The 114984-nt window shown below is 44.6% G+C and carries 121 protein-coding genes and 3 pseudogenes (1 of these 124 cut by a window edge); 75 read left to right on the top strand and 49 right to left on the bottom strand.

What is annotated here, in order from left to right:
• Both mltA and JGUZn3_RS06525 read right to left on the bottom strand, forming a co-directional pair.
• Window positions 1–512, bottom strand: the 5' portion of a protein-coding gene (gene mltA / locus JGUZn3_RS06530; protein WP_203412775.1) for a murein transglycosylase A. Its footprint begins 742 nt before the window's first position; 512 of the gene's 1254 nt are visible here — the first part of the coding sequence; the start codon lies at window positions 510–512; its stop codon lies off the left edge, out of view.
• 729 nt (window positions 513–1241) lie between these two features.
• A complete protein-coding gene (locus JGUZn3_RS06525) occupies window positions 1242–1970 on the bottom strand; it encodes a Tim44/TimA family putative adaptor protein (RefSeq protein ID WP_203412774.1) in 729 nt (242 codons plus the stop codon).
• A 477-nt stretch (window positions 1971–2447) separates the two neighbouring features.
• Between JGUZn3_RS06525 and secB the strand changes: the two genes are divergently transcribed.
• The 3 genes and pseudogenes from secB to JGUZn3_RS06510 all read left to right on the top strand — a co-directional run bounded on the left by secB (window position 2448) and on the right by JGUZn3_RS06510 (window position 4051).
• Window positions 2448–3059 carry a protein-export chaperone SecB gene (gene secB / locus JGUZn3_RS06520; RefSeq protein WP_203412773.1) on the top strand — a complete coding sequence of 204 codons (612 nt, stop codon included), beginning with the start codon at window positions 2448–2450 and terminating at the stop codon, window positions 3057–3059.
• 408 nt (window positions 3060–3467) lie between these two features.
• A pseudogene (locus tag JGUZn3_RS06515) lies at window positions 3468–3827 on the top strand (amidohydrolase family protein); the annotation flags it as partial.
• Window positions 3828–3859: 32 nt separating this feature from the next.
• Window positions 3860–4051, top strand: a complete 192-nt coding sequence (locus JGUZn3_RS06510) for a hypothetical protein (RefSeq protein ID WP_203412771.1) — start codon at window positions 3860–3862, stop codon at window positions 4049–4051.
• A gap of 123 nt (window positions 4052–4174) precedes the next feature.
• On the opposite strand, the gene JGUZn3_RS06505 is transcribed toward JGUZn3_RS06510, so the two are convergent.
• Entirely contained in the window at window positions 4175–5173 is a 999-nt protein-coding gene (locus JGUZn3_RS06505) for a uroporphyrinogen-III synthase (RefSeq protein WP_203412770.1), read from the bottom strand.
• A 359-nt stretch (window positions 5174–5532) separates the two neighbouring features.
• Here JGUZn3_RS06505 and JGUZn3_RS12925 point away from each other — a divergent pair, with 359 nt between their 5' ends.
• On the top strand, window positions 5533–5739 hold the full coding sequence (locus JGUZn3_RS12925) for a PfkB family carbohydrate kinase (RefSeq protein WP_203414848.1): 207 nt from the start codon (window positions 5533–5535) through the stop codon (window positions 5737–5739).
• Between the two features lie 701 nt (window positions 5740–6440).
• The gene (locus JGUZn3_RS12920) at window positions 6441–6749 is read left to right on the top strand and encodes a hypothetical protein (protein WP_203412769.1); all 309 of its coding nucleotides are present in this window, start codon (window positions 6441–6443) and stop codon (window positions 6747–6749) included.
• A gap of 902 nt (window positions 6750–7651) precedes the next feature.
• Here the strand turns inward: JGUZn3_RS12920 and hemC are convergent.
• A complete protein-coding gene (hemC, locus tag JGUZn3_RS06490) occupies window positions 7652–8758 on the bottom strand; it encodes a hydroxymethylbilane synthase (protein WP_408871734.1) in 1107 nt (368 codons plus the stop codon).
• Between the two features lie 223 nt (window positions 8759–8981).
• Here hemC and tsaD point away from each other — a divergent pair, with 223 nt between their 5' ends.
• Together tsaD and JGUZn3_RS06480 are read left to right on the top strand one after the other, a co-directional pair.
• Window positions 8982–10070, top strand: a complete 1089-nt coding sequence (tsaD, locus tag JGUZn3_RS06485) for a tRNA (adenosine(37)-N6)-threonylcarbamoyltransferase complex transferase subunit TsaD (RefSeq protein ID WP_203414846.1) — start codon at window positions 8982–8984, stop codon at window positions 10068–10070.
• 512 nt (window positions 10071–10582) lie between these two features.
• Window positions 10583–11593 carry an NAD(P)H-dependent glycerol-3-phosphate dehydrogenase gene (locus tag JGUZn3_RS06480; protein WP_203412768.1) on the top strand — a complete coding sequence of 337 codons (1011 nt, stop codon included), beginning with the start codon at window positions 10583–10585 and terminating at the stop codon, window positions 11591–11593.
• A 192-nt stretch (window positions 11594–11785) separates the two neighbouring features.
• On the opposite strand, the gene JGUZn3_RS12445 is transcribed toward JGUZn3_RS06480, so the two are convergent.
• Window positions 11786–11974: a hypothetical protein gene (locus JGUZn3_RS12445; protein WP_238996774.1), complete on the bottom strand. Its 189-nt coding sequence runs from the start codon at window positions 11972–11974 to the stop codon at window positions 11786–11788.
• A 64-nt stretch (window positions 11975–12038) separates the two neighbouring features.
• Complete coding sequence (locus JGUZn3_RS12645; protein ID WP_275402832.1) at window positions 12039–12161, bottom strand: hypothetical protein; 123 nt, start codon at window positions 12159–12161, stop codon at window positions 12039–12041.
• On the opposite strand from JGUZn3_RS12645, the gene JGUZn3_RS06470 reads away from it, so the two are divergent.
• The 4 genes from JGUZn3_RS06470 to JGUZn3_RS06455 all read left to right on the top strand — a co-directional run bounded on the left by JGUZn3_RS06470 (window position 12156) and on the right by JGUZn3_RS06455 (window position 20334).
• Window positions 12156–12647, top strand: coding sequence for a glutathione peroxidase (locus tag JGUZn3_RS06470; protein WP_203412766.1), 492 nt, complete (start codon window positions 12156–12158; stop codon window positions 12645–12647). The genes JGUZn3_RS12645 and JGUZn3_RS06470 overlap by 6 nt on opposite strands.
• 130 nt (window positions 12648–12777) lie before the next feature.
• Window positions 12778–14331, top strand: a complete 1554-nt coding sequence (gene murJ / locus JGUZn3_RS06465; protein WP_203414845.1) for a murein biosynthesis integral membrane protein MurJ — start codon at window positions 12778–12780, stop codon at window positions 14329–14331.
• 167 nt (window positions 14332–14498) lie between these two features.
• Window positions 14499–17156, top strand: coding sequence for a DNA mismatch repair protein MutS (mutS, locus tag JGUZn3_RS06460; protein ID WP_238996949.1), 2658 nt, complete (start codon window positions 14499–14501; stop codon window positions 17154–17156).
• Between the two features lie 163 nt (window positions 17157–17319).
• Entirely contained in the window at window positions 17320–20334 is a 3015-nt protein-coding gene (locus JGUZn3_RS06455) for a [protein-PII] uridylyltransferase (RefSeq protein WP_203412765.1), read from the top strand.
• A 270-nt stretch (window positions 20335–20604) separates the two neighbouring features.
• Here the strand turns inward: JGUZn3_RS06455 and JGUZn3_RS06450 are convergent, their stop codons facing one another.
• Window positions 20605–22563 carry a tetratricopeptide repeat protein gene (locus JGUZn3_RS06450; RefSeq protein WP_203412764.1) on the bottom strand — a complete coding sequence of 653 codons (1959 nt, stop codon included), beginning with the start codon at window positions 22561–22563 and terminating at the stop codon, window positions 20605–20607.
• Window positions 22564–23036: 473 nt separating this feature from the next.
• Between JGUZn3_RS06450 and JGUZn3_RS06445 the strand changes: the two genes are divergently transcribed.
• The 6 genes from JGUZn3_RS06445 (at window position 23037) to JGUZn3_RS06420 (ending at window position 30956) form a co-directional block, all read left to right on the top strand.
• Entirely contained in the window at window positions 23037–24566 is a 1530-nt protein-coding gene (locus JGUZn3_RS06445; RefSeq protein WP_203412763.1) for an L-dopachrome tautomerase-related protein, read from the top strand.
• Between the two features lie 101 nt (window positions 24567–24667).
• Window positions 24668–26068: a threonine synthase gene (thrC, locus tag JGUZn3_RS06440; RefSeq protein WP_203412762.1), complete on the top strand. Its 1401-nt coding sequence runs from the start codon at window positions 24668–24670 to the stop codon at window positions 26066–26068.
• Between the two features lie 184 nt (window positions 26069–26252).
• Window positions 26253–27521 carry a M16 family metallopeptidase gene (locus JGUZn3_RS06435; protein WP_203412761.1) on the top strand — a complete coding sequence of 423 codons (1269 nt, stop codon included), beginning with the start codon at window positions 26253–26255 and terminating at the stop codon, window positions 27519–27521.
• Window positions 27518–28852 carry a TldD/PmbA family protein gene (locus JGUZn3_RS06430; protein WP_203412760.1) on the top strand — a complete coding sequence of 445 codons (1335 nt, stop codon included), beginning with the start codon at window positions 27518–27520 and terminating at the stop codon, window positions 28850–28852. Before JGUZn3_RS06435 ends, JGUZn3_RS06430 begins: the two co-directional genes overlap by 4 nt.
• Window positions 28853–28854: 2 nt before the next feature.
• Complete coding sequence (locus tag JGUZn3_RS06425; RefSeq protein ID WP_203412759.1) at window positions 28855–29847, top strand: Tim44 domain-containing protein; 993 nt, start codon at window positions 28855–28857, stop codon at window positions 29845–29847.
• 923 nt (window positions 29848–30770) lie between these two features.
• Window positions 30771–30956 (top strand): hypothetical protein, encoded by a 186-nt coding sequence (locus tag JGUZn3_RS06420; protein ID WP_203412758.1) that lies wholly within the window; start codon window positions 30771–30773, stop codon window positions 30954–30956.
• Window positions 30957–31019: 63 nt separating this feature from the next.
• Here JGUZn3_RS06420 and JGUZn3_RS06415 read toward each other — a convergent pair whose 3' ends face one another.
• The 4 genes from JGUZn3_RS06415 to JGUZn3_RS06400 form a co-directional block, all read right to left on the bottom strand.
• Window positions 31020–31160 carry a hypothetical protein gene (locus JGUZn3_RS06415; RefSeq protein WP_203412757.1) on the bottom strand — a complete coding sequence of 47 codons (141 nt, stop codon included), beginning with the start codon at window positions 31158–31160 and terminating at the stop codon, window positions 31020–31022.
• Window positions 31161–31175: 15 nt separating this feature from the next.
• Window positions 31176–32165: a heme o synthase gene (locus tag JGUZn3_RS06410; RefSeq protein WP_203412756.1), complete on the bottom strand. Its 990-nt coding sequence runs from the start codon at window positions 32163–32165 to the stop codon at window positions 31176–31178.
• Window positions 32166–33605: a cbb3-type cytochrome c oxidase subunit I gene (locus JGUZn3_RS06405; protein WP_203412755.1), complete on the bottom strand. Its 1440-nt coding sequence runs from the start codon at window positions 33603–33605 to the stop codon at window positions 32166–32168. It lies immediately after the preceding gene.
• A gap of 160 nt (window positions 33606–33765) precedes the next feature.
• Window positions 33766–34431, bottom strand: coding sequence for a class I SAM-dependent methyltransferase (locus JGUZn3_RS06400; RefSeq protein ID WP_238996773.1), 666 nt, complete (start codon window positions 34429–34431; stop codon window positions 33766–33768).
• A 311-nt stretch (window positions 34432–34742) separates the two neighbouring features.
• Here JGUZn3_RS06400 and JGUZn3_RS06395 point away from each other — a divergent pair, with 311 nt between their 5' ends.
• The 3 genes and pseudogenes from JGUZn3_RS06395 (at window position 34743) to JGUZn3_RS06385 (ending at window position 35919) form a co-directional block, all read left to right on the top strand.
• Window positions 34743–35168 (top strand): hypothetical protein, encoded by a 426-nt coding sequence (locus tag JGUZn3_RS06395; protein WP_203412753.1) that lies wholly within the window; start codon window positions 34743–34745, stop codon window positions 35166–35168.
• A gap of 225 nt (window positions 35169–35393) precedes the next feature.
• Window positions 35394–35582 (top strand): annotated as a pseudogene (locus JGUZn3_RS12915) (helicase-related protein); the annotation flags it as partial.
• Between the two features lie 130 nt (window positions 35583–35712).
• Complete coding sequence (locus JGUZn3_RS06385; protein WP_238996772.1) at window positions 35713–35919, top strand: efflux RND transporter permease subunit; 207 nt, start codon at window positions 35713–35715, stop codon at window positions 35917–35919.
• A 26-nt stretch (window positions 35920–35945) separates the two neighbouring features.
• On the opposite strand, the gene gshB is transcribed toward JGUZn3_RS06385, so the two are convergent.
• The 3 genes from gshB to JGUZn3_RS06370 form a co-directional block, all read right to left on the bottom strand.
• Window positions 35946–36938 (bottom strand): glutathione synthase, encoded by a 993-nt coding sequence (gene gshB, locus JGUZn3_RS06380; RefSeq protein ID WP_203414842.1) that lies wholly within the window; start codon window positions 36936–36938, stop codon window positions 35946–35948.
• A 244-nt stretch (window positions 36939–37182) separates the two neighbouring features.
• Entirely contained in the window at window positions 37183–37686 is a 504-nt protein-coding gene (greB, locus tag JGUZn3_RS06375; protein ID WP_203412752.1) for a transcription elongation factor GreB, read from the bottom strand.
• Window positions 37687–37789: 103 nt separating this feature from the next.
• On the bottom strand, window positions 37790–38674 hold the full coding sequence (locus JGUZn3_RS06370; RefSeq protein ID WP_203412751.1) for an aldose 1-epimerase: 885 nt from the start codon (window positions 38672–38674) through the stop codon (window positions 37790–37792).
• 300 nt (window positions 38675–38974) lie between these two features.
• Here JGUZn3_RS06370 and JGUZn3_RS06365 point away from each other — a divergent pair.
• Window positions 38975–39386, top strand: a pseudogene (locus JGUZn3_RS06365) (hypothetical protein); the annotation flags it as partial.
• A 75-nt stretch (window positions 39387–39461) separates the two neighbouring features.
• Here the strand turns inward: JGUZn3_RS06365 and uvrB are convergent.
• From uvrB to JGUZn3_RS06355, 3 genes are read right to left on the bottom strand one after another with little or no spacing between them, the layout of a single operon-like run.
• Window positions 39462–41780, bottom strand: a complete 2319-nt coding sequence (gene uvrB, locus JGUZn3_RS06360; RefSeq protein WP_238996771.1) for an excinuclease ABC subunit UvrB — start codon at window positions 41778–41780, stop codon at window positions 39462–39464.
• Complete coding sequence (locus JGUZn3_RS12635) at window positions 41774–41908, bottom strand: hypothetical protein (protein WP_275402830.1); 135 nt, start codon at window positions 41906–41908, stop codon at window positions 41774–41776. Before JGUZn3_RS12635 ends, uvrB begins: the two co-directional genes overlap by 7 nt.
• Window positions 41909–41926: 18 nt before the next feature.
• Window positions 41927–42085: a hypothetical protein gene (locus JGUZn3_RS06355; protein ID WP_203412750.1), complete on the bottom strand. Its 159-nt coding sequence runs from the start codon at window positions 42083–42085 to the stop codon at window positions 41927–41929.
• A gap of 1252 nt (window positions 42086–43337) precedes the next feature.
• Here JGUZn3_RS06355 and JGUZn3_RS06350 point away from each other — a divergent pair.
• From JGUZn3_RS06350 to JGUZn3_RS06325, 6 genes are all read left to right on the top strand, one after another.
• The gene (locus tag JGUZn3_RS06350; protein WP_238996770.1) at window positions 43338–45116 is read left to right on the top strand and encodes a M3 family oligoendopeptidase; all 1779 of its coding nucleotides are present in this window, start codon (window positions 43338–43340) and stop codon (window positions 45114–45116) included.
• Window positions 45116–46477 carry an ABC1 kinase family protein gene (locus JGUZn3_RS06345; protein ID WP_203412748.1) on the top strand — a complete coding sequence of 454 codons (1362 nt, stop codon included), beginning with the start codon at window positions 45116–45118 and terminating at the stop codon, window positions 46475–46477. The genes JGUZn3_RS06350 and JGUZn3_RS06345 overlap by 1 nt, the downstream gene beginning before the upstream one ends.
• A 241-nt stretch (window positions 46478–46718) precedes the next feature.
• Window positions 46719–47450 (top strand): YoaK family protein, encoded by a 732-nt coding sequence (locus JGUZn3_RS06340; protein ID WP_203412747.1) that lies wholly within the window; start codon window positions 46719–46721, stop codon window positions 47448–47450.
• Between the two features lie 134 nt (window positions 47451–47584).
• A complete protein-coding gene (locus tag JGUZn3_RS06335; RefSeq protein ID WP_203412746.1) occupies window positions 47585–47782 on the top strand; it encodes a hypothetical protein in 198 nt (65 codons plus the stop codon).
• A 391-nt stretch (window positions 47783–48173) separates the two neighbouring features.
• On the top strand, window positions 48174–49253 hold the full coding sequence (locus tag JGUZn3_RS06330; protein ID WP_203412745.1) for a Gfo/Idh/MocA family protein: 1080 nt from the start codon (window positions 48174–48176) through the stop codon (window positions 49251–49253).
• A gap of 52 nt (window positions 49254–49305) precedes the next feature.
• The gene (locus tag JGUZn3_RS06325) at window positions 49306–50688 is read left to right on the top strand and encodes an MFS transporter (protein ID WP_238996769.1); all 1383 of its coding nucleotides are present in this window, start codon (window positions 49306–49308) and stop codon (window positions 50686–50688) included.
• A gap of 706 nt (window positions 50689–51394) precedes the next feature.
• Here JGUZn3_RS06325 and JGUZn3_RS06320 read toward each other — a convergent pair.
• Entirely contained in the window at window positions 51395–51556 is a 162-nt protein-coding gene (locus tag JGUZn3_RS06320) for a hypothetical protein (RefSeq protein ID WP_203412744.1), read from the bottom strand.
• A 41-nt stretch (window positions 51557–51597) separates the two neighbouring features.
• Window positions 51598–52806, bottom strand: coding sequence for a Gfo/Idh/MocA family protein (locus JGUZn3_RS06315; protein ID WP_203412743.1), 1209 nt, complete (start codon window positions 52804–52806; stop codon window positions 51598–51600).
• Between the two features lie 1276 nt (window positions 52807–54082).
• Here JGUZn3_RS06315 and relB point away from each other — a divergent pair.
• Together relB and JGUZn3_RS06305 are read left to right on the top strand one after the other, a co-directional pair.
• Window positions 54083–54304 (top strand): type II toxin-antitoxin system RelB family antitoxin, encoded by a 222-nt coding sequence (gene relB, locus JGUZn3_RS06310; protein WP_203412742.1) that lies wholly within the window; start codon window positions 54083–54085, stop codon window positions 54302–54304.
• A gap of 8 nt (window positions 54305–54312) precedes the next feature.
• Window positions 54313–54564 carry a type II toxin-antitoxin system RelE family toxin gene (locus JGUZn3_RS06305; protein ID WP_238996768.1) on the top strand — a complete coding sequence of 84 codons (252 nt, stop codon included), beginning with the start codon at window positions 54313–54315 and terminating at the stop codon, window positions 54562–54564.
• A gap of 73 nt (window positions 54565–54637) precedes the next feature.
• Here the strand turns inward: JGUZn3_RS06305 and JGUZn3_RS06300 are convergent, their stop codons facing one another.
• Window positions 54638–55708, bottom strand: coding sequence for a hypothetical protein (locus tag JGUZn3_RS06300; protein ID WP_203412741.1), 1071 nt, complete (start codon window positions 55706–55708; stop codon window positions 54638–54640).
• A gap of 150 nt (window positions 55709–55858) precedes the next feature.
• Window positions 55859–56185 carry a hypothetical protein gene (locus tag JGUZn3_RS06295; RefSeq protein ID WP_203412740.1) on the bottom strand — a complete coding sequence of 109 codons (327 nt, stop codon included), beginning with the start codon at window positions 56183–56185 and terminating at the stop codon, window positions 55859–55861.
• A 113-nt stretch (window positions 56186–56298) separates the two neighbouring features.
• Between JGUZn3_RS06295 and JGUZn3_RS06290 the strand changes: the two genes are divergently transcribed.
• From JGUZn3_RS06290 to JGUZn3_RS06250, 9 genes are read left to right on the top strand one after another with little or no spacing between them, the layout of a single operon-like run.
• Window positions 56299–57132, top strand: a complete 834-nt coding sequence (locus JGUZn3_RS06290) for a lytic transglycosylase domain-containing protein (RefSeq protein WP_203412739.1) — start codon at window positions 56299–56301, stop codon at window positions 57130–57132.
• Window positions 57125–57454, top strand: coding sequence for a hypothetical protein (locus JGUZn3_RS06285; protein WP_203412738.1), 330 nt, complete (start codon window positions 57125–57127; stop codon window positions 57452–57454). Before JGUZn3_RS06290 ends, JGUZn3_RS06285 begins: the two co-directional genes overlap by 8 nt.
• Complete coding sequence (locus JGUZn3_RS06280) at window positions 57438–57770, top strand: TrbC/VirB2 family protein (protein WP_203412737.1); 333 nt, start codon at window positions 57438–57440, stop codon at window positions 57768–57770. Before JGUZn3_RS06285 ends, JGUZn3_RS06280 begins: the two co-directional genes overlap by 17 nt.
• A gap of 11 nt (window positions 57771–57781) precedes the next feature.
• Window positions 57782–58129: a type IV secretion system protein VirB3 gene (locus JGUZn3_RS06275; RefSeq protein WP_203412736.1), complete on the top strand. Its 348-nt coding sequence runs from the start codon at window positions 57782–57784 to the stop codon at window positions 58127–58129.
• Window positions 58126–60741: a VirB4 family type IV secretion/conjugal transfer ATPase gene (locus JGUZn3_RS06270; RefSeq protein WP_203412735.1), complete on the top strand. Its 2616-nt coding sequence runs from the start codon at window positions 58126–58128 to the stop codon at window positions 60739–60741. The genes JGUZn3_RS06275 and JGUZn3_RS06270 overlap by 4 nt, the downstream gene beginning before the upstream one ends.
• The gene (locus JGUZn3_RS06265; RefSeq protein WP_203412734.1) at window positions 60738–60899 is read left to right on the top strand and encodes a hypothetical protein; all 162 of its coding nucleotides are present in this window, start codon (window positions 60738–60740) and stop codon (window positions 60897–60899) included. Before JGUZn3_RS06270 ends, JGUZn3_RS06265 begins: the two co-directional genes overlap by 4 nt.
• Window positions 60896–61663 carry a type IV secretion system protein gene (locus tag JGUZn3_RS06260; protein ID WP_203412733.1) on the top strand — a complete coding sequence of 256 codons (768 nt, stop codon included), beginning with the start codon at window positions 60896–60898 and terminating at the stop codon, window positions 61661–61663. Before JGUZn3_RS06265 ends, JGUZn3_RS06260 begins: the two co-directional genes overlap by 4 nt.
• A 2-nt stretch (window positions 61664–61665) precedes the next feature.
• Window positions 61666–61998, top strand: a complete 333-nt coding sequence (locus JGUZn3_RS06255) for an EexN family lipoprotein (RefSeq protein ID WP_203412732.1) — start codon at window positions 61666–61668, stop codon at window positions 61996–61998.
• On the top strand, window positions 61995–63023 hold the full coding sequence (locus JGUZn3_RS06250; RefSeq protein ID WP_203412731.1) for a type IV secretion system protein: 1029 nt from the start codon (window positions 61995–61997) through the stop codon (window positions 63021–63023). Before JGUZn3_RS06255 ends, JGUZn3_RS06250 begins: the two co-directional genes overlap by 4 nt.
• Before the next feature lie 69 nt (window positions 63024–63092).
• Here JGUZn3_RS06250 and JGUZn3_RS06245 read toward each other — a convergent pair whose 3' ends face one another.
• The 4 genes from JGUZn3_RS06245 to JGUZn3_RS06230 form a co-directional block, all read right to left on the bottom strand.
• Window positions 63093–63395, bottom strand: coding sequence for a CcdB family protein (locus JGUZn3_RS06245; protein WP_203412730.1), 303 nt, complete (start codon window positions 63393–63395; stop codon window positions 63093–63095).
• Window positions 63395–63634, bottom strand: a complete 240-nt coding sequence (locus tag JGUZn3_RS06240) for a type II toxin-antitoxin system CcdA family antitoxin (protein ID WP_203412729.1) — start codon at window positions 63632–63634, stop codon at window positions 63395–63397. Before JGUZn3_RS06240 ends, JGUZn3_RS06245 begins: the two co-directional genes overlap by 1 nt.
• Before the next feature lie 537 nt (window positions 63635–64171).
• Entirely contained in the window at window positions 64172–64651 is a 480-nt protein-coding gene (locus JGUZn3_RS06235) for a GNAT family N-acetyltransferase (protein WP_238996767.1), read from the bottom strand.
• Window positions 64648–64914 carry a type II toxin-antitoxin system TacA family antitoxin gene (locus JGUZn3_RS06230; protein WP_238996766.1) on the bottom strand — a complete coding sequence of 89 codons (267 nt, stop codon included), beginning with the start codon at window positions 64912–64914 and terminating at the stop codon, window positions 64648–64650. The genes JGUZn3_RS06235 and JGUZn3_RS06230 overlap by 4 nt, the downstream gene beginning before the upstream one ends.
• 176 nt (window positions 64915–65090) lie before the next feature.
• On the opposite strand from JGUZn3_RS06230, the gene JGUZn3_RS06225 reads away from it, so the two are divergent.
• From JGUZn3_RS06225 to JGUZn3_RS06185, 9 genes are all read left to right on the top strand, one after another.
• The gene (locus JGUZn3_RS06225; RefSeq protein ID WP_203412727.1) at window positions 65091–65636 is read left to right on the top strand and encodes a hypothetical protein; all 546 of its coding nucleotides are present in this window, start codon (window positions 65091–65093) and stop codon (window positions 65634–65636) included.
• A complete protein-coding gene (locus JGUZn3_RS06220; protein WP_203412726.1) occupies window positions 65620–66315 on the top strand; it encodes a virB8 family protein in 696 nt (231 codons plus the stop codon). The genes JGUZn3_RS06225 and JGUZn3_RS06220 overlap by 17 nt, the downstream gene beginning before the upstream one ends.
• A 2-nt stretch (window positions 66316–66317) precedes the next feature.
• Window positions 66318–67289, top strand: coding sequence for a TrbG/VirB9 family P-type conjugative transfer protein (locus JGUZn3_RS06215; RefSeq protein ID WP_203412725.1), 972 nt, complete (start codon window positions 66318–66320; stop codon window positions 67287–67289).
• The gene (gene virB10, locus JGUZn3_RS06210; protein WP_203412724.1) at window positions 67290–68486 is read left to right on the top strand and encodes a type IV secretion system protein VirB10; all 1197 of its coding nucleotides are present in this window, start codon (window positions 67290–67292) and stop codon (window positions 68484–68486) included.
• Entirely contained in the window at window positions 68483–69562 is a 1080-nt protein-coding gene (locus JGUZn3_RS06205) for an ATPase, T2SS/T4P/T4SS family (protein ID WP_203412723.1), read from the top strand. Before virB10 ends, JGUZn3_RS06205 begins: the two co-directional genes overlap by 4 nt.
• Entirely contained in the window at window positions 69559–70227 is a 669-nt protein-coding gene (locus tag JGUZn3_RS06200) for a phospholipase D-like domain-containing protein (protein WP_203412722.1), read from the top strand. Before JGUZn3_RS06205 ends, JGUZn3_RS06200 begins: the two co-directional genes overlap by 4 nt.
• 103 nt (window positions 70228–70330) lie before the next feature.
• Window positions 70331–71371, top strand: coding sequence for a hypothetical protein (locus JGUZn3_RS06195; RefSeq protein ID WP_203412721.1), 1041 nt, complete (start codon window positions 70331–70333; stop codon window positions 71369–71371).
• 35 nt (window positions 71372–71406) lie between these two features.
• Window positions 71407–72135, top strand: coding sequence for a hypothetical protein (locus JGUZn3_RS06190; protein WP_203412720.1), 729 nt, complete (start codon window positions 71407–71409; stop codon window positions 72133–72135).
• A gap of 24 nt (window positions 72136–72159) precedes the next feature.
• Window positions 72160–73086 carry a glycosyltransferase family 61 protein gene (locus tag JGUZn3_RS06185; RefSeq protein WP_203412719.1) on the top strand — a complete coding sequence of 309 codons (927 nt, stop codon included), beginning with the start codon at window positions 72160–72162 and terminating at the stop codon, window positions 73084–73086.
• Between the two features lie 301 nt (window positions 73087–73387).
• Here the strand turns inward: JGUZn3_RS06185 and JGUZn3_RS06180 are convergent, their stop codons facing one another.
• From JGUZn3_RS06180 to JGUZn3_RS12630, 7 genes are all read right to left on the bottom strand, one after another.
• A complete protein-coding gene (locus JGUZn3_RS06180; RefSeq protein WP_338030714.1) occupies window positions 73388–73618 on the bottom strand; it encodes a Txe/YoeB family addiction module toxin in 231 nt (76 codons plus the stop codon).
• Complete coding sequence (locus JGUZn3_RS06175) at window positions 73608–73877, bottom strand: type II toxin-antitoxin system RelB/DinJ family antitoxin (protein WP_203412718.1); 270 nt, start codon at window positions 73875–73877, stop codon at window positions 73608–73610. The genes JGUZn3_RS06180 and JGUZn3_RS06175 overlap by 11 nt, the downstream gene beginning before the upstream one ends.
• 669 nt (window positions 73878–74546) lie before the next feature.
• Window positions 74547–75242 (bottom strand): peptidase, encoded by a 696-nt coding sequence (locus JGUZn3_RS06170; RefSeq protein WP_238996765.1) that lies wholly within the window; start codon window positions 75240–75242, stop codon window positions 74547–74549.
• Between the two features lie 77 nt (window positions 75243–75319).
• Window positions 75320–76126: a transglutaminase family protein gene (locus JGUZn3_RS06165; RefSeq protein WP_203412716.1), complete on the bottom strand. Its 807-nt coding sequence runs from the start codon at window positions 76124–76126 to the stop codon at window positions 75320–75322.
• An 8-nt stretch (window positions 76127–76134) separates the two neighbouring features.
• On the bottom strand, window positions 76135–77079 hold the full coding sequence (locus JGUZn3_RS06160) for an alpha-E domain-containing protein (protein ID WP_203412715.1): 945 nt from the start codon (window positions 77077–77079) through the stop codon (window positions 76135–76137).
• 18 nt (window positions 77080–77097) lie between these two features.
• The gene (locus JGUZn3_RS06155) at window positions 77098–78510 is read right to left on the bottom strand and encodes a circularly permuted type 2 ATP-grasp protein (RefSeq protein WP_338030713.1); all 1413 of its coding nucleotides are present in this window, start codon (window positions 78508–78510) and stop codon (window positions 77098–77100) included.
• 144 nt (window positions 78511–78654) lie between these two features.
• Complete coding sequence (locus tag JGUZn3_RS12630) at window positions 78655–78780, bottom strand: hypothetical protein (RefSeq protein ID WP_275402829.1); 126 nt, start codon at window positions 78778–78780, stop codon at window positions 78655–78657.
• Between the two features lie 807 nt (window positions 78781–79587).
• On the opposite strand from JGUZn3_RS12630, the gene JGUZn3_RS06150 reads away from it, so the two are divergent.
• Entirely contained in the window at window positions 79588–80088 is a 501-nt protein-coding gene (locus JGUZn3_RS06150) for a glycosyltransferase family 2 protein (RefSeq protein ID WP_203412713.1), read from the top strand.
• Window positions 80089–80147: 59 nt separating this feature from the next.
• Window positions 80148–80672, top strand: coding sequence for a hypothetical protein (locus JGUZn3_RS06145; RefSeq protein ID WP_203412712.1), 525 nt, complete (start codon window positions 80148–80150; stop codon window positions 80670–80672).
• Between the two features lie 30 nt (window positions 80673–80702).
• Here JGUZn3_RS06145 and mobF read toward each other — a convergent pair whose 3' ends face one another.
• The 3 genes from mobF to JGUZn3_RS06130 are packed head-to-tail and all read right to left on the bottom strand — an operon-like array spanning window position 80703 to window position 85431.
• The gene (mobF, locus tag JGUZn3_RS06140; RefSeq protein ID WP_203412711.1) at window positions 80703–83528 is read right to left on the bottom strand and encodes a MobF family relaxase; all 2826 of its coding nucleotides are present in this window, start codon (window positions 83526–83528) and stop codon (window positions 80703–80705) included.
• Entirely contained in the window at window positions 83528–85072 is a 1545-nt protein-coding gene (locus tag JGUZn3_RS06135; protein WP_203412710.1) for a type IV secretion system DNA-binding domain-containing protein, read from the bottom strand. The genes mobF and JGUZn3_RS06135 overlap by 1 nt, the downstream gene beginning before the upstream one ends.
• Window positions 85072–85431 (bottom strand): hypothetical protein, encoded by a 360-nt coding sequence (locus tag JGUZn3_RS06130; protein WP_203412709.1) that lies wholly within the window; start codon window positions 85429–85431, stop codon window positions 85072–85074. Before JGUZn3_RS06130 ends, JGUZn3_RS06135 begins: the two co-directional genes overlap by 1 nt.
• Window positions 85432–85804: 373 nt before the next feature.
• On the opposite strand from JGUZn3_RS06130, the gene JGUZn3_RS06125 reads away from it, so the two are divergent.
• The 4 genes from JGUZn3_RS06125 (at window position 85805) to JGUZn3_RS06110 (ending at window position 89480) form a co-directional block, all read left to right on the top strand.
• On the top strand, window positions 85805–86206 hold the full coding sequence (locus JGUZn3_RS06125) for a hypothetical protein (RefSeq protein ID WP_203412708.1): 402 nt from the start codon (window positions 85805–85807) through the stop codon (window positions 86204–86206).
• Window positions 86207–86224: 18 nt separating this feature from the next.
• Window positions 86225–86935, top strand: a complete 711-nt coding sequence (gene stbB, locus JGUZn3_RS06120; RefSeq protein ID WP_203412707.1) for a StbB family protein — start codon at window positions 86225–86227, stop codon at window positions 86933–86935.
• On the top strand, window positions 86932–87285 hold the full coding sequence (locus JGUZn3_RS06115; protein WP_203412706.1) for a hypothetical protein: 354 nt from the start codon (window positions 86932–86934) through the stop codon (window positions 87283–87285). Before stbB ends, JGUZn3_RS06115 begins: the two co-directional genes overlap by 4 nt.
• 278 nt (window positions 87286–87563) lie before the next feature.
• Entirely contained in the window at window positions 87564–89480 is a 1917-nt protein-coding gene (locus JGUZn3_RS06110) for a YadA-like family protein (RefSeq protein ID WP_203412705.1), read from the top strand.
• Window positions 89481–89743: 263 nt separating this feature from the next.
• Here JGUZn3_RS06110 and JGUZn3_RS06105 read toward each other — a convergent pair whose 3' ends face one another.
• Together JGUZn3_RS06105 and JGUZn3_RS06100 are read right to left on the bottom strand one after the other, a co-directional pair.
• Window positions 89744–90184 carry a DUF6876 family protein gene (locus JGUZn3_RS06105; RefSeq protein WP_203412704.1) on the bottom strand — a complete coding sequence of 147 codons (441 nt, stop codon included), beginning with the start codon at window positions 90182–90184 and terminating at the stop codon, window positions 89744–89746.
• A 55-nt stretch (window positions 90185–90239) separates the two neighbouring features.
• Entirely contained in the window at window positions 90240–90620 is a 381-nt protein-coding gene (locus JGUZn3_RS06100) for a single-stranded DNA-binding protein (protein WP_203412703.1), read from the bottom strand.
• A 137-nt stretch (window positions 90621–90757) separates the two neighbouring features.
• Here JGUZn3_RS06100 and JGUZn3_RS06095 point away from each other — a divergent pair, with 137 nt between their 5' ends.
• The 16 genes from JGUZn3_RS06095 to JGUZn3_RS06020 all read left to right on the top strand — a co-directional run bounded on the left by JGUZn3_RS06095 (window position 90758) and on the right by JGUZn3_RS06020 (window position 102198).
• Entirely contained in the window at window positions 90758–90934 is a 177-nt protein-coding gene (locus JGUZn3_RS06095; RefSeq protein ID WP_203412702.1) for a hypothetical protein, read from the top strand.
• 81 nt (window positions 90935–91015) lie between these two features.
• Window positions 91016–95269 (top strand): hypothetical protein, encoded by a 4254-nt coding sequence (locus tag JGUZn3_RS06090; RefSeq protein ID WP_203412701.1) that lies wholly within the window; start codon window positions 91016–91018, stop codon window positions 95267–95269.
• Between the two features lie 5 nt (window positions 95270–95274).
• Entirely contained in the window at window positions 95275–95691 is a 417-nt protein-coding gene (locus JGUZn3_RS06085) for a hypothetical protein (protein WP_203412700.1), read from the top strand.
• A gap of 566 nt (window positions 95692–96257) precedes the next feature.
• Complete coding sequence (locus JGUZn3_RS06080) at window positions 96258–96665, top strand: hypothetical protein (RefSeq protein WP_203412699.1); 408 nt, start codon at window positions 96258–96260, stop codon at window positions 96663–96665.
• A 147-nt stretch (window positions 96666–96812) separates the two neighbouring features.
• Window positions 96813–97130 (top strand): hypothetical protein, encoded by a 318-nt coding sequence (locus tag JGUZn3_RS06075; RefSeq protein WP_203412697.1) that lies wholly within the window; start codon window positions 96813–96815, stop codon window positions 97128–97130.
• A complete protein-coding gene (locus tag JGUZn3_RS06070; protein WP_203412696.1) occupies window positions 97130–97540 on the top strand; it encodes a hypothetical protein in 411 nt (136 codons plus the stop codon). Before JGUZn3_RS06075 ends, JGUZn3_RS06070 begins: the two co-directional genes overlap by 1 nt.
• Complete coding sequence (locus JGUZn3_RS06065) at window positions 97541–97954, top strand: hypothetical protein (protein ID WP_203412695.1); 414 nt, start codon at window positions 97541–97543, stop codon at window positions 97952–97954.
• A gap of 7 nt (window positions 97955–97961) precedes the next feature.
• The gene (locus JGUZn3_RS06060; protein WP_203412698.1) at window positions 97962–98369 is read left to right on the top strand and encodes a hypothetical protein; all 408 of its coding nucleotides are present in this window, start codon (window positions 97962–97964) and stop codon (window positions 98367–98369) included.
• 147 nt (window positions 98370–98516) lie between these two features.
• Complete coding sequence (locus JGUZn3_RS06055) at window positions 98517–98834, top strand: hypothetical protein (protein WP_203412697.1); 318 nt, start codon at window positions 98517–98519, stop codon at window positions 98832–98834.
• Window positions 98834–99244, top strand: coding sequence for a hypothetical protein (locus JGUZn3_RS06050; protein WP_203412696.1), 411 nt, complete (start codon window positions 98834–98836; stop codon window positions 99242–99244). The genes JGUZn3_RS06055 and JGUZn3_RS06050 overlap by 1 nt, the downstream gene beginning before the upstream one ends.
• Entirely contained in the window at window positions 99245–99658 is a 414-nt protein-coding gene (locus JGUZn3_RS06045; protein WP_203412695.1) for a hypothetical protein, read from the top strand.
• 7 nt (window positions 99659–99665) lie between these two features.
• A complete protein-coding gene (locus tag JGUZn3_RS06040; RefSeq protein ID WP_203412691.1) occupies window positions 99666–100073 on the top strand; it encodes a hypothetical protein in 408 nt (135 codons plus the stop codon).
• 464 nt (window positions 100074–100537) lie between these two features.
• The gene (locus tag JGUZn3_RS06035; protein WP_203412694.1) at window positions 100538–100948 is read left to right on the top strand and encodes a hypothetical protein; all 411 of its coding nucleotides are present in this window, start codon (window positions 100538–100540) and stop codon (window positions 100946–100948) included.
• Complete coding sequence (locus tag JGUZn3_RS06030) at window positions 100949–101362, top strand: hypothetical protein (protein WP_203412693.1); 414 nt, start codon at window positions 100949–100951, stop codon at window positions 101360–101362.
• 7 nt (window positions 101363–101369) lie between these two features.
• On the top strand, window positions 101370–101783 hold the full coding sequence (locus tag JGUZn3_RS06025; RefSeq protein ID WP_203412692.1) for a hypothetical protein: 414 nt from the start codon (window positions 101370–101372) through the stop codon (window positions 101781–101783).
• A gap of 7 nt (window positions 101784–101790) precedes the next feature.
• Entirely contained in the window at window positions 101791–102198 is a 408-nt protein-coding gene (locus tag JGUZn3_RS06020) for a hypothetical protein (RefSeq protein WP_203412691.1), read from the top strand.
• A 51-nt stretch (window positions 102199–102249) separates the two neighbouring features.
• On the opposite strand, the gene JGUZn3_RS06015 is transcribed toward JGUZn3_RS06020, so the two are convergent.
• Window positions 102250–102603 carry a hypothetical protein gene (locus JGUZn3_RS06015; RefSeq protein WP_203412690.1) on the bottom strand — a complete coding sequence of 118 codons (354 nt, stop codon included), beginning with the start codon at window positions 102601–102603 and terminating at the stop codon, window positions 102250–102252.
• 59 nt (window positions 102604–102662) lie between these two features.
• On the opposite strand from JGUZn3_RS06015, the gene JGUZn3_RS06010 reads away from it, so the two are divergent.
• Window positions 102663–103082 (top strand): hypothetical protein, encoded by a 420-nt coding sequence (locus JGUZn3_RS06010; RefSeq protein WP_203412689.1) that lies wholly within the window; start codon window positions 102663–102665, stop codon window positions 103080–103082.
• 146 nt (window positions 103083–103228) lie between these two features.
• On the opposite strand, the gene JGUZn3_RS06005 is transcribed toward JGUZn3_RS06010, so the two are convergent.
• The 4 genes from JGUZn3_RS06005 to JGUZn3_RS12910 all read right to left on the bottom strand — a co-directional run bounded on the left by JGUZn3_RS06005 (window position 103229) and on the right by JGUZn3_RS12910 (window position 105772).
• Window positions 103229–104425, bottom strand: a complete 1197-nt coding sequence (locus JGUZn3_RS06005) for a Y-family DNA polymerase (protein ID WP_203412688.1) — start codon at window positions 104423–104425, stop codon at window positions 103229–103231.
• A 132-nt stretch (window positions 104426–104557) separates the two neighbouring features.
• Window positions 104558–104956, bottom strand: coding sequence for a LexA family protein (locus JGUZn3_RS06000; protein ID WP_203412687.1), 399 nt, complete (start codon window positions 104954–104956; stop codon window positions 104558–104560).
• A gap of 227 nt (window positions 104957–105183) precedes the next feature.
• Window positions 105184–105585: a hypothetical protein gene (locus tag JGUZn3_RS05995; protein ID WP_203412686.1), complete on the bottom strand. Its 402-nt coding sequence runs from the start codon at window positions 105583–105585 to the stop codon at window positions 105184–105186.
• Window positions 105586–105673: 88 nt separating this feature from the next.
• Window positions 105674–105772, bottom strand: a complete 99-nt coding sequence (locus JGUZn3_RS12910; protein WP_408871770.1) for a helix-turn-helix domain-containing protein — start codon at window positions 105770–105772, stop codon at window positions 105674–105676.
• 226 nt (window positions 105773–105998) lie between these two features.
• Here JGUZn3_RS12910 and JGUZn3_RS05985 point away from each other — a divergent pair, with 226 nt between their 5' ends.
• The 4 genes from JGUZn3_RS05985 to JGUZn3_RS05970 are packed head-to-tail and all read left to right on the top strand — an operon-like array spanning window position 105999 to window position 108211.
• Entirely contained in the window at window positions 105999–106748 is a 750-nt protein-coding gene (locus JGUZn3_RS05985) for a 2OG-Fe dioxygenase family protein (protein ID WP_203412685.1), read from the top strand.
• Window positions 106732–107208, top strand: a complete 477-nt coding sequence (locus JGUZn3_RS05980; protein ID WP_203412684.1) for a GNAT family N-acetyltransferase — start codon at window positions 106732–106734, stop codon at window positions 107206–107208. The genes JGUZn3_RS05985 and JGUZn3_RS05980 overlap by 17 nt, the downstream gene beginning before the upstream one ends.
• A complete protein-coding gene (locus JGUZn3_RS05975) occupies window positions 107190–107912 on the top strand; it encodes an AzlC family ABC transporter permease (protein WP_338030712.1) in 723 nt (240 codons plus the stop codon). The genes JGUZn3_RS05980 and JGUZn3_RS05975 overlap by 19 nt, the downstream gene beginning before the upstream one ends.
• Window positions 107888–108211 carry an AzlD domain-containing protein gene (locus JGUZn3_RS05970; RefSeq protein WP_203412682.1) on the top strand — a complete coding sequence of 108 codons (324 nt, stop codon included), beginning with the start codon at window positions 107888–107890 and terminating at the stop codon, window positions 108209–108211. Before JGUZn3_RS05975 ends, JGUZn3_RS05970 begins: the two co-directional genes overlap by 25 nt.
• Before the next feature lie 11 nt (window positions 108212–108222).
• On the opposite strand, the gene JGUZn3_RS05965 is transcribed toward JGUZn3_RS05970, so the two are convergent.
• The 3 genes from JGUZn3_RS05965 to JGUZn3_RS05960 form a co-directional block, all read right to left on the bottom strand.
• Complete coding sequence (locus JGUZn3_RS05965) at window positions 108223–108615, bottom strand: recombinase family protein (RefSeq protein ID WP_408871733.1); 393 nt, start codon at window positions 108613–108615, stop codon at window positions 108223–108225.
• Window positions 108548–108787: a recombinase family protein gene (locus tag JGUZn3_RS12905; protein WP_408871732.1), complete on the bottom strand. Its 240-nt coding sequence runs from the start codon at window positions 108785–108787 to the stop codon at window positions 108548–108550. Before JGUZn3_RS12905 ends, JGUZn3_RS05965 begins: the two co-directional genes overlap by 68 nt.
• A 447-nt stretch (window positions 108788–109234) precedes the next feature.
• Window positions 109235–109678: a hypothetical protein gene (locus JGUZn3_RS05960; RefSeq protein WP_203412681.1), complete on the bottom strand. Its 444-nt coding sequence runs from the start codon at window positions 109676–109678 to the stop codon at window positions 109235–109237.
• Between the two features lie 945 nt (window positions 109679–110623).
• On the opposite strand from JGUZn3_RS05960, the gene JGUZn3_RS05955 reads away from it, so the two are divergent.
• A complete protein-coding gene (locus JGUZn3_RS05955) occupies window positions 110624–111283 on the top strand; it encodes a winged helix-turn-helix domain-containing protein (RefSeq protein ID WP_203412680.1) in 660 nt (219 codons plus the stop codon).
• A gap of 168 nt (window positions 111284–111451) precedes the next feature.
• Here the strand turns inward: JGUZn3_RS05955 and JGUZn3_RS05950 are convergent, their stop codons facing one another.
• From JGUZn3_RS05950 to JGUZn3_RS05935, 4 genes are read right to left on the bottom strand one after another with little or no spacing between them, the layout of a single operon-like run.
• Entirely contained in the window at window positions 111452–112783 is a 1332-nt protein-coding gene (locus JGUZn3_RS05950) for a DNA topoisomerase (RefSeq protein WP_203412679.1), read from the bottom strand.
• The gene (locus JGUZn3_RS12625; RefSeq protein ID WP_203412678.1) at window positions 112761–112991 is read right to left on the bottom strand and encodes a DNA topoisomerase; all 231 of its coding nucleotides are present in this window, start codon (window positions 112989–112991) and stop codon (window positions 112761–112763) included. Before JGUZn3_RS12625 ends, JGUZn3_RS05950 begins: the two co-directional genes overlap by 23 nt.
• Window positions 112978–113544, bottom strand: coding sequence for a toprim domain-containing protein (locus JGUZn3_RS05940; protein ID WP_203412677.1), 567 nt, complete (start codon window positions 113542–113544; stop codon window positions 112978–112980). The genes JGUZn3_RS12625 and JGUZn3_RS05940 overlap by 14 nt, the downstream gene beginning before the upstream one ends.
• Window positions 113545–113589: 45 nt before the next feature.
• Complete coding sequence (locus tag JGUZn3_RS05935; protein WP_203412676.1) at window positions 113590–114702, bottom strand: hypothetical protein; 1113 nt, start codon at window positions 114700–114702, stop codon at window positions 113590–113592.
• Window positions 114703–114984: the final 282 nt, after the last annotated feature.

The following is a 114984-nucleotide window of genomic DNA, read 5'->3' as shown; positions in this document are numbered from 1 at the left end:
GGTATTTGATAAAGCCCCTGACGATAAAGAGAACCCCGAATTTCTGGCTCAAAATATCCTGTTACCAGCGCTTGCCCCTCGCCAGAAACACGGTATGGCTTAAACCACCGCTCTACGAATTCTCGGGCCGCCTTTTCATCACCAGCGTGCACAAACTTTAAAGCAGCACAGGCACCGTTCCAGTAAGCCGTAGACCCACTGCGCGCGGCCAGAAAAGGGGCCCCACCAAGCGGATTACCCAAAGGGGAATTCGAAGGCTTGGCAAGAAAATATTGGCACTGTGTTGAAAGGGCAACCAAAAACCGGCCTACCTTTTCCTTTTCCCAACCTGGTAAATCCTGATAACTCGCAGGGGTAAAGGTCACACTATCTTCTTCAATAGCAGGACCAGAAGCCACTCCGGAGGTGGACGGGATTTGACCAAACCCAGAAAGGGGCCATACGCCCACAACTCCCACCATCAAAAACCCACAAACCTGCCTAAAAACCCAGCTTTTTCTCTGCCTCTTCATGAAATGCCTACTCTATACCCATCAAAATGCCCAAGACCCAACCTGCCAAGAACTACCCCAAAAACTCACTAAGACCTAAAGACCTAAAGACCTAAAGACCTAAAGACCTAAAGACCTAAAGACCTAAAGACCTAAAGACCTAAAGACCTAAAGACCTAAAGACCTAAAGACCTAAAGACCTAAAGACCTAAAGACCTAAAGACCTAAAGACCTAAAGACCTAAAGACCTAAAGACCTAAAGACCTAAAGAAATCATAGAAGGGTAAAACAAACAACCCCCTTGCGGTGATAACCAGAATAAAAGGCTAAAACCTTTCCTGTTTTTTCTCTTATGATTTAACCAGACCTTACGCTATTTTAAAAAATTAACATGTGGAAAATCACCAAGGAGACTAACAGCCTTCAAAACTTTACCAAAAAATGGAGTCCTATCAAAACGGTTCAAAACGGTGTCACAGATCAAAATGGCGGCACAGATCAAAACAGGATCACAGACACAATTTGATGCGGAATTCCTTGGAATGACGAGAGCCTTTTCTAAGACCCTGTATCTTAGGGAGCCTTTGTCTTAAGCGTTTGTTTATCTGAGGTTTGTTTTATCTGGGGCAGAAACTGAACCCCTTGCGTAACTCAAACTCTTGAGAAAGGCTGACAACCCTCTCCCTCAACACCACACCAAACACCCCCTTACAAAGGGCCTATCCGAGGGTTAGAACCCCACCGATGGGTTTAACCGTTGCTGGTTTCCTCCAACAGCCAAGAGGCAGAACCAGGGGCTGTCTGACTCCCCAGCACACGCACGAAAGTCCATAAATCCATAATTTCCGTTACCGCATCTATCCCAGCTATAACCTTTTGCTCCTTATCATGCTGCATATTAATTTGGTCACTCACAATGGCAACGGTAATAAGGGCCTTCTTGCCTACACCCCCCCTATCTGGCCCCCTATCTGGCCCCATTTCTGGAGCAGGTTCTAAACGGGCATCAGTAATGGTAAGGCTTTGAATGGCCTTTAATTCTGTTTTTTGGGTTTCCTGGGCCTCATTACGGGCAATAACAGCATACGAGAAAACCTCGTAAGCTGCGGGGACAAGGCTATTTTTCAACACAGGCAAATCACCAGCGGCGAACGCATTGACAATCCGACGAAAAGAAATTTCAACCCCATCCAGAAAGGATGCGGGCGTAAAGCCCTTTTCGAGCTGTGCAATTTCAAGCAAAATCTGGCCTGGCGGGCTTTCCATGGCAGGAATATGCTTTTCAACCTTAACAGGTAATGCCGCTGGGGCTGGCCTTAACAAGGCAGAAGGGGCCGCTTTACCCGGTGAAGGGGCTGAAGACAGCGAACCAAACCCAATATTACGCCCAATGACCGAGCGTAACCTCCAGATCAGAAAGACTGCAATAGCGGCCAATATTACAATATCTATAGGAAAATGATCCCAGGAAAAATTCATTACATATCCAGTCTTCAAATCTGCTCTCTACTGAGGGAAAACCCTTGTGGGAGAACCCATGTCTTGCTCTTCATTCAGGACTCCTAAACAGAGCTGCCAGCTAGAGTAAATATATAAAAACTCTATAAAAGTTTCAACATTTGTGTTATTTGTATCAAATTAAAGTCTTTAAGGCTAGGGCACCCCCGACTGTGAGGATGACAAACAGCCATTTTAGGTCTACCATAGTAGGGTTAATGGAGAAATAAGGGTGTATTCTCTTCTTGCCCTAACTCCCAGTCAAACCCAGACCCATGAAAAACGTTAACATGAGACTTGTTTTGCTTGTTCACATCAGTGGTTAGGTAACACTTCCATAAAGATGTGCTTTTTCTGGTAACTTTTTCTGGCAATTTGGTCAGCTATTATGGATAAAGACCCCTTGTTTTACTGAATAGAGCTTTGTTCAGATATTTATAGTTTAAGAAAGAATCTTTTATGCCAAACTCTGAAAAAAATAATACAAAACCCGATCATACCAAAGCTGAGAGCGTTGAAGATAAAAAAACAAAAACCAATGCCCAAAAAGGCACCAAAGACACCCCCCAGGCAGAAGACCAGCCACAAGGCGCCCCGGCTCTTCCTCTTTCTATCAATCTTCAATATGTAAAAGACCTTTCTTTTGAAGTCCCTGCTGGGGCGGAGATTTTTGCCTCCCTTAAAACCAACCCCACCATTGCCATTAACATTGATGTGCAGGTTAGTCGCTTGCAGGAAACCCCCATGGTGTTTGAAGTTTCCCTGCTTTTAAAAACCGAAGCCAACGAGGCCCCTGAAAAAGAAGGCGGCCAACCAGGGCGCACAGTCTTCCTTTTAGAACTGACCTATTGCGCGATAGTAACCCTCAATAATGTGGCCAATGACATGATAGAACCCATCTTGCTGGTAGAAGTCCCAAGGCTTATTTTCCCCTATGCTCGGAATATTCTCAGTGACCTTACCCGTGATGGCGGCTTCCCCCCTGTTGTTCTGCAGCCGGTAGATTTTGTAAGCCTGTGGCAAAACAAGCGTAACCAGCTTCAGCAGCAGCCTGCAGCAGGCCAAGCCTAATCCCCCTCTTCCTATGAGACTTAGTTAGCCACTTTGGTTCCTGTCATTTTCCTAAGGGGCTAAAAGGGGTAACAAATATAAAACCCCAAAAACACTCAAGCTCTAAAAGGGTTAAAAAGGGTGCCCTGTTTAAAGGCACCCTTTCCATACAACAGAACCAACTCAAAAGCGCCTTAAAGCTAAAGCCCCAACAAAGTTCAGCGCCGTACCCCCAAAATCAGGGCCCAAGCTCAGAATCCAAGATCAGAGCCATGGAAATTATAGATGAGGTAGAGCGCACGAAACGTGTAACCAGAATACTGGGCATCACTGAAGACTAGACATCAATAGAATCACTGGGGACTTGTGCGCAGTTCCTCATCATCGTATGGGCAAAGCCATTCGTTTTACGCTTTGCGCCTTGTCTAGGCAGCAGCAGGTGGTACAGGTCTAGCAACCCTTTTAGCTGTAAGCCTTGGGCAAGTTCACTCTGGGTATATCTCAATGATTGATATGCTTTATAAGCTTACAGTAGGGCCAGCCCGCATATTAGGAATAGAAGCCGGCACACTCCGCCCTGGCCAAAATGCAGATTTATGCCTGTTTCACCCTAATCGAATTTGGCAGGTTACTGCTGGTATCTTGCCAGGAAAAGCACAAAATACCCCTTTTGATGGCCGCGGCATGGAGGGACGTGTTCTTGGTACATGGAAAAAGGGACAAAGAGTTTACGACCTAGCCAGCCATTCAACCACAAAGCCTGTTCCTGTTATCAATGGCAGGACATAGAAAGGAAGGATATAGAAATCCCGTGCCAAGCTATGACAGAAATCATTTCTGAGCTTCAGGATGAAGAGGGGGAGCAGATGGAAACTGCAAAGCCTGTTCTCGCCTTTGCTCTGGGTAGGAGCTATCAGTCTGATCTATGGTCAACTGTAAAAACGGTCAGCTGTCAAAACCTATCTTGTTATCAGCCGCATCAATCCTTGAGCCACTCCAAAACACGGCCCTGAAACGCGGCCCTGGGCTGCCAATATAAAAATTATTGTCGCCCATACCTCAAAAAATAGCTCTAGCTGACAAAACAAGAAGAGAAAACAGCATAATAAACACCAAGGCCTAGCTCTGGCCTATTTTCAGTTTTGGTGTAAGGGTGAATGTTCTCCTAATGCCTTAAGCATTTCTTGCGCTGTGGAAGGGCTTGCCACGGTGATATGGTGCCATGGATATTGCTGCACAATTTTTCTTATTCTTTCACTCATGACTATGGCTTTAATTTGGTGGATCTCCTCTTCCCCTCTCACGGAAAAATCCGTTTGTATGCCTTGAACCTTCTTTCTTCCCACGGTATCAGGGGACCAGGAAGGGGGAATTCTTTTCCTTTCCTCCTCTATCCCCTTCCTTAGAAACATATTAAAAATCTGGGCGGCTTTTCCGGAAAAAAACAAGATGGCTGCAATTTCTCCATGCCAAAAACTGGGAAAAAAGTCTTCTGGCAGGTTTTCTACTTCCCTACTCTCATATAACGGGCAATGAATACACAAAAACCCGTTTTTATGTAAGTTACAGGCTAAATCAACAGCTTCCCCCTTCCCGGAGGCCAAGAAGAGTGGCCCCTGATCAGTTTTCAACAAGGCTGTACATAACAAGGCCAAATCCTTTGCCGTGCCTGCAGCACTTTTGACCACTAAAAAGCCCAAAGCCAAGGCCTCTTGGGCGGTTTGCTCTCCCACAGCAAAAAGGGGAATATTTTTCTCGACCGCCGCAGGCCAAAGACGATGAAGGGAACGTACTGTTTGCCGGCTGGTTACCAGAATAACCTGAACGCCTGTCAGAAGGGCCTGTAATCCCTCTCCCTTTAAAAGGAAAGCTTCTTGAGAGGGAGGCTCTCCCATTTGTAGGTTAGGCTTCATTCTGGACATTTCACCAGATGAAGGCCGTAGTAAATCTTGGTTGGCGGGTAAAAGAGTATCAGGGGCAAACAACTCGGCAAAAACCTGCATGGGAGCCAAAAGGGGTTTCCAACCTAGGGCCTTAACCTGCAGGGCCGTTTCCTCTAGGCCGGGCCTGGGGCGTGTAATAACAACTTTATTGCGCATACCCATACTTTCTTTTCTGGCCATCTCTTTAGCCATCTCTCTGGCCGTCCTCTTTGGCTTTTCCGCCTGCTTCTCTGAGATACTAACCCCATCGAACAACCCTGACCTTCAGAGAGAATCATACCATACTATCCTCTCTTTTCAGGAAAGGGGATTCATAACTCTTTTATTTCAAACTACCCTACATTTTAATTTTTTGGAGGACTCTTTAATTTTTCGTAGGGATCGGCTCTCTGATTTCGTATTTTATTCCTAATGAGCACGAAATTTTCTCCCTGGCCCAATATCATACCCAAACACCAGAAGAGATCATTCTCTCTTGCCCTGCACGTATGATTATGACGTACGGAGAGAAAGGCGTTCTTTACAGTCTAGACCAAAAACAGGTAAAATAACTGCCCGCTCCGAAGGTTAATACTATCGACACTACTGGCGACACTACTGGGGCCGGGGATTGTTTTTGCGGAGCCTTTAGTGTTTTCCAGAAAACCTATCCCCTAAACCAAGCCATTGAACGAGCGATAAAGGCTTCTGCCCTGGCAGTGACCAAACCTGGTGCGCAATCAGCCATGCCGTATCTAGATGAGCTCTCCTTCGATTAAAAAATCTCCAATGCGCAAGAACCATATGGTACAAGCAACCCCATAAAGGCCCTTACTGTTTTTTCAGCCTAAGGTTGTGAATTGATCTTCTATGAATGATGCAACCTATGCGGCTATCTCTCACTCAGACAACAAGCAGGAACGGATATTTCAGAGGCGGCTATAGCCCTGGCTACGAAGAATGCTCAAATCAATCATCTTTACGCTTGTAGCCATTTTATGGTGACAGTAGAGGACATAGAGAATCTTTTCGCTTCCCTGCCTGACCCGCCAAGTAAATCTTCCTCCTCATAACCCAGAGCTGCATAACCTAGGACTGCATAACCAAGAGCTGCAAGAAATCCACATCCAAAACCTGCCCTCAATACTCGCATTCGCTCTGGATCACTCTAGACCACTCTGGCCCACTCTGGCAGCCCACTTCTGGAGCACTCTGGGGTGCGTGGTTTTGAGGTGGTCTTCAGCCAATCTTTGAGAAGTGATGCTCACTTGATCGGCTGTCCTCTGGTTAGCTTTCTTTTGGGTAGCTACTTTCAAAGAGAAGATTTTCGAATAATATAAAAAAAACTCTATTTACTAAGCTGTCAGGGCTAAAAAACAAAAATACTTTATGCTTTTTGGGTGGATGACAGTTAGACCACAACAGAAAACCTCAAAAGCACAAGCAAAAATAGATTGATCAATGTAAGGGCACTGCTTGTATGGCTGGTAAAGAAACAAACCATAACATCAGGGAAATAACAGAGAAGTTTGACGTGATATTCTCAAATCCCCCTTATATCCCCACAAACGATATTGCTCACCTTATGCCAAACGCGTGCCTTTATGAACCGATAACGGCCCTAGATGGTGGAAGAAATAATACAGGCTTTATCATTGCATCTGGAGTAATAAAGTGCTGGCGGTACAGGGCGACAAGCAGAAAACAAGAAAACAAGCCCCCCAAGGTGATAACACCCATAACAGCGACACCTAATATAGTCAAATCGTTCAAGATGGAGGACAATTAACAAGGAGAATAAAACCTTGCCTTGGCCTGTTGATAATGAGCAACCACCTTTACCATAATAAAAGAGGCAGAGGTCTATTATACCCTGCCTCTATTTAAAGCTTAAGCTGCGCAAGGAGAGAGCCTCTGTATAATGGAGCAGGGTACCTACAATGAAAATAACAGAACCATACTCCTCCACCCCACGGGCACTAGCTGTTGCAGAAATTTGGTTTTCTTTGGCTAACGGCAAACACCACGAAGGCAATTAATGAAAGGCCCCCGAAAAAATGCCTTACTCCCCAACCGACCATGGCGCAAATAGGAAGCCGCCTGACCGTGTAAGGCCTTATAAGTATAACCAGGCCTGGGCATTGCCTGGGGCACTATTCCTATGGGTACAAGAAAGACATTGAACACCCCATAATTTCTAATGTTTTTACCGTAATCCCCCACCTCACGAGCCAAGGCCAAGCCAAATACGATAAAGGACGGTATAAGATTTGAGGATTACATGGCGAATAATCTGGCTATGAAAGGTCCCTAAAGATGATAGTTATTTCTTCAATTTCAATATTTCTTCAATTTCAACAGGCAGGCTTTTGAGGGCCGCTTTCATGGTTCTCACCATATTCTCACCATATAAGGAGAGGAGAGGCTATTTTTTACCAATAAATTCCTGCTGAAACACAAGCCCAAACTTTGCCAATCTTGATCATAAGCCCACTTTAAGGCAGAATATCTCGAATTCTTTCTCCCAACAACGCCTACTCTAAACTACAACTCAACATACTGCTCGCAAAAACCCAAAAAAGCACACTCTAGAGTGACAAGCCCTTTTTATCTAAACTATGATGTTTATCTAAACTATATTCCCCTAAACGATCATGTTTCACCTAAACGATCATAAATGTAACACCCCCCTTATTCTGTAAAAATATCCGCAGGGCTATCTGCCCGCAAACTGGCCCCGAGCTGTCGGCCCATTTTTTCTGCATCCTCAATAGCCCCACTGATGGAACGTTTGAGAAGGAAGCTGCCATCCTCGCGGGCCACAAGGCCAGTCAGGTGGAGATGTGGCTCCCCACCAGAAACCAGCGGCATTAACTGGGCATATCCCCCAATTGGAGTGCGGCATGACCCATCCAATTCGGCCAATAAAGCCCGTTCTGCTGTCATCACCGCACGGGATTCGTAATCTTCAATCGCTGCCAGAAGCTCCCTCAGCTCAATATCATCGGCCCTGACGGTAATGCCAACAATGCCCTGGCCTGCCGCAGGGACCATAAGAGTGGGATCAAGTGGAAAATCTGCCCGACTTTCCAGCCCAAGCCGTTTCAACCCGGCCATCGCCAATAGCGAGGCCTGGCATTCTCGCCCGGCCAACTTATCGAGCCTGGTTTGCACATTCCCCCTGATCAGGGTGAATTTTAGATCCGGGCGGGCATGAAGAAGCTGGGCTTGCCGCCGAACAGAAGACGAACCCACCACAGCCCCCTGCGGGAGAGCGGCAAAAGGGTTTTCAAAATCCATATTATACAGGTCTGGCCCCAGAATAAGAGCATCCCTGACATCTTCACGCTTCATGGTGCAAGCGAGCACTAACCCATCGGGCAACTCAGTTTCTAAATCCTTAAGGCTATGGACGGCAAAATCCACCTCTCCACGCAGCAACGCTTCGTGAATCTCCTTAGCAAAAAGCCCTTTTCCCCCAATTTCTGCCAAACGGCGGTTAAGCACAGTATCGCCTGTGGTTTTAATCTGGTGCTCTTCAAAAGCCCCCATATTGCGTAAAACCGGGCAAAATCGTGTAAGAATCGTTAAAAAATTACGGGTCTGCACCAACGCTAAAGGCGAGGCACGCGTGCCTACCTTTAAGGGTAAAATCTTCTTATTATGGCCTTGAACAACCTCTCGCTCTTTCCTAAGCTGGCGTTCCATAGCGGCAGCGGCCACCTTTTGAAGCGCTTCGCTTTCAGGAAAACGATCCTGTGAAGAGATTTTTTTTGCAGACATTGGTGATGAGGACATGATTATGCTATAATAGAAAGAAAATTCAAAAGGATTTATATACAGTACCTATTGGGTAAACAAAACCCAAAAAACAAACGCTGTTCTTCCTAAAAGGCCTTAATTTATAAATTTTATATAAAAAATACATCTTATATAAAATATGGATCCCAAAAAAGCCATGCCAAATGCCACTCCCCTTTCCCCCTCATCCTCCTCCTCTGCACAATCTACCTCTCCCCCTATGGCTGTAGCCCCTATTATTCTGGCCATTGAAACATCCTGCGATGAGACAGCCTGCGCTATTGTGGATTCTGCTGGATCCATCCTGGCAGAACAGGTCTTTTCCCAAATGGAGCATGCCCCCTTTGGAGGGGTTATTCCAGAAATAGCAGCTCGTAATCATCTCTCCCTTTTGCCGAGCATGTTAGAACAGACCCTTGCGGCATCAGCCCTTAAGGTAGAATCGCTCACTGCTATTGCTGCCAGCACGGGCCCTGGGTTAATCGGTGGCCTCATTGTCGGCAGCACCCTGGGCAAGGGCCTGGCCATGGCATGGCAAAAACCCTTTATCGCCATTAATCATATAGAAGCCCACGCTCTTACCCCGCGCCTGCCTTTGCCCCATACCCTCAGGCATACCCCCAGGGTTGATTTTCCTTACTTGCTGTTTCTGGCATCTGGTGGGCATTGCCAGTGCATTGCCGTGAAAGGAATAGGGGACTATCGAAAACTGGGCGGCACGGTTGACGATGCCGCAGGTGAGGCTTTCGATAAAGTTGCCAAAATGCTGGGATTAGGTTGGCCAGGTGGTGCAGCTCTTGAAGCCTTGGCCAAAGAGGGAAACCCCAAAGCCTATCCTCTCCCCCACCCCATGGTGGGACGAGCTGGGTGTGATTTTTCCTTTTCAGGTTTAAAAACCAGTGTAAGCCATCTTCTCATGCCATATGGTCATGACCCCCTCCCCCGCCAAATGGCTGCTGATATTGCAGCCTCTTTCCAATATGCCGTAACCCACACCATTGAGGACAGACTAACCCATGCCCTAGCCTTGTTCCCCCAGGCCACCGCCCTAGTTACCGCTGGTGGGGTGGCTGCGAACATGGCCATACGCGCCACACTGGCAGATCTGGCAGCACGCCACAACAAGGCCTTTATGGCCCCCCCGTTACGGTTGTGCACAGACAATGCCGTCATGGTTGCATGGTGTGCCCAGGAGATATGGCAAGCAGCCCAAAAAAAAGGCATAAAGCTAGCCGATCGGGATGGAATGGCCGCTCGCCCCCGCCCCCGATGGCCGCTAGAAGAACTCCGCCAGCGTTTTTCAGCCTAGCTTTTATTCTCTACACTTCTATTCTCTATGCTTCCTTCCGCACTTTTCTGCAGAAACCCTTCATCTCTTTATTCTCTACCCTCTTTCTCCAAGGCCAAAGCTGGGGTCAAAACTGGTAATGGCTCTTTGTTTTCATCACTTGCTTTCACACTTAACATCCTTAATTACTCTCATACTGAACATTCTTTCAGTCTCACACTTAACATCCTTTCAGAAAAACAGTCAGATGCTTTTGCACAAAGACTGCTTGATACTTATTCTACTACAGATGCTACCAAAACTGCCCACAATTTGGTTAGCCAAGCCAGGTGGAAACATGATGCAAACCATTTGTAAAATCCTTCTCCTCTTCCCTTCCCTGTCTCCCCTTTTCTGTCTTCCCTTGTCCTGGCAGGATTCCTCTTGTTCGCATTTCTCCCCTTAAAGCCCAATTCCTCCTATAAACAGGGGGTTTTGTAAAACCCTTTTCCTTTTCTCCCTCCCCCCCTTTCCCTAACCCAAGGAATATTCCCATGGCCCCTCATTCTTCCACCTTTGGTACTGTTGCCGTCATTGGTGCCGGCTCATGGGGAGTCTCCCTAGCCCTTCAGGCCTTGCGGGCAGGCAATAGAGTCCAGCTCTGGTCACGCACTCCGCCCCCCTTCATGAAGGCCGCCAACAATAATAGCGTTAAAGTCGAGCGACGTATGCCACGCTTGCCCGAATTTATCCTTCCAGAAGCCATAACTGTCACCAGCGATTTTGCTGAGGTTCAAGAAGCAGAGCTTTACCTTCTCACTATGCCCTTACAGGCTTTACGCAGTATCCTCCCCCATCTCCCACACGAGAAACCCTATGTTATCTGCTGTAAGGGAATAGAAAATCCCTCTATGGATCTTCCTTCCAAAATTGTCAGTAGCATTCACCCTAAAGCCCTTGCTGCCGTGCTTTCTGGCCCTAACTTTGCCCGCGAAATCGCCCAAGGCTTACCAGCCGCCAGCGTTATTGCCCACCACAATAGTGCTTTTGCCGCCCAAATCGCCTATACGCTGTCTTCTGAGTTTTTTCGTCTCTACACCAGTACAGATCCCAACGGCGTGCAACTTTGCGGGGCGGCCAAAAATGTGTTTGCCATTGCTGCAGGCATCCTGGATGGAGCCAAGCTGGGCGATAACGCACGGGCTGCCATGATTAGCCGCGCTATTAATGAGCTTAAAGCCCTCACCATCGCCATGGAAGGGCGTGTAGAGACCCTCTATGGCCTGGCTGGGATTGGCGACCTGGTATTAACCTGTACAGGGCCATCATCTCGCAATTATTCCTTAGGCATTGCCCTTGGCCAAGGAATTACCCCCCAAGATTACCTCGCCCAGCATACAACTGTTGCCGAAGGGGCCTATACTGCCCCAGCCCTCCAACTTATGGCTTTGCAATATGGTGTAGATATGCCTATTACCCAAACCATTTGTGCAGTGCTCAACGGGGGTATTAGCGTTGAGGATAGTATTAAAGCCCTTTTTGCTCGTCCCCTAAAGGCAGAATAGGAAGAATAGACAAAGAGCGCCCTACTCTTAACATTTGCATATTTCCTGACTGACACGTGCATTCATACAGACTGACTGACACGCACACTCATACAAACTTATACACTCATACAGACTGACTTATTACACTCACTCATAGAAGTGATTCAGCACATGAATAATCTGGGTATTATGGTGGATGTTTCGCATGCTTCAAATAACTCTATAACGAGCCGCCATGCCCTTATGGCCAACACTCCCAGTCGTGTCTTCTTCTTTAATGTTTTCTTCTTTTTGACAAGCCGTTAAAAATTGACAAGTCTTTAAAAAAATCTTTTGTCCCTTCTTAAAATTTTGTATATCAAAAAGAGCTTTTGAGCCAATGCGAGAAAAAACAACCATGAAGCCCTCTACCATCTTGATGTTATAAAATTCCGCGCACTTCGTTATATTGGCTCTACCAGGACTACCCTTTGACCGCACGGCTTTTCATCCCTGAAGCCTGGCTGGCCAATGGACCATTTGCTTTCATCTCTTCTTTTTTACGAACAACCTCATTAAGAACATTTTCATTAAAAAGACCATGCAAACCAAAACAGCCTATGATTTTTCTCTTCCCTCACTAGATGGCAGCTCCCTGACTCTGGGTGATTATAAAAATCATCCTCTTTTGCTGGTCAATACGGCCTCTAAATGTGGCTTTACCCCCCAATATGAAGGGCTACAAGCTGTATGGAGCCGCTATAAAAAACAAGGCCTGATTGTTATTGGAATTCCATCAAACGAATTTGGCCATCAAGAACCCGCTGATAATAAAGAGATTGCAGCCTTCTGCCATAAAAATTACGGGGTAAGCTTTCCCATGGCTGCCAAATCTCCTATCAAGGGGAATGGGCGCATCCCCCTTTTTCAATGGCTGGCAGAACAAGGGGGCCTACTTTCTCTTCCACGGTGGAATTTCTATAAATACATCATCAACCGCCAAGGCCAGCTTGCCACTTGGTTTACAAGCCTCACCCCGCCAGTTTCAAAAAGATGCGTTATGGCCCTGGAAAAAACCATCTACGATTTTTAGCCCCTGATTTTAACCCCTGACCAGTTTTGTCTACAAATTTAGCGTGCTACCCTCCCCTTAAAGCCGCTATAGGTTTATGCTGCCCTTTTTGGCAGGGTTCACCTGCCATATCCTTCTAAGGCCAACCATTATGCTCAAAGGCTTTTTTTCCGTCAGCAGCTGGATTATGCTTAGCAGGCTACTTGGGCTTGTTCGTGATCAACTTCTGGCAGCCTTCTTAGGGGTGGGGCCCTTGCAGGATGCCTTCCAGGTCGCTTTTCGCTTGCCTAATATGTTCCGCAGGCTTTTTGGAGAGGGCGCCTTTAACGCTGCCTTTGTGCCTTTATTCTCGACCATCCTCAAAAAGGAGGGAAAAGAAAGTGCTCATCTCTTTGCACGGCAATCCTTAACCATGCTGCTCCTTTGCCTAGGCATATTCTGCTGCCTGGGCGAAATTTTTATGCCAGGGGTTATCCAGATCATCGCCCCAGGATTTGGAAGCGATAACGGCCGGTTTGGCTATGCCGTACAACTCAGCCGCATAACATTTCCCTACCTTGTTCTCATCTGTGCCGCAGCGCTGGTCTCTGGCGTGTTAAACAGCCTGCACTATTTCAGCATCGCGGCAGCAGCCTATGTTTCCTTCAATGTGGTGGGCATATTCGCCCTTGTCTCTCTCTCGCCCTATGTCGGCGGAGTAGCTATGGCCGCAGCCTGGGGGGTGACGTTTTCTGGTGTTATCCAGCTGGGCATTCTTCTCTTTGCTGTTCAACGAGCCGCCATGCCCTTATGGCCAACACTCCCAGTTCTGAATGAAAAGCTGAAAACGCTGTTTCGTAAAATGATGCCAGGCCTTATTGGCAGCGGCATTACCCAGCTTAACCTTACAGTCGATACCATTATTGCCACCCTTTTGCCCACAGGCAGTGTGTCCTATATGTATTTTGCCGATCGGATTAACCAACTCCCTTTAGGAGTATTGGGAGCAGCAGCGGGCACAACCTTATTGCCCCTCTTAACGCAGGAACTGGCCCAAAATAACACCAAACAGGCCTTACAGACCCAGAATACGGCCATGCTCTATGCCATGGGCCTGACATTACCCGCCTGCACAGGGCTAATCTTTCTGGCCTTCCCCATCATGGCCGTTCTTTTCCAGCATGGGGCTTTCAGCGTCAATGCTGCCTTGCTAGCCTCGCATTCCTTACAGGCTTATGCCCTAGGCCTCCCTGCTTTCGTCATGATTAAAGTACTTTCTCCGGCATTTTTTGCCCGGGGAGATACCGCAACCCCTGTTAAGGTAGGAATGGCCACATTGGCCCTTAACCTTATCCTCAACCTTTTATTCATGCGCCCTCTGGCCCATGTTGGCCCCCCTTTGGCCAGCAGCCTTGCCGCCTGGGGCAATAGCTTTATCCTGGCAGGTATTCTGCTCAGGAAAAACCATCTCACACCCGATAAACCCTTTCTTCGCAAGCTCGGGCTCATGGCAGCTGCCAGCTTGGCCATGGGAATTGTGCTCTTCATTCTTTCTTACGAAACAGCCACCCTCTTTAAAACCGGCCACTCCCTTTTACGGGCTACCCTTTTAGGCGGCATGATCGCTATAGGAGCCCTCCTATATGGTATTATCTTACAATGGGCAGGAGTTATCAAAATTCAAACCTTTTATAAAAAAGTCGTTAATAAGGTTAAAAAGAGGTGAAAAAAAACAAAAACGCGGTATGATCTCTCACAAAGCAAATTTTTACTATGGATCTGTTCCAAACACCCATGCTTGATCAAAACCCAGAAACCGAAAACGCCCCTTCCTCTTCCTCCCCTCAGCTGGAAGTTCCCGTAATTCCTACACCGGATGGGGCCTCGCCAGCTATGGCCCAATGGTTTGAGATTAAGGCCCAATACCCCGATACCGTGTTATTTTTTAGAATGGGTGATTTTTTCGAGCTTTTTTTTGCAGATGCCGAGTTGGCCGCCCCCATTATGGAAATTAACCTTACACACCGAGGCCAACACCAAGGTGTGCCTATTCCCATGTGTGGCTTTCCCGCCGAACAGGCCGCCTCTTATTTGCCTAAACTGGTGAAAAAAAAATTCCACGTTGCGATTGTAGAACAAGTTGAAACGGCCCTCTCACGGGTTAAAACAAAAGCCAAGGGTCCGCTTAAGCGCGATGTGGTACGCATAGTCACCCCCGGCACCCTTATTGAAGATGAACTGCTTAACCCCACCCAAACCAACCTGCTCTTAGCACTTTACCCTATTTTCTCCACGCGCCCCACAAGCCGCAAAACACCCCCAACCCTTAGGCAAGATACCCCCATTGGAGCCGCATGGACGGATATTTCCACCGGCAGTTTCGAGACCACCTCTCTCCCCTATAAAAACCTTAACGATCTGCTCGGCCGCCTCACACCGGCAGAGATTTTAGCCCCTCCTACCCTTACCTTGTCAGACTCCCTTTCTGTTTCACCCTTTGAGCCTTCCTCCTATTCCTTTGAACAGGCTCGGCAGAAACTTTCTGAGCATTTCAATGTCCTGGCACTGGAATCCTTTGGGGATTTTACCCATGAGGAGATTATGGCCGCTGGCTGCGTGGTGGATTATATTAAACGCACCCAGGCAGGGAAAATACCGCGGCTGTTTACCCCTCTGTCTCAAAAAGACAAAACGATTATGGGCATAGACCCTGCCACACGGGCCAGCCTGGATATTCTTCAAACCCGTGAGGGCGAAACGCGCTTTACCCTTTTTGCCTGTGTCAATGCCACCCGTACGGCAGCTGGTGCACGCTTGCTTGCCAACTGGCTTTCTTCTCCTATAACGGATATTGAGGCCATCCGGGCCCGTCAGGCAGGGTGGGGGGCTCTGACAACGCCTCTGGCAGCGCAGCAAGACCTCCTACCACAGCTCATGGGCAAGCTTAAAACACTGCCCGATATGGCCCGGGCCCTGAGCCGCCTTTCACTCAGACGTGGACAACCCCGTGATCTGGGCGCCATACGCGATGGGCTTATGGTGAGCCGCTCGCTCGCCCTTCTTCTTCAGGTGCATTTTCAAACCACCCCGCCACCGCCCATCCTGGCCGATATCGCCCTAAGCCTGACCCAGGCCGAAGACCTAAGCAGCCTACTGGAAAAAAGCCTGGCCCGCAACCTGCCTGCCCGCCTTGATGAAGGGGGAATTATTGCCGAGGGCTACGACAAAACCTTGGACGATTACCGACAACTACGTGACAATAACCGCCAGATTTTAGGCCAGCTCCAAGCTGAATATGCCGAGCATTATAACCTTTCTTCCCTAAAAATACGCTATCATGCCCAGTTGGGGTACGTGCTTGAGGCCCCTGCCACTGCTGCCCGCCACCTTAAAGAGCGCCCCGAACTTATCCTTAGGCAAGGCACGGCCTCTTTAGCGCGCTTCTCAACAGAGCGGCTTATTGCCCTTGGCCAGCAGATTGCTGAAGCCACCGAACAAGCCCAAGCCTATGAAAGTGCCCTATTCGAAAAATTGGTAGAAGAAAGTATCTATCACCAAAACCTGCCCGATACGATTGAAAAACTTGCCTTACTGGATGTACTTTATTCCTGTGCAAGCCTTTCGCTTAAACCGGGCTGGACATGCCCACAAATGTATAACGACACACGCTTTGTGCTCGAAAAGGCCCGGCACCCTATTGTAGAGCAAGCCTTACAAAAGGCAGAACGTTTCGCCCCGAATGACTGCAACCTCAATGCCGCCCAACATGTTATGCTTCTCACCGGGCCCAATATGGCGGGCAAATCTACCTTTTTACGACAAACCGCCTTGGCCGTTATTCTAGCTCAGGCTGGCCTGCCTGTTCCGGCCCAAAAGGTGGAATTGGGTATAGTAGACCGCATTTTTTCTCGAGTCGGGGCTTCAGACGATCTGGCGCGGGGACGTTCTACCTTTATGATGGAAATGGCCGAAACCGCCACCATTCTTAACCAAGCCACTGAACGTTCGTTTGTAGTGATTGATGAAATTGGCCGAGGCACCGCCACCCTTGATGGCCTAGCCATTGCCTATGCTGTGCTGGAAACCATCCATAATATTGTAGGTTGTCGCACCATTTTTGCGACCCATTTCCACGAATTACCTGAACTTGCCGCCAGCCTTAAACAGGTGAAACCCTTTACCATGAAAGTACAAGAATGGAAGAATACTGTGGTTTTCCTCCATGAAGTAGTAGAGGGGCGGGCCGAAAAAAGCTGGGGGATCCATGTGGCCCGCCTAGCTGGTGTACCACAACCTGTAGTAGTACGCGCGCAAAAACTCCTTGCAAAACTAGAAAAGGAGTACCAAATATACAGTGATGATTTACCCCTTCTTAAGATTATTCTTCCGCAAGCCCCAAACAACACCCCCGAAGGGCCAGAAGAAAGGACAGAAGAAGGGACAAAAGATGTCCTCAGGCAACAGGTTGCCGCCCTTGATCCCGATTCTTTAACACCTCGAGAAGCCCTTGAAGAACTTTACCATCTTAAAACGTTACTTAATGAGCTATGATAGTGTGTTGGCAGGCCCCAATGATACCATCGCCCCGCAGCCCCCTTTGGTAGGGGGAGAAGGTTTTGCCCTGTATTCAAAACCCCTTTTCACTAAAATCCTTACTAAAATAAATCCTTACAAAATCCTGTCCGTGTTTTCCATTTACTCAATATAATTCATCATGCACCAGTCCACTATTCAACTCAATGACCAGAAACAAACACTCGTCACCCTGAAAGAGGAACTGGATTCTCTTGATCTGACTGATAGCCAGACCAACAGAGAAGAGACCTTGCAGGTTTTTCGTAGGCATATGGCGCGGATTCATAACACCATTCGGGTGAATTTCGAATCCCACAAGCTCTCTGGCATAGAAGCAGCCAAGCTGCATGCCTGCCTGGTGGATGATTTTTTACAGACCTTGTTTGATTATTCTGTAAAAAACACATCCTTTCATCACGATAGCGCAGCCCTTGAGGCCCTCAGCATCCACGCCATAGGGGGATATGGCCGCGGCATGCTGGCCCCTTTTAGTGATATTGACCTGCTCTTCCTAACAGAAGAATCTCCCAGTACCCAAACCAAAGAGCTGATTGAGAACACCCTTTACATCTTATGGGATCTGGGCATTAAAATTGGCTATTCCACTCGCTCTATCCAAGAATGTCTCGAAGAAGCCGCCCGAGATACCACAGTGAGGACATCGCTGCTCGATTTGCGATTCTTATATGGCAATAAAAACCTTTATGAAAAATTCCGCAAAGACTATTACACCTCTTCCAACCCTACTGAAATCGACTTTATCCGCGATAAACAACTTGAACGCTACCAGCGTCATATACGCTATGGCGATAACCCCTACCTGGTAGAACCCAACGTCAAGGAAGGGCGTGGTGGCTTGCGCGATATGCAAACCCTTTATTGGTTATGCCGCAACCTGTATGATACAGACCCCCCAGAAAACTCCTTGGGAACAAAGGTGGTGACCGAAGGGTTACTAACAGCCCAGGAAGCCAAGCGCGCACGCCGCTCCTGGGATTTTTTATGGACAGTGCGCTTCCACCTTCATTATGTTGCCGGTACGGCCGAAGAGCGCCTAACATTTGATATGCAGCCCGTTGTTGGCAGCCGTATGGGGTATACCCGCCATGGACGCCAGGTTGGGGTAGAACGTTTCATGCGCCATTACTTCCTAACTGCCCGAGAGGTTATGCGCCTGACCCATGTTATTGAGCCGGCCATTATCCGTAAGGTTTATACCCCCACAACCCAGCCTGGCCTTTCTGACCCAGCCCTAGAAGATGCTGGCTTCATGATGGTTGACGGCATGATTATGCAAAAAAACGGTATTTCTTTTGATACTAACCCCATTATGATGCTCAGGCTGCTCAACTGTGCCCAAAAACGTAAAAGAGAGATCCACCCTATGGCCCTGCAGGAAATTATCCGCTGGGAGAGAAGGGCCATGACCTTACGGGGTAATGAAGAGGCTTCTGAGATCTTTATTAACCTTTTATGTGGGCCTGCGCCAGAACAGGCGCGTAGCGGACACCCCTCCTATAAACGCCCTCATACCAGCCCCCCTTTGAAGATGCCGGCCATTGCCAAAAATTCCTCCCACGACTTCCCTCCCCAGCCGAATCATCCTCAAAATGGGGCTTCCCCTTTCAATGATAACGCCCATAAAGAAAAAGTGACAGAAAATGCCTACTGGCTGCATGTTCTGAATGAAACGGGTGTCCTCGGCAGGCTTATTCCCGGGTGGAGCCATATCGTAGGGCAAATGCAGTTTGACACCTACCATGTCTATACGGTGGATGAACATATTATCAAGGCTCTTCATATTCTTAACCAGCTTGAAAACGGCAAGCTGGCAGAAGAAACCCCCCTTGCCCATGAACTTGCTAAAAACTCACAATCCCGACGAGCCTTATATGTAGCCGTTCTTTTGCACGATATTGCGAAAGGCCATAAACAAGATCATTCTGTGTTGGGCTCAGAAATGGCCCTGGAGATTTGCCCCCTGCTGGGCCTTAGCACCGAGGAGACAGAGACCGTCTCATGGTTGGTTCTCCACCATCTGCTTCTAAGCCATACGGCTTTTCAGCGCGATATTGACGACCCCAAAACCCTGCTCGACCTGGTTGATACCATTCAATCGCCAGAACGATTACGGTTATTATTCATTCTCACCGTAGTGGATATTAAGGCTGTTAACCTCCGAGTTTGGAATGCGTGGAAGGCCACCTTGCTGAAAGAACTCTACAACCGGGTGGCAGAGATTCTGGCAGGCGGTATGGCCACGACCGAGCGAGATACACGCGTAACCCAGGCTAAACAATCCACCGCAGAGCTCCTTGCTGAAAAAGGCTTTTCTGAGAGCGATATCTCTACTTTCCTCAATTTAGGCTATGCGGGTTATTGGCTCTCCTTCGATCAGGAAACCCATCTGCGTCACGCCTCTATTATTATTGAGGCCGAACATAACAAGCAGCCCCTTACCATTCAGGCCCAGCATCTTCCTGCACGAGGGGTAACGGAAATTACCATTTATACGGTTGACCATTCCGGGCTCTTCTCCCGCATTTCAGGGGCCTTGGCCCTGGTGGGGGCCAGTATTGTCGATGCCCGTATCCACACCATGACAAATGGCATGGCCCTTGATACATTTTGGGTACAAAATATTGAACATTCCCCTTTAGAGGATGGCTACCGGCTGGAAAAACTCCATACCCTTATTGAACAGGCCTTAAGCCAGAAAATTGACATTCGCAGTGAAATTGCAAAATCAGGTGTTGGGCATATGGGCAAACGTATGCGGGCCATTCTCGTTCCCCCCCGTGTCGTCTTCGACAATTCCGCCTCTAACACCTATACGATTATAGAAGTGAATGGGCGCGATCGGCCTGGTTTATTATTTGATGTTACAGAGGCCATCAGCCGGCAGGGCATTCAAATCGCTTCAGCGCATATCACAACCTATGGGGTGCGCGCCGTAGACGTGTTTTACGTCAAAGACCTTTTTGGGCTTAAAATTACAGATAGCCAAAAGCTTGAGCATATCCGCTCCTGTATTTTAGAGATTCTAGACCGTGCCGAGAAAAAGACAACCGAAGGAAACAGTAAGGAGTGGTTTGAAGCAACCCTGCCAACACCTCCGGCAGAAACTACCCCCCCTCACAACGTACCCTCCTAAAAATCTTTCCTATAAAATTTTTCCTATTAGGCCTGATATCGCCCCGCCCTAAATTTGCAAGATGTTTTCCCCATGGAGGGTGGGCAGGCTGAAACTCTTCTCGAGAAAGTCGATAATTCGAATAAAGAGGATATTCAGGTCGAGTCAAGTTTGTTGAACTATTGTAGTTGAATACTGTTGTAGTTGAATACTGTTGTAGAAAATATTTCAGATCATCTGATCTCTTTTCTTTTTTTACAAGCGTCAATTTTTAACAGGCGTAAAAGACACCTAAAAATTGCCAACCCTTTCTGTTAAAGAATTTGAAAGAGTTTTTAAAAGCTCAGTCCACGCCTTTTCTGGAGGCTGGTAAGTCATCTGGGTAAAGTGCCTCAGAGAAGAATACCATACGCTACTACCATCTGCATTCCAGAATGGAGCCGACCACCGCCAATCTCCCCCAAAGCGATTAAGCAACCATGTTGGCAGGCCCATAGCCCCTGCCAGATGTACAAGGGCTGTATCAACAGAAATAATCAGATCCAGCCCGGTCATGATTTCTGCTGTTTGGGCCATGGTCCGAGACTGGAGGGGTTTGATGGCCACATCAGGAGCATGCTGAGCAAAAAAATCTGCGCCCACTCCATATTGTAAAGACCACCACTCCACAGCATTTTGCTCTTTCAGCAATGGAATAAACTGCTCAAAAGCAATGGAACGTCGCCGATCAAATCGATACGTGCTACTACCTGCCCATACAATACCGACCCGCAAGCGCTGCCTTAACCGCATGGAGCGGCGGCTTACCCTACTGGCAGAATAGCCCCCCATGCCCGAGTCCCATTCCTGCCCCAAGGCCTTAGCATTGCCAAGATAGGGGAAAAAATCGGGAACGGAAAACCGTTTGAGCACATAAGGCAAGCTCAATAAGTTTACCCGCGCTGTAGCCCCATAGCGGTAACTTCCCTGCTCAATAAACTGACACGATTTCCATAACTGGGCCTTAAGGGCCGTAGAAGAGCGAACCAGGCCCAGTAATGCCGATGGCACTTCTACAATCAGCCTTACCCGTTTACTGGCATAGGGAATATACCGTAAAAACTGAATAAAATCGCCAAGTCCCTGCTCAGGGATAATCAATATGGTTGCGGTCTCATCAGCACTGCCATCCCATTCGGGCAGGGGCACACTCTGGGGGGCACTCCCTAGAAGGAAGCGGCGCGCATCAAAACCAGACCAGCCTTGCGCCATTTTCCCTTCAGAAAGAGTAATGGTGGAAAGATTAAATTGGGCCTGATGGGCAATGGGGTTTTCTGTCTCCTTAAACCGCTCCAGAATATGGGTATAAATCTGGGTGGCCTTTGGCTTTTGCCCCATATCGGTCAGCAGGGTTGCATAATTCAGCAGGATCTTTTCATCACCCGGTGCCAGCTTAGCCGCTCTCTCAAACATCATTCCTGCTTCAGGCAGATACCCTTGGGCCATAAAAACCAAACCCAGATTGGAAAGAGCTTCTGGTGAATTGGGTTTAATCTGCAATGACCGTTCCAGAACATTGCGCGCTTCCTCGTGCAAATTGGCTGCAAAAAGGCCTGCCCCAAGGTTGGAAAGGGCTGCGGCATCCTCTGGCAGCAATTTGACCACCCTGTGTAACCCTTCCAGAGCTTCCTGAGTGCGCCCTAAAGCCCCCAACAAGGTGGCATATTCCTGCTGGAGGGAAACATCTTCCGGAAAACGTTTTACGGCATGCTCCCAAATCTCCAACGCGGGGGCAACCTGATGGGTATCAAGGTAAAAACGGGCCAAACCCTGGCAGTAGCGCTTTTCCTGTGGGGCAAGGTTAACCGCATGGCGTAACATTTTTTCTGCCTCACTCACACGGCCCTGAGCAAAGAGAAATAAACCATAAGAAAAAAAAGCCTCGGCATTCTGGGGGTCATCGGTTGTTGCCAGAACAAAAGCGGCCTCCGCTTCCTGAACATGGCCCACGCGTTCCAGAGCCTGGCCCAGCACAATATAATAGGCAGATTGTGGGTCACGCTCTACTGCGCGAGAGGCCAGGGCTACGGCCATTTCGTTTTGGCCTGCTTGTAAGGCAAGCCAGGCAAGACCGCACCAGCCTTCTCCCTTTTGCGGAAAAAAGCGGGCAAATTCCTTAAAACACTCTTCAGCCAGCTCGGCATTCCCATCATAAAGGGCTTGTTCAGCCTGCTCTAACAAAGAATGTCGGGAAACGTTATTATGTTGCATCAACATACCTCACCCTCTCTCTTCCTGTTCTGTCTTGAGGAGATGAACCCTCTAAAACAAAACAAGCATTCAAGGCTTTTAACTAAGATAAGAAAAATATAAAATAAGGGCAATATTGTCCCATTACATTTCTGCGTGTAGTCTTATATAATATTTTTTCCGATACCCTTAAGATTTCCCATGCCCTTCAGACCAATGCCCTTGAGAAAAGATAAACCCCAAAATGTTTCGACGTCATCCTTACCTGGTTCCCGTAAAAGATAAATTCAGAAAGATAAGCCCAGGAAAGATAAATTCAGAACGATAAATCGATGCAAAAACCTTGCCAGCCCCTGTCGGGTTACTTATGATTGCCAAAACCATAGGGAGAAACACTCAACAAGAACATCTTGGCATCGCCAGGTTTGTTCGTGCTTTTTTTGTTCATGCTTTTTCCTACCATTCGTAAACGTTGCAAATGTTGCCATAAATATATGAATTGTCTGAAGAATCTTCCAAAAACTTCTCTCCCTGGCCAAAGCCTTGTCAAAACCTTAGGACTTGTCAAAACCTTAAACCTTACCAAAGCCCTTAGTCTTGTAAAAATTCTGAATCTTGCCGAAACCTTGAGTCTTTCAAAAATTCTGGGTCTTACCAAAGTCCTCAATCTTACAAAACCCTTGGGTCTTGCTAAAACCCTTACCGGTACGGTTGTGCTGCTCACGTCCTTTTTTCTGCCTTGGGAAGCTGCCTCTTCTGCCCCTGTTGATAAGACCGCTACACCAAACGCACAGCCCTCCTCTCCCTTGACTTTACTCACCCAGAAAAAAGCCATCGCATGGGATAGCGTTATTCCATTTAAGAATAACAGTTTTTTCCTTCAGGTTTCCCATCTGTTTCGGAAGGACTCTCCCTTCCTTATTCTGCTTTCCCAAAATGGAGATATCAAGCCTTACCCCAATGAAAACTGGAACCAGCCCTTAAAACCCAATGAGGAAAATACCCCTCAGGTTTATCAGCACTTCCTAAACCTAAACGGATTATACACCAAAGCGGGAACATCATCCTTATGGGTGCTCGATGCGGGCCTACCTGCCCCTGCTATAGAAAAGGAACGAGCCGAGAAACCGTCCGACTCCCCTTCTGATCCCCCCCCGGAAGGGCCCTCTCCCGAGGAAAAAGAAGCAAATGGGAAAAGCTCTGAGGAAAAAGGGGCCGAAAGAAAAATTCCAGAAGAGAAGGCACCAAAAAATATCAACAGCAATAACGCCGGAAAATCCGAGGGGAAACCCAAAGGGGCCAAGCTGATTGAAATTAACACGCTGACCGACCAGGTAACACGTGTTATCCCTATCCCTGTAAAGGCCCTTCATAAAGGCAGCCTCTTAAGCCAGATTCGGATTGCCGACAACAAAGCCTATATTGCCGATGCCGGCTGCCCAGCCCTGCTTGTTGTCAACCTGCAAGATGGAGAAACGCGCCGCCTGCTGGAGCGTCATCCAAGCTTAACTGGCATGCGGGCTCTGATTGTTAACAACAAGGCTGTCCAGCCTTTGCCACCTTATCGGTTCTTAAAAAACACCAATGCCCTAGAGCTTAGCCCAGATGAAACCATCCTCTATTATCTACCCGGTACAGGCCCTCTCTTCTTAATTCGTCGCGCCATGATTGATGACCCCAAGGTTACCCCCATAGAACTGAGCGAAAGCATGATGTTGTGGTACAATGTGCCCTCAAATGGGGGGATGACAATTGCCCCTGATGGAACTCTCTATTTTTCCGACATTGCCAATAAAAGCATTATTCGCCTGACACCAGACAGAAAGTTGACCACCATTGCCACCAATGCCCAACTCCAATGGCCTGGCCATCTTTTTGTTTCCGGCAAGATTATTTATATTCCTGCCACCACTCTTGATGGCTATACCCTGACCCATCCCGCTCATGAAGCCAAACCCTTTACCAGCAGCCTGTATGCCCTAACCGTTCCACTCACCAACGCCGCCACCCCCATATTACCTTAGGCTGCCCTTTCTTACCTTTATGGGAGCGCTTGACGGCCTGCCTCCATGCCCCTAAATTTTGAACCCATAACCCCGCAATTTTAAAAACAAAGTAGCCTATCATGAAATACCTTTCCACCCGCGGAGAAGCCCCAACCCTCTCGTTTTCCTCTGTCTTGTTGACGGGGCTTGCAGATGATGGTGGCCTTTACATGCCAGAAACCTGGCCAAAACTTAAACTGCGCGACTGGGAAGAGCTTCGGAGCTTGAGCTATCCGGACTTAACGGCCCTTATCCTTTCCTTATTTGCAGGCGACGATATTGATATTAAAACCCTGAAAAAGCTCTGTTCAACCGCTTACAAGCGCTTTAACCACAAGGCCATTGTCCCTTTTCAGGAGCTCACCCATGGCCTGTTTGTTCAAGAGCTTTTTCATGGCCCCACCCTGGCTTTTAAAGACCTGGCCATGCAGATATTGGGACAACTTTTTGAGTATGTCCTTGAAAAAGAAGACCGCACCATTACCATTGTGGGCGCAACATCGGGTGATACGGGCTCAGCAGCCATAGAGGCCTTACGGGGAAGCAAACGGATTACAGTTGTTATCCTCCACCCTTCTGGGCGTGTTTCAGAGGTTCAGCGTCGGCAGATGACCACCGTCACTGACCAAAATATTACCAATATCGCCGTTGAGGGCACATTTGATGACTGCCAGGATCTTGTCAAAGCCATGTTTGCTGACCAGACCTTTCGCAACGAGGTGCATCTTTCAGCTGTAAATTCCATTAACTGGGCCAGAATTGCAGCCCAAATCCCCTATTATATCTATTCCGCCCTATGGCTGGGGGCTCCCCACAGGGCGGTCTCTTTTGCCGTACCAACGGGTAATTTTGGCAATATTCTCGCCGGTTGGGCAGCCGGGAAAATGGGGCTTCCTGTGGATAAATTCTGTATCGGTTCCAATAAAAACGATATTCTCACCCGCTTTATCACTGCCAACGATATGAGCATTCAAGAGGTTCAGCCCAGCCTTTCGCCGTCCATGGATATTCAGATTTCCTCAAACTTTGAACGCCTACTTTTTGAATATCTCAATCGGGATGCCGAACAGTGCCAAACCCTGATGACAACCTTCCGCAAAAATGGCACCATGGCGGTCCCCCCACCCATTTGGCAGGCGATCGGCGAAAAATTTACTGGCCTTTCCCTTAATGATGAGGAAACCAGCCAACAGATAAGAAAAGTCTATGAGCAAAGCCATTACCTGGCTGACCCTCACAGCATTATTGGCATTGCCGCTGGGCAAAAATTTCTCCAGCCAGGTATTCCCATGATTTGCATGGCTACAGCCCACCCCGCCAAATTCCCCGATGCCATGGAAAAAGCCTGCTCTATTCGTCCAAAACTTCCCCACCATTTGGCAAGCCTTATGACAAAGCAAGAACACTCCCTGACATTGCCTAACAACCTGGCCGAAATCCAATCCGCAATCCGCAATGCTATAAACAGGAATTGGGGTTAACCATCAGGGGTGCTGCTATGGGCTTCACAGGGGTTTCAAAACAGGGTTCCAACAGGAGCTTTAACTGGGGCTTCAACTGGGGCTTCAATTGAAGCTTGCCACTCCCTATATTACCTCCAGGCTTTCCTGCTGTCTGGCAGGTGGCTTTTCTGGCTTTTAACACGCTTTATCTAACAGGAATATCATGTCAGACTCTCCCATCCAGATTACCAAACTCCCCTCCGGCCTGACTGTGGCTACAGAAAAAATGGACAGGGTAGAATCTGTCTCTTTCGGGGCTTATGTTGCGGCAGGGACCCGCCATGAAACCGAAGCAGAAAATGGAGTCTCTCACTTTTTAGAGCATATGGCCTTTAAGGGAACACAAACGCTTTCTGCAGTGGATATTGCTGAGAAAATTGAAATGGTAGGCGGCCACATTAATGCCTATACAGCCCGTGAGCAAACCGCCTATTATGTTAAACTGTTAAAAGAAGACTTGGAACTGGGCATTGATATTATTGGCGATATTTTAACCCACAGCACCTTTCTGCCTGAAGAAATGGAGCGGGAACGCGGGGTTATCCTGCAAGAGATTGGCCAGGCCAACGACACACCAGATGACATTGTGTTTGACCACTTCCAAGATACAGCCTTTCCCAACCAGCCAATGGGAAGGCCTACCTTGGGCACAACGCACCATGTAAGCACCATGTCACGCGAAACCCTTATAAATTACATGCATAACCACTATGCTGCCGATAAGGTAGTGATTACCGCTGCAGGCAATCTTTCCCATGAGAACGTGGTCAACTGGGTAGAAAAACACTTCAAAGATCTGCCTCCCCGTTCCGCCACTCAGGTTGAAAAAGCCCTTTATAAGGGGGGAGAAACCCGTATCTTCCGGGAGCTCGATCAGGTTCATATGGTTATGGGGTTTCCCTCTGTTGGCTATAAGGATAAGGATTATTATAGCCAGGTGCTGCTTTCCACCATTCTTGGTGGTGGTATGTCGTCGCGGCTCTTTCAGGAAATACGAGAAAAACGCGGGTTGGTCTATTCTGTTTATTCCTTCAATATGCCTTTTGATGAGGGCGGCCTTTTTGGCATTTATGCCGGAACTGGCCCTGAACAGACCCAGGAACTTGTGCCTGTTACAGTAGAAGAACTCAAAAAAATCCAGCGCCATATCCAACCTCATGAGCTTGAACGGGCCCGGGCTCAGTTAAAATCCTCTCTGTTAATGTCCTTGGAAAGCACAGGCAGTCGATGCGAGCAGCTTGCCCGACAACTCCATATTTTTGGCAGGCCTATCCCCACACAAGAAACTGTCGAAAAGATTAACGCGGTCAGTTCTGAAGATATTTGCCGCATGGCCCACCGCATTTTCAGCCAACCGCCAACCCTTGCCTCTATCGGCGATATCCATAACATGCCTAAGCTAGACCACGTTGCAGAAAGGTTGGCTGCATGAATACTTCTCTATCTCTTTTGGCAGACCTCTTAAAAACAGCCCAGAAAGAAGGGGCTGACCGTGCTGATATCCTCTTTATCCAGACCCAGTCTGTCTCGTATCAGATCCGAAACGGAAAAATGGAAGAGACGGAGAGCTCCGAGCAAAATGAAATTGGCTTGCGGGTGTTTCTGGGTAAAAAATCAGCTATTATCTCTACAACTGAGCTCAAACCCGATGAATTCCCACGCCTGGCCAGCCAAGCCCTAGCCATGGCTAAAGTGTTACCAGAAGATAAGTTTTCTGACCTGCTTGAAGCGTCCTCACCGCAGCGCCTTTCTAAAAATCTTGAATTATTTGATCCGACCCTGCCAACGAATGACAATATCTTGGCCTATATCACCGAAATGGAAGAACAGGCCCTGGCCCAAAAAGGGATTACCAATAGCAATGGTTCATCAGCAGCTTATGGCAAAAGCCATATTATTTTGCTGACCAGTAACGGCTTTAAAGGGGAATATCAACATTCCTCCTTTTCAGCAGGCATTAGCGTTGTCGCAGGCCAAGGCCCGACCATGCAGCGGGACTATGCCACCCATACAACCACCTTTTATCGAGACCTTGATACCGCCAAGAGCCTTGGCCTTCAGGCTGCCCAAAGGGCCTTGGCCAGGCTCAACCCTAAAAAACCGCGCACAGCCAACTTGCCGATCGTGTTTGACCCACGCATTGCCGGCAGCCTGTTGGGCCATTTTGCCTCTGCCATTAAGGGAAATGCCATCGCCAGGGGTACGTCATTTTTAAAACAGGCCTTAGGAAGAACCATTTTTCCAAAGGAAGTAACCATTATGGATGACCCCACCTGCAAAAAAGGTCTTCGTTCGCGCCCGTTTGATGCAGAAGGGGTCAAAGCTGCCCCCCTCACCTTGGTAGAAGAGGGAACTTTACAGCACTGGCTGCTTGATATACGCAGTGCCAACCAGCTTAACCTGCCCACTAATGGGCGGGCCAGCCGTTCACCGTCCTCCCCGCCAACGCCTACCCATACCAACCTTTATTTTAAAAACGGCTCTCATAGCCGCACAGATCTTATGGCCGATATTAAAGAGGGGATCTACATTACAGAAATGATGGGCTCTGCCATTAACGGCCTTACGGGCGATTATAGCCGTGGGGCTTCTGGTTTTATGATCCGCAATGGGCAGCTGGCTGAACCTGTTGCTGAATTTACCATTGCAGGAAACCTCAACGATATGTTTGCCAATATAGGGCTCGCGAACGACCTTGAATTTCGGTACGGTGTAAACAGCCCCACATTACGCGTTCATTCCATGACGGTTGCCGGAGCTTGAAAATGAAGAAGGCCTTCCTCCATTCCCCCAAAATAAAGGCTTCTCCTCTAGCCCTGGCCCTGATAACAGGGTTTGCTGCCACTGCCGTTTTGCCCTTGGATGACCTTATGGCTCGTGCTGGGCGTGGTGGCTCAGTAGGAAGCAGAGGCTCACGAACCTATATCGCCCCACCCCCTACCCGTACGGCCCCCTATACGGCCACCCCTTTTACCCACACCATTACGCCGCAAACGCCTAACCAAATGCCCAATTTCTCCAATAGGGCCGTACCTCCTTATGCGCCGCAACCTGTCACACGCCAGCCCATTTATCGTTCTCATCCCTTCGCCACTGGTTTTTTTGGTGGGCTCTTAGGGGCGGGTCTCTTTGGCCTTCTCAGTGGCCATGGCTTATTGAATTTTCACGGTGTGGGCAGTTTTCTGGGAATTATTTTCCAGCTGATCCTCTTATTTTTTGTGATCCGCTGGCTCTATAGCAAGCTCTTCCCCCCTCAAAAAAATACCATTCCCTTTTCCCCCACCCCAGAACCCAAGGCAGAGGCTATCCTTCCTGCTTATTCTTATGCCTCTTCCAACCAGAATACCCCTGTGAACCTAACCCATGATGATTATATGAGCTTCCAGAAGGCCCTTATAAATATTCAAACCGCTTGGAGCCAAAAAAATATTGCAGCCCTGCAGCGCTTCGCGACCCCGGAAATGGTAAGCTATTTTAATCAACAACTGACAGACCTCAGCAGTCGAGGCTTACAAAATACTGTGTCCGATATCCGCTTCGAGCAAGGCGATCTTTCTGAGGCATGGCAGGAAAACAGTATGCAATATGCAACCGTTTCCATGAAATACTCCATGGTCGACGTGACCACCGATATGACTGGCCGCGTTGTCGAAGGAGACCCTGATCAGAGGGTTAGCGTAACGGAAATATGGACCTTTGTACGCTCCCAGCAAAATGGCTATTGGCTACTCAGTGCAATCCAGCAAACACGTTCATAAGAAAGGGGAACTTTAGGCGATCTCACAATAACGGGCAATGGCGGGTTGCCTTCAGTTCATATAGAGGCAGCTCATATAGGGGGAGCAGTTCATAATGGCGATGATTGTCCTCGTATGGCCCATTTTTGTTTTGGCAGGTAAACAACAACAGGTTCATTCTTTAGGGGCAATTAAGGTTCTTTACCTCTCCAGAATGCTCTCACCCTTTAAAACACCACCCCATTTCATTAAAAAATTCCTGTAAGATCTGGTGCCTTGAGCGAATAATATCTTAAACGAATACCCATCACTCTCCATAGGACCCCTCCACTGATGAGGAGGTCTCTCATTCATTCCGTCATTATATTTATTGATTGCCCCTACTGCCCCCGAGAAGCCATACAAAGATACAGGAGACTAATCAGGCAAAGGGCCGTTGATGGCCTCAAGGGCAAAGTCAATCCCTATTAGCCCCTGTAAAAACCACAAGCGAAATCACACGGGGCTTGAGCAAGGCAATCCACTCCCGTAACTCAGGCCCCACCAATACGGTACCGAATACAGTACCGATACGGTAACATACTCCAGTGTTAATGCGCGCTTACGATGATTTTCGTGTGAATAATTATGGGGTGCGCGAGATTAAAAAAGTGGATACTCGTTCAAAATATTATTCACTCAAGGCACAGATCTTACAGGAATTTTTTAATGAAATGGGGTGGTGTTTTAAAGGATGAGAGCGTTCAGGAGAGGAAGACGATAAGCGTTATATTATGATTGCAGCGGCCCTTCCCTCTGATACCCAAGGGTTGATACGCAAGGGTGGATTTTGCTGTTGGTGGTGCCTAAAGATGACTTCTCCGACTTTACAGCTTCCGATAAAAAGTAGAATTTTCTGTTTTCGTTGGTCATTGTAGGTCTGGTCAGTAAGCCTGGCCATTGTCTTGGCAGGCTTACTGATCCGCCAGGGAAGACGAACAGAAAAAGCCCGTAAGGATTTTCGCACCCAACAACATATCAACCAACAGCAGGGCCAAATTACCGGAAACTTCTCAAGAGACCCAACCTTGCTTAACCCACAAGAAGAAGCCCTTAAACTCATAGAAGAATTGGCGCTATCCCCTGTTTAACCAAAACCTAAAACAGAAACAGGACAGGAACAGGGGGCATAATGTCTACAGCTGCACTATTGACTAAAGCTTAACAAGAGCCATGATAAAAAACACCGCTGCAATAAAACAATAAACAAAGGCCAACATCCAGCTGCGTCTTTTTCGCCGTATGGCATATTCTGCCTGCTCCTGAGGAGTCAGTATGAGATTTTTATCTTCCACAACATCTAGCCTTAGTTAGAAGAGCTTTGACAAGCCTAATGTCAGAAACCAGAAATGATCTCCCACCAAGCTGACAAACAACATAAAAAGATAAAATAATGAGTACCGAAAAGCCTTTCTCGCGGGTTTATCCCCCGTATGGCTGAGGCCTTCAGGCCCTTTTCCATCCCTCACCAGCCTTAGGGCATGGCCTATAAAACCAAGGCCCAGAATAAGGGCAGAGAAAAAATAAAGAGTCCCCGCCTGCCCCAAAAAGGCAGGAATAAGGGTTACACCCAATAAAAGAAAGGTATAGGCTAAAATAGACAACCGGGTATATCTTTGCCCCCTGACCACAGGCAACATGGGCACACCAGCACGGGTATAGTCTTTACAAGCATATAAAGACAGAGACCAAAAATGGGGGGGAGTCCATAAAAAGATAATGGCAAATAAAATAACAGGAAACCAACTTATCTGCCCACAAGCCGCGACCCAGCCAATCAGAGGAGGGAATGCCCCTGCTGCCCCCCCAATAACAATATTTTGTGGGGTGCTCCGTTTAAGCCAGCTTGTATAAATGACCGTATAAAAAAATATGGAAAAAGCCAGCAACCCTGCAGCCCATAGGTTAGTAGCAACCCACATGAGCAGAACAGAAAAAACCGAGAGAACACACCCATAAACCAGGGTATCTTCCACCCCTAATCGGCCTGAGGGCAAGGGACGGGTTAGAGTGCGCCGCATTTTTATATCAATATCTCGATCATACCACATATTGATCGCCCCTGCTGCCCCCGAGGCCATACAAAGACACAGAATGCTAATGAGGCAAATGGCTGTTGATGGCCGTTCAGGAGCAAGGTAAATCCCTATCACCCCTGTAAAGACCACAAGTGAAATCACCCGGGGCTTGAGCAAGGCAATCCAGTCCCGTACCTCAGACCCCACCCGCTCATAGGAAAAACGCGAACGAAATGGAAGAGAGTCTGCAACCGGCACCGAGATATTATCAGGAGGGACCATTTATTTCCTATCCCATTCCTGTAGGGACCCACGAAAAGGTGTTGAGACACACCATTCTCCAGTAGGAAGAGGACTAACCCAATAGTTTTTCTCTGTTATCCTCTTCTTTCCCCAAATACATTGCAAGACAATGAAGGCAAAGACCAGTAGCGACAAACCAAACGCGCTATCTGATATGAGCTTGCCAATACAAAAATTTGCAAAGAGCATAGGAGTTTGGGTCGCAAAAGGTGCAGAAGCGTTGGTAATACACGTGAGCTGATCTTCAAAATTCACCAAAACGCCCGTTAAGGTGAGACTGAAATGTAAAATGGCTAAAAGACCAGAAAAGTTTCTTCCCCTGATTTTTCCAATCCATAAATAAAACCCTGCAAAGGCTGCAAAAACAGAGGAGTAGGCCAAAACAGAATGAACCTGTTGTTGTTTACCCGCCAGAACAAAAATGGGCCATGCGAGGACAATCATCGCCATAACGCCAATAACCCATAGCAAGGGCACATGCAAAACAGGTTTTTTCCACAGCAAGGTTAAGGCCATGGCGTAAATGACAGCACCTGTAGCCCCTAGCATGACATAACCAGAGGCTGCAAAGAACAGGTCCTTATGCACTGTAGAAAGATAACCCGTATGAAAAACCCAGTTGACCCACCCAAAGCTTCCCAAAAAGGCCAAGACAAGAAAAGCCGCTAAAATAACGCCCCGCGCTTTCAGAACTCCGCAGAATGTCTGCACCACATGCACCGAGATGCCCAACACAGGCAAAAGCAGAAAAATCATAACTGGATAGGTATAATGGCTCATCAACACCTGAAACTTATCTATCCCCATGCTTAGGGAAGGAGTTTGCCAAAGCACAAGGCTTTGGGCGGCCACAAAGACAGGGATTGAAATGCCTAAAACGAGAGAGGCCAGCCACTGCGCCCATACAAAAACCGGAATTTCAGAAAGGGTCATCCCCAAGGGGCGCATATTCAACACTGTGATAAAAACCGACAGAGCGTAACAAAAAACCGAGGCTGACCAAAGAAACAGGCTGACCACTATGGCATCAAACGCCCAGTAGGGGAAAAAACCGAGAAAATATGCGCCACCACTTCCGAGCATAAAACCAAAAGAAAGCCGGTTTAATGCTGAAAACGCCATGCTCTGGCTGCGCACCAATACAGGCAAGAGCCATAAGCCAAACCCCTGCAATAAGGCTGGCGTCAGACCAAGATAAAGTAACCCCATGGGATGCCAAAAATGTATAAGGCTTTCTAGAGCGCCCTGGGAATGGGCACCCCCCACAGACTCATGAAAGATGAGGGGAAGACTGCCGCCCAGAAAGGCGCAGATCACGGAAAAAACCAAAAAGGCACTCCCCAGATTGGCATCAAGGTTATAAGAGCTGCCTCTTCCTAACCAGGTTGGAGCTATGGGGGCATACCCGTGTTTCATCATTATCAGGCCTTATAGTCTTCACTTAAAATTTATTGTTTTTCTGTTTTCAGATATAGCATATTTTTGTATTAAGTCATTGCTGAAATATGAAAAGACTATTTGGGGAATGAACCCCCATGTTATGTTCTTCCTCTTCTTTTAGGCGCGCAAAGTGGCCTTTTTATTTGGTCTTAACATTTTCCAAAGTTATTAAGGTAAACAGCCCTGCAGGGGGCACAGGTCTTATAACAGCCCTTTGCATATCTTCTTCCGGCAAAAGAGACTCCATGGCAAAATCGGGGTGCCACCCAAGGGAATGGGAAGCCCAGGCGATATTTTTTTCAATAAACAGCCTTATCCCTTTCTTGGCAATAAAATGATTAACAAACAAAATATGCCCACCCGGTTTAACCACCCTTTTAAGTTCAGCCAGCAACTGGCGCGGATGGGGAACAACTGAAGCCACAAACATAGCCACTGCAATATCAAACGCATTATCTTCAAAGCTGGTTTGTTCGGCATCCATTTCATGGAGGGCTGCAATATTCTCCAGTTTCTGCTCTTTTACCCGTTCACGGGCCTTATCAAGCATTTCTCCTGAAAGGTCTATGCCGGTAATGGTAAGATCTTTTCGATAAAAGGGTAACGCCAGGCCTGTTCCCACACCCACTTCAAGCACAGTCTTGCCGGGAAGGTGGTTTGTCACATGCACGGCCTGCTTCCGACCAAACATGGAGATTCCCCCAAACACGGCATCATACATATTGGCCCAGCGCTTATACGCGGTTTTAACGGCAGCAGCATCAAGCACTGCCCGTGGAGAAGGTGGAACATTTTCTTGTGTCATGCGATACATACCAAAATGTTAAGTTTTTCTACGTTTAGGCACTCTTTTCCTCTTCATTCTAGAGAAAAAGGTTTAACATCCTATTTTTAATACTCACACCCAACAGCTATCGCCAACGGGAATGCCAATATCTATAACAGCACTATCCATTACAGCGACCGCTATAACAGAAATTGTGCGTTTTTCTAACATAAATTGGAAAAATTCCCAACCCTTACCATATCTACACCATAAAAGCGGCCTAAAGGCTCTATAAGCTTTTAGTCTTTCTTTCCTCGCTGCCTCTTATTAAAGGATAACATTAATAAAAAATGTCGTGGTTTACCCTTTTTCTTATCGTCTGTACCATTTTTGCATGGGGTGCCACCATGTATCTCTATTTCCGCGGATTCCTCCATGGGAAATGGACAGAACTGAAGCTTTGGCTGGATAACAAGTTTGGTCCACCCGACAAAATCCCCCCTTCCCCCGACTCTGCCCTTCAGGAGCAGGAAGGCCAAGTGGCAGGAAAAATTTTCTCTCCCCAAGGAATTTTCTCTCCCCAGGGAGGAAAGCCTCCTTCTCATGTGATTGGCAAGATTATCCCCAAGAAAATGGTAATGGGCGATGATGGTGAGCTCAAAGAAATTGATGCCGTAAAAGACTCCGTAGAGGAACAGCTCACCCGCGAGCGCATGGAAGAAACCCTTAAAAACGAGCTGGATGAACAATTCAATCAGGAGCTTAACCAAGGCTAAAGGGTAAAAACGAGAATAAGAGCAAAAAAGCAAAAACGAAAAAAATCGTTCTCTCTTCAGGCTCTCTCCTTTATGCCTTGATATATTTCATGCCCTATCAAGGATAGCCCTCTGAAGAGAATAACTCTCGGGCAAGGCCTTCGAACATTGGCCCCCAGCGTTCAACCCCATAAAATTCATTACCCATGATGAAGGGCAGCAAGGATAAGAGGCGTTAGGGGTAGGGAAAAGCTGCTGGCGGAATGCCGTGGGGTGGTGGCCAAGGGCGGCCGTGTGTTGGTGACCACACTTACCAAAAAAATGGCTGAGGAATTAACCGATTATATGAATGAAGCGGGCATTAAGGTCAAATATCTTCATTCTGATATCGACACCCTTGAGCGTATTGAAATTATCCGTGACTTGCGCCTGGGCGTAGCTGTTACCTACACAATCCTTAAACCTAAATACCCCTTAAATTTGTGTAAACATTTGTGTAGAACAAGGCAGGGCCAAACAATACAGGACCCAAAGTGGAAGGATCCCTAAGGATAAAATAGCCTCCTTGGGCGACCTTATGGCTACGGATGTACAAAATCCCGTAACTCGTTTGAACGGTATTGGCGACTACCTTCTGTTTTCGTCCGAATATGCTATGCGTGTGTGGCTTGATCCCGACAAGATGAATAATTACCAGCTCAATGTTGGCGATGTCATGCAGCCCATCGAGGCCCAGAATGCCGATCTTCGTACGGCAAGAGATTTTCTGTGAGGTTTTCTGTCCGGCCACAGGAAGACTTATGACGGAAACTTACTTTCTATAGCCTGCCATACCAAAGCTGCTGTGTTGGTATGGTTAAACCGATCCAGCTCCTGAATCCCGGTGGGAGAGGTCACGTTAATTTCCGTCAGCCATTCGCCGATCACATCTATCCCTACAAAAATCAGCCCTTCGCGCTTTAAAAAAGGCCCAATGGCTGTACAAATTTCCTTATCACGCTCTGTTAAGCCAATGGGTTGGGCTACCCCACCCACATGCATGTTTGAGCGAATCTCACCTTCCTGAGGCATACGGTTAATGGCACCTGCCACTTCTCCATCTACAAGAATAATACGCTTATCACCCGCTTTAACGGCAGGCACAAAACGCTGGACCATTAATGGCTCGCGCGAGGTGGAAAAATAAAATTCCAATAACGAACTTAAATTTTCATCCTGGGCAGAAAGGCGAAAAATCCCCACGCCTCCATTCCCATAGAGAGGTTTAAGGATAATATCGCCATGCTCTGCCCGAAAAGCCTTAATGGCTTCACTACTCCAGGTGACCAGGGTGGGTGGCATCAGGGCTGGAAAATTCATGGCCACCAGCTTTTCCGGTGCATCACGCACGGCCCGGGGGTTGTTCACAATAAGGGTTTTGCCCTCCCCTATGCCATGAATACGTTCCAGCATATAGGTGGCCGAAATATAGCCCATATCAAAGGGAGGATCCTGGCGCATCAACACGACATCGGTCTGGCCCAAATCCAGGGTTTCATAAGGAGAAAATTGGGCATGTTGGGCACCCTCATGTTGGGCACCTTCGCGAAACACTTGCACCTGACGGGCCTGACACAACAAGGCAAAGCCCTTACTTTCGGGGTGGGTTTCGTACCGTAGGGAATTAACATGATACTCATAAAGCGTATGACCCCGCGCCTGCGCCTCTAACATCAAGGCAAAAGTGGAATCTCCCTTAGGATTCACCTGCTCAAGAGGGTCCATCTGAACGGCAATTTTTAGAGACGGCATCGCTATTTCATCCACCTTCAATAAGTCAAAACCAAAATGGTCTTCATTCCATAATCCATTTTTTCCCACACCGCTACAACACCTATACCTCCGCACACTATTTTTTGCCCTCTCTCTTCTTGAGTCACCCCTCTACGGACCCAATCAAACCATAGGCCCAACCAGGATGTAGGCATAGGCATAGGCATAGGCATAGGCATAGGCATAGGCATAGGCATAGGCATAGGCATAGGCATAGGCAAAACTAAAGCTCAACTGACACGGGGTAGGCAATAGCCAATATTTCTATTTCATCCTGCCCCTGGGGGGTATTGACCAACACTTCATCGCCTTTTCTTTTCCCCAAAAGGGCCCGTGCAACCGGTGATGCCACGCTAATTTCCCCACGGGCAACATCGGCTTCATCCATCCCTAAAATACAAACGGTGTGTTCAACATCATCTTGGGTTATATAGGTTACCCTAGCGCCAAAAAACACCCTATCTCTTTGTACCTGCTGGCTGGGATCTACCACAATGGCTTCTTCTATACGGTGAAGAAGGAAATGCACACGGTGATCGATCTCCCTAAGGCGTTTTTTGCCGTACTGGTAATCTCCATTTTCAGAACGATCCCCATTTCCTGCAGCCCAGGAGACAATCTCCACAATCCGTGGCCTTTCTTGCTGCAAAAGTGTATTGAGCTCTTCCCTGAGGGTTTTAATCCCCTGTGGGCTAATATAGCGACGAACAGAAATCATAGGTGTCATAAAAACTTTGCCCCCCTTAAACCTTTCTACACATCAGGGCTTAAAGCCCTCCCTAAAGCCCTCTTGGCTTGGCCTGTTTGGGATTAAAGAGGGCAACTTCTTCTTAAAATGTTGAAAGGGAAAACGTAATCTGGCCGCGCACTTCTCCCCCTGGGGGTAAAACAACAAGCCCTCGGCCTGCAACTTCAGGGTGGTTAATGGCATCGGGCATATGGCTAATAGGCTCGACAGTAATATAAGGACTGTTTTCGGGCGTGTAGACCATCAGATGCGTCATAGGCCCTTTAACCGAAATGGTTAAACTGCGATGAATACTTGGCCAACGCATAAAAATGCCGGTATTACGCCCATCGTAACAATGATCCAGCGCTGCATTGCCGATAGGGCGCATGGGCTCAAAAGAGAGGGGGCCTTCCACCTTTACCCTTTTATCGGGCAGACCCTGAGGTGTACGGCTCCAAACCCCTTGGGCGACAAAGCCCAAATGTAAATCCTTTCCACGGGGGAAACACGGATGAAACCCAATCCCTACCGGCTGCTCCACATTGTCGGTATTTTTTAGAACAAGAGAAATTTTCAGCTCATTATCATGGAGGGTATAAACCAGTTCGGCCCGATAAGAAAAAGGCCATTCTGTTTCCTGGCCTTCAGGGGCCTGATAGTCTAGCATCAGAGTTGCTGAGTGATCCTCAACCATAAAGAGATCCCAAGGCCGCATCCATCCATTACCATGAATGGTATGTGGTTCCTCCCCAAAATTGGGCGCCAGCTTATAAGACGTGCCCATAAAGGTAAAGCTGCCATTGGCAATACGGTTCGAAAAAGGCACAAGCGGGTAAGCTGAAACAGCCTTGCCCTTAAAGGCTTTAAGCCGTGGATCAATGGTTGGGTAAAAGACATCGTCCCCATCATATTTCCAAAACGTTATGGCCCCGCCCAACTCTGGCAAAAGCGAGAGAACACTTCCCCCTGATTTCAGCTCTAGCATATCCGATGCCTCTCAAAAACAATAATAGCCCCTGTGAGATAGTCTCTATGGGATAATCTCGTGGGATAGTCTCCGTGGAATAACCCCTATAGAATAGCCCTGTGGCTGGCTGTTCCATATCATCTAAAGAACAAAACGAAAATAACCTTTTTTGTTAAAAATGAGTTTTGTTAAAAATGAGAAAATAGTTCCGAAAGTTTTTTCGGTTATTTCTGAAAAATATGCAGGATGTAAGGCTATGCGGAGCGTTCGGGCGGGTATGCCCGTATTTTAACGGGCGGGTATCCGTTATGGCCCTGTATCCGCTATAGCTGCTCACATGGCAGTTATAAGCAACATCCCTCTGCCATGAGGCATTACGCCTTGTCCTTGGAATGGATGGAGAGTGGTCGATCGTGCCATTCCCCATACTGGCCTCCTCCATAGGCGAACTGAGAAGCTGATAGAGTAATTGTTAGTGTTACCCAGTTATAAGACCTACCAGAAGGTGCTTCCCTATTTTGATAGATTAGAGTACGTCTCTCCCATGGCTGAAGAGCATGCTTTTGTATTGGCGGTAGAGAAGTTGCTGTCTTTAGACATTCCCAAGCGGGCAAAGTGGATTCGGGTTATGTTTGCAGAAATACCCCGAATCCTCAATCATATAGTGAACGTTACGGCATTGGAGCTCGATTGTGGAGCCCTTACACCGGCTTATGAGGATATGAGGAAGTGCCGGATATGAGGCAATGCCATACCCTAAAGAGGCTGGGATTAAAGAGCTAATCTTAAAGCTGCTGGAGCCTGTTCAGCCAGCCCTTTTGCCTTTTGGGTTGGGCCGTTTTTTCCCCATTTTGGGCAAGGCTTCCTTCTTTTCTGGCTGAAAAATGTGATGCGCCAGATCCTTGCCCGCAGCCCTCTTCCCCGCGAGTTTGGCAGGTGTACGCCCTGCTGGCTTGACCCCTGCACGGGTTCGCACCGTTTCATCTGCGGGGAGATCCCCCACCTCCAGGCCCAGATCCTCAGCTTCCAGGCGTTTGATCTCATCTCGTAGCTGGGCGGCCTTTTCAAATTCCAGTTCGGCGGCAGCTGCCCGCATTTCCTTTTCCATCCCCCGAATCACAGCCTGCAGGTTCTGGCCTGTCAATTCCTCTCGCAGGGTTTTGCTAACTGGAACCGTTACATAGTCCTGCTCATAGACAGAGGCCACAATGGTGCCGATATTTTTACGCACCGTACGCGGGGTTATACCGTGTTCCTCGTTCCACTGCATTTGTTTTTTCCGTCTGCGCGCGGTCTCCTCAATCGCGTATGTCAGGCTCTCTGTCTTATGATCGGCATACAGAATAACGCGGCCATCCACATTGCGTGCAGCACGGCCAATGGTTTGCACCAAAGAGGTGCGCGACCGCAAGAACCCTTCCTTATCGGCATCAAGAATGGCCACAAGGCAACATTCGGGAATATCCAACCCTTCACGCAGCAGATTGATCCCGACCAAGACATCAAATACGCCCAGGCGCAAGTCACGGATAATTTCAATACGCTCAAGGGTGTCGATATCAGAATGAAGATATTTGACCTTAATGCCCGCTTCATTCATATAATCGGTTAATTCCTCAGCCATTTTTTTAGTAAGCGTGGTCACCAACACACGGCCGCCCTTGGCCACCACCTCACGGCATTCCGCCAGCAGGTCATCAACCTGATGTTCAACAGGGCGGATATCGGTCATAGGGTCTACCAACCCTGTTGGGCGAATAACCTGCTCAGCATACACCCCTTGTGTACGCTCCATCTCCCATGGGCCGGGGGTCGCACTCACAAAGATGCTTTGCGGGCGAAAGCGCTCCCATTCATCAAAGGTTAAGGGGCGATTATCCACACAGGAAGGCAGGCGGAAGCCAAATTCAGCGAGAACCGACTTCCGCGCAAAGTCTCCCCGTTCCATGCCCCCAATCTGGGGCACGGTCACATGGCTTTCATCAACAATCAACAAAGCATCCTCGGGCAAATACTCAAACAAGGTCGGCGGCGGCTCCCCGGCCCTACGCCCTGAAAGGTAGCGGGAATAATTTTCAATTCCCTTACAAACGCCCGTAGTTTCAATCATCTCCAGATCAAAAGCCGTGCGCTGGGACAAACGCTCCTCTTCCAGCAGCTTGCCTTCCTCCCTAAAAACCTGGAGCTGTTCTTTTAGCTCTTTTTTAATGCCAATAACCGCCTGCTGAAGGGTAGGCCTTGGAGTCACATAATGGCTATTGGCGTAAATATTAATTTCGTTCAGTTCACCCGTAACTTCCCCGGTCAGGGGATCAAATTCCTGGATGCGCTCAACTTCATCGCCAAAAAAGACTATGCGCCATGCCCGGCTTTCATTCTGGACGGGAAACAGATCGACCACCTCGCCGCGCACCCGAAAGGCTCCACGCTGAAAATCGATATCATTTCGACGATATTGCTGCTCCACCAGGGCACGGATTAGCCCATCACGATCAGCCTCCTGGCCCACCTTGAGCCCCACTACCATACGCGAGTAGGTTTCAACCGAGCCAATACCGTAAATACAGGAAACAGAAGCCACAATCACCACATCATTGCGCTCCAGCAGAGCCTGGGTAGCGGCATGGCGCATGCGATCTATCTGCTCGTTAATCTGGCTATCCTTCTCAATATAGGTATCAGAACGCGGCACATAGGCTTCTGGCTGGTAATAGTCATAGTAGCTTACAAAATATTCCACCGCATTATGGGGAAAGAACTGGCGCATTTCCTCGTAAAGCTGGGCTGCCAAGGTTTTATTGGGGGCCAGAATAAGGGTGGGCTTTTGCACCTTTTCTATCACCTTGGCCATGGTAAAGGTCTTACCAGACCCCGTAACCCCCAACAGAACCTGGTCTCTCTCTCCCCGCAAAACCCCTTCTGCCAGAAAATCTATGGCCTCTGGCTGATCGCCAGCCGGCTCATAAGGAGAGACCACCTCTAGCCGCCGGGTTTTAGGCCGTGGTGGCTGATGTTGCGGCTTAAAGGCGAGAGAAGCGGGATTGCCCGCAGCTGATGGTTTTACCTTTTTGCGCTTTTGCGTCCCTTGCCTTGTCACAGCAGCAGCTCTTTCTCCTGTTAGCATTTTTTATTCTCTCCTTTTTCAGCAAGATAACGAGCAGCACCATCTCCATTCCCCCCATGATTGCTAGAGCCACCCCCTTCCCAACTGATCCGCTGGAAAAACCCTATCCTACTCAAAGCCATTGACATCCTACCCCCCAGGGCACCTCACTGGCACTCAACAACCTGGCAAATCACAGCTTCAAAATCAACAGGCTTATCAGCGGGCCTGTCGTGGGAAAGCGCCTTAACAGCTGCCCTCATACGAGCGACATACCCACCATGGTCAGCGCCAAGCACCTCACCTGGCACCTCACTGGCACCCAACAACCTGGCATCCTACCTGACACCCACCATAAGCCCCATACGCCCTTTTCCCTGTCCATTATCATCCTTCCTTTTATAAACCTCCCCTGCATGCTTTGCGCTTTTAAAGCCTTGAGAGAAATTTAACACCCAACTTTAAGGTGCAGATTTAAGATGCAGAGGCATTTAAGGCCCAGAGTCACTAAGATCCCGAATCACTAAGGTCCAAAGTAACAAAAACAGCACGGATCGGAAAAGGGCCCTAATCTTGAAATTTATAGTACATCATCATGCCCCACTGTGCCTCAAATTTTCTGGTCATCAGTGCTGATCAACTCACAACATCTGTATATTCTACAGGCGTTGCCTTATCCAACAGCCCTCTCAGACAGATTTATTCCCAAATGGGCCCGCTACCTGAAAAGACCCATTTGAAAAAACCCTCTCTGACTCTTTGAGCTGATAAAAACACTCTCAACTCAAATCTGTCTCTACGCTTCTATTCTTCTGTAATCTGGTCTTCTGTAATCTGGCGGCTATTTTCTTCTCACCCTATCCCTTTATGCGTTTTTTATTTATCTTTATTTATACGTTCTTGATGCGTCATCGTTTTTCTAAACCGCTTTTTTTACTTCCCTATTCTCAATCTCTTTTCGCACTTCCCTATTTCTTTTTCTCACTTCTTTATTCCTTTAAGTCAGCTTGGTAAGTCAGCTTCCCACTTCATACCCCTTGCGCCTCTCTCCTTCTTCACTCCAGCCAATCTACCTTTCAATGACCATGATGTGCTCCTAATGTCCACTCACCGAAGCCCCGCCTTTGTGAGACACTAAGCCTTTTTCTTTCAAAGGCCGGGAGCTTTTCAAGAGCCTAGAGTTTTCTAGGGGCCCAAAATCTTTCAAGAATCCGAAATCTTTCAGGAATCCAGAGTCTTTCAAGAGTCCGAAGTCTTTCAGAAATATCGATGAGGAAGGAGAAGAACCATGCCGCACAAAACCAAAAAGAGCCCATTTTCCTCATTTTTCTTACTGAAAACCATTCTGGGTGGCCTGACCTGCTATAGTAACCTGACCTATATACCTGGCCTATTATAGTAAATAGTAAAGACGATGACCTCACTCCACCCCCTCATCTTTTCTTTCTGGTTTTCCTTTCTTTCTGACTTTCCTTCCCTCAATCCATGCTGATCCGTTGACTTCTTATTTAACATTTTGCAGCTTTGCCTATATTGTAAGATAAGATGACATCAACCCCTACACAAGGATCCCGTTTTATGCCTGATGGTTCTGCCCCTTCCACCCCCTTGCCCCGCTGGGACCTGACAGACCTTTACCCAGCCCAGGATAGCCCCCAGGTCACCCACGACCTGGCAACGCTAAAAGACAAGGCAGACCATTTTGCCCATCGTTTTAAAGGAACACTCGCAACACTGAGCGGGCAAGCCCTTGCTGGTGCCATTGAAGACTATCAGGCAATTGATGAATTGATGGGCAAGCTCTATTCCTTTGCCCAGCTGCAATTTTCAACAAACGCCACTGATCCTGCCATCGGCCAGTTTATGCAGACGATCAGTGAAAAAATCACCTCTATCAGTTCGGCCCTTCTATTCTTTACCCTTGAGCTTAACCAGATGGATGAAGCAATATTAGAGGAAAAACTTCAAGATCCCCACCTGCGCCATTGGTCTCCTTTCTTAAGGGACTTAAGGGTTTTTCGCCCCCATCAGCTCTCTGATGAGCTGGAGCGTTTTGCCCACGAAAAATCTGTTACAGGTGCGAGCGCCTGGAATAGGTTGTTTGATGAAACCATGACAGCCCTGCGGGTAGAGGTAGGGGGCAAAGTCTTAACGTTGGGTGAAGCCTTTAATCTACTCTCTCATAAAGAGCGTACGAAACGTGAAGAGGCCGGCAAGGCGATCGGAAAAACCCTGCAAGACAACATTAAGCTACTCAGCCTGATTACCAATACCCTTGCCAAAGACAAGCACATTACCGACCAGTGGCGCCACTACCCTACCCCTGCTTCTTCTCGCAACTGCTCGAATATGGTGGAAGATGAGGTGGTTGATGCCTTAATCTCTAGCGTAGCCAGCCATTACCCACGCCTGTCGCACCGCTATTATACGCTTAAGGCCCAATGGCTCGGCCTAAAACAGCTTGAACACTGGGACCGTAACGCCCCCCTACCTGAAGATAGCGATCGGCTTATCCCCTGGGAGGAGGCCAAAACCATTGTCCATTCGGCCTATACCCGTTTTGATCCCCGCATGGGAGAGCTGGCAGGGGAGTTCCTCTCCAAACCCTGGATTGATGTCCCCCCTATGGAAGGGAAAAACTCAGGCGCTTTTGCCCACCCCACCGTGCCTTCGGTGCACCCCTATATCTTGCTGAATTATCACGGAAAAACCCGCGATGTGATGACCCTTGCCCACGAGCTCGGCCATGGACTTCACCAGGTTTTGGCCGCAGAACAGGGGTATCTTATGGCCAACACGCCCTTAACATTGGCTGAAACAGCCAGTGTCTTTGGTGAGATGTTAACATTCCAATCCCTACTGGAAGCCGAGCAAAAGCCAGAGCGACGTAAAATCATGCTGGCTTCCAAAGTTGAAGACATGCTCAATACGGTTGTTCGCCAAACGGCCTTTTACACATTTGAAATGCGCGTTCATACCCAACGCCAAGAACGCGAACTTCTCCCCGAGGAAATTGGGCAGATCTGGCGTGAAATCCAAAAGGAAAGCCTTGGGCCCATTTTTAATTTCACCCCCGAATACGACGTATTCTGGAGCTATATCCCGCATTTCATCCATAGCCCGTTCTATGTTTACGCCTATGCCTTTGGCGATTGTCTGGTGAATGCCCTTTATAAAACCTATCAGTCTGGGCTAGAGGGTTTTGCAGATAAATATATCGAAATGCTTAAGGCCGGCGGCACCAAACGCCATAAAGACCTTTTAGCCCCCTTTGGGCTCGATACAAGCAACCCGGCCTTCTGGTCTAGAGGCCTTTCTGTTATTGATGACCTGATTACCCAGCTGGAGCAGCTTTAATGTCTAAGGAAAAAAACCTCGATAACAAAGGGTTTTTAGGAGAGATTCGCCGCTTTGCCCGAACTTCTGGGGCGGTTAGCAGTATCGCTGCGCGCCTTGCGGGTGAGAAGCTGGGCTTTCAAACCAACAAAACTGCCCATGCCGAGGAGCTGAAAACCATTCTGGGTGGCTTAAAAGGCCCCCTTATGAAGGTGGCCCAGCTTCTCTCCACCATCCCCGATGCCTTGCCAGAGGAATATGCCAAGGAACTGGCCCAGCTCCAATCCAACGCCCCTTCCATGGGGTGGAGCTTTGTGCGTCGGCGGATGAGTAATGAGCTGGGTGCGAATTGGCAAAGCCGTTTTAAAAGTTTTGACCATGAAGCCGCCGCCGCAGCCAGCCTAGGCCAGGTGCACCGAGCCATCTTGCATGATGGGACCGCTGTTGCCTGCAAGCTCCAATATCCTGACATGACCTCTACCGTAGAGGCTGACCTGCGCCAGTTAAAGCTGGCTATGGCCCTTTACCACCGGCTGGATAATGCCATAAAACAAGAAGAGGTCTATAAGGAACTGGCTGAGCGCCTACGTGAGGAGCTAGATTATCTCAGGGAGGCAGCCAATTTACGCCTCTATCAGCTGATGCTTAAAGATCGCCCCGATATTACCCTGCCCACCCCTCTTGAAGACTTGACAACCTCCCGCCTGTTAACCATGACATGGCTTAACGGCCAACTTTTACAGAATGTTATCGACAGCAATCCCCCACAGGAGGAACGCAACGCCATTGCCAAGGCGCTGTTTATGGGCTGGTATATTCCCTTTTACCGCTATGGGGTTATTCATGGTGACCCTCATATGGGCAATTTTCTCATCCGTGAAGATCAAGGCGTTAACCTTCTAGATTTTGGCTCAATCCGTATTTTCCCCCCCTCCTTTGTGCAAGGAGTGATCGACTTGCATCACGCAATCGAAACCAATAATGACGACCTGGCCTATGAGGCCTATCAATCCTGGGGGTTTGCCGATATTACCCACGAGACCATGCAGGTGCTCAACGAATGGGCTCGCTTTATTTACGAGCCCCTCTTGCAAGACCGCACCAGACGTATCCAGGAGAATGACGACCCAACCTACGGCCGCACTATTGCCGAAAAAGTCCATGCGGGCCTTCAGCGCACAGGTGGAGTAAAGCCCCCCCGCGAATTTGTGCTGATAGACCGTTCAGCCATTGGCCTGGGCAGTATCTTTACCCGCCTGAAGGCCGAACTAAACTGGTATCGGCTTTTTCAAGAAGTCCGTGCTGATTTCAGTCTCGAAAAACTGACCAAGCGCCAGGGCGAGGTTATAAAAGAAGCCAAAATGCCCGCCTCCCCCCTTTAAAGGATTTCACTTTTAAAGGATTTTGCTTAGGAACCGCCCCTTTACAGACCTGTTAAAAAACCATACCTGTTAACGTCAAACTCTATGGCTTAAGACCCGCGTTTTTTCTTCCATGATCTTCTCTCTCACTTCCATCACACTCTCTCACTATCACCGTATATCTCACTATCAACCTCTCTCTTACGATCTAATCCACTCTATCTCATAATTCACTCCATCTAAAAGGTACAACCCTACCCCCATGCAACGTCTTCTTGCCCTTTGCCTGAGCTTCCTTGGCGGTTATATTGATACGGCAGGCTTCCTTTTCCTTGAAGGCCTGTTTACCGCCCATGTAACAGGAAATTTTGTTACCCTTGGCGCATCCTTTGTTCATGGGGCATCCGGGGGAGTGGTAAAAATTCTTGCCTTGCCCGTATTTTGCCTTACCATACTTTGCCTTGGCCTATGGGCAAGAGCTTTTCTTAAAAGCCATAGAGCCCCTTTAAGGGTTCTACTCTTAGTACAAACCGCCTTTTTAGCCATGGGAGGGGGCCTAGCCATAACATACGGCCCCTTCGAAAATGGGCATAACAGCCTTGCCCTTACCCTGTGCGGCTTGTTATTGGTCATTGCCATGGCCATTCAAAATGCCGGGCATAAAGTGCACCTCGCAAGCCATCCACCTTCTACCCTTATGACAGGCACCACCACCCAGATTATGGTGGATATCGCAGATCTAATCCATAGCCATACGAACTCTCGCCAGACGATTTCTAACCAGACAACCTCTGGTCCGAAAAAGGATGAAATACGGCAAGTTCTTCGTAAACGCCTCTCTCTTTTTGTTCCCGCCTTGGTGGCTTTTGCCCTGGGCTGTGCAGCAGGAGCGTATGGTGTGGCTCTTCTTGGCCCGCTTTGCTTTACCATCCCCCCCTTGATCACCTTGCTTTGCAGCCTTCTTGTAGAAAACCAGCCCCCTGCAAAGGAATAGCCCATCATGTTGCTTTTTTATTAAAAAAATAGACTTATTCTTGACAACTTATTGCCCTATACTTCATTTACTCAATATCGGTTAAAAAACATATTCCTTATAGTAGGACTTTTTAAATGGACATTAACAGCATCATGAATTCAGCAAACCAAAAACCTGCCCCTCAAGCTGCTGCAGCACAGGCACAGCAAAAAAGCTTCTCCCGTGAAGACCTTATCCTTATGCTGGCCAACCAGATCTCTGGTGTAGAAGGGAAATCCCCCCAAGATATTAGCCGCGAATATATCCTTACGCTCATTAAGGAAGTAGCCTTAGCCGTTGATGGAAAATAATCCCTTCACCGGTTTTGCTATGGGCCTTTTAAGGAGTTTCCCCCAAAAAGCTCTCCCCTAAATAATTCTTTATGGCTTGGGCCATAGTAAATTTGAGAATTTAAAGAATACCAAAAGTATTTCTCCACCTTCGGTTTAATCGAAAGGTGGAGTTTTTGTAGGCTTTGTTTTTGTAGGCTTTATTGTACGTTTCTCTTTATCTTAGCCATAATGATTTCTTTTTCCTCTCCCGTTCCAAGGACCGTAAACAGGGAGATTTGGGGGCTATGAGGTAGGGAAAATCCCGTTTTTTCCCAAGCGGTTTTTGTGCAATCACAAATTATTTTTTTGTCTTTACCACAAAAACTTCTATCCTAGCCCTGGTTAATTAATCATATAATGGTATCCATTCATGAAAACACTTAAAGTTGCCCTTATTGGTACAGGCAAGGTCAGTACTATTCATGCTGATGCCTTTAAACATACCCCTGGTACAGAATTGGTCGCTGTTTGTGGAACATCCCGAGAAAAGGCCCAACAATTTGCGGCCCCCTATTCTCTCCAGGGGTTTGACTCCGTGCAAAAAATGATAGAAACGACCAAGGCCGATATCGTCTCTATTTGCACCCCCCATCCTCGTCATGCTGAAGTGGCAGTACCTGCTTTGGAAATGGGCTGCCATATCCTTGTGGAAAAACCCCTTGCCTCCTCCTTGGAAGATTGCGATGCCATCCTTCAGGCGGCAGAACGTTATAAACGCAAAGTGGGTGTCATTTCCCAGCGGCGCTACTACCCTTCTGCCATGCGGATGAAAAATGCCATTACGGAGGGAAAAATCGGCAATCCGATTTTAGGAGTTGTTACGTGGCTAGGCTGGCGCGGAAAGGACTATTACGAGAGTGACCCATGGCGAGGCACCTGGGATAAAGAAGGCGGCGGCGTGCTGGTTAACCAGCTCCCTCATCAGCTGGATATGCTCTTATGGTATATGGGTGATATTGAGGAACTTTACGGAACATGGGCGAACCTTAACCACCCTTATATTGAAGTAGACGATACAGCCCTAGCCATTATTAAATTCAAAAACGGTGCCTTGGGCAATATTCTCGCCAGTAATTCTCAAAATCCTGCTTTATATGGAAAAGTGCATGTTTTTGGCAAAAAAGGCGCCTCGGTTGGGGTACAAACCGATGGTGGCAATATGTTTATTGCCGGTATGAACCCCTTAAAAGAAGCCGCTTTTAACGACTTATGGACCATTCCAGGAGAGGAAACCAACCTGGCAAAATGGAAAGAGGAAGATCAGGCCCATTTTGACTCTATCGACCCTTCCTACTATTTCCATCAAAAACAAATTGCAGATTTTGTAGAGGCTATTGAGCATGACCGGCGCCCTATTGTTGATGGGCATGATGGCCGAAAAGTTGTAGAGCTTTTCACCGCCATTTATCGCTGCCAAAAAGAAAACCGCCCGCTAAAATTTCCGCTTTAATTTTCCATACCTCTCATATTCCATACCATATTTCCTCTGAAAGGGTGGTATTATGATAAAACAAACTGAACCTATGCCAACAGAAAACGGTAATGATACACCGCATCTTACAATGCAGGAAGTCTCTAGAGCCTCTTGGAGCCTCTCTTTAGGCAGTGCTTTGGAATATTATGATTTTGCTCTTTATAGTCTGGCTTCTGCCCTTGTGTTTGGTCCTCTGTTTTTCCCCAGCAGTTCTCCGGCCATGGCGATTATTAAAAGCTTTGGCACTTATTTCCTTGGGTTTGCTGTAAGGCCCATTGGTGGTATTATCTTTGGCGCATTGGGAGATCACATCGGCCGAAAGAAAGTGCTGCTCATAACCGTAACCATGATGGGTATTGCCAGCACCCTCATTGGGGCCATTCCCACTTACCAGACTATTGGCCTATGGGCCCCTGCCCTGCTGATTTTTCTGCGGCTTGTGCAAGGTTTTGGCGCTGGAGCCGAGCAGGCAGGTGCTTCCGTTATGATGACAGAAATAGCCCCCATTGGCCGAAGGGGGCTGAGTGCCTCTCTCCCTTATATGGGCATTCAGCTGGGCACGGTTCTGGCAGCTATTGTTTATTTTCTTGTGATTTACAATGGCGATATTACCCAAAATTCCTTTTTATGGCGCATCCCTTTTCTGAGCAGTATTTTTGTTGTAGGTGTTGCCTTGCTCATGCGCATAAAACTTAAAGAGTCACCGGCTTTTGAAGCCATTAAAGCAAAAGGAAAAACCGAGAGAATCTTTGTTCCTGAACTTGTTCGACGCTCTTGGAAACCCATTCTGGTCGCTATTGGGTTACGCTATGGGGATAATGGTGGATCTTCCATTTATCAGGTTCTCGCTTTAAGTTTTATGATTAACACGGTCGGAATGGGCACTTATTTTGGCCCACTGGCCTTGATGATTGCAGCTTTTGTAGGGGCCATTATTGTGCCCATAGCCGGGCTGATGAGCGATAAATGGGGTAGGGTATTCACCTACCGCTTCTTCTCCCTCGTGTTGTTTTTCTCTGCCATACCAGTATGGTATAGTTTTACCTTAGGAAATCCTATTCTCTCAGTGATTGCCCTGTCAGTGGGGTTAGGGTGTGGGGCATGGGGCTGTTTTGGGGCCCAAGGTGCCATGATGGCCGAAATGTTTGGCTCTGGGCATCGTTACCTGGGTGTCTCTTTTGCCCGCGAGCTTTCTGCTGTTGTGGCCGGGGGCATTACCCCTTTGGTGGGTTCGCTCATTATTAAATGGACAATTGACCACTCTGTTTCTCATACCATGAGCGCGGGTACAGGAGCATGGCTCTGGCTGGGGTGTTATGTTATGGTTATGGGGGCCATCTCCTACATCGCAACACTATTCTTGCCAGAATTCGCCAATAGAGATCTGCTGGACCCAAAAGATGTCATCTAACACCTCCCCCCCTTCTTACCAATCACTACCATGACTTAATAACAAAAGAATTCGTAAAATAATAAGACAATTCATAAAAAACTGGGGTTTTCTTCCCCAGATCACCGAGTAGAATATGGGCTTGTTGGTAGGCTAGAAAAATCGTCACAAAAGGAGGGGGAAAACGCCCTGATATTTTAAGGCTTTTTGGGTAGCTTACTACCCAACAGACATACAACCTCTGCCATCCCTTAATGCTCAGGGCAATGTAAGACCCCACACTATAAGCTCAGGCAGGATTAGAAAGGTGTGTATTCGGCCACTCTCCATGACCCTATGGAGTTGCCACCCTATGGAATTGCTAAAGAAAACTGAAGCCCCTTTAATACCAAACGTTATCCTCACCTTTCCACCCCAAAACCCTTAAGGAGCCATAAAAGACCGGCGAGTGGTGGTTGCCTATGATGTGTTTTATCAAGCCGCCCTCTGACAAAGATATGACAAAGACCAGCTTCACCTACACCCCTATTAAGAACAATCTTTTAAGGGCAAGGAACCTACATAACATTTCCGTAGCCAAACTATTCAGGAAGAGGGCTGTAAAAAACATATCCCCCGTAAGTATAAGATTTAACCTTTTATACTTACGGGGAGATATCTGTCTTAACCTGACTATGCCTAATATCTTAACCTTAACGATGCCTAAAAAATGAAGAAGGGCACCCCCCTATTCTTCCCCCCTGACAATATCAATCCGGTCAATCATATCAAAGGTTACAGGAAAGAAGGACACTCTAGTTTGGTCATGGAGGGCCAGAGGGGGGGCAGAGAGAGAGGCGAGGGGAAATTTCCACCTTGTAAAGCTGAACCCGTCCATTTCGGCTTTCATAAAGCCCCCGCATCCTTACGGGAGGTTACCCATACGGGAGGCTATACAGGCTTTTCTAAAACAGCCTTTATGTTCCCACTCGAGATTTTGGGTTTTCTTCTCTGTAGGGAGGGCAGATCCTCAATTTCGGTCATCTCCACCCAGCATCCTTCTTCAGAAGAGCGTGCAATCGCTTCAGAAACACGGGTAACCTGTAGGGCGTCTCTAAAACTTAAATCGGTTTGCCGGCCAGTGGCAATACAATCCAGAAGCTTTTTAACCTCCAAAATCTTAAGGTCATTAAAGCCGAGTTGGTGGCCAGAGGCGAGACAAAACGCCCCATAATCACCATGCTCGGGGCCAAGCTCAATCCGGGTAAACCCTTTACGCCCCCCTCTTTGATCTGCCTTATAAAGCTGTAACTCATTAAAACGGGATTGGTCAAAAACCATGGAGCCCTTGCTGCCACTAAGCTCAAAACCATGGTGCATAGCCCTACCCGTAGCAAGCCAAGAAGCGGTAAGGGTTCCAGTAAAGCCATATTTTTTGAATTTAACCAGGCAATTCATCTGGTCATCAATATTAACTTCCCTTTGCGAGCCATCTGCCGCAGGACGCGTGTGATAAATGGTATCCATCTGGCCGCAAACCTCATCGATATCCCCCAAAAGATAGCGTGCTGTTGCCAAAACATGCGAGCCTATCTCGCTTGTAGCACCCCCGGCGTTCTTTTTTTCACACCGCCATGTATAGGGCTGGTTTTTATCAGCCATAAACCCCTCGGAGTGAACCCCACGATAGCCTGTCGGCTCCCCTATCTCGCCACTTTCGATAATATCACGTGCAAGACGGATCATGGGGTTACGCAGGTAATTAAACCCTACAATGGTAATGACCCCTTCTTCCTCTGCCAAGCGGGTCATCTCCAGGGCATCTCGTAATGTGGTGGCCATGGGCTTTTCACAATAAACATACTTCCCCGCCTTTATGGCCTCTAATGCCATGGGGGCATGGTAGATATTAGGAGTAGCTATGGAGACAATATCAACATCAGGGCTATGGACGAGCTCTCTCCAATCTCCTGTAGAGCGTTCAAAACTGAGTTGGTTGGCAGCCCTGGCCGCCGCTGCGGCAGAAATATCTGCCATCATACTCAGAACTGGTTTTTGTTGCAGCGCAAAAATACGCCCAACACTTCCAAATGCCCAAGCATGAATTTTCCCCATAAAACCACTACCTATAACGCCAACGCCTAACGTGATCTTTTTCATGCTCACATCCTTTCTGAAAGAGAGAAGTTTTAACGGAGAAAACTTTCAGAGTATTTCGTTAAAAAACGGATTATTTAACAGCCTGAAAGTTAACAGCCTGGTAGTAACAACCTGGGAGGGATATTTTTTCGCAGTCCGTACCCCCTTTTCTACTGATACTGTCTTGGCATTTTGCTGCTGTCCTGGGGGGTCTGGCATTTTCTGTATAAGAAACACTCCATACCCTACTTTGTAAAAAAGACACCCTCTAGGCCAAGCCAGTTTATAAAAATACCCAACTTCCTATAAGAGATATAGGATTACAAAGTTATATGTGCTTTCCAATAAAGTATCACTCGATTCTCCCGTAAAAAGAGCCAAGAAGAAGGCAGATAAAGGCTTTGTTATCTTTTGATACTAAATTGATCTTCTGTCCATTTTATACTGAAATGCCAGCGCAATGGTAAAAAATAATGGATCTCCTATATAAATTATTTTTATTTAATAAATAGGCTTTCCCTTAATAGAACATTTTGAATTGCCATTACAGGCACAAACACAGGCATAAAAATGCCAAAATTTTGGCTATGGTCAATTCTGTTATATCTTAAAAATTAATTTTTCGTCGATACAGATTATGTCGATACAGATTATGTCGATACAGATTATAAAGTCGATACAGGTTATAAAATGGTTAAAGCATTTGTTATCATACTCATTTGCGGCATTGTTTTTACGGAACTTTATCTCTGCAATATGATGGGTAGTTTTCATCTCCCCCAATATAATAGTACGGGGTTTACCTCGCACTTTTCCCATTCCCTCTTTCTGGGGCGCTAATATTCTTCTGGGGCTAATATTCTAAAGCATTGAAGGGTTAGAGGGTGGAGTTCTCCTCTATCTCTCCTTAAGTCTCTTTGTGAAATGTTTGAAGAGTCAACAACCCAAATGCGCGGTATCATAAAGGCGGTATCAAATGCCGATTACGGATGCCGAGTATGGGCACCATTTATCATTATATTTCAATGGCTTATAATAGAGTTTGGTGTAATCACAATTACGTTACCAAGCTATTTAAATAAATCTGTTTTCTTTTTCCCTTAAAAAAACAAATAAAAAATCAGGCTGTTGTGGTCTGTGGAGTTGTGGAGGCTGTGGAGTTTTACTCTGTAAAAATCCATCAAATCCATAGAAGCTTTGTTGTGGGGTTCTCATTTGAGAAATCCACATTCTTTAACAATTGATTATATGTATTACATGTAATATATTAAGATATTCTTCTCTGAAAGAAAGCATCATGACAACCACAGTTCGCCTTAACCAAAATATTGAAGAGCGGCTTGACTTTCTGGCAAAACAGACAGGCCGAACCAAAACCTATTATATTGCCCAACTAATTGAAAACGGTTTGGATGAGCTGGAAGATTATTATCTCGCTGCCGATGTTCTGGAAAAAATCCGAAAAGGAAAAGAAAAAACCATTTCCTCTTCAGACCTTAAAAAGACTCTTGATCTATAAGTGTCATTATGTGGGAAATAAGATTTTCTGAAACAGCTAGTAAAGAATTCAGTAAGCTGGATAAACCAGTGGCCAAAAGGCTTATGAACTTTTTGGAAGAACGCGTTGTCACTTTAGAAGACCCTCGTAACCTTGGTAAAGCTCTTCGCGGCCATTTAGGTGAACTTTGGTCTTACAGAGTGGGAGACTTTCGTATCATTGCTGATATTCAGGACAAAAAGCTCTGCATCCTTATTCTGAAGACGGGACACAGAAGATAAAGTCTACACGTAACACACAAGAAAGGCCGCATGGTATGCGGCCTTTCCCTGCTTGTAGGTTTAAGTTGGAGAATTAGGCAACAGCAAAGATATTCTGATCGACTGTGGCATTGTTGAGGAAGGTAACTGTGTTCCCAGTTGAAAGACTGAACACACTATTGCCATTGGCATGAGTAACTCCTGTTACACTCTGCCCTTCTGCCAGATGCAGACTCTGTAAACTGCTGCTTCCGATAAAGTCACTGATAACAGCATTGCCTGTCCCAAGGGTAATATCAAAAGCGTTCTTCAGATCAATACTGGCCTGCTCTATCCCCTGCACATAACTGACCTTGCCTGTTCCAGCATCTGAAGCTGTAAAGATCGAAACCGTCCCATCAGAAGCCCCATTACCAGTCAGGCTGATGGCTCCCGATCCACTCACAGCAATGGTGTTATTCTTACCAGATAAAAGTGCTGACACAATTCCTGATCCAGACCAAAGCGTATCATCACCCAAAAGATTTAACTGTGAAGATGCACCCTGCTGAACAGAGTTGTCATTGAGCACCAGATCCGTATTCCTGCCAGTAAAAGAGAACTGACCAGTAGATGCAAACAGGGTAGCCCCTGCACTGTTGTTGACATTGACCGTGTAATTGTCACTTTCAGATTTGACAGCATTCAGGATCACATCGACTGGTGCCTGTCCACTACCAGAAAGGTTAAACGTGCCTGTTTCTTTCCCTGCAAATAGCTGTGAACCTGTGGCTGTGCTTTGTAATGTGTGGTTGATGGTGCCACTCCCAGCCCAAATCTGGCTATTTCCCCGATCATAGACAGTAGCATTGGCACGCCCACCCTCCCCATTCATGACCAGTAAAGCATCCTGAAGAGTGAAGATAGCATTCTGAACAGAATTATCAACAAAGACTGGTATGCGATTATCAATGGAAAGACCTGTTACATTGTAGTTGCCGTTATTGGCAGCCATGATAAATGAGTCAGAACCCAGTCCTGACACAGTAACATTCGGTGCAGATGAAACCCTGAAATCCAGAGAAACCCTGTTGCCGGCTGTCCCATCATATTCTTCAAAGGAAGTTCCCCCTGAACGGATAACCAGCTCACCAGAATTGCCATCAAGGTAACGAATATCTGTCATAATCATATCCTCATATAAATTTCTATAAATGAAAGTTTTTTGTCATGCATATAACCTTTATATACATGATATGTATTTATGCTTATTTGTTTTAATAAACAATATTTGTTATATAATTTATTTTTCTGAATAAATAAATATATTTTTTAATTAATCGTAATCATAGCCAAACTTCTCGATAATTTCGTCCAGAATGGCCTGATTAATTCCCACCCCATGACAGGATAAAAGATACCGCCTTCTGGCCTCCGCCGTGAGATGATGATTAAAGCCAGATGCCGTATATATCCTTATATTATAAAAGCTTTCTTCTGGCATCTGGCACCCGCCTGATGGGCTGCCCTGTGCTTTACCAGCCATACAGAGAAAGGCCGCACAGGGGTCTTCAGAATGGGCCTGAGAGGTAAAGATAAACATCACCCCAACAAGGAAGACTGAAAGAGCGACTGTATAGAGATGGATATATAAGTTTCTCATTTTTTGTATTTTCCATGATTAATAAATTCATTTTATTTTTGACAAAATAAAATTTATTATTATAGAATTAATCCTGAAAAAACAATTTTCTTTTATCACTCAGGATAACTCCCATGACAAAAATACCTATAAACGGCATGAGGCTTCCGACACTGACCCTGTCGATGCTGGCCATTATCGGGCTTTTATTCCCTGCATCAGGAAGCAAAGCCCATTCCCGCGAGATCATCTCTTTAAATGTCTTACAAAAAGCCAGGAACTGTAGTGTGGGTGTGCATCCCTTGACTACGGCCTATCTGATCAAGGCTGAGTCCGGGGATAACCAGTATGCCGTGCACGTCAATGGCCGTTATAAACTGCCACGCCAGCCCCAGAACATGCAGGAAGCCCAGTCCACCTTTGACTGGCTTTCCACTCACAGGCTGAATTTTGATGCGGGCTATATGCAGGTTAATTCAGCAAACTTTCGCAGCCTTGGATTAGACCGGACTTCTGTCTTTAAATCCTGCGAGAATATCCGTGGGGGGACAAAAATTCTGGCCCAATGTTACAACCGCGCGGTTTCAGAGACTGGCTCTGTGGGTCAAAAGGCGCTTCGCAAGGCCCTCTCCTGTTATAATACAGGCAATACCAGCAAGGGCTTTACCAATGGCTATGTGGGCAAACTGGTGCAACTGGCTGCTGCCAATGTCTCCAGTTCAACCCTTATGGTTCCTGCCTTACTCGCCTCACCCCGCCATGATACAGACGGTGTTCCCGAGCGTGACGGTGATACAGTCTCTGTTACGACAGATCATCAGGACAGGTCAGCCCAAAAGGGGGGACATGATGTTTTTGCCAGTAGCGATGATAATGACGCGTTTACCTCAAAGGTCGTTACACCGCCTGCATCAGTCAAGCAGATAGCCTCCCCTTCAGCCAAAGAAGAGGGAAAAGATCATGACTGATTTACTGTCTTCTCCTCTTCTGCCTTCTGAACCTATCCATGCTGTTCTTGTCGATGAAGTTCGTCTGCTACGGGATTTTCACACCAGAAATATCAGACTGGTTTCCCTATTGAAAACCCATGGCGTGTTTGTCCCTGTCTTTCTGGACAATAACAGCACGGACAGTACCCGCTATCTCGTCATCTGTCGCAGGCAGAATATCAGCAAACCCAAGTCTTGGCGATCAGCCCACAGGGCCCTTCATTGGCTTGCTGAACATCTCTCCCTTTCCTCCTTCTCCATCTCTCTTAAAGGAACTCTTCTTTATGAAACCCTTCCCTAAATCCTTGTTCTTTTTTTGTTCTTCCTCTCTTTTTATGCAGTTCTTCTTTGCTGCCTTTCTGGTGATCGGCCTGCTACACCTGCCAGACCTGTGCTTTGCAGCTGGCGGCCTAAGCAATGGTACCTCGGCTTTAACCTCTATCCAGTCATGGTTGCTCACTATCGCTCCGATTGCTGCGGTGATTGGTATTATCTGCCTTGGTGTAGGAGTTCTGTTCAGCTTTCTGTCTTACTCTTCCATCGTCAAGCCTGCTGTAGGCCTCATCATTATCGGAGCAGCGTCTTATATTGCGGGCCTCTTTGGCCTTGGTGCATAAGGAGAATCTCCATGCCCCATTCCCATATGCTGCTTAAAGGCATTACACGGCTCCCCACTTTCTTCGGAGTGCCAAGGGATATAGCCATCGGCATTCTGATGGTATCAGCCTGCCTGTTCATGCTGATCCATATATGGGCTCTGGTGATTTTTGCTGTGCTTTTTGGCACCGCCTATGCCCTGTCCAAACATGATGACCGGATATTCAGGGTTCTGTTTTTATTCCTTAAAACAAAGCTCTTTAATAGCTGGAAAAACCCGTTCCACAGACTATGGCGTGGAACAAGCTATGCCCCTGCCCCTTATGGCAGCCCTTATCTTCCCTACAGAAAAACAAAAACAGGAGAGTCATCCTCATGACACTGTCCTTTTACAGAACAAAAAGGGAGACAGCAGCAGACAGGCTCTTTACCAAAGAGCCTGTTGTCTCTTCCTATATTCCCTATCTCCATCATGTCACAGATACCATTATCAGCACCGATCAGGGCCGCTTCCTGACCATTTTCAAACTCACTGGCAGGTCACCTGAATGCCAGTCTGATGCCACTTTGGGCGGCTGGACAGAAGACCTTAACCAGCTCCTGAAAAGCATCGGCTCTGATCATCTGGAGTTTTATACCCATCACCACCATTACGAGATTGATTATACGCCTGAAGAAAGGCTGGAGGGCTTCTTTCCCCGCCATTTTGACCATAACTACCAGAAAGGTTTTCTCAACCGTAAATTATGGGGTAACAGTTTCTACCTGACCCTGATTTACGATCCGATTGCTGACCGGGTGCAAAAACGCCTTGGCCTGTTTGAGAAGAAAACACAGGAAGAAATCGCCCATCTTCAGGAAGAGGCGATCAAGGCTTTGGAAGATATTTCAAGCCAGATCATGGGCCATATGAAACCCTATGGGATTGAACAGCTCGGTATCTACTATCGGGACAGGGCAGGCAAGCATATCAATCTTTCCAACCATGATCTTGTAGAAGAAGATGAGACCGATACTCTTGATGAAGAGCAAAAGGATGTTATGGATAACGACCTTTTGGATAATCATATCATTGAGCATCCTATCACCCCTGAAGAAACAGGATTGGCTTTCTCTTCTGGTCTTGAGTTCCTCTCCTTTCTTGTCAATCATGACTGGGCTCCGGTTCCTGTTGTGCAAGGGGCAATCCGTGATTATCTCTGCCATACACGGCCTGTCTTCAGCCTGTGGGGCGATGCGTTCCAGATCAGGCTCGAAAATGAGAGCATTTTCTCTTCCGGTCTTGAGATCAGGGAATATGAGGAACACACAGAAGCAGGCCAGTTTAACCTGCTACTGGAAGCCGATTTTGAGTTTCTGACAACGCAAAGCTTTTCCACCCTTTCCCTGCCATCTGCGAAATGGCTGTTAAGCCTGCAACGACGCAAACTGGAAGACACGAACGATCCTGCACTCTCCCAGATCAATGGGATCAGGGAGGGAGAAGATGCGGTGGCTTCTCGGCGTATCCTGCTTGGCCAACATCATTTTACGCTGCATGTGTTTGCCAAAACCCAGAAACAGGCACAGGATTTAGCCCGCACCGCCCGTGTGCTTCTTAACAGCTGCGGGGTCATTGCCCAGCCTGTGGCCCAGGCCAGTGAGGCGGCCTTCTTTGCCACCCTGCCCGGCAATTCCACTTACCGCCCACGCCCGGCTCCCATCAACTCCCTGAACTTCCTTGATTTTAACAGCTTCCATTCTTATGCGAGAGGCAAGGCTTCCGGGAACCCGTGGGGTGATGCGGTGATGATGTTCAGAACACGGATTGGCAGTCCGTATTATTTCAACTTCCACCCCACCCCCGAAGAAGAGAACGCCAAAGGCAAGAGGCCGGCAGGCCATACCCTGATACTGGGCGAGACGGGCACAGGCAAATCCACCCTTCTATCAGCCCTGCTCGCCAATGCCACCAAGTTTTCTCCCCGCATGTTCATTTATGACAAGGATCAGGGACTTGCCCCTCTTATCCTTGCCCTTGGAGGCCATTATCTGGAACTGAAAGATGGCGTGCCGACAGGCTGGCAACCTTTACAGATGGACGGCACGACCGCCAATAAGGCCTTTGTCAAACGCCTGATCAGACTACTGGCTGAAATATCATTAAAAAATGAGATCAGCCATAGACAGGAAGAGGTGATTGGTCAGGCCGTAGAGGCCATGATGGGTAAAGAGAGCATCTTCCCCCAAGAGGGGCGCACCCTGACCCATTTTGTCCAGCTTCTGGCCGTTGAAGAGGGAAGCAGCAGCCTGCATGAGCTGTTGGCCCCATGGTGCAGGGAGGGGCAGCATGGCTGGCTGTTTGACAATGATACAGACAGTATCGACCTCTCCCGGAATGATATTTACGGCTTTGACCTCTCCGACTTCATTACGCCCAAAGACGTTGAAGCCCCAACAGCCAGAACACCCCTGCTCTTCTATCTGCTTTACCGTATACGCTCCAGCATAGATGGCAAGAGGCATGCGATGATCGTGCTCGACGAGTTCGCCCAGTATCTGGATGACCCCACCATCGACTATGAGATCAAGCGGGGATTAAAAACAGACCGCAAGAAGGACTGCCTCTATGTTTTTGCTACACAAGAGCCGAACGATGCGCTTGAAAGCCGGATTGGCAAGACCATTGTCCAGTCAGTGGCCACCAAAATCCTGCTTTCCAACCGGGGTGCTGCGCCAGAAGACTATATTGACGGCCTGAAACTGACCCCTTCAGAATATGAAGAGCTGGTGCAGATCAGCCCACAGTCCCGCCAGTTCCTGATCAAGCAGGGTGATGAGACGGCCATGGCCTCCATGCGTCTTGAGGATATGGACGATGACATCGCCATTCTGTCTGGCACACCAGACAATGCCGAGATCATCCGCACCCTGATTGAACAGTGTGGGAGTGCAGACCCCAAAGTCTGGCTGCCCCTCTTCTGGAAAAGGCTTGAGGAAAAACGCCCATGAAAGCCTCTGAGCGCAAACCACCAAAACCTCTTGTCCCTGAAGAAATAAGGAGTCGAACAAGCCTGAAAATACTAATCCGCACCCTTCTTTATGCCTTCCTGCCTGAACTGATTTTGTTAAGCGGTATCGCCCTTATTGTTCAGGAGTTTCTCCAATGACCCATCTTCTTTCCATTCTTACAGGACACGCCATGCGTAAAAACCTTCTCGCTCTCTCTCTGACGACCATTTCCGTACTCGGCTATGGGGCTGTAACCTCTCCTGCAACTGCACAGGTGGTGGTCAAAGACCCCTCATCCATTGAGCAGCTTCTCCAGCAGGTCTCTACCGCCAAAAGCCAGCTTACCAACATGCAGCAGCAGCTGGAAACCACAATGAACATGTATAAATCACTGAATGGCAATACGGTCTTCTCAACCCTGCTGCCTCAGGCTGCCGAAAAGATCGAGGCGAACCTGCCAGAAGACTGGCGCAAGGTTTACCTTGATGCCTTCAATGGCAGTTCGGACTATTCCGGCACGGTCAATGACATGATGCAGACCATGCAGGAGCGGATTAACAGCCTCTCTCCCATGCAGGCTCTTGATACCATCCAGAAGGAACTTGACGAAAAAGGGGCCTATGACCGGGCAGTCGCCCTCAAGGCGTATAACAACCACATGGCCGAACTGAATAATATACAGGATCTGGCAGAACAGTTGCAGTTTGCCTCTACTCCCAAAGAGGTTCTTGATCTTCAGACACGCATTAACGCCATGCAGGGCACGATACAGGGTGAGACCGCCAAGATACAGCTCATGGCAATGTTACAGAAAGCCCAACTTGATGTTTTGGAAATGGAGCGAAACCGGGCAGTATTGAGAATGGCGATTGGCAATAAGGACGATCCCATCACCTCACCCGATATTACACAAGGATTCTGATCATGAAGAAAATCACCAGAACATGCGCCCTCTCCCTCTTCACAATCCCCCTCCTCCTCTCCGCCTGCGAGAAAAAGGCGCAGACCAGGGAATGGTATATTGCCCACACCGAGGAACGGGTAAAACGGATCGTTGAGTGCAAGAAGGATGCCAATCTTGAGGTTTCACTTGATTGCCAGAACGCCATGAGCGCCCAAACACAGGTTTGGGCCATTGGCAAGAAAGACGAGCCCGTTAACTCCCCTGATATTACAAAAGGTTTTGATCCAAAACATCCCTGGGCATGGACTGAAAAGAAAAATGACAGCACAGAAAATAAGGAACCTGATAAATGACTTTTCAGATTACAACACAGTTCTTCAACACTATGGATAACGTTATCCTGAATTACGTTTCTACCCAAGTTGCCTTAGTAGCACAAATGGCAACTCCTGTTGTTGGTATAGCCATGACCATGATGTTTCTCATGGAAGGAATGCAACTTCTTTATGCCGATGGTGGGGGCTCTTTAGGTCAATTCTTCCAACGTTATATCAGAACAGCCCTGATTGTGGGGATTGCCGGTGTGGGTGGGTTTTATCAGACAACCCTTGCCCATTTAGCCGTTACCCTTCCTGATCAGGTTTCACAGGCTCTGGTTACAGGAAGTGCTTCTTCTTCCGGTAGTGTAGCCAATACCATAGACCAGTGTCTTGAACTGGCAATCAAGTCCTCTTTTGGTATGTGGGATCATAGCAGCTTCTTTTCTGGAGGAGGAATTGTCCTGATGATCTGTGCCTTTAACGTGTTAGTGCTCTCCGTTCTTCTCTGCGCCATGATGGCGGGTATTTTAGCCATGTCCAAATTTCTGCTTGGCATTGCAATCTGTTTTGGGCCCGCTTTTATTTTCTGTCTGTTGTTCAAACCCACCAAAGGCCTTTTTGAAAAATGGATGGGAACTGTCGTTAATCACGCTATCGTCGTCGTGATCTGTGCCATGTCTTACGGTATGATCATGCAATTTTTTAAGAACGGCTTAAACGGAGTTAAGTCAGTTACTGAAGGGAATTTTCCTGCCTTGAACGCTACAGCCTCTCTGGGGCTTCTGGCTGCGATGTCATTCTTTATCATTATGAAAATACCTTCCATTGCAGCCCATTGGGGTAGCGGCGTAGCAGGACATATTCCAGACATTACCCGTGCTCTGAATAGTGGTGGCGGAGGAAGTGGTAAAGCCCTTTCGGCTCCTTCTTCTGACGCAGGTGCTGGGCTTGGCAGTAAGGTCGCTGATGCCGCAACAGCGGCTGCCAGTGGTGGTGCAGGGGCTGCCAAAGCCGCTACAAACGCCATTAAAGGCTATGCAAGAGGGTCTGCAAAATGATGAACAGGCAGAAAGCAACATCAGAAGATGGGTTAAAAGCCTATCTTCTCTTTCTTGAAAAGCCCTTATCTAAAAACCTGTCAATAAAATATCAAGAGCATGAATAATTTCATCTCTCTTATTTTCCAAGGAGCATACTTTCTGCTTGAGCTCTTTTTGTGAAATACTCGCCATAGCTTGAGTCATCATCATATACTCCTTGCCCTCAATAGTAAAAACAGGATTGAGGTCACGAATAGGCTTAAGAGAGTTTTTAGAAAGTAAAGGCACAACCATTCTGGTGTTAAGCTGTTCTAAAAGATCAGACTGGACATTAAGAACGTAATCGACACTCTTGGGCTGCAAAAGAACATAAACATCAAAACGAGCCATTAAAACTGCCTATACTCGTCTAGTGGAAGTCCTTCTTTGTCAACCTTTTCGTTCCAGTCCTTAATGGCGGGTGCGTTATGCTGCAACCATTGCTGACGACGCAACCTGGAAACCTCCTGTGCCAAACCATTTTCACAAGCACGAGATAAATTAATCCCCAATTGCTTTGCTTCTTTTAAAAGCCGGACAGGTAAAGTTACATTTGCAGCCTGCCTTGAACCAGAAGTTATACGTGGCATTTTTATACTCCATAAATTTTCTCTATAAAAAATATGTATATAACATGCGCATACAAAAGCATAGCTCAATGCCTATAATATTTTTATTAAAGGCCTTTTATTTCTTCACAGGGCAACACGATTTTCTCCATTTTGCTGCCTAAATGCCATTAAAGGCTATACCAGAAGCTCTGCAAAATGATGAACAGGCAGAAAGCAACATCAGAAGATGGATTAAAAGCCCATCTTCTCTTTCTTGAAAAGTGTAAGGAAACCTATTTTTCTCTCGGAAAAAAGAACAAGGTTCTTGAAGCACAGAGCGAGATCAAAGCCACACAGAAGCTTCTCAAACGACTACAAGAAGGGAGACCACCCAATGGATACTATCGTTAACTTTCTAAATTCACAACCGATCGTGGCTTTAGATCACGCTATTATCATTACCTATTTTTCAATGAAAACTATAAAAACCGTCATATGGTTCATTAAAGGAGAACCACGCAAGCAGGCAACTTTCAACACCATCGTTATAGATGAGAGAAACACATCTAAAAACTATCAGGTTTGACGTTTTTGCTTTAATGAAAAGACCAAACGGTAGGGATCGCCTATTGTATCAATAAAACCATATTTCTTATAAAAACTTTTTGCCCGATCTGAAACAGCGTGTACCAGTATTCCACGAATACCCACTATCTCTGCTGCTTCAGTGAGACGTAACACGACATCCTTTAAAAGGGATGCCCCTAATCCTTGCCCCTGTAAACTGCTATCAACAGCCAGTCGAGCCAAAACTGCCACAGGAATAGGGTCTGGCATATTTCTTCTAATTGAACCCGGAGCTCCTGCCTGATCAAGAGCTCCTGATGCCAGAGCATAATAGCCCTTAACCCTATTACTCTCCAAATAAACAAACGTTCGTAAAGCCCCTGTTACCTGATTTTTTAAAGCTTTTCTCCTGAGCCATTCATCAAGAGATAAATCCCCAGAGTTGAAGTCTTCCAGGTCATGATGAGGACTGAGCGGAACAGGCCTCATTCCTCCCACGGTGTTTTAACTTTCATAAGTCTTTCATACCCCTCTCCTGAAGGAGGTTCATCAAGAACAGACAGGAAATGCGCATAAGATTCTGGACTAACTCTTATATATGTCTGCTCCAGTAACGTATCTTCAGCAGACCGCCTTGATGATTCTGTTATAAACTCCGTTCTGGTTTTTCCTGTAATTTGTGCTGCCGCATCAATTAATTGACGCGTTTCTTCAAGCATCTTTATATTGATCGCTGATCTGTTCGCAGACACTATAAATCTCCTTATTTTTACCTTTCTTATTTATTAGATACACAATGTGTATTCAAATACAAGGATATTATTTTTATATTTTTTGTTTTATTTTATAATTTGTTTGTTAAATAGTTTTTGTTTTTTATCATTTTTTATATTAATAATGGTTCATTGTTATTGTTGCGGAGATAACCATGAACCCCTTTTTCTGCCCTAAATATTTCTATACCTTCCCCTGGGCCCTTCCCTTACTGATTACTCTTGCGGCCTGTGGCAAAACACTGCCTCCAGAGCCAGACTTTGACGGTGATGTAGCTGTCAACAGGACTGTTCCCGATGAGATCAGCCCTTATATGCCACAAATCCATGCTGGCAATCCCATTGTTTTAGCTCCCCCTGTTGAACACAGGAAAATTGAGCGTAAACATAAGAAAATATCTGCTGTTTCCAATAGAAATAATTTTAATAATAACAGGAATAATAATCCTGAAATAAATACTGTTATTTCTACTCCCCTTCCTGCCCCTGACCAAACAGCACAGGCTTTAATCCCAAAACCTGTTCAGCCCTCTGAACAGCCCTCGGTTGTTGTCAGACAGGAGACTTCCCCTTCCAACACTGAAGTTCTGATCAAGCAGGCAGTAGAGAACAAAATACCAGCACCCGCAGTGTCAGCATCCCTTACACCCCCTCTCACCCTGAATTTTTCTGGAGAAGACATTCATGAAATTCTTAACTAAAACGGCTCTTGCAGCCCATCAGAGTAAAGCCCTTGGACTGGAACGTGACCTCTTGGCCGAACTGATCTCCAGCCGCAATTTCTCACGCAGGGTCTCCACCCTCTCACTCTGTCTTGGCCTGTTCTGTGTGGCAGGACTGGGCTATACCATTCACCGCTACGCCCAGCCCATCCCTGAACATATCCTGACCATTAACATGGATACAGGAGAGATCAACACTGTCTCCCTGCTGACCGAGCAGAAAACCTATGGCGAGGTCATTGATCAATATTGGGTGGGCCAATATGTGCTCCATCATGAAGGCTACGACTATTATACCCTTCAACAGGATTATGACGCTGTCTCTGTCATGTCTTCGCCTGTTGTGGCTGGTGACTATGCCAAACTCTTTTCCGGTAATGAGGCCATGGACAGGAAATTACAGGACAGCATGATCCGCACGGTTCATCTGGTCTCTGTCATTCTGGATCGTGAGAACCAGATCGCTACTGTCCGCTATACCACACAGGACAAATACGCCAACCGTTCTATCCCTGAAGAGAAAAAGCACTGGATCGCCACAGTAGCCTATTCCTACCAGAAGACGGTGCTTACAGCCTCACAGCGTTTCCTGAACCCTCTTGGCTTTCAGGTGACCTCCTTTAAAGCGCAGCCAGAAGCTGCCAATGCAGGAGAATGATCATGAAACCCTTTTCCCATTCTTCAAGGAACAAAATTGGTAAAGGCAGAGAGGGCCGTAGCGGAGAAAACCAGTATCTCCTCTTATGGACTGCTGCCCTGACCTCTTCCTTCCTGTTCTCTCTTTATTCCATCCCCAGCCATGGGCTGGAACGCAAACAGGTTTCCCCTTACGATTACCGGATCAAGTCAGCCCTGTATAACCCGCAGGATACGGTGGTGATTGATAGTGTGGTGGGAGTGACCACCCATATTACCGTCTCTCCACAGGAAACCTATCTGGCCCATGCCTTTGGGGATTCAAAAGCCTGGGATTTTGCCCATGTCAAAAACCACTTTTTTGTCAAACCCGTTGCTGAAAATGCCGATACCAATCTCACCATTATTACCGATAAACACACCTACCACATCATGCTGCACTACATCGGGGAACTTTCCTCAAAGAGTGAAGGTAAAGATGGTAAAAAAGGCTTTATCAGAAGCCCATGGCAACTCAGGCAGGCCACATTAGAGCTGACCTACAAATATCCTGATGATGACGAGAAGCAGGAAGCCAGAGAAGTACAGGAACACTCCATCCAGAGTGCCTTTGCCAACCCTTATATCTCTGGGCGCAAAAACCTGAATTACACCATGGCGATAGGCGATGATGCAGACAGTATCAAGCCAGTCAATGTATGGGATAATGGAGAATTGACCTACTTCAAATTCCCTGAAAAAATAGACCTGCCCACCCTGTTTGTCATGGGACAGGACGGTAAGGAAAGTGTGGTCAACAGCTCTGTAAGTGGAGAAAACCACAACATCATAGTGGCCCAGATGGTGGCTGAAAAATGGGTGATCCGCTCCGGGGATAAGGTTATAGGCATCAGGAATACCGCCTACAACCCAAGGGCTATTTTTGCTGGCCGTCCCACAGGTACAACCAGCCCCTATGTCCGGCGTATCGCCAACCCTGCACAGGAGGATAAGTAAATGCCTAAAACCATTGACACCGATACATTCTACCAGTCCCCCTCTTCCAGCCCCTCTCCTGAAGGCAGCACCAGACAGAATGACGAGCCCATTGACTCAAGACTGCCTCTTACACCAGATCGCAAGAAAAGGGCCGTAGGACTAAAAGCCCTGTTCTTTTTATCTGGCGTGAGCTGCCTTGGGTTTTTCGGCTATCTGGGCTATGAGAACTGGATCTCCTCCCATGAGAACAGTCAAAAGAACAGGCCTGTTCCTGCTCCTGTCCCCAAACACCAGTTTACGTTAGCCACAACTCCCAGACCAGAGCCCAAAAAACAGGCTCTCACGGTGCTTCCACCTCCTGACGCAACCCATGGGATAACATCAAATGCCTCTCCTCTGGCTGCACAGTCAGGCCCTAAAAAGCATAGTCCCACTCCTGAAGAGCTGGCCTTGCAGCGCAGGCTGGAAAGTGGGTTTGGAGGTTCCATAGGTTCTGGTAGTGATACAGGAAGTGCCGAGAAAAAACCGATGCCTGAACGCAGGTCTGAAGAAAGTTCTGCCTTGAGCAGAAGACTTTCAGGCGATCATCGTGCCCCAGCTCTGGCTTCTGTTATGGCCCATCCACGCTTTATGGTGCCCAAGGGAACAATGATCACCTGTGGGACATTAACAGAGCTCGATACCACTGTAGCAGGGCTGGTCTCGTGCCGGGTCAGCCGGGATGTGTTTTCAGCTGATGGCACAGTCCGTCTGATTGACAAAGGGGCTGTGGTGGATGGGGAGGTCTCTTCTGGTCTTGCTCACGGACAGGAGCGTATCTTTGTCTTGTGGACACGTCTGCGCAATCCTGATGGTGTGGTGGTCAATCTTGATAGCCCCGGCACCAACCGATTGGGCAGTGCTGGCATCGAGGGACAGGTCGATACCCATTTCTTCGACCGCTTTGGCGATGCAATGATGATCAGCCTGTTCTCTGACCTAAGCCAGTCTACTATTGGCACGCTGTCAAATCTCACGCAAAAACACAACACGGCCAATATCTCCACCTCCAATACCCAGCAACAGACCAGCCAGATGGGCAATACTGTGTTGCAGAACACGGTCAATATTCCCCCCACCCTTTATGACCAGCAAGGTGATGTGGTTTCCATCTATGTGGCTCGTGACCTCGACTTCTCATCGGTTTACTCACTGGCTTATGGAAGTGCCCCATGAGCCAGAACCTAAGTCCGAGTCAGGATCACAGTCAAGAGCTACGTCAGGGCCAATCCCCTACTCCTAGCCCAAACCCAACACCACGGCGCGATTATGCTGCAAGACAGGTGCTCTCCCCTCTGGATCGCTATCTTGGTGATCCAGACATCTTTGAGATCAGGATCAACCGTTTTGGCGAAGTGGTCTGTGACACCACCACAGGCAAGACATTCTTTCCTGATCCTGCCATAACAGAACCCATGCTGCACACTTTGACCAACGCCCTGCTCGCCTTTAATGGCAAGGGCAGAAAGCCCATTAATGATGTGCTGTTGCCTGACGGCACCCGAGGGATCATCTGCTGGCCTCCGGCAACGCTACCGGGCACTGTGCTTCTCTCCTTTCGCAAGCATTTGCCCGTGACCAAAACTCTGGCCCAGCTTGAACAGGAAAAGCGCTTTGCAGGCTTCAGCCACAAAAGGCAAAACCAGAAAGGCGAGCTTTTCCCCTTTGAAATGGAGATGCTTAAACTGCTTGATAAAGGGGATTTGCCAACCTTCTTTACCCTAGCCGTTCAAAACCACCAGAATATTGCAGTCGCCGGGTCCACCGGCTCTGGCAAGTCCACCCTCACCCGTTCCCTGCTTTTGGAAGTCCCTTCCCATGAGCGTCTTATCATCCTCGAAGATATTCATGAGATCACCGCCCCCAATGCGGGAGAAGCAGGCTTCCTGATGTATGAGCAAAAGGGTGACGTGGGTCGGATTACCGTTAGTGAAGCCCTGCGTGCCTGCACAAGACTGACACCCGATCGGATCATCATGGCCGAGCTGCGCGATGAAGCGGCATGGGATTATCTGGCCGGGGCTAATACGGGTCATCCAGGGGGTATCTTCTCCACCCATGCCGACAGTGCGCTCACAACCTCCTCCCGTATTGCTGATCTCGTCAAGCAGAGTGCGGTGGGCCAGGGTATGGAATTTGAGACCATTCGCAGGAAGATAGAGCAGACCCTTGATGTGGTTGTCTTCATGAAAAACTGGGAAGTCAAAAAAATTCTCTATGACCCCAAAGGCAAGAGGGGCATAACGTCATGAACTGGAACAGGAATACAGTTTATGGAGTATTGTCAGCTTTTATCATTATTTTAAGCCTTTACCCTTATTGGCCAAGACTCAAACAGGCTTTTGAAACCACTCCTGCCCCCATTACCCTTGTGCAGGATCAGGCTGCCTCCCCCTCTCCTCATCCCCCTTCATCTGCAAACTCCCCTGTCCTTCCTGCGCCTACCCTACAGGCGGGCTTCTCACCCGAAGGCAGCGCTGAAGCACTCGTACTTTCTGTCATCAACAATGCCCAGTCCTCGTTGCGGATTATGGCCTATTCCTTTACCGCACCCAACATCACCACGGCCCTGATCAATGCCAAAGCGTGCGGAGTGGATGTCAGGATGGTGGTTGACGAAAAGGGCAACAGGGATCGCTACAGTACCAAAGCCCTTACCGCACTCAAAGAAGCAGGCATTCTCATCCGCACGGATAGCGATTTTGCCATCCAGCACGACAAGGTCATCATCGCTGATGAAGAAACCGTAGAAACTACCCCTTCAACTACACACAGTCTGCCGAAAGGCGTAACAGCGAGAACGCCCTCGTCATCTCCCATTCCCCACAACTCGCAAAAAACTACCTCACTCACTGGCAAAATAGATGGAATAGGGGGAAAATTATTGATGAGAATATTACACCAACAAATTATCTAGATACCCGGTTTTTTACTTTACGATAGGCAATATACGACTACATTGTTACATTAATATTATCACTTCTGAACAACAATAATGTTATTTTATAGGACGTAAATATATGGAACAAATTTTTACGGATATTAGTAAAACAGGCCCTAAAATTCAGTTCAATACTGGCAATATAGTTAACGGTTCCGAAGAATTTAACAAGGTTCTTCCAGATGTTGACGGCACACTAGATACAGACTGGAATCTAACAATGTGGGGTACCCCACCTAGTGGAATATTTGATCCAGCAGTCCCAACTATCAATGACATCGATTATAGATCTCCTATGCTGGGTATCCCCAGATACACATGGGCAACAAATGTTTATGACCAAAATAACTATCCCGTAACTTCTCGTTTTTCAGTTTATGGTCAAAAAGGAGATTACACTTACGAAATCAGTAATACCGGAGGCCATCTTCATGATATCCAATTACAAACCTTTGATGCAAGCTGGAAAAATAAAATATATACTTTTGATAAACCTATAATTTTTAATGTATCTGAGCGTTTAACAGCAAAAGGAACAAACTTCGGTATTTCATACCAAGTTTCAAATAGCATTACTGCCAACTTTAACTCTCCTAAAAGCCCTTACTATAATTCACAACTACCTTCCTTTGGCATATTTATACAAATACCATTATTTGATTCCAGAGGAGAACAGAGTATTTACACAACAGTCTATCCAAATCACAATGGAGGAATTTATAATCCTTCATCCTTAAGTTATCGCTCTATAAAAGGCTCATCCAAGTTATTACAAGATTCTGATATATCTGTACCGCCTTTATATCTTTCAGAAGAGACTGAGCAGCTACATAATATTCAAATCAACTTTAATGCTGCTTTATGGAGAGCTATCCAACAAATTGTGCGAGGAATTGATACTAATACAACTCAGAACTATTTAAATTTAAAAAATTGGTCTTTAGGAATGTACTATGGAGAAATAGAAGCTTCAACCAGTGGAACTGCAAATCTTTCAGAAGACATTTCTCACCCAACTTTTTATATGACTCATCTCAAAACTTTAATCCAAAGATCACTACCCCAATCCAAATTATTGATGATGGAAATTATATCTACAAAAATTATTCTGATACAGTAAATACAATAACAAACTCAAAGAACTCCATTAAATTCATGAAGAATGATCAAATAATAAATAGCAATGGTAATGATATAATTTATGGAAGTGATAGTCCGTTCAAAAATAGTATATCTAACATAGCAGGTAATATTTCAGTCATAGGAACAAAAGGTATTCTATCTATAAGCTTAGGTAATAACACTACAGATACAGCAGATATTTTTGCCGGTGAAGATACCCAAACAATTTTTAATAATGGGAATATTTTACACGCCTATGCAAATAATAATTTATCAAATGGAAAACAAATTATTATAGGAGGAAAAAATAATTTTTCGGCGACTGTTTTTGGCGGCAAAACCAACCAAGAAATATGGACTGGTTCAGGAACATTTGACATCATATCAAGTAAAGATCCTAATTATAATAACTCTACTCAAACCTTAAATATACAAGGTGGAACCAGCACCTATTGGGGAGGGTCAGAAAAAGCTATCGTAAACATTTTTTCAGGTGACAGTCATATTTTTCTTGGTAATTCTTCTAATACTATTACTATCGATTTAACAAATTACTCAAATTCTATATTGGATAATTTTAATGCTTCTTCCACTTCTCTTACCATAACTCACTTTAAAAATTTATCTCAGTTGGAATTTATAAAAGAAGACACAAGCTTAACCATTCACTTTCTTACCAACAATACTTCCATTAAAATCAACAACACTGCAACTGGACATTTTGTTTCGTCAGATGATCAGACTGCCTCTTTTGTTCTATAAATGATGTATAAAAGATAAATAGTAATGCAACTATCGTTCCCTGAAATACTTACCCAAGAACCTGACAGAATTTCAATTCAGGAGGTTTTCAGGGACTTTCCATCCTCTGCCTTACTACCCCTAAAATTTGGTGAACTTAGTCTTCGTGCTTTTTCACTAACTGATACAGGACTCTTAGCTGAAACTACAAGAGATGATCCTCATATCCTTCATCTCAAATCAGCAAATGTCTCTTCAGAGTCTGGGATTGTTTCTCTTAATGGCAATATTATAAAAGACACCCTAATTCATACATCCCCAGAAAAGGATGGATACCAAATAGATGACAATGGCAAGGTTTTACTCCCTGCGCCAACAGCGCAGCTCTCTGAAACATGGCTCTCTCTACTACTTGGCAATAATGACAACTATTTTCACTTTCTGATTATGAATATTGCTAGACTATGCCTTTTATCAGCAGAAAAAGCCAAGAAAATAAACGGCATCTTACTACCACAGACTATAACACCAGCACAATGTGAAATAACAGAGCTGGCTTTATCTAAAGCTTTTAGCAGTAAATTACCAAAAAATTACACCATAGAAAATAGTAAAAGCATTACCGTTGAAAAACTGCTTCTGCCGTGGAATATTTTATCTCATCTTATGCCGTATAAAGGTGCGCTACTATTTTTACGTAGCTTATATACTTTTCAAAACACATTAAAAAACTCAGCTTCTCGAAAAATCTATATCGACAGAAGCCACTCTCCTGTTCGTCCGCTTGTTAATGAAACCGAGCTAATTTCTGAGCTCTTATTAAGAGACTTTGAAATTATCCAGATGGAAAAACTTTCTTTTATAGAACAAATAACGTATTTTTTTCAGGCAAGCCTTATTGTGGCCCCGCATGGAGCAGGGCTAACCAATATAATTTATTGCTCACCTAACACCCAGATTATTGAAATATAGCCCCATAAGTTATTAAACTGGTGTTACAGAAAAATAGCCAATCAACTAGAACTACCATACGATTGTATTATAAGCCGTAGTGCTGACTTAGAAAATATACCCCCAACCTTTTTACCGCACATGGTTTCTATCCCTCAAATAGTAAGCGTTGTTGATTTTTATATGAATAATAATTGAATTCTTTATACTTAGAAAACAAACCTACCTCGCTTACTGGCAAGATAGATGGAATAGAGGAAGAAAGTATTAACCGACTACAGTTGCTATTCTAAATCTACTTTATAATGCCCCTTACATTGAACTATCTGACAGCGACCATCATAAATTCTATAAACAAACCTGTTTTACTATCAATACGGCGGCTCCAAAATCCTGCCAGATTTCCTTTCAAAGGCTCTGGTTTGCCTATTCCTTCAAAAGGGTTTCGGGAAATATCTTTTAATAGCTCGTTGATCTTCTTTAGGGTTTTTCGATCCTGATTTTGCCAAAATAGATATTCATTCCAGCTTTGAGGAATAAAATCAAAGTTCATTCTTTTTATCCACCAGCTCATTAATTGTTTTACTGATCACCTGCCCTTTACCGAGCTGGTCTATAGATTCCTTTAAGATTTTCTGATTTTCTGGACTATAAAAAGGGTCTACATCCGGTCTAAAAGGAAAGGCCCTTTCGTGAACCAACTGCTTTAAAAACACCCTCACAGCAGTGGTTAAATCCATTCCCATAGCGCTTGCTATTTGCTGGGCTTTATTTTTTAACTCATCATCTATTCTAATTTGTAAATTGGCCATATTATATATCCATTATAATGCCATATCATTGCTAATGTAATTATTGTTTAATGCTTTACAAGATATCTTTACATATTCACAACCTCACCCCTTCTCTTTTTCTCTCTGCTCTCCTCTTTGGCTTTTCCTTGGTTCGGTCTTCTTTCTTCAACTCCATGGCTGCGGTTTTATAGGTGGGACGGTCTATGGCTTCGGGGAGATTCTGGCGGTCATTGGTATAGATACTGGCTTTCTGCTTTGCCCGTGAAATGCCAACGTAGGTGACCTCCTTGACGGTGGTGCATTCGATTCTTTCGCAAATAGTATAACCAGACCATGCCTAGGATCTCGCCTTATCTACAGAGAGTAGGTGTCACAGAAATAGCAAATATGAATGTTTCCAATAGAAATTTAATAGGTTTTATAGGAAATAATTCTTATTATATCTCAGTAAATATGAGCCTATCAAACAATACTACTCTTTCAAATTTTTCATCTGGCAACTCTACCCTACAACTAACTGGTATTTCTACTCAAAGCCAACTACAAATTAGCCACGTCAATAATGATACACTTATCAAGACAGCGACCAGTATCCTTACGCTTAAAGATAGATCAAATATTAATATTATTAACCAAAACTTCACTTAGTCTTCAGTTATATATCAAGTGCTATAATGCTAAATTTTATTAAAAATAAAATGGAGGAAGTTGTAGAAAAGCTTTTTTTAAAGCATCTGACCATAGATCCGAAATATTGGTATAATAAGGGTCATTTTTTTCAATCCTTTTCTGAATTCCTTTTACGTAAGTATCTTCCTTATAAATTAAAAGATCAAAGGGTAACCCAACAGAGAGATTAGAACGCAAAGTAGAATCAAAAGAGACGAGAAGAAGCTTTGTTGCTTCTTCAAAACTCATTGCTGGATTGTAAGCCCTTACAATGATAGGTTTCCCGTATTTATGTTCTCCAATCTGAAAAAATGGAGTATCTTTAGTAGCCTCAATAAAATTGCCTTCTGGATAGATAAAAAAAAGTCTCGGCACATCACCTTTAATTTGACCACCTAATATAAAAGAAGCAGAAAAAGCATCGGCATTCTGTTGGCCTGGAGCAATGTTACGAATGGTATCTTTAACTATTTGGCCTATGAGTGTAGCAATTTGAAATAAAGTTTCTGCTGTGAACAGAGTTGTTCTATTTTCATGTAAACTTTGGCTGTATGTATGGTTTAACTCTTCGAGTATCCCAACAACTGCTTGAGTTGTTGCCAAATTTCCGGCAGACAGTAAGGTAATAACCCTATCGCCCTGCTTTTCCCACGTTTTCATTTTACAAAATGTAGAGATGTTATCCAGACCTGCATTTGTTCGTGTATCAGACATATAAATAAGACCAAGATCCAATTTCATGGCAACACAATATGTCATTGTTTATATCCATCAGTTAGACAAACACATTATTACTTAGCGGTAATTTGAATTGTTACATCAAGATGTTCTTTCCCATTCCCCAAATGGATACCTCTTATAGGCGAAGTATCAAAATAATCAAGCCCACAGGCTACTCTGATATACTTCTCATCCGGACAAATACAATTTGTAGCATCAAACCCAACCCACCCTAAACCATTTACATAAGCCTCTATCCAAGCATGGCTTGCTGTTTGTTCACGATGGCCATCCATAAAAAGATATCCAGAAATATAACGTGCAGGTATGCTCAAGGTACGGCATATGGTAAGAAAGATATGGGAATAGTCTTGGCATACACCCTTTTTATAAAGAAAAGCTTCTTCTGCATTAGTATTAACAGTAGTAAATCCAGGAATATATTCTACAGTCTCATAAATAGACTGCATAATTTTATGCAGTAGGGAAAGTGTATTTTCGGAAGAAATGCTTCGAAAGGTATCAATAAAGCTATTTAGCTGTTTTCCTGGTTCTGTAAATGGCGTTTTCCTAAGAAAAAAATAGGGTGAAATCATTTCATGAAAATCTTTTAAGATTCCAGACGTATCAAAAGTTTCAACCTCTCCTTTTGCTGTAATAGTAATTGTATCCTGAGCAGTATTTACAGCTATAAAATGATTGTAATTGCCGTATCCATCTCTATAAGAGAACAATTTTTTTTCATCATTTACTAAAACTTCCCATGTCCTTACTTTCTGATTTGGGGCAGAATAAGGCATTAACCTTATTCTTTGTATGGCATAAGAGAAAGGTTGGCTATAGTCATAACAGGTCGTATGTTTTACATTTAAGAGCATGGCTAAGATCAGACAAAATTATAGGCTTGTGCGATTTCATTGTTAAGCTGGTTATTTTTTGCAATAAAACTGTTAAGGAACTCATGTAATCCAAAATCAAAGACGTTATTGATTGTAATATCAGAAAAACATTTTAGTTGCGTTTCTGCCGTTATATGACACTGATGTTCCTGATGATATTCCTTACCAAGGTAGCGAAGATTCTGCACAATATGATGATAGCAAAAGTTAAGAGAGCGAGGCATACGCTGATTAAGAATAAGAAAATCTGCAATATGGCTTGGTTTGTAATCTCCTTCATACACCCATCGGTAAGATCTGTGAGCAGAAACAGAACGTAAAATAGACTCCCACTGATAATTATCTAGGTTTGTGCCAACATTGGCAATAGTCGGCAGTAAAACGTAATATTTTACATCCAGAATACGAGCAGTGTTATCAGCGCGTTCAATATAAGTGCTGGTTTTTATAAAATTATAAATTTCGTTTCTCATCATTGTTCCGCTGATTATCCCTCGGACAAGTGAGGTTTCTTTCTTAATGGTTGCAAGAAGATCAGGAAGATCATTTTCCGGTATAGAAGAGTGACCTAAATAAGATTTAAAATTTATCCATGTTTCATTAATACTTTCCCATGCCTCTCGTGTTAGGGCCGTACGGACCATACGAGCATTAGTACGCGCAGATTCTAGGCAACTTAAGACACTAGAAGGATTAAGAGGGTTTTTTAATATGTAATCAGAGACAGTGATCGCGTTATAATTATCATAAATTTTCCTAAAATCTGCATTTGCACCAGAGCTCGTAACGACAGAAGACCATTCCTCCGGAGCATTAGATGTTTTAGTAAGAGCCATACGTAATCCGGCGTCAATAAGGCGGGCCATATTTTCAGCACGTTCAATATAACGGCTCATCCAATAGAGACCATTGGCTGTTCTACCTAATAACATAGAAGAATCCTCCAAAATCTAGTCGTTTAATACCCATGTATCTTTTGTTCCACCACCCTGGCTAGAATTAACAACCAGAGATCCTTCTTTAAGAGCAACACGAGTGAGACCACCGGGTGTAATGCGAACTTGGTCTGAAACAAGCACAAAAGGTCTTAAATCAACATGTCGAGGCGCAAGCCCATTATCGGTCAAGATAGGACAGGTTGATATGGCAAGTGTTGGCTGGGCAATATAATTGTTGGGTTTATGTTTGAGCTTAGCAATAAATTCTTCTCGCTGTTTTTTAGTCGATGCGGGGCCAATAAGCATACCATACCCACCAGAGCCATGCACTTCTTTCACTACCAGCTCATGGATATGATCAATAACATAGGCAAGGCTTTCTGATTCGGCACACCTCCACGTCGGAACATTCCGTAATATGGCCTTACGTCCGGTATAGAATTCTATGATATCTGGCATATAGGAATAAATAGCCTTATCATCAGCTATGCCTGTACCCGGAGCATTAGCGATGGTAACCTTACCAGCTTTATAGACATCCATAAGCCCAGCAATGCCTAATACGGAATGCGGATTAAAAGTCAGTGGATCCAAGTAAGCATCATCAACACGTCTATAAATAATATCAACAACCTTATAGCCTTCTGTTGTGCGCATTGTCACATGGCCATCAATAACACGCATATCAGTTCCTTCCACAAGCTCAGCCCCCATCTGCTCTGCAAGAAAAGCGTGCTCATAATAAGCAGAGTTATAAACACCTGGGGTAAGAACAGCTATAGTTGGAGAAGATAAGCAACTTGGAGGAGCTGTCTTGATGAGGGACTGACGTAAAAGCTGCGGATAATTTTCTACTGACCTAACACGTATCCTATGAAAGAGTTCAGGGAAGAGTTGTAACATGGTTTCACGGTTTTCCAGCATGTAAGAAACGCCAGAAGGTGTTCTGGCATTATCTTCAAGCACAAAAAACTCGTTTTCAGAAGTTCTGACAATATCTATCCCGATGATATGAGTATAGATATTTCCAGGAGGTCTAAATCCCATCATTTCAGGCAAAAATACGGAATTATGAATGATAATTTCCTTAGGAATACGTCCAGCTCGTATAATTTCTTGACGATGGTAGATATCATCAAGAAAAGCATTCAGTGCAATAACACGCTGCTCAATACCCTGTTCGAGCAATCTCCATTCTTGCCCTGAAATAATACGAGGAACAATATCAAAAGGTATAAGCCTCTCTGAGGCCTGTTCATTACCATAAACAGCAAACGTTATGCCTGTCTTGCGAAAAACATTTTCCGCATCTAAGGATTTTTTCTGCAATAATTCTGGCACCTGGTTGTTAAACCAATCCTGAAAATACTGGTAAGGTAACCTGACTTGGGAATCTTGAAAGAACATTTCATCAAATATCTTCATTTTCATTTCTCCCCTAATCATTATTTACAATTTATTGAAACAATGATTGTAAAAAAACGCAAGCTCATCAGAGAGAATTTTTTTCATTTATTACTTTTTTTATATTTTTTAAGAAAAAAAATTACATATATAATTTTTATATAACTACTTTAGACATTCCCTCACCGATAACTGCAGACCATAAAAAACCTTATATCCTTTTTCTTTTCTTTTCTTTTCTTTTCTTTTCTTTTCTTTTCTTTTCTTTTCTTTTCTTTTCTTTAAAATCATAAGATAGATCTTTTACTTACTTTGAAAACTCCCGAAAGAGCTTCTATGTTGAGTTTTACTCACAAAAGTTCTTATAATTTCAGGCTTAAATATCTATGGGAAGCAAATTATCATTGCTGAATAGAAACATGCGTTCCCAATGGCTTTGAAAATAATCTCAAAATTAATATTACTGATATTTCATTATTATGGTGTTCAATAAACCGTAATAATTAATCATATTTAAGGTAAGACTTGTTAAATGATGAAACTATTTAAATCCCAGCTTCCACTCTCCTCTTTGGCTTTTCCTTGGTTCGGTCTTCTTTCTTCAACTCCATGGCTGCGGTTTTATAGGTGGGACGGTCTATGGCTTCGGGGAGATTCTGGCGGTCATTGGTATAGATACTGGCTTTCTGCTTTGCCCGTGAAATGCCAACGTAGGTGACCTCCTTGACGGTGGTGCATTCGATTCTTTCGCAAATAGTATAACCAGACCATGCCTAGGATCTCGCCTTATCTACAGAGAGTAGGTGTCACAGAAATAGCAAATATGAATGTTTCCAATAGAAATTTAACTGCTTTTTTAGGAAATAACTCTAACTCTATCTTAATAAATATGAGCCTATCAAACAATACTACTCTTTCAAATTTTTCATCTGGCAACTCTACCCTACAACTAACTGGTATTTCTACTCAAAGCCAACTACAAATTAGCCACGTCAATAATGATACACTTATCAAGACAGCGACCAGTATCCTTACGCTTAAAGATAGATCAAATATTAATATTATTAACCAAAATAATGTTTTTTTACTAATGGACTCATGATTTCTATGCTTACTATCCGATGTATTATGATGGAAAAGAATGAACTGACCTTACTCGAGCCTTGGATACTTTACCATAGCTCCTTATTTGGGTTTGAAAATCTAACTATTATTGACAACGGATCAACATGTCCAGAAATTCACACCTTACTAGACTACTATGAAAAAAAAGGTTGCTGCATTCTACGAACCTTCACAACAAAACAAGATTTTATCGATAAAGGAAAGATTGTTAAAAACATCATTCAGGAATGGGATAAAAATAATGATCATTATGATTTTGCCATTCCTTTAGACTGTGACGAATTTCTTGCATTCTTTGGAAATAATATCCTCCTTGAAAAGGAGGATATTATTAACCAATTCCAATATCTACTCAATTATGATGGAACGTTTTTATTACACCGTATTCTTCTAAACGATCCTACCCATACTGGTTTTTTAAACCATAAATTATTAGAAAATCTTTTTTCAGGCCAAATACAATTGTTAATTTAGATAATGGCTATCATGAGCCCCAAACCATCTATGATAGGAAACTCATATTTACTAATTTTATGTATATACACCTACATAATCGACCAAATTTTTCTGATCTAAAAAAATTTTCTTCTGAAAAACTTGCTCCTTTTGTTAATATAAGTGACTTAGAAAACCTAAAAAACTATAGAGGAATTGGCTCGCACTTGATCTCAGATTTTTTTCATTCGGAAGAAGACTATAAAAACCAATACAGAAATACAGGAATGTTATACCTGCGTGATTTTATTGTAAAAATGCATCAACTTGGATGTAATATAGAGAAAATATTTGGCCATAATGAAAACAAACTCTCCTGCTATACAAACATAAAAAAAGTAAAAATGCCTAAGCCTTTATCAAACTTCTTAGTCTGTTTCTTTAAAGACAAGACATTAATATTAGAAGGATACGATGAGCTTTTTTACAAAAAAAAATACCCTGATATAAATAATGACACATATTACACCATATGGCCACTAGTACACTTCTCCAATTTAGGTTACCATGAAGGACGAATTAGTAACGCTTTTGCTTCCTCACCTTATCTTATTATCCAGTAAAGAAACTTATAAGATTTATAGTTTTTCTTTTTAAAGTTCTCTCTTTCTCTCTACTCTCTTCTGTGGCTTCTCTTTTCCCTGCTTTTCTTTCTTCAGCTCCATGGCTGCGGTTTTATAGGTGGGACGGGCGATGGCTTCGGGGAGTTTCTGGCGGTCGTTGGTGTAGATGCTGGCTTTGTGCCTTGCCCGTGAAATACCCACATAATAGACCTCTTTGGTTGTAGTGCGGGACTGAGTTTCAATATTAACCAGCACACGCTCCGAGGTTAGCCCCTGACTGCTATGAATGGTGGTGGCATAGGCATGGGAGACAAAGAGCGGTTGTGTGCTGGCATGGACGACCCTCTTTCTGATATTGCCAACCTCTTCGAGTTCAATCCTGCCTTTCCCCAGTGAAGTCACACGGAAGATGTCGCCATTGGCCATGTTCTGCTCATGCTCGTTGCGGGTGATCCTGACCCTGTCGCCTGCGGAAAGCTCCACTTCCCTTTTCTCATAAACAGAGAGCTGCCTTGCTCGTGCTGGTGAGAAGGTCACCTCTTCACCTGTATGGATATGTTTAACCCTCAACTGATTTTTCCCATCCCCATTATTAACGACCTCATAGGCCTCTCCTTTTCTTAGGCCCGTTCTGGAGTCATCCACCTCCTGCTGAATGATAGAACCAACACTATAAAACTGGCTCCACCGCCGTTCGGCCTGTGTGGTATCCAGCCTGTTGAGGGTCACCAGCTTTTCCCCTTTACCAGCCAGCCCCAGCTCTTCCCTGACCTGACCGTTAATAGCATGGCGGCTCTCATTGGTGCCGGTTACAATCAGGGTCTGATCCCGCTCTTTGGAAGACAGGCTGGTATAGTCCTTAACAATCCGGCTATAGCGTTCACTGTTATTTTTGATCTCGTGAATATCCTTTTCTATAGTCGCAAGACTTTCTTTCGTCTTGCCTTCAGCGGAATATTGCACCGCCTGCAAAAGAACTTCATCCTTCTGCCTCTGGATTCTGGACACATAGGTCGTCTGCATCCCTTCCGCAATCAGCTGATCAAAGGGTCGCCCTGCTTCAACAGCCTTGGTCTGGGCAGTATCTCCTAAAAACACGGCCTTTGCCCCATGGGCTTCGATGACTTCCATCACCTGTTGCATCTGGCGTGCGGGGATAACCCCTGCCTCATCGATAAAGACAACGGACTTTTCCCCAATGCGCCTGTCCTTTGCCGCCAGAAAACTTGCCACAGTGCGGGCATTAATCCCTTCTGCCTCCAAGGCCTTCTTCTGGGAACCATAGGGCGCAAGGCTGGTCACATGGTAGCCCTGACTTTCTAACAGCTCCCTGGCCGATACGGTCATATAGGACTTCCCCACACCTGCATAACCATGAACCCCAATAAAACGGTTTTCCTGTTGAGCAATAGCCTTTACTGCATGGGCCTGTTCATCAGACAGGGTTTTTGTTTGCAGAAATTTGTCTATTGCCTGCTCAGTAATCCCTGTTTTTACCGCCCCACGTGATGATTTCTCACGGGTGAGAATGTCCTTCTCCCATGCAACAGCCTGCCTCGTGGTAATCTGCACATCAGCCAGACGAAGCCTGCCTTCCCTAACCCCATTTTCAAACAGGCTCTTTGCCTCCTGCTCTCCCTTGCCATGATCCTTGAGAAAAGCCAGCCAGTCCTGCCTTGTCTTCTGCACCGCATCTTCTGTATTGATCGCCTTATACCGATAAGCACCCGTGACAATATAGCCCCCACTGCCAGAAGCGCGCTTATAGGCCTCGGTGATATCGCCTACGGTCAGCTTGCCAAAGCTGAACCTTAGGGCAGCATCAATTACCTGCCCCTTACGGATAATGGCCTGACGCTCTGTTAAACTCTCTACAGCATGTTTAACCGCTTCATCCGCATGATGGCTCTTCATGGTCTCTAGTTTAAAGGCCTGTAAAATGGAACCCTCTCCTGCCTGTTTGCCTTTGACAAAACTCTGGTCAAGCCCTGCTTCCTTTGCTGCGATTTGCCATTTATCGAACAAAACATCACGATCGATCTTTTCCTTGCGCTCACGCGTCATAAGAGCAGCCCTGTCTTTCTCTGCACTACTGGCTGTCTCCCGGTCCAGCCCCTGCTCCCTGAGGTGGTTTACAATCTGCTCACTACGGCTGGAAAAGGCTTCGATCTGTTCGCGGCTAAAATGGGCCATATCAAATGTGCCAGTCTTGCCATCATAACGCAGGCTATACCCCATCTTCTCCAGTTCACGAGCCAGAACAGACTTGTAGACATTCCCCAGATAAGCCTGCGACTTGATAATCGCCTCATTATGCAGTGCCCGCCACTTCCCATCCCGCCTCTGGGTCATGTTCACAATAACAGCGTGAGTATGAAGCTGTGGTTCCTGGGCCCGGCTTGTTTCATGGCGGAATTTGGCAATGGTCAGATTCCCCGTATCTTCTATTCCAGTCTTGCGGGCTATGGTCTTTCTGGCCTGTGCCAGTGTTTCGGCTTCTTCCATCGCCACCTGAACGGCCCTGTCATGAGCTGCGATAATATCCCTGTCACCATACACCAGAGCCTGCAAGGTCACACCCTTTGGTGCCGAAAAGGTAACATCCACTCCTAACCGTTCCTTCTCTGTTCTCTTACGCTCTATGAGGTTATCCTGATCAACCCGACCGTTCAGCAGTTCCCGAAAACGCCTGCTATCGACCTCGCCTGAAAGGCCAAGAGCTTCGGCACCTCTCCCCTGCCATTCCATGGCAAGCCCTTCTGATGCGTAGTAATCATCCACCCCATTGGCATAGTAATGGGCCAGCTTCTGGTCGCCATCACCACTCCGGGTTAAAACCGTCACATTGGCGACCATCAGACAATAGCCTCCTCTTTTTTCTTGAGGATACCGGGGACTGGCTGCTTTCTGATGTAGGTTATTGGGGTGAGTTTAAACTTTCCAACAGGAAAACTCCCCGGAAAGGCCAGATAACCGTGCAGGTTAGGTAAAGCCATGATTTCAGAAGGAAGCACAACCAGCTCCGTTCTTATATCCTCGTTCTCACTGGCACTGACCCCAGAGCCAAAACCCGCTCTGGCACTTTTGCCCTTCTTCTTGCGCATAATCTCATGCTGGCCAATGGAGTGCGCCATCTTCTCAACCGTCTTCTGCCCCATACGGCCACCTGCCAGCACAACTGATGTCCTGTGGTTGGCCAACATGGTTTCGGCAGCCTTTTCTCCATAGACCTCTTCTATCTGGGTATAGGACTGATAACCGGTAACAATACACAACCCTTTTTTACGCCCCTTCGTGAGGGCATCCCCAAGTGTCGAAAGCTTTGAAAGGCTCTCCAGTTCATCCAGAAAAACCCAGATACGACGTTTAAGATCAGACTCTTCTGCCAATACTGATGAGAAAATAATATCTGTCCAACACGAGATAAGCGGTTTGAGTGAAGAACGCATGCTCTCACTCCATGTAATATAGAGATTGCCTCCCCTGGGATTGGCCAGCCAGTCCCGTAAGGAAAACTCTCCCTGCTTCATGGTCAGGTGAGGACTTAACTTATCCGAAAGCACAAAACGGACACTGGCTGAAGCCCTGTCTGCACCAGTAAAAATGCCCGCTGCATCGGTGCCCTGCACAAATTCCATGAGCTCCTCTGCCTCTGCTTCGTTTGTCCATTTATAGACATCCCGCATACTGCGTCTGGACAGGTTCTCTTCCCTGACTTTACGGGCTACGGCTGCAAAGAGCATACGGCCATAGCCATTCCACTCTTCCGCATCACTACTGGATGATTGCTGAACAATAGAATGGGCCAGTCTTTTAAAGTCGTAGTCATCCCGCACTTCATTGAAAAATGACCAGCCTTCCGTTCGACTGTCATAGGGATTGAGGATATGATCTGTTTCTGGACGATAGAAGGTTTTAACAAACTCTCCATCCGGATCGAGAATGACCATCCTGTCACCCCGCCTGATACAGCCAACCATCATCTCTTTGAATATGGTAGACTTGCCCGTGCCTGTTGCCCCTCCTATCGAAAAATGGGTCGTTTCCGCTTCTATCGGCACCGGCACATCGGCAATGGTCACCTGCGCTTTTCCCCGTTCTCCTGTTTTTGTGGCCAGTGTTTTTGCACTCACCACCTGTGTGCCACGGAAATAGCGATCAAATCTGGCCCCTCTGAAAGGCTTCTTCATACGGATAACACAAACAGACAACCCAATAGCAAGAAACAGCCCCAACCCTGATGTCAACCACAACGCTTTCAGATCTGGCGTTGCCATAATCACGGCAAGAGCATTCGTTTTGTCCATATGATAAATCGCCCTTGCCCCAATCAGCCAGCCGAGCAATGGGAATAACACCAGCATGGCAAGGATAAGCTTACCTTTATCTTCCTTCTCCATTACACGAACTCCTTCCTCTTAATGCCATAGCGTCTCATATCCCGTGCCACGTCATCTGCCCTTTCTGGGCTGGTAGCCTTCCGCATAAACAGAAGCATTTCTGCAAGAAGAGGAAACAGGTTCTGCTCACCACCATCCTCTCCTTTCCCCCCTTCCTGTGAGGCTGCCAGAGTTGAAATACTCTCCTCTATTCTTTCCAGAGTAGAAAGCAGGCTGCTGTTTTTGGAAAATGTTTTTTCAAAAATAATCCCTCTTAAATATTCTGATAAATTTCCTTGAGAACGAGAAATAAGCTCTTCTTTTTGAGAAAGACTGCACTTAAATCCAACACTTACTAAATTTATTTTTTTGTTTAACACTGCGTTTAACCTTTTTTCTAAAAAAGTCCTTTATTTGCATGATGTTACAACACAAAGTAAAACCATATGTTTAACCGGTGCAAAATTAAACCATTGTAAAACAACGATTTTCGTTGCGTATGGTGTGTAGTAACTTCCTCATCAGATTAAGGGACTTTTTTAGCTTGAAATCAATATAAAAATTATAACTTTGTTAAAATAGCGTATTTTATTTTTATTTTTTATATGATACGTATACAAACTGTATTCATTGAGTTTTGTTATTTTTATATTCTATATTATTTTTTATATAATATGTTTATAAAATGTATTCAATTGAAAACAAAATATATTCAATCTGTTTATTCTACACTTAGAAAAAGTGATTATTGCGATGACAGGAGAAAAACCACTTCAAAATCAAATTAGCCTGATAGGAGTTATAGAACGGCACTTTGAGGAAATCAGAACTCTCTACACACAAAAGGTAAAAAAGGAGGCCATCTGGGGACATTTTAAAAATCTATATGATCTGAATACCCAGTCTGCTTTTTGGCAAACCTACTACAAAATTTGTCGTGAAAACGGACTAAAACCAAGAAAGTCGAGAAATCCTGTTTTCGAAAGAGATGCGCCGGAACCAACTTCTCCCCCCGCCTCACGAAATAGCGATGTCTTTTCCAAGACAACGACCCCGTCCCCGTCCCCATCGGAAAAGCCTCTTAACCCAAATGATATCAGGAAAATAGGCCAACAAGTCCGAAACAGAGACCTAAGCGAATACAAGAAATTTTAAAATCCAAGGAACACCATCATGAAAATTGCTATCTTGAACTATAATGGCAATGCTGGAAAAACCACCATTGCAACATATCTACTAAAACCTCGCATGCCCGATAACACCCCTTATTTCTCTATTGAGAGTATCAATCAGGGTGCGAGCGATCTTGGTGTGAACGCCGCCGAACAACTCAAGGGAAACCAATTCGGACAGGTTTTCGAAAACCTGATGATCGAAGACAACGCCATTGTTGATGTCGGAGCCTCCAACATTGAGTCCTTCCTTGCCAAATGGACAGAGTACGAAGATGCATCAGAGCTTTTTGACCTCTTCATTGTGCCCGTAACTCCAAACCAAAAATCCGTTATAGAAACTATCAACATTGTTGATGTTCTATCTCGCATGAGGATACCTGCCAGAAAAATCCTGATCGTCCCCAATATGATTGAAGAGGATCCATTAGAGGAAATCCCTCAAATATATGCTTACGTAAAAAAAGAAAAAAAAGCATGGCTTGATGAAGACTGTATGCTCTACCGGAGTGACATATTCACTTTCCTTGCTGGTGAAAAACTTTCTTTTGAACAGCTTCTTGCAGAAGAAGACCTTAAAGAACGCGCTCGACAGGCTACCAACCTAGAAGAGAGAAAATCCCTGGCACGCCTTTACCGGTGGCAAAGTATGGCTAAAGCGTTCAACAGAAAACTTGATGCCGCCTATTCCGTTCTGGAGGAAAGATTATGAACCAACCTTCATTTGACCGGAAAATAGACTGGTTCCTTCTCTTTGATCAGGGTAGGGAAATTATCAGCAAGAGTGAAGAAGTTACAGATAAAGCCATAGAAGCTGTTGCCAGTGCAAAGAGCCTTACCGAGACCATACGACAGGCCAGTCGCAATCTGAATGCCACCACTATTCATAACAATGAAGAGAAAAGGAAAATAGACAGGGAAATCGCCGCCTCTCTTTTTGGTATCCATCAGCAATTCTCTGCCCAGAACAAGGATTTACTGAACATCAAACTCACCGTATGGTTTATCCTATTTATGAATATTGTTTTTTCAATTATATTTTCATTTTTATTGTTTAGATAACTTTGATATTTTTTCTATTTTATATAAAATAATTATTGACAGTTATTCTATGGAGATTTATCCTCAACTCTGTAATCACCACCGTGGTTACTGACTTTCTTTCTTACATCCAGTTAGTTTAATCGCATAAACCTGCCGCCTTTTTCGTCACAGGAGATGCGGTTTTTTTATCCTCATATAAAAAATATGTTGTAATAATAAATTTTATTTAGTAATTTATTTTTGTTATTAATATTTTTTATTTATAGGTATAAAATGACTAAAAAAATACCCTTCTCATGGGAGCCGCCTTTCTCGGCTTCCTTGCATTGGGCAGCGGTGCTCATGCAGAAAATTCCATCTCGACGGCCCAACCCAATATCTCTGTAACAGGGGATAACAACACAACCACTTTTGATGGAACAGAGGCCAGCCCCGACTATTCACCGTATGATAAACCAGAAAACAAAGCCCATGTGGGTGACCATGGAACCATCAACGGGAACGACAACATCCTGCACAATGCCTATGCCCCCAATGTTACGGGCAATGGCAATACGATTGACGGTGGCATTGCTACAATTAACGGGACTAAAAATACTGTTACCAATTCGACTGTGACCATTAATGGCAGTTTTAACAGTGCCACCAACACTGCCCTCTCCACTGTAGCAGGCTATTCCAACTCGGTGGAGAGTTTCGGAAACAACGTTTCAGGATCAGCCAATACCATTGACAATAAATCAGAGAATGCTGGTGTGGCAGGCAATGGGAACGTAGTCAGTTCTGCCAACAACTCGTTCGTAGCCGGTAATGCCAATACCCTTAGTGGAGATAATGCCTCGACACTGGGTTATAATAATAAGGTCAATGGAGAAAATGCGACAGCTCTTGGGGCCAACAACACCGCTACAGGAACTAACAGCGTAGCCATTGGTGGGGCAAGTGCCTCTAATGGTGGGGTAGCTCTCGGTTCTGGTTCTACAGCAACACGTGCTGATCAGGTTGATGTGGGAAACAGACAGATCACTTCAGTAAAAGACGGTGTGGACACTAACGATGCCGTCAATGTTGGACAAATGAAATCCAGTGCTTCTGATACTCTGAAAAACGCTAATGACTATACAGATAGCGGATTGGCCAAAGAAGCTGCGGCCCGTGAAGCTGGAGACCAGCAAACCCTGAACACAGCAAACACCAATGCTCAAAATTATGCTAACACAGCAGAAAAAAACGCCAATCAGTATACAGATGATGGACTGGCTAAAGAGGCTGCGACCCGTGAAGCTGGAGACCAGCAGACCCTGAACACAGCAAACACCAATGCTCAAAATTATGCTAACACGGCAGAAAAGAACGCCAATCAGTATACAGATGACGGACTGGCCAAAGAGGCCACTGCACGTCAACAGGGTGACAAGGACACTCTCGCTTCCGCTAACCAGTATAGTGATACTGGCGATGCAAAAACCCTGAATACTGCCAATACCAATGCCCAGGGTTATGCTGATCAGGCACAGCAAAATGCCCAGCATTATTCAGATGTCAATCTGGGTAAAGAGACAGCCGACCGGATCATTGGCGATCAAAAAACACTTGATACAGCCAATAAATATACAGATGTCAATCTTGGAAAGGAGGCAGAAGCCAGAATCTCTGGAGACCAGAAAACTCTTCAGGAAGCCAATAGTAATGCCCAGAACTATGCCAATACGGCAGAAAGCAATTCTAATACCTATACTAACGTCTCTGTAGCCAAAGAGGCCGCCGCACGAATTGCAGGAGACGAACAGACTTTAAAAACCGCCAATACCTACACTGACGTTTCTGTGGGTAATGAAGCAAAAGAGAGGGCCGATGGTGATGCAAAAACCCTCTCTTCTGCGAACCGCTATACAGATAACAGGTTCAGTGACCTTTCTAACCGCATGGATAGCTATTCGCAAGCAGACCGTGCCTATACAGACCAACAGGTTCGTTCTGCTTCCCGCAGGCTTAATGCTGGTATTGCCGGTGCCATGGCCATGGCGGGCTTGCCATTCAATCCACTGTATGACTCTTCATTCGCTATGGGATTTGGCTCTTATCGTGGACAATTCGCCGGAGCTGCCGGCCTGCAAACCCATCTGGCCGATAACGTCATCATCCGCGCCTCGGCTTCCGTTGACAGCCACGGCGGTGCAGGAGTAGGAGCAGGCTTCTCTGTAGGGTTCTAACCCCCATCAGACTACACTTACAAGTGCGCTGTATCAGAAGGCAGGGAAACGCCATCCCTGCCTTTCCTTATTTCCCGTATAAAGATCTTGATAAACACAGAAATAAACACGCACACACAGAATGCCACTATCCATAGTATTTTCAGTGTAAAGACAATCATCCTTATGTTTAAAAACAGTAAAACCCAAAATACCTTGAACATGGTTTTTCTCCTTTCTGGGGAAGAAGGGAACATTCTCCCTCCCCTACCCTTCCCGTTTGGCTAGTGATATTCAGTGGGCAGCATAATAGTGTTAGACAGCACAATGAGTTCCATAGTCTCTAAAGGGAACAGTTCCCGCTCTATGACTTTCCTGAAAAGAAGCTGGTTATTGCGGTTAAAACAGCATAATGAGGCTTTTGTCCTGTCTAGTGGGCTTATGGTCAGGTTCCAGAGCTGATAGGACTTGCTGTAAATGCCATTCCTGTGCTGATTGAGAGTGACTTCATCCAGCAGCCAGAAACAGCCCGTTTCATCAGCAAAATACTTCACTCCTTCTGAAATAGTCATATCAAACAGATAACGGCTTCTCGGGCCCATAGTGGAAAACTGTTTTAACTCTGCGTCCAGTGTGATAAATTCCTGTAGTGTCATTTTCAGTCCTTCCGTAACTGATAGTGGCTGAAAGCCCGTCCCCGCATGACGGGCTTTCTTCTCATCCATTATTGATAGCTATTAAGTAGCTATCTAATAGCTATCTTCTCAAAAACTCTCTGCCTTACCATGGATTTTCTGAGCTATCGTTCTCGCTTTTCTTTCCAGTAGCCTGAAGAAAAGAAATACTGTGCGGAAAACGTCTGACAGCAATTGATACGGTTTTATGAGAAACACCCTTCTCATCTGTGTAATCCGAATAGGAAAGCTCCCCTTCAAGAGAAACCAGAACCCCTTTCTTTCCCCTCTCTTCAGTCTGGTTTACGAAAAACTCATTCCAGACGACAACTTCGTGCCATTGGGTAGTGTCATGTTCTTTCCCGTCTTTTTCGTATTTACTGCCGGTTGCTAAAGAAAATGTTGCAAATCTCTTCCCGTTTGAAGCCTGACGAATAACAGGCTCCTTACCCATACGGCCAATAATCTGAACACAATTTAAACTCATGATTTAGTTCCTTTAAAAAAGCTGACTGTTTGTTCTGGCCTGCTTTCCTTGATTGGTATTTCTGAAAAGCGCCATGCTTTTCGGAACTAGCCATGCGGCAATGAGCGGGGGAAGCTGTCACTATCTGGAAGAGGCAAATGGTGCGGGCGCAACGCAGTGAGCCACGGTTTGCCTCTTCCACCGAAGGCCTGGGTATTGACAGCGAGGGGGGCGCAGCCCCTTCCTGTTTGCTTATGAAAATGGCCAATACGAAAGTGTTGGCCTGTTACTGTGTTATTTCTGTTAGTAAAAATAAAATAAATCCCATCACATAATTAATTAATTTTTAAAAAATACAATTGTTTGGTTATTGTTTCAGATATGCATTTATTTCACCCCTAAGGATTAAAATAAACATGAATGATACATTAGAAAATTTTCATAATCTGGTGAATATCCTTTCCAGGAATGACCAAAGTATTGCTCAAAATAAAGGACTATATAGTAGCGTTATTTCTGCCGTAGACGACTACGTCCTCCATAGCATTAATGTTGGTAGTAATATCCGTCTGATTGCTCAAGCTACCCAACAAAATACAACCGTAGAGCAAATTATAGAAGACGTTTACGGAAAGCTTATGGCTGACGTCATGCACTCTTCCGTGCTGTCACGTGTTGATGCCCTTCTGCCTTTACAAAATGCTCTTATTTCTCTGCATCAGAGTAATCCTGATGCCAATATCATAGACTGGTCCAGAACAGTTCAGGGAAATACAAACGAACTGTTACAAAACTCTAGCAAGTCTAATCCAGCCCTTCCCATATTTAAAGGCGTTGATACTCTCGCTTCTTCCCTTATTCCTAAAAATACAACGGAAGCCTCTTCTTCTGCCCAGCCTAATTTATCCCAGTCTGAATTTTTTCAATACTATCCTGTTACCACAGACAGCACACAAAAAGCCTTGGTAGAGCAAAGCCTCTCTCCTCTAACAAGGGTTGATCAAGATCAACCTGCTGCATCTCTTGTTCCTCATCGCAGAATGGCACGCTCGTTAGATAATGGATCCATTTATAATGGCGGTGGTGTTGATATTGGTAATTCCATAAGTTCCTTTATCGATCCCCTTTCCTACATCAACCCAATTAACAAACTTATTGACCGCGCTCTTTTTCATCCTATATCAACAATAGAACACCCTATCCGTACGATTAAGCAGATTTTTAATGAAACCATAGATCTTGTCATTCATCCATGGCACATTGTTAAGGATATTGTTAAGCCGTTTACTTCAATCTTTAAGGCCATTGGGAGCCTGTTTGGCGGTGGATATAAAGAATTTGGCGGTTACAAGCACCGTGATAACCCTGATATCATACCCTCTTCTTACCCACGACAGGATGTTTACAATGATATAGTCAGAACCTTTAAAGATGTTCTTGGACGAGATGTTTCCCAAGCAGATGCCCAATGGTTTCAGGGTATGTATGAGGTGTTAACACACCACAATACGGACAAAAGTCTGCAAAACCTTCGTGAGGAATGGATTGATAGTATTCGTCCCTTTCTCCACGATGTATTCGCTGTTGATATGCAACAATATTGGGGCATCAGCATCTTAACCACAGAAATGGATACAGCGATCAATAATGCCATTGATGCCATCAAGTTCAACGGAGACCCAACAACAGGTGACGTAACCCATAATGATATCCTCAATGCCATTATCGTTGATGACAATACCCTTAAAAACCTTGAACAATTAGAAGTTGATATTCAGGGGCGTTACCGGCCACTGCCTGACTCTGTTGTAAACTGGAACAGACAGGTTGTAGCCCTCATGATTAATGACCACAGTATTACTGTAGAAACGGTAAGAAACTGGCTTATCTATAATTCTCAAACCTCTACGCCCATTGAACATTACTTACGAAACTTCGAAGATATTACGGGCCCACTGTCTGAACAACAACAGCAGCTTATAACAGGCTATCAGAATGGCCTAGCGAACAAAACAATTAACAGTATGAATGATATCAGAAATACGATAGCCCATTCTTCTGAAACCCATGATATTATTGCAAAATATATTCATAATTTTCAGGGTATTACCACTTCTCTAGACCCAGGATCAGAAGGATGGATATCAACGGTTCAAGACCAGTTAGGGAATGGACAAATTGATAACGTCTATACTATTCGTAACTGGATTGCCCAATCTAACCAAACAAAATCTCTTATCTCTGGCTATATAACATCTCTGCAAGGGGTAGATACCCTCCCTGCTCCAACACAAGACTGGGTTCAAGCTATTCAGCAGCTGATGGCCGATGGAAAAATCGATAACGTTTTTACAGTCAGAAACTGGATTGCCCACGCAGACCAAACCACCAATGCGCTTCATGACCTATTTTGGACCTACGGTGGAACTGTTTCCGGCCCCACACAGGATCTGGACTGGATCCGTATCACAGAAGATGGCATGGCCAAATTCTATGACTATGACCTCTCTAAAGCCCGTTCTGATCTCGTCAATATCATGTATAATAATGGGAAATATCATCAAATCATCCGTGACGTATTAGGTCGTGAGCCAACCTATGCCGAAATCCATGACGAAAACGGAGTGGAAATAGGCTGGAGAAACAATATCGGTGCTGGTAAAGCCACCTATGCTGATGCACGGCAAGGTCTCGCCAATCTCGCTTATAACAACCATATCTATGATCAAGTCATCCGTGATGTGTTAGGTCGTGAGCCAACCTATGCAGAAATCCACGATGAAAACGGGGTAGAAATAGGCTGGAGAAACAATATCGGTGCTGGTAAAGCCACCTATGCTGATGCACGGCAAGGTCTCGCCAATCTCGCTTATAACAACCATATCTATGATCAAGTCATCCGTGATGTGTTAGGTCGTGAGCCAACCTATGCAGAAATCCACGATGAAAACGGGGTAGAAATAGGCTGGAGAAACAATATCGGTGCTGGTAAAGCCACCTATGCTGATGCACGGCAAGGTCTCGCCAATCTCGCTTATAACAACCATATCTATGATCAAGTCATCCGTGATGTGTTAGGTCGTGAGCCAACCTATGCAGAAATCCACGATGAAAACGGGGTAGAAATAGGCTGGAGAAACAATATCGGTGCTGGTAAAGCCACCTATGCTGATGCACGGCAAGGTCTCGCCAATCTCGCTTATAACAACCATAATTACGATACTATTATTACCAACGTAAGAGGTTATGGGCCTACAGATTCTGACTATTCCACAACCGTAAAGGACTGGGCTAATCATATCGGAAATGGCAGTTCAACCTATGACAAAATCCTTAATGAATTCACTGTCTATGCCGTTGATCACAGTGTTTATAGCGATCTCTATCTAAACAAACTGGGCAGGTTGCCCAACCTTACTCCTGGAAGTAAAGAGCGAACATTTATTGAATCCTTTATTCAGGATATAGAAAAAGGTAATAGTAATTACCAAAAAATTGCTCAGCAGATTGTTAATGAAAACAGTGATTCCATAAAATCACAGATTAAATCCTGGATTGTCGATTTTCAGGGCTGGGACAACGAACTTCCACAACAAACTCAACAAGCCATTAACGATCTTCAACAATGGCTAAGAGATAATGCCACATCCAGTCTTAAGGATATCCGCCATGGTATCGCCTTTAGCGATGATACCACCAGCTATATTAGCAACACCTATCTTCTTGCGACAGGCAACACTATAACACCTTCACTTTTAACAAACTATCAGAACAACCTGACCAATGGACAAAATATAAATAGTGTCTTTTCTGATATTAAAAACCTGCCAGAAGTAACGCGTGTTATTAATGATTTTGCTCAGAATCACTTTGGCCGTAATGCCTCCCAGATTGAATTAGAACAAGGAAAATCATTTCTTATCAATCAGGCTTATGAATTTCAGAGTTTTAATCGCCTTGCTAATGAAAATCCTGAAAAAGCAAAAACCACCCTCAATACAGCATTAGCGGGTGCTCGTGATTACTTTAACCATGTCCTCTCCGTTGGAAAAACCCTTTTTGACCTTCTTAACCCCATTCCAACCACACCACAGGACTTTGCCTTGTTTGCAGCACTGGCTCTGGTCAATACAGGGGATGGAGAGCTTCTAACACTGCCAGAGTTTGTGGGGGCAAAGCTCCTACAAAACATGAAAGGAGGTGCAGATCTCCTTGAAAACAGGGTGCAGGTTTACATGCAGTCCACCCTGCATGAGCTGTTTACAAAAGGGGGAACTGAAATTCTTACTAAAAAGGGTGCCTTAGTCCTTAAGGAAGATTTTGTTGCAAGCTGGGTTGAACATGCTTTGGAAGGTGGGCATTTAACCGGTATAGGTACAAAGGGTACCATTGATACAAAACCCCTTTCAACAGTGGGAATTACCACCAAGGAGCAACTGGCCCAGTATTTTGATACACTGGTTAAAAGTGTTCAAGACCCACACTCCCCTATTGAACATTTCTTTGGAAAAAGTTCAGATGGTTCAGAACGTTTCCTGTTTTGGGACAATGAGAAAGGTATTTTTTCAGTATTCAATACATCAGGAAAAAACCCAGGAACGGTCTTTATTCCTGAACCAGGAAAAAGTTACTATCTTAAACGCGTTGATGATTTAAAAAAGGGAAAATAGTAGTAATGAAACTTATATTAGAAGATCAAGAAAAAGATATCTTCATCTTTGAGGCCACCAAGGAAGAGCTGGAAGTGTGCTTTAAAGTGGTGCATATTGCTCTTGAACGGTTGGGCGAAGAATTTAATGATCGCACTCAGTCTTCTGATGAGGAGCCTTATGAAACAGGTTTAGTGTTAGAAAAAAAACTAAAAACCCTTCTAGAGCAACATAAAGATCTCTCTTCTCAGGGTATCATCCTTAACATTACCATCAGATCTTTTGAGGCCAGTATCATCTTCAACGCTTTTAATGAAGTTTGTAATGGCCTCCATTTTGGAGTTGCTCATATTCCAACCCTTGAGCAGCTCTCCGGCTATAGCCGTGAAGAGCTCCTGGAATTTTTTGACAGTTATGAAAAAATCTATTTTAACAGGCCATAGCCCACAGCAAACCCCCAAGAAAAAACAGACCCAAACTTATTTCAATTTTTTAGCTAGAAACATTGGGGCATATCTGTAATGCCTCTGAAGAATTCTTAAAGACTAATACTCAGCTGCAACGGCAACAATGGCAAAAAAGACTATATTACCATTGATTCAAATAATAACGAACGCTTCCCACAAGGCTATAACGCTACCCTTGACCAGGTCATCGACCACACGGTTGACCACTCTATCAACCGCGGACACCTGGATGGAAAACCTGTTAATCTAGCAGAACAACCAGATAAATTTCCTCTTAAGGATGTTGGCCTTGATACACCTAAAAAACTGAAAGACTACGTCACAGATGTGGTCCATTCTATACGGGAGGGCCACCCCAAACCAGGGATAGAATACTATAACGGCCCCAACCGTATGGTGATATGGGACAATAATAAGGGGATATTCATTGGCCTCAACAGAACAGGAAAATTCACAGGCTCCGTATTCAGGCCTGAAACACAAAAAGATTTCTACTTTAAGAATGTTAATAAAATAAAAGAATCACAGGGACTACCTAAATAATGAAACGAATTTTAAAAGATAAAGAAAATGATATTCTTACTTTCGAAGCCACAAGGGAAGAGCTAGAAGTGTGCTCTAAAGTAACCCATTTAGCCCTTGATTGGTTAGGAGACGAGTTTGATGCTCGCCACCAAGATACTCATGAGAGCCCTTATGAAACAGGCCTAGAACTTGATAAAAAGCTGGCAGCACTCTTAGATGTGCACAAAGACGTTTCTCCTACCGACCTTATTACCGTCACTATCCGGTTCTTCGAAGCCGGTATTATCTATGATGCTTTTAACGAGGTCTGTAATGGCCTCTCCTTCGGGTTTGCTAATGTTCCTACCCTCAAAGAACTTATCGGGTATAACAAAGAAGAGCTTAGGATATTCTACGACCGTTATGAAAAAATCTATCTAAACTAAGTATAGCCATGATAATGAAACATATATCAGAAGACAGGGAGAGGGGCATCTTCATCTTCGATTAATGAACGCTTTCCACAAGGCTATAAGGCCACTGTCGACCAAGCGATTGACCACACGGTTGACCACTCTATCAACCGTGGACATTTGGATGGAAAGCCAGTTGATCCAACAGAAGAGCCAGATAAATTCCCTCTTAAGGATATCGGCCTTGATACACCTAAAAAACTGAAAGACTACGTCACAGATGTGGTCCATTCTATACGGGAGGGCCACCCCAAACCAGGTATAGAATTCTACAATGACCCTAACCGTATGGTAATATGGGATAATAATAAAGGGATATTCATTGGCCTCAACAGAACAGGAAAATTCACAGGCTCCGTATTCAGGCCAGAAACACAAAAAGGCTTCTACTTCGAGAATGTTGATAGAATGAAAACTTTGAAAGGATTACCTAAATAATGAAACTCATCACTGCAAAACTAAAAGAAGACCTCTTTATTTTTGAAGCCACAAAGGAAGAGTTAGAAGTCTGCTCTAAAGTAACCCACTTAGCCCTTGATTGGTTAGGAGACGAGTTTGATGCCCGCCACCAAGATACCCATGAGAGCCCTTATGAAACAGGCCTAGAACTTGATAAAAAACTGGAAACACTCCTGGAGGAGCATAAAGATGAAGATATTATTACCGTCAAAATAAGAGCTTTTGAAGCTGGTATTATCTATGATGCTTTTAACGAGGTCTGTAATGGTATTCCATTTGGGCGTAAAACAACACCATCTTTGGAACAACTAACCGGTTATAGCCGAGAAGAGCTTAAAGAATTCTATAACCGTTATGAGAAAATATTTTTATATAAGTTTGATACTTAAATGAAATACATATCAGAAGACCCAAAAAAAGATATCTTCACTTTCGAAGCCACCAAGGAAGAGCTAGAGGTATGCACTAAAGTCATACATCTGGCTCTAGAATGGCTGGATGAAGACTTCAATACCCGTAATCAAAATACATCTGAAGATGCTTACAGAGCTGGGTTGAAACTCAATAAAAAGCTGCTAGTGCTCCTAGACGAGCACAAAGAGGATACTCCTGTCGATACTATTATCATCACCATACGGTTTCTAGAGGCCAGTATTATCTATGCCTGTTTTAACGAGGTCTGCAATGGCCTATCCTTCGGGTTTGCCAACGTTCCTCCCCTCAAAGAACTCATAGGATATGACAAAGAAGAACTTAGAACAGTCTACGCTCATTATAAAAAAGTTTATATGGACTGCATATGATAGAAATATGAAACGCATATTAAAAGATCAAGAAAACGATATTCTTACTTTCGAAACCACAAGAGAAGAACTAGAAGTGTGCTCAAAAGTAACCCACTTAGCCCTTGACTGGCTAGGTGACGAATTTAGTGCCCGCCACCAAGATACCCATGAAGACCCTTACGAAACAGGCCTAGAACTTGATAAAAAGCTGGCAGCACTCTTAGATGTGCACAAAGACGTTTCTCCTACCGACCTTATTACCGTCACTATCCGGTTCTTCGAAGCCGGTATTATCTATGATGCTTTTAACGAGGTCTGTAATGGCCTCTCCTTCGGGTTTGCTAATGTTCCTACCCTCAAAGAACTTATCGGGTATAACAAAGAAGAGCTTAGGATATTCTACGACCGTTATGAAAAAATCTATCTAAACTAAGTATAGCCATGATAATGAAACATATATCAGAAGACAGGGAGAGGGGCATCTTCATCTTCGATTAATGAACGCTTTCCACAAGGCTATAAGGCCACTGTCGACCAAGCGATTGACCACACGGTTGACCACTCTATCAACCGTGGACATTTGGATGGAAAGCCAGTTGATCCAACAGAAGAGCCAGATAAATTCCCTCTTAAGGATATCGGCCTTGATACACCTAAAAAACTGAAAGACTACGTCACAGATGTGGTCCATTCTATACGGGAGGGCCACCCCAAACCAGGTATAGAATTCTACAATGACCCTAACCGTATGGTAATATGGGATAATAATAAAGGGATATTCATTGGCCTCAACAGAACAGGAAAATTCACAGGCTCCGTATTCAGGCCAGAAACACAAAAAGGCTTCTACTTCGAGAATGTTGATAGAATGAAAACTTTGAAAGGATTACCTAAATAATGAAACTCATCACTGCAAAACTAAAAGAAGACCTCTTTATTTTTGAAGCCACAAAGGAAGAGTTAGAAGTCTGCTCTAAAGTAACCCACTTAGCCCTTGATTGGTTAGGAGACGAGTTTGATGCCCGCCACCAAGATACCCATGAGAGCCCTTATGAAACAGGCCTAGAACTTGATAAAAAACTGGAAACACTCCTGGAGGAGCATAAAGATGAAGATATTATTACCGTCAAAATAAGAGCTTTTGAAGCTGGTATTATCTATGATGCTTTTAACGAGGTCTGTAATGGTATTCCATTTGGGCGTAAAACAACACCATCTTTGGAACAACTAACCGGTTATAGCCGAGAAGAGCTTAAAGAATTCTATAACCGTTATGAGAAAATATTTTTATATAAGTTTGATACTTAAATGAAATACATATCAGAAGACCCAAAAAAAGATATCTTCACTTTCGAAGCCACCAAGGAAGAGCTAGAGGTATGCACTAAAGTCATACATCTGGCTCTAGAATGGCTGGATGAAGACTTCAATACCCGTAATCAAAATACATCTGAAGATGCTTACAGAGCTGGGTTGAAACTCAATAAAAAGCTGCTAGTGCTCCTAGACGAGCACAAAGAGGATACTCCTGTCGATACTATTATCATCACCATACGGTTTCTAGAGGCCAGTATTATCTATGCCTGTTTTAACGAGGTCTGCAATGGCCTATCCTTCGGGTTTGCCAACGTTCCTCCCCTCAAAGAACTCATAGGATATGACAAAGAAGAACTTAGAACAGTCTACGCTCATTATAAAAAAGTTTATATGGACTGCATATGATAGAAATATGAAACGCATATTAAAAGATCAAGAAAACGATATTCTTACTTTCGAAACCACAAGAGAAGAACTAGAAGTGTGCTCAAAAGTAACCCACTTAGCCCTTGACTGGCTAGGTGACGAATTTAGTGCCCGCCACCAAGATACCCATGAAGACCCTTACGAAACAGGACTGGAACTCGGCAAAACACTAGAAGCACTCCTGGATGAGCACAAAGACGTTTCTCCTCCCGACCTTATTACCATCACTATCCGGTTTTTCGAGGCCGGTATTATTTACGATGCTTTTAATGAGGTCTGTAATGGTCTATCCTTCGGGTTTGCTAACGTTCCTACCCTCAAAGAACTTATCGGGTATAACAAAGAAGAGCTTAAAGCATTCTACGATCGTTATGAAAAAATCTACCTAAACTAAGTATAGCCATGATAATGAAACATATATTAGAAAATAGAGAGAAAGCCATCTTCATCTTCGATTAACGAACGCTTCCCACAAGGCTATAACGCTACCCTTGGCCAGGTCATCGACCACCCGGTTGACCACTCTATCAACCGCGGACATCTGGACGGCAAACCTGTTAATCCAACAGAGGAACCAGATAAATTCCCTCTCAAGGATGTTGGTCTTGACACACCTCAAAAGCTAAAAGACTACATCTGTGATGTAGTCCATTCTATACGGGAGGGCCACCCCAAACCAGGTATAGAATTCTACAATGACCCTAACCGTATGGTAATATGGGATAATAATAAAGGGATATTCATTGGCCTCAACAGAACAGGAAAATTCACAGGCTCCGTATTCAGGCCAGAAACACAAAAAGGCTTCTACTTCGAGAATGTTGATAGAATGAAAACTTTGAAAGGATTACCTAAATAATGAAACTCATCACTGCAAAACTAAAAGAAGACCTCTTTATTTTTGAAGCCACAAAGGAAGAGTTAGAAGTCTGCTCTAAAGTAACCCACTTAGCCCTTGATTGGTTAGGAGACGAGTTTGATGCCCGCCACCAAGATACCCATGAGAGCCCTTATGAAACAGGCCTAGAACTTGATAAAAAACTGGAAACACTCCTGGAGGAGCATAAAGATGAAGATATTATTACCGTCAAAATAAGAGCTTTTGAAGCTGGTATTATCTATGATGCTTTTAACGAGGTCTGTAATGGCCTATCTTTCGGGTTTGCCAACATTCCTACCCTCAAAGAACTTATCGGGTATAACAAAGAAGAGCTTAGGATATTCTACGACCGTTATAAAAAAATATTTTTATATAAGTTTGATACTTAAATGAAATACATATCAGAAGACCAAGAAAAAGATACCTTCGCTTTCGAAGCCACAAAGGAAGAGTTAGAGGTTTGTTCTAAAGTCATACATCTGGCCCTAGAATGGCTGGATGAAGACTTCAATACCCGTCATCAAAATACATCTGAAGATGCCTACAGAGCTGGGTTAAGACTCAATAAAAAGCTGCTAGCGCTCCTAAACGAGCACAAAGAGGATACTCCTGTCGATACTATTATCATCACCATACGGTTTCTAGAGGCCAGTATTATCTATGCCTGTTTTAACGAGGTCTGTAATGGCCTCTCCTTCGGGTTTGCTAACGTTCCTACCCTCAAAGAACTTATCGGGTATAACAAAGAAGAGCTTAGGATATTCTACGCTCATTATAAAAAAGTTTATATGGACTGCATATGATAGAAACATGAAATACATATCAGAAGACCGTGAAAAAGATACCTTCGCTTTTAAAGCCACCAAGGAAGAGCTAGAAGTATGCTCTAAGGTTATGAATCTTGCATTGAAAGAGCTTGGAGAAGAATTCAATACCCGTCATCAGGATTCCCATGAGGAACCTTATGAAACAGGTCTTGTTCTCGGAAAAAAACTGGAAGCCATTCTAGACGCGCACAAAGACGTTTCTCCTCCCGACCTTATTACCATCACTATCCGGTTTTTCGAGGCCGGTATTATTTACGATGCTTTTAATGAGGTCTGTAATGCCCTCTCTTTCGGATATAGGAATACTCCTACCCTAAAACAGCTTATTGGATATAACGAAGAAGAGCTTAGAACATTCTACGCTCATTATAAAAAAGTTTATATGGACTGCATATGATAGAAATATGAAACGCATATTAAAAGATCAAGAAAACGATATTCTTACTTTCGAAACCACAAGAGAAGAACTAGAAGTGTGCTCAAAAGTAACCCACTTAGCCCTTGACTGGCTAGGTGACGAATTTAGTGCCCGCCACCAAGATACCCATGAAGACCCTTACGAAACAGGACTGGAACTCGGCAAAACACTAGAAGCACTCCTGGATGAGCACAAAGACGTTTCTCCTCCCGACCTTATTACCATCACTATCCGGTTTTTCGAGGCCGGTATTATTTACGATGCTTTTAATGAGGTCTGTAATGGTCTATCCTTCGGGTTTGCTAACGTTCCTACCCTCAAAGAACTTATCGGGTATAACAAAGAAGAGCTTAAAGCATTCTACGATCGTTATGAAAAAATCTACCTAAACTAAGTATAGCCATGATAATGAAACATATATTAGAAAATAGAGAGAAAGCCATCTTCATCTTCGATTAACGAACGCTTCCCACAAGGCTATAACGCTACCCTTGACCAGGTCATTGACCACACGGTTGACCACTCTATCAATCGCGGGCATCTGGACGGCAAGCCAGTTGATCCAACAGAAGAGCCAGATAAATTCCCTCTTAAGGATATCGGCCTTGATACACCTAAAAAACTGAAAGACTACGTCACAGATGTGGTCCATTCTATACGGGAGGGCCACCCCAAACCAGGTATAGAATTCTACAATGGCCCTAACCGTATGGTAATATGGGATAATAATAAGGGCATTTTTATCGGCCTCAACAGAACAGGAAAATTCACAGGTTCCATCTTCAGGCCTAAAACACAAAAAGACTTCTACTTTGAAAACGTTGATAGAATAAAGAGATCGTTAGGATTACCTAAATAATGAAACTCATCACTGCAAAACTAAAAGAAGACCTCTTCACTTTTGAAGCCACAAAGGAGGAACTGAAGGTCTGTGCAAAAGTGCTTCACGTAGCCCTAAAACGACTAGGAGAAGAATTTAACACCCGCCACCAGGATTCTCACGAGAGCCCTTACGAAACAGGAATGGAACTTGAAAAAAAATTAACCCTTATACTTGAGCAGTATAAAAATTCTACCTTGGACGATATTATTACCATCAAAATAAGAGCTTTTGAAGCCGGTATTATTTATGATGCTTTTAACGAGGTCTGTAACGGCCTCTCTTTTGGGTTTTCTACTATTCCAACTTATGAGCAGTTTTTTGATTATAGCCGAGAAGAGCTTAAAGAATTCTATAACCGTTATGAGAAAATATTTTTATATAAGTTTGATACTTAAATGAAATACATATCAGAAGGCAGGGAAAAAGATACCTTCGCTTTCGAAACTACAAAAGAAAATAATGTTAGCTTTTCCAACCCGAAAGCTTAGTTATTAACAGTAGGGTACGAGCACAGCTGCTTGCTTATAAGAAAATTAAAAGTTTAATGAGCCTTCACAATGGCGAGTTGCCGCCAATCTGTTGTATAATGAGGTGTGCAGCTATTGCGACGCATCTGCCATGGAGCTGTGGAAGAACACGAGCCAAACGTTACAGTATTGCCGCCAAATTTTTTATTCAGGACATCAATACTCTTCATTAACGCCTGCCCTGCTTGCTTATCTGGGACTTCTATAGCATCCAGCAAGCTTGCTTGCCTCGCATGAACAGGGGCTGTATCCAACATCATGATGACCCCTGCTTTTATATAGTGATAATTTGGTTTATATATCCGCTGTAGAGCTACAAGAGCCGTCTTGATAATTGTCCGACTATCATTTGTAGGTATCGGCAAGGCACAAGCCAAGCGTGAGTAATATTGTGGTAAATCAATACGATGCTTGTTTGTCTTAAGCAAAACCATAATAGCTTTAGCCACACTCTTTTGGGCCCGAAGCTTTTCGCCACCCTTGGCCGCATGACGCCTGACTGCCTCCGCCAATTCTTCATAAACAGAGGTAGATTTTCCAAAACTACGAGATGTCATAATATTTTGCCGAAAATGCTCCTCTCCCATTTCAATACAGGAAATACCACGCAACTCGTAGACCATCTTTTCAACCACTACCGAAAATCTGCGGCGCATTTCTACAGGGTTTGCATTTCGTAAATTCCATACCGTATGGATACCTAGTGCTACGAGTTTTGGAGCCAGTTTCCTACCCACGCCCCACAGCTCTCCCACTGGGAAATGCTGCATGGCACGCTTGGTTTCCTCACTGTTGGGCTCAAAAACACAAACGCCGTTACATTTTTCTAACTGTTTGACGCAAAAATTGGCAAATTTGGCCAATGTGTGTGTCGTGCCAATACCCACACCAACGGGAATACCGATGTGTTTCTTTACCGTTTCACGGATAGATAGCCCAAACCCTCTAACCTCCTCTAGTGAGAGAGCCGGTAAATATAAAAAGCTCTCATCAATAGAATAAACTTCAATTCTATTGGAAAACTGCTTCAATGTATTAACTACACGGGCACTGATATCACCGTAGAGTTCGTAGTTAGAACTCAACAATACTGCCTGCTGTTTAATAGAGTCCAGTATCTGATAGGCTGGCATGACCATTTTAACGTGGGGTTTTATTTCGTTGGAACGAGAAACCACACAGCCATCGTTATTGGATAAAACTCCCACCATTTTCCCTTCAGATCAGGACGGAACAACCGCTCACAGCTCACATAAAAATTGTTGCCATCTACCAGAACCAACCACGAATGCTGAGTATTCATTTTACAGATCGAACCGGATAGGTAGAGTGAATTGCCCAGATCACCACACCCCACAGGGTAAAATCATGATTTTGTAACGAAATGAGTGGATAATCAGGGTGCCCGGCCTGGAGATAATAAAACTCATTTTTTTAACCAGCTGTTTACACGTTAACTCCCCATCCACAGCGGCTATCACAATATCCCCTGATTGAGCATCTAGCGCACGGTCAACAATAAGCAGATCGTCATGGAAAATGCCAAACCCCTGCATGGATTCCCCCTCTACCCTCAAGAAAAATGTGGCACTGGGATGGGTTATCAGATGCTCATAGAGGTCAAGATCAGGGTTTCGATAATCATCTGCAGGCGACGGAAAACCCGCCCTCACAGCTGATGTGCAGAACGGTAATTTTTTTGAAAGAAGTGGCTCGTCAATTTTTTTTATTATTGTTATCATTTTGTGTTCCTATCATGTTCTTTTATAGAACAAAAAAGGAACACTTAAAAAGGGAAAATTTATTTCCCAACACCAATTCCTTTCAAAAAAAGGAACACTTCCTTTAAAACTACAGACCAATAAGGTTGAGTATTTCCTTTATATTGTTTATACCATTATATATTTTATACTCGGCCTCGGGATAAGCACTGACTTTTTTTAAAATACTCGTAATGATGCCCATTCTCTCATAAACTTGATGATTGCTTAACTGATCTATGTTCTTTGCGCCTACGGTCTATTTTGGGGACTTCCTCTTCTTCGCTTTTTCCGAACTGAATATCTGCCACGCTGAAATCAATAATATCATCCAAGGAAAACATTGGCTCATCTTTAGGATTCCAACCACTAAATACCCGATGTTCCTTTGTCTCTTTCAATATTGTTTTGACTAAATTACTAAAATGAAGGTCATCCTTGACATGATCCCATAACAGGCGACCAAGGAAAGCATAATTACGTATTTCACTAAGAAGAAGCTTCTTGCGAAGCTCTTCTTTTTCTTCTTCTGCCTCACGCATCTTTCGTTCAATACGATCCATCCCTTCCAATAATTCAGTCAAAGGAGGGTTCTTGGAAGGGCGTGCCATAATGAAAAACTCCACAAAATAAAGGTTGGATACCAACAAATATATAGAATATATAAATAAAAATATAATACCAGTTTATATAATGAATTTATATTTTTATATTTAGACAGCTATAAACGCTGCTTCTTGATATTCCAATGAGTTTGGCGATAGAGACAATACTGAAACCTTCTTTTTTCAGCCTTATAACAGCTTCTGTTTGTTTTAAAATTACAAAAATATATGTAATATTGTATTTTTTTAAATTTTAATCACAATATAGTTAATTTATTTACTATCTCATTCTATGTTAACTATTTAGATAAATTACAAAACATATAAATATAACTTATTGGTAGTTCTTTTTACTAATTCTTTGTTTCATTTATAGATGAAACTCTCAATATAACGACTTAATATTGGATAATATATATATGTTACACCTTAACAACAGAAGCATCGGTCACAATCTCCGAAGGGATAAAACAGTAACCATTTCAGGTTCTGATTTCACCCTCAACGGTGAATTTGATAATTTTGTTAAATTTACCAAAAGTTGGGAAGATATGGGTGTTGATCAATTCTATGGTCAGGCAAAACACGGAACACGTTATCGTCGATATAGTGACTTTAATTATAACCCTGTAACACATCAATTGACTCAACTTGAACACCGAGCTTATGAGCAGTCCCTCATTCATAATAAATATGTAGGTGGGATTGAGAGACATTTTAATGATTTCGATAATAACATTATAACATCACCTATATTACAATCCTTAGTAAAAATCGATTTCAATGTCTATAAGGAAGTTCTTCCAGAAAAACTTCATACCGAAACATGGCAATGTCAGATACACCAGATAAGGATTGAAATTAAACCAGATCAAAAAATTGAAATTACCCCTGAAGGAATTCATTGTGACGGTTATCCTTTTAGTGGTGTGCATTTCTGGGGACGTCACAACGTCGAAGGAGCCCAAAGCCAGATTTTTACTAAAGACGAAATACTGGTTGATTCTGGTACTTATCAAAATATATTAGACACTACATTTTTTCTTGATCGTGAAATGTTACATTACGTAACTCCGGCTATTAACCCAACTGACACCCAAATGGGTTTTCGGCAGATTATTGCTGTATCTTTCTCTAGGCCGGGATCAGAATATGACATCATCAAATAATATCCATATAGAATATACTACTAAAAGCAAATCTACGGATAAATTTACCATATCCAAGGCTAATTCTGATGATACTTCTAAAATTGTATCATTCTTACAGTTTTTTAAGGAAATTTCTTTCTGTGACTGGCAAGATGAAGAACATATCAGAAATGTTCTTCATTCCGACAGTTCACGTTGCTATTTAGCCAAAAAAAATAATCACACTATTATTGGCGTTATTATTGGAGGGTTTATGGGAACTCGGGCAACACTCAACCATATTGCCGTATCACCCCTGTTCAGAAACAATAAAATTGGCACAGCTTTAACAAAAGCAATGCTTTCTGATTTTTACGACAATGGTATTAAACGTGTTTTTCTATTTATTGACAACAAAAACAAGACTGCATATAAATTCTGGAGCTCTTTTGGGTTTCTGCCAACAGTAGGAGAAACCACATGCGAACTCGATCTCTAAACAATACTATACCAGATGTAAAAAGCGACCTTAGGGAAAGCCTGCTTCACGCTTCTCCAATTATGGCCGGTTATTTTATGGTGGCCTTTGTTTTTGGTGTAATGTGCCTGAATGTTGGCCTACCAGTATGGTTTGCACCTGCTATGTGCCTGTTTGTTTATGCTGGAGCTTCTCAATTTGCCGCACTGGCGTTGCTAACATCTGGCACAACCCTGATCCCAATTTTACTCTCTACATTCCTGATCAATTCACGCCATATGTTAATGTCTATGTACATGGCAAAAAAAATCAGCTCCATTAAAATGTCGGGGTTAAAAAAGTCTCTCTATGCTTTTGGTCTTACAGATGAATCTTTCGCCATGCATAGCCAAAGAATTGAAAATGGTCTTTCTACTGCTGCAAGTTATCTGCTGAGCTTTAATACATTCTGCCATCTCGCATGGATAGCGGGTGGTCTTAGTGGTGCCCTTGCCTCCCAATACCTCAAAAAATTCATCAGCTTCAGGCTCGATTATGCTTTAACAGCCATGATGCTTTTTGTTTTGGTAGCACTTTGCAACACCACAGGTAAACGTATCGTTGCCCTGGTTTCTATAGTAACTACCATTGGGATAAATTTTATTCACGTTTCACCATTAAATGTCTTCGTAGCAACAGCTATAGGGTGTGGAGTTGGTATATGCCTCAAGAAATTTTCCTCCTGATTGTCATTTTTTCCATGATGGTTATTACATTCGCCATCAGACTGATTCCCCTACATATCAGACCAGAAAAAATGCCTGGTTATATTAATGCTATCATTGAATATATCCCGGCGGCTGTCATTTCCAGTATTACAGTACCAGCTCTGTTCCTTACCAAAAATGAAAATTTTACTCTATATAATGCTAATATATTAGCAGCAATCCCTGTTTTACTAACCGCCTGGTATAGTAAAAACTTGATCCTTAGCGTAATAGTTGGCGTTCTTTTTCATGTTATCCTGACACGATTTCTGTTTTAACTCATTCCCTATTAATAATTTTTATTTGGGCATCTATAGACGCTGCTTCTTGGTATTCCAACGATCTCGGCGATAGTAACAATGCTTAAACCCTCCTTTTTCAGCTTTATAACATCTTCTGTTTTTGCCATGACTGCGGGCTTTCTACCCTTATATTTTCCCTGCGCTTTAGCAAGAGCAATACCCTCTTTCTGACGTTCCAGAAGCAACTCCCGCTCAAAGGCAGCCATCGCTCCAATCACTGTAATCATAAGCTTGCCTGTTGATGTCCTTGTATCAAGTTTCTGGCTACCCATACTTAATACTATCAGATCAATACCTCTTTTCTCCAGATCATCAATAATGCCTAGAAGGTCTCTTGTTGAGCGAGCACAGCCTGTCGGGACGGGTAACGACAAACACATCACCCTCTCTCAAAAATTCAAGGGCCGCTTTTAACTGTGGCCTCTTTGAATTTTTAGCAGAAGTAAATTCGTAAAACAGTTTTTCTGCTCTTGATTTTGAAAGTTCTTCTTTCTGGATTTCTAAATCATTAACCTGATCTGGTGTTGAGGTACAAGCATAACCTACAATCATGAGAACTGTTCCAATAAAGCCTTAGATTACAATAAAATTATGTATCAAAATAATATATATGTTCTATTGGAACAGTTTTGTAAAAGCCTATGGAACCTGACAATTGGTTCCAATAGGGTGAACCCTATTAAGACATTTTTTATTTAGCTACGAAATAAAAATTTATAACATTATAGGTAAACACTGTTATTATACTCAGAGAAATTTTAAGTATACACAATCCTTTAACAATTAACCGTAATAGTAATCATTATTCTCAAGCACTCATAACAAGAAATTTTTTTATCTGAAAAATCAACAACCGTCTTCTTATGCCTGTAACTAATCCCCCTATTGGCAAATGTTCATAATTTTTATAAAAAGATCTGCTTGTAACTGCTATCAAAAAAGCAAAGCTAGCTAAAAAAATGCTGAAGAAAAACCAAACACTCCCTAACCAATATAATTCTAAGTGATTTTTTGTAAAAATTCATAACAATTTTCGGAAACCCAATTATTACTATTTTTAGCTCTATATTCTTCCAGTTCTTTTTTCATTTCTTCACAACAAGCTTTAAAATTAACTTTGTTTTTTGTGGAAAGTCTCGTATATGCTACATCATAAAAATCTTTATATATTAAAACTTGTCTGTATCTATAAATAGTATTAGAAATTTTTATAAGAAGATCATGAGCCTCTTTAAAACTTTGAAAAATTTTATTTTGATCAGTTTCTTGAAGAGACAATAATAAATATAGACGAGCTGTTTGAGTATCTATAGAATCAGTATTATAATTCTCAATATTTTTTGCTAGATTTTTTGCCGTTTCTAAATGTTTTTTTGCATAATCTAAACTTTTATGAGACAGATGCGCCATAGCGTATTGAACCCAATAATTAGGATCACGCACTAACCACTCAATAATTTTTTTTAATTGATCGTAATATACTTTTAAGTATTTTAATTTTTGTTCGTTTTCAGGTAAAATTTTTTCAATTGTAGAAGCTTTTAATAATTTTTTTCTTAATTCATCTAAAAAGGGATTTTTTTTAGATGATCCTATATATTCATCAAGAATTATAAATTAATTATTATCAAAGAAAATTATTACTTTGTTATACAACATTTACTCAACTTTTTAATATCAAAATACATGCCCTACAATAAAAAAAGCACTAATTCTTACGCCAAAAACCTGATTAGCATGGAACCAGAGAGAAGAGGAGATACCTAGAATATGTCTGACCTGCTCACTGCCAGCATAGATTTCTTTCCACTCTCGTTTGGCTACAGATGGCCATTGCCAATGGCTAGAATCTGAATTTCAAATCGTGCATTGAAAGTTGAGTTGTTTGTTCTTGGTGGGTCAGTAAGACAGAAGACTTGAAGGTGGAATAATAATCTAAAATAAAGCTTAAAACAGGAAAAATACATTTTAATTGCAAAAGCAACACATGCACTCCTCTTACCAATACCAGTTACTCTAAATTCGACACCCCTTCAATATTGGGGTAGTTCGAAGCTCAAAATTTACTGGTTATATATGCTTAATTTTTCCTACATATATTCATGATTTTTGGTAAATTTTTTATTTTTTAAATCATATGTTCTCTCAATAATTCTTTGTTAATATTTTGAGTTTCGTCCTCAAATATCTCTCTTCCGTAATAAGCTTTTCAAGAGACACAACATTTCGCTTCTCTAAATAGGCTGACATAATAGTTTATTTCCTACTTTTAAAGTTCTACACTTTTTTTGTAATTCATAACAAATATTATTACTTACTAGTTTTTTGTGTTTAAAATTTTCAAACACACTCATACAATCTACTTTATACATTTTTTATAAGGTGATTATGTCTTTACCTACCCAATCTAAAATCGAGCTTCCCCTTCTAAATTTAATATATAGATCAAAGGGTGAGATCAAGGCCAATGATTGCTATGCACCATTAGCTGAGCATTTTAATTTAACATTTAAAGAACAAAAAGACCCTCGGAAAAATGAAGAATCACATTGGAAAAATCGTGTTCGATGGGCAAAGCAAAATTTAGTTGGTTATGGATATTTATATAAAAAAGAAGACTCAGGTCATGGTGTATGGAAAATAACATTATTAGGTCAAAATAAAGTAGAAGAAGCAAGTGAAAGTGAATTTATTTATTTTGATGACATAGATGAATTATTCTATGAGAGTAATAAAAAACAAAGTGTTACAAATACTTATGAAAGAAATAAAGAAGCTAGAGCCAGATTTATTCATTATTATGGTTGTAAATGTTTAGTTTGTGATTTGGATTTTAAAGAAAAATATGGTGAAGTAGGAGAAAATTTTATTCACGTACATCATATTGTACCTATTTCACAAATTAGTATAAAGAATACAGTTGATCCTATAAAAGATTTGCGTCCTGTTTGTCCTAACTGTCACGCTATGATACACAAAAAAAAAATCCCTTTTTCTATTGAGGAAATGAAAAAAATTCTTCTCGAAGAAGAAAGCAAAAAACGATAACGATTATTTAGCATTTTAAAAAGCAATATTTTTACAAAAAGAATTTAGCCTTAAAAAATCAAACACTCAAACAAGAGTCTATTCAAACCCCAGAGACATTAAACGTGATTCACTATTGGAGTTGTCCGAAGCTGTATGCATCAAAAAGGTATTAATTTGGAATTTTCCTTATTTTGAAGAAAAATCAGGCGCATTATTTTTATCAAAAAACATGGTCCTGCAAGATGGAAAGCCACTACACCCCCACCAGTAACGGGGGTTTTTCTTTGTACTGCTCCAGGCCTCTCTCCTGACAAGGAGCTTGCTACAATCTGGGCATGCAAAGGTTGTCTCTGACAAGTTTTTATCAACCTTACTTTGACTTACTCCCCTACGGTTTAAAACAGAGTTATGAGACTCTGTATATGACCTGGTAAAAGCCTTTTCCATTTCCTTATTGATTAGGTCGTAAATACTGGCCAGAAACCGGTTCTCTTCTTCTTTCCCATCCTGTATTTCCCTGAGACGGCGCTCAAATAGTGCGGTTATGGCGGGCTGTGTTAATATGCCTTCCAGACACTCAATCACCAATTGGCCTATAGCTGTACTGATCACACTTTTCTTCTTACGCTCCAGATACCCCTTCCTGACCAGCTCTTCAATAATGGCTGCACGGGTTGCAGCAGTACCAATCCCGTCAGTTTCTTTCAGCAAGGCTTTCTGCCTGGTATCGGAAACATATTTCTGAATATTGATCATTGCCTGTATCAGACTGCCTTCTGTAAAGGCTTCTGGAGGCTTGGTCTGCTTTGTCTCACTGGTAACTTCATGACATAACACATTCATGCCTTCAGTAAGAGAAATGGGGAAAACAGCATCTTCCTTTTCAGTATTGTGGTCATTGTCACTCTGCTGATCCTGATAGAGCACTTTCCAGCCCATCTGTGTTACAGTCCGGCCAGTGGCTACAAACTGCTCTCCCTCAACCTCAAAGAGCGCCGTCTTCAGCTTGTAACGATAGTCTGAGAAGAACTGGGTCACATAGTTCTGGCAAATAGCCTGATAGATATTTCTCTCCTCGGGTTTTAATACCGACCTGTTCCCTTTATGTCGCGTGGGAATAATGGCATGATGGGCTGTGACCTTCTGGTCATTCCAGATACGGGATTTTAAAGCAGGATTGGCCTTCTGCCACAGAACTTCATCTGGGTTATTCTTCCAGACACAGTCCAGCACCTCACCTGCCTCGCCAAACTGGCTTTGGGGCAAGAAAGAGGAATCTGTCCGTGGGTAAGTGATCAGTTTTTTCTCATAGAGTGATTGAGTGGCATCCAATGTCTGTTGGGCTGTATAGCCCCACTTCTTAGAAGCCAGTATAGCGATATCAGCTCCAGACAACCCTTTAGGACATGCCTGCTTTTTGTCTTCTTCGGTAAGGCTGGTTAGGCAAGCAGATTGACTGGAGAGTGTCTTACACAGCCTGTCTGCCAATTCCTTGTTAAATGATACGACCTTCTTCATCGCATCCCTCCTGCCCATTACGCGGCTTCCACCGGGCTATAACCTGCCCTGCTTCATCGGGGCAATAAAACAGACCAGAGAGTGCATAATAGGACTTTACCCTGAAATGCTCCCGCTCTTTGTCCCTGCTAACGACAAGGCTTAATGTTGGAGTCTGCACCCGCCCAGCTACCAACAGCTGATTAACCTCCTGATCACGGGCGGACAACGTATAGGCACGGGTGCAGTTCGCCAATAAGCCAATCCGCGCGGGAACGTGCCAGTGCTGCATGGCTCCATCCTAAAAAATCTGTATTATCAGTCAAAGTTGATAAAGCCTTACGGACAGAGGCCTCATCCTGTGCACTTGCCCAGTAGCGCTTGATCACCCCTTTAAAACGGCAATACTCCAAAACCTCATCAACAAGCAGCTGTCCTTCCCTGTCAGGGTCACCGGCATGAACAACGGTTTTAACCTGTTTTAACAGGTCACGAATGATCTTGAACTGCCTGAAGGCATCCTTACGGGGTTTGAGTATCCACGTGGTGGGAATAATCGGCAGATCAATTTTCCGCCAAAGCTTACGACCATTCCGTCCTACCGGTACGGTCTCTGGGAGATAAGAATCAGGCTCTTCCTGCTCTAAAAGATGACCAAAACACCATGTCACCAGCACATCGTTCTTACACTGGATATAGCCTTCTTTCTGAACTTCCTTACCCAGCTCATCAGCCAGAACACGGGCTACAGAGGGTTTTTCAGCAATATAGAGGGTTGTCATATCTGTTCAGCACTTCCTTAACTTATGCGTAGTAAAATTCTTTCATTAGGCAGATTTTCTGGAGAGGTAATTTTCCAGTCGAGGCATTTTTGCAAGTTCAGTAAAATCATGAGAGAATTCATATCGTTTTTGCCATGCCAGAAAATCCTTCCTGAAGGTTTCTTTGGCCAGAAGATCTTCCTCTTTTGCCTGCTCTATAGTGGGCATAACAGCAGCAACAGCGTTTTCCTGTTGTTGAAAGGTTTCTACTGTTTTGCAAAAAGCCCCTAAATGATCCGGCGTCTGCCCATTTTTCTGCATTTTAGCCGTTAAATAGCCAATCGCTTCAAGGATAGTTTGCTCTGTTACGCCCTCATTCAACCATTGCTGAACCTGCCAGAGCTGATTTCTGACAGAAGACGAATTCTTGGGTATTCCAGCTCGATCCATACAGTGACTGGCAAAGACAATCAGATCGTCAGAAACATTTGTTTGCGTGGGTTTGAAATTAGGTTTCTCACCTTTTGAAGGAGAAGAAGAAAAAGAAGAGTTTATATATATTTCTTTTTCTTTCTCTTTAGGAAAACCTAAATAACCTATTTTTTGTGAAAAACCCTGCGTTTCATCTGGTTTTTGAAAACCTAAAAACCTGTTTTCCAGATGAATCAGGTTTTTTAGGTTATGAACTGGTTGATTACCACCAGCAATTGGCAACAAAAGAGAAGGTTGATTACCGCTCCTTTGTTTTGGTGGCCTTCCCCCCTTCCGGCCATTCTCACGACTGGTTAGGGAGCGACGATCTCCATGAGCCTGTGCAGATACCAAAAGCTGTTGACCTTCATCGACAATAGGTTTCTGTCTTTTCTGGTCCCTGGCTTCTCTGACCTGCTGTAGGTCTTCAAGGAAACAGCACACCATGCTTCCATCATCCTCTCTCCTAATCAGAGAAAATCTGCACAGTTCTTCTACAGAACGCACACAAGATGATGTTCTATTCCTGGAGAAAAGATCATCCAGCACATTACCTTTGGCCAGCTGTGCTGAGAGGGTTGTTAAATCCCGTTCGTGTAAATAAAAAGCCAGATCAAACCACAGTAAGGTGGCTTCTGGCGAAAGAGCCCTGAAATCCCAGTTATCCATAAAATAATCAAGGATTTTCTGCCGATCGGCCCGCCTCATGTCATGATCTCTTCTCAAGGAAAAGATTGTTATCGACAGCAGAACTGTTTATTATTATACAATACATTGGCTGTCCTATCAGTCGGGGCGTGAAGGTGTTTCGAAGCTGCTTCACGCCTTTTGTTTTTCTAAAAACAGTTCTAAAAAATCGTTAGCCGTAACCTCACCCCTCGTCGCAAAAGAAATTCGTGACAAGTTTAGTGAGCTAGGAAACGAAGTTCCGTTTGTGTATCGCCCAACCAATTGTTTATGATTGATACCTGATATTTGAGCGAATCTACT

The sequence above is a fragment of the Entomobacter blattae genome, assembly GCF_014672835.1.
GTDB classification, from domain to species: domain Bacteria; phylum Pseudomonadota; class Alphaproteobacteria; order Acetobacterales; family Acetobacteraceae; genus Entomobacter; species Entomobacter blattae.
Note: the sequence above shows the minus strand (reverse complement) of the source record. Positions and strands in the feature narration are given on the sequence as shown.

Bases quoted from the DNA above. Each gene is read 5' to 3' on its own strand.
- JGUZn3_RS06445 (WP_203412763.1), top strand. From the start codon at position 23,037: ATGAATTGTCTGAAGAATCTTCCAAAAACTTCTCTCCCTGGCCAAAGC.
- JGUZn3_RS06285 (WP_203412738.1), top strand. From the start codon at position 57,125: ATGACTGATTTACTGTCTTCTCCTCTTCTGCCTTCTGAACCTATCCAT.
- JGUZn3_RS06295 (WP_203412740.1), bottom strand. From the start codon at position 56,185: ATGAGAAACTTATATATCCATCTCTATACAGTCGCTCTTTCAGTCTTC.
- JGUZn3_RS06110 (WP_203412705.1), top strand. From the start codon at position 87,564: ATGGGAGCCGCCTTTCTCGGCTTCCTTGCATTGGGCAGCGGTGCTCAT.
- JGUZn3_RS05970 (WP_203412682.1), top strand. From the start codon at position 107,888: ATGCCTCAAGAAATTTTCCTCCTGATTGTCATTTTTTCCATGATGGTT.
- JGUZn3_RS06090 (WP_203412701.1), top strand. From the start codon at position 91,016: ATGAATGATACATTAGAAAATTTTCATAATCTGGTGAATATCCTTTCC.
- JGUZn3_RS06260 (WP_203412733.1), top strand. From the start codon at position 60,896: ATGACCCATCTTCTTTCCATTCTTACAGGACACGCCATGCGTAAAAAC.
- JGUZn3_RS06435 (WP_203412761.1), top strand. From the start codon at position 26,253: ATGTCAGACTCTCCCATCCAGATTACCAAACTCCCCTCCGGCCTGACT.
- JGUZn3_RS06195 (WP_203412721.1), top strand. From the start codon at position 70,331: ATGGAACAAATTTTTACGGATATTAGTAAAACAGGCCCTAAAATTCAG.
- JGUZn3_RS06200 (WP_203412722.1), top strand. From the start codon at position 69,559: ATGAACTGGAACAGGAATACAGTTTATGGAGTATTGTCAGCTTTTATC.
- JGUZn3_RS06145 (WP_203412712.1), top strand. From the start codon at position 80,148: ATGTATATACACCTACATAATCGACCAAATTTTTCTGATCTAAAAAAA.
- JGUZn3_RS06330 (WP_203412745.1), top strand. From the start codon at position 48,174: ATGAAAACACTTAAAGTTGCCCTTATTGGTACAGGCAAGGTCAGTACT.
- JGUZn3_RS06370 (WP_203412751.1), bottom strand. From the start codon at position 38,674: ATGCTAGAGCTGAAATCAGGGGGAAGTGTTCTCTCGCTTTTGCCAGAG.
- JGUZn3_RS05940 (WP_203412677.1), bottom strand. From the start codon at position 113,544: ATGACAACCCTCTATATTGCTGAAAAACCCTCTGTAGCCCGTGTTCTG.
- uvrB (WP_238996771.1), bottom strand. From the start codon at position 41,780: ATGCTAACAGGAGAAAGAGCTGCTGCTGTGACAAGGCAAGGGACGCAA.
- JGUZn3_RS06350 (WP_238996770.1), top strand. From the start codon at position 43,338: ATGCCTGATGGTTCTGCCCCTTCCACCCCCTTGCCCCGCTGGGACCTG.
- JGUZn3_RS06160 (WP_203412715.1), bottom strand. From the start codon at position 77,079: ATGTTATTAGGTAGAACAGCCAATGGTCTCTATTGGATGAGCCGTTAT.
- secB (WP_203412773.1), top strand. From the start codon at position 2,448: ATGCCAAACTCTGAAAAAAATAATACAAAACCCGATCATACCAAAGCT.
- JGUZn3_RS05975 (WP_338030712.1), top strand. From the start codon at position 107,190: ATGCGAACTCGATCTCTAAACAATACTATACCAGATGTAAAAAGCGAC.
- JGUZn3_RS06320 (WP_203412744.1), bottom strand. From the start codon at position 51,556: ATGAAAGCCGAAATGGACGGGTTCAGCTTTACAAGGTGGAAATTTCCC.
- stbB (WP_203412707.1), top strand. From the start codon at position 86,225: ATGAAAATTGCTATCTTGAACTATAATGGCAATGCTGGAAAAACCACC.
- JGUZn3_RS05980 (WP_203412684.1), top strand. From the start codon at position 106,732: ATGACATCATCAAATAATATCCATATAGAATATACTACTAAAAGCAAA.
- hemC (WP_408871734.1), bottom strand. From the start codon at position 8,758: ATGTCCTCATCACCAATGTCTGCAAAAAAAATCTCTTCACAGGATCGT.
- JGUZn3_RS06125 (WP_203412708.1), top strand. From the start codon at position 85,805: ATGACAGGAGAAAAACCACTTCAAAATCAAATTAGCCTGATAGGAGTT.
- JGUZn3_RS06345 (WP_203412748.1), top strand. From the start codon at position 45,116: ATGTCTAAGGAAAAAAACCTCGATAACAAAGGGTTTTTAGGAGAGATT.
- JGUZn3_RS06150 (WP_203412713.1), top strand. From the start codon at position 79,588: ATGATTTCTATGCTTACTATCCGATGTATTATGATGGAAAAGAATGAA.
- JGUZn3_RS06395 (WP_203412753.1), top strand. From the start codon at position 34,743: ATGTCGTGGTTTACCCTTTTTCTTATCGTCTGTACCATTTTTGCATGG.
- JGUZn3_RS06410 (WP_203412756.1), bottom strand. From the start codon at position 32,165: ATGGTCCCTCCTGATAATATCTCGGTGCCGGTTGCAGACTCTCTTCCA.
- JGUZn3_RS06155 (WP_338030713.1), bottom strand. From the start codon at position 78,510: ATGAAGATATTTGATGAAATGTTCTTTCAAGATTCCCAAGTCAGGTTA.
- JGUZn3_RS06215 (WP_203412725.1), top strand. From the start codon at position 66,318: ATGAAACCCTTTTCCCATTCTTCAAGGAACAAAATTGGTAAAGGCAGA.
- JGUZn3_RS06340 (WP_203412747.1), top strand. From the start codon at position 46,719: ATGCAACGTCTTCTTGCCCTTTGCCTGAGCTTCCTTGGCGGTTATATT.
- JGUZn3_RS06225 (WP_203412727.1), top strand. From the start codon at position 65,091: ATGAACCCCTTTTTCTGCCCTAAATATTTCTATACCTTCCCCTGGGCC.
- JGUZn3_RS05965 (WP_408871733.1), bottom strand. From the start codon at position 108,615: ATGTGTTTGTCGTTACCCGTCCCGACAGGCTGTGCTCGCTCAACAAGA.
- JGUZn3_RS06170 (WP_238996765.1), bottom strand. From the start codon at position 75,242: ATGTCTGATACACGAACAAATGCAGGTCTGGATAACATCTCTACATTT.
- JGUZn3_RS06315 (WP_203412743.1), bottom strand. From the start codon at position 52,806: ATGAAAAAGATCACGTTAGGCGTTGGCGTTATAGGTAGTGGTTTTATG.
- relB (WP_203412742.1), top strand. From the start codon at position 54,083: ATGACAACCACAGTTCGCCTTAACCAAAATATTGAAGAGCGGCTTGAC.
- JGUZn3_RS06020 (WP_203412691.1), top strand. From the start codon at position 101,791: ATGAAACGCATATTAAAAGATCAAGAAAACGATATTCTTACTTTCGAA.
- JGUZn3_RS06430 (WP_203412760.1), top strand. From the start codon at position 27,518: ATGAATACTTCTCTATCTCTTTTGGCAGACCTCTTAAAAACAGCCCAG.
- JGUZn3_RS06065 (WP_203412695.1), top strand. From the start codon at position 97,541: ATGAAATACATATCAGAAGACCCAAAAAAAGATATCTTCACTTTCGAA.
- JGUZn3_RS06040 (WP_203412691.1), top strand. From the start codon at position 99,666: ATGAAACGCATATTAAAAGATCAAGAAAACGATATTCTTACTTTCGAA.
- JGUZn3_RS06105 (WP_203412704.1), bottom strand. From the start codon at position 90,184: ATGGATGAGAAGAAAGCCCGTCATGCGGGGACGGGCTTTCAGCCACTA.
- JGUZn3_RS06190 (WP_203412720.1), top strand. From the start codon at position 71,407: ATGAAGAATGATCAAATAATAAATAGCAATGGTAATGATATAATTTAT.
- JGUZn3_RS06185 (WP_203412719.1), top strand. From the start codon at position 72,160: ATGCAACTATCGTTCCCTGAAATACTTACCCAAGAACCTGACAGAATT.
- JGUZn3_RS06400 (WP_238996773.1), bottom strand. From the start codon at position 34,431: ATGACACAAGAAAATGTTCCACCTTCTCCACGGGCAGTGCTTGATGCT.
- JGUZn3_RS06025 (WP_203412692.1), top strand. From the start codon at position 101,370: ATGAAATACATATCAGAAGACCGTGAAAAAGATACCTTCGCTTTTAAA.
- tsaD (WP_203414846.1), top strand. From the start codon at position 8,982: ATGGCTGTAGCCCCTATTATTCTGGCCATTGAAACATCCTGCGATGAG.
- JGUZn3_RS12630 (WP_275402829.1), bottom strand. From the start codon at position 78,780: ATGATTTTAAAGAAAAGAAAAGAAAAGAAAAGAAAAGAAAAGAAAAGA.
- JGUZn3_RS06270 (WP_203412735.1), top strand. From the start codon at position 58,126: ATGACACTGTCCTTTTACAGAACAAAAAGGGAGACAGCAGCAGACAGG.
- JGUZn3_RS12635 (WP_275402830.1), bottom strand. From the start codon at position 41,908: ATGTCAATGGCTTTGAGTAGGATAGGGTTTTTCCAGCGGATCAGTTGG.
- JGUZn3_RS06505 (WP_203412770.1), bottom strand. From the start codon at position 5,173: ATGGCTAAAGAGATGGCCAGAAAAGAAAGTATGGGTATGCGCAATAAA.
- mobF (WP_203412711.1), bottom strand. From the start codon at position 83,528: ATGGTCGCCAATGTGACGGTTTTAACCCGGAGTGGTGATGGCGACCAG.
- JGUZn3_RS06510 (WP_203412771.1), top strand. From the start codon at position 3,860: ATGACAGAAATCATTTCTGAGCTTCAGGATGAAGAGGGGGAGCAGATG.
- mutS (WP_238996949.1), top strand. From the start codon at position 14,499: ATGGCCCAATGGTTTGAGATTAAGGCCCAATACCCCGATACCGTGTTA.
- JGUZn3_RS05955 (WP_203412680.1), top strand. From the start codon at position 110,624: ATGTCTTTACCTACCCAATCTAAAATCGAGCTTCCCCTTCTAAATTTA.
- JGUZn3_RS06220 (WP_203412726.1), top strand. From the start codon at position 65,620: ATGAAATTCTTAACTAAAACGGCTCTTGCAGCCCATCAGAGTAAAGCC.
- JGUZn3_RS06070 (WP_203412696.1), top strand. From the start codon at position 97,130: ATGAAACTCATCACTGCAAAACTAAAAGAAGACCTCTTTATTTTTGAA.
- greB (WP_203412752.1), bottom strand. From the start codon at position 37,686: ATGACACCTATGATTTCTGTTCGTCGCTATATTAGCCCACAGGGGATT.
- JGUZn3_RS06205 (WP_203412723.1), top strand. From the start codon at position 68,483: ATGAGCCAGAACCTAAGTCCGAGTCAGGATCACAGTCAAGAGCTACGT.
- JGUZn3_RS06275 (WP_203412736.1), top strand. From the start codon at position 57,782: ATGCCCCATTCCCATATGCTGCTTAAAGGCATTACACGGCTCCCCACT.
- JGUZn3_RS06455 (WP_203412765.1), top strand. From the start codon at position 17,320: ATGCACCAGTCCACTATTCAACTCAATGACCAGAAACAAACACTCGTC.
- JGUZn3_RS12920 (WP_203412769.1), top strand. From the start codon at position 6,441: ATGGCTGGTAAAGAAACAAACCATAACATCAGGGAAATAACAGAGAAG.
- JGUZn3_RS12445 (WP_238996774.1), bottom strand. From the start codon at position 11,974: ATGGTTGTTTTTTCTCGCATTGGCTCAAAAGCTCTTTTTGATATACAA.
- JGUZn3_RS05995 (WP_203412686.1), bottom strand. From the start codon at position 105,585: ATGGCACGCCCTTCCAAGAACCCTCCTTTGACTGAATTATTGGAAGGG.
- JGUZn3_RS05985 (WP_203412685.1), top strand. From the start codon at position 105,999: ATGTTACACCTTAACAACAGAAGCATCGGTCACAATCTCCGAAGGGAT.
- JGUZn3_RS06325 (WP_238996769.1), top strand. From the start codon at position 49,306: ATGATAAAACAAACTGAACCTATGCCAACAGAAAACGGTAATGATACA.
- JGUZn3_RS06165 (WP_203412716.1), bottom strand. From the start codon at position 76,126: ATGCTCTTAAATGTAAAACATACGACCTGTTATGACTATAGCCAACCT.
- JGUZn3_RS06280 (WP_203412737.1), top strand. From the start codon at position 57,438: ATGAAACCCTTCCCTAAATCCTTGTTCTTTTTTTGTTCTTCCTCTCTT.
- JGUZn3_RS06425 (WP_203412759.1), top strand. From the start codon at position 28,855: ATGAAGAAGGCCTTCCTCCATTCCCCCAAAATAAAGGCTTCTCCTCTA.
- JGUZn3_RS06035 (WP_203412694.1), top strand. From the start codon at position 100,538: ATGAAACTCATCACTGCAAAACTAAAAGAAGACCTCTTTATTTTTGAA.
- JGUZn3_RS06255 (WP_203412732.1), top strand. From the start codon at position 61,666: ATGAAGAAAATCACCAGAACATGCGCCCTCTCCCTCTTCACAATCCCC.
- JGUZn3_RS06085 (WP_203412700.1), top strand. From the start codon at position 95,275: ATGAAACTTATATTAGAAGATCAAGAAAAAGATATCTTCATCTTTGAG.
- JGUZn3_RS06235 (WP_238996767.1), bottom strand. From the start codon at position 64,651: ATGAGGCCTGTTCCGCTCAGTCCTCATCATGACCTGGAAGACTTCAAC.
- JGUZn3_RS06305 (WP_238996768.1), top strand. From the start codon at position 54,313: ATGTGGGAAATAAGATTTTCTGAAACAGCTAGTAAAGAATTCAGTAAG.
- JGUZn3_RS06135 (WP_203412710.1), bottom strand. From the start codon at position 85,072: ATGGAGAAGGAAGATAAAGGTAAGCTTATCCTTGCCATGCTGGTGTTA.
- JGUZn3_RS06100 (WP_203412703.1), bottom strand. From the start codon at position 90,620: ATGAGTTTAAATTGTGTTCAGATTATTGGCCGTATGGGTAAGGAGCCT.
- JGUZn3_RS06240 (WP_203412729.1), bottom strand. From the start codon at position 63,634: ATGCCACGTATAACTTCTGGTTCAAGGCAGGCTGCAAATGTAACTTTA.
- JGUZn3_RS05950 (WP_203412679.1), bottom strand. From the start codon at position 112,783: ATGAAGAAGGTCGTATCATTTAACAAGGAATTGGCAGACAGGCTGTGT.
- JGUZn3_RS06180 (WP_338030714.1), bottom strand. From the start codon at position 73,618: ATGAACTTTGATTTTATTCCTCAAAGCTGGAATGAATATCTATTTTGG.
- gshB (WP_203414842.1), bottom strand. From the start codon at position 36,938: ATGCCGTCTCTAAAAATTGCCGTTCAGATGGACCCTCTTGAGCAGGTG.
- JGUZn3_RS06405 (WP_203412755.1), bottom strand. From the start codon at position 33,605: ATGATGAAACACGGGTATGCCCCCATAGCTCCAACCTGGTTAGGAAGA.
- JGUZn3_RS06480 (WP_203412768.1), top strand. From the start codon at position 10,583: ATGGCCCCTCATTCTTCCACCTTTGGTACTGTTGCCGTCATTGGTGCC.
- JGUZn3_RS06115 (WP_203412706.1), top strand. From the start codon at position 86,932: ATGAACCAACCTTCATTTGACCGGAAAATAGACTGGTTCCTTCTCTTT.
- murJ (WP_203414845.1), top strand. From the start codon at position 12,778: ATGCTCAAAGGCTTTTTTTCCGTCAGCAGCTGGATTATGCTTAGCAGG.
- JGUZn3_RS12905 (WP_408871732.1), bottom strand. From the start codon at position 108,787: ATGATTGTAGGTTATGCTTGTACCTCAACACCAGATCAGGTTAATGAT.
- JGUZn3_RS06175 (WP_203412718.1), bottom strand. From the start codon at position 73,877: ATGGCCAATTTACAAATTAGAATAGATGATGAGTTAAAAAATAAAGCC.
- JGUZn3_RS06300 (WP_203412741.1), bottom strand. From the start codon at position 55,708: ATGACAGATATTCGTTACCTTGATGGCAATTCTGGTGAGCTGGTTATC.
- JGUZn3_RS06470 (WP_203412766.1), top strand. From the start codon at position 12,156: ATGCAAACCAAAACAGCCTATGATTTTTCTCTTCCCTCACTAGATGGC.
- JGUZn3_RS06450 (WP_203412764.1), bottom strand. From the start codon at position 22,563: ATGCAACATAATAACGTTTCCCGACATTCTTTGTTAGAGCAGGCTGAA.
- thrC (WP_203412762.1), top strand. From the start codon at position 24,668: ATGAAATACCTTTCCACCCGCGGAGAAGCCCCAACCCTCTCGTTTTCC.
- JGUZn3_RS06000 (WP_203412687.1), bottom strand. From the start codon at position 104,956: ATGATAACAATAATAAAAAAAATTGACGAGCCACTTCTTTCAAAAAAA.
- JGUZn3_RS06335 (WP_203412746.1), top strand. From the start codon at position 47,585: ATGAATTCAGCAAACCAAAAACCTGCCCCTCAAGCTGCTGCAGCACAG.
- JGUZn3_RS06060 (WP_203412698.1), top strand. From the start codon at position 97,962: ATGAAACGCATATTAAAAGATCAAGAAAACGATATTCTTACTTTCGAA.
- JGUZn3_RS06050 (WP_203412696.1), top strand. From the start codon at position 98,834: ATGAAACTCATCACTGCAAAACTAAAAGAAGACCTCTTTATTTTTGAA.
- JGUZn3_RS06080 (WP_203412699.1), top strand. From the start codon at position 96,258: ATGAAACGAATTTTAAAAGATAAAGAAAATGATATTCTTACTTTCGAA.
- JGUZn3_RS06030 (WP_203412693.1), top strand. From the start codon at position 100,949: ATGAAATACATATCAGAAGACCAAGAAAAAGATACCTTCGCTTTCGAA.
- JGUZn3_RS06045 (WP_203412695.1), top strand. From the start codon at position 99,245: ATGAAATACATATCAGAAGACCCAAAAAAAGATATCTTCACTTTCGAA.
- JGUZn3_RS06010 (WP_203412689.1), top strand. From the start codon at position 102,663: ATGAAACTCATCACTGCAAAACTAAAAGAAGACCTCTTCACTTTTGAA.
- JGUZn3_RS05935 (WP_203412676.1), bottom strand. From the start codon at position 114,702: ATGAGGCGGGCCGATCGGCAGAAAATCCTTGATTATTTTATGGATAAC.
- JGUZn3_RS06095 (WP_203412702.1), top strand. From the start codon at position 90,758: ATGGTGCGGGCGCAACGCAGTGAGCCACGGTTTGCCTCTTCCACCGAA.
- JGUZn3_RS06265 (WP_203412734.1), top strand. From the start codon at position 60,738: ATGAAAGCCTCTGAGCGCAAACCACCAAAACCTCTTGTCCCTGAAGAA.
- JGUZn3_RS06250 (WP_203412731.1), top strand. From the start codon at position 61,995: ATGACTTTTCAGATTACAACACAGTTCTTCAACACTATGGATAACGTT.
- virB10 (WP_203412724.1), top strand. From the start codon at position 67,290: ATGCCTAAAACCATTGACACCGATACATTCTACCAGTCCCCCTCTTCC.
- JGUZn3_RS06005 (WP_203412688.1), bottom strand. From the start codon at position 104,425: ATGGTGGGAGTTTTATCCAATAACGATGGCTGTGTGGTTTCTCGTTCC.
- JGUZn3_RS06245 (WP_203412730.1), bottom strand. From the start codon at position 63,395: ATGGCTCGTTTTGATGTTTATGTTCTTTTGCAGCCCAAGAGTGTCGAT.
- JGUZn3_RS06290 (WP_203412739.1), top strand. From the start codon at position 56,299: ATGACAAAAATACCTATAAACGGCATGAGGCTTCCGACACTGACCCTG.
- JGUZn3_RS06525 (WP_203412774.1), bottom strand. From the start codon at position 1,970: ATGAATTTTTCCTGGGATCATTTTCCTATAGATATTGTAATATTGGCC.